Source organism: Dyadobacter flavalbus, from assembly GCF_006149045.1.
Taxonomy (GTDB): Bacteria; Bacteroidota; Bacteroidia; order Cytophagales; family Spirosomataceae; genus Dyadobacter; species Dyadobacter flavalbus.
Map to the genome: position 1 here is coordinate 173,014 of NZ_VBSN01000069.1, position 115,343 is coordinate 288,356.

A 115,343-nucleotide genomic window follows, 5' to 3' on the forward strand; every position below is an offset into this window, starting at 1 on the left:
GCAGAATCCAGAACGGCAGGATGACAATGCAGGAAAAAAGGGTTGCAAAAATGAGAATAACGGAGAATACAATCCTCGCGAGGAAAATGAAAATCTGGCTCATAAGTAAGTGTGTGTAATATTGTAGAACTATTTTCCGACTTTATTGAATTATATTTCTAATAAAGTAAAGAAACTATTGCAAAACAGACTTATAGAATACTTTGTACATTAAAATTGACTTAAATTTATAAATTTTTGCACAGTATTTTTGGCTGGCACAATAATTTATTTAACTTTGGCAATAGAAAATATCATATAAATCATTTGCGTCATGAACTTCCTGTCAAACATCATATATTATTCAGCAAAATTACTCTTTGCAACGATACTGTTTGTTGCCATGGTTATATCAACGATCATCTCGCTTCCTTTCATCGGAGCGGGGCTAATCAAGGATGCAGTGAATTCCTATTCACCTCAGCCGGATAACAATTACGTAGATAATTATAGTTAGTAAATCACTTTCATATCAGTAAAAGGGCCTGGATTTTAAAATTCAGGCCCTTTTTTGTTTTCTGAACAGGTAAGAAACGGTTTTGTACCCGTGCGGATTATACTTCTTCTCATAAAATGAATTAATTTTCGTTTTTAATCCTCAACAGAACATTTAACCGATTCCTGATGCCCGTTAGCTACGATTTCTCTTCTGCACAGCAAGTCAAGGTCAAACTATTTTTTTCGAAACCCGTTTTAATGCGACACTGCATCTTGCTGATTTTGACTTTGTTCTGCAATTTATCGTACGGACAGTTAAAACGTTACAGCTTTGAGAAGGGAATGATGGGTTCTCCGTTCAAACTGGTGCTGTATGCTCCGGACGATTCGGTTGCCAATGCGGCTGCCGACAGTGCATTCAAACGGGTTGAAAAGCTGAACGAAATCATGAGCGATTACCGCGACGGCAGCGAGATCAATTTGCTTTCTGCCCAGTCGGGAAGTGGGAAATGGGTTGCTGTAAGCAAGGAACTATTTGACATTCTGGCCATTTCGCAGGACATCAGTCAAAAAACGGAGGGCGCTTTCGATGCAACGCTCGGGCCCGTGGTGCAGATGTGGCGCCATGCTACAAGAAAAGGTATTTTTCCGGCCGAAAAGGAAATAGAAGAGGCTTTGTCAAAAACCGGTTTTAAAAAAATGAAACTGGATGCAGACGGCTACAAAGTCTTGCTTACCCAAAAGGGAATGCGCCTGGATATCGGGGGCCTTGGAAAAGGTTTTGCAGCCGAAGAAGCGATCAAGGTTGTAAAAAGGTATGGAATAAAGTCGGCAATGATGGATGCAGGCGGCAAAATAGTGCTCACTGATTCCCCTCCGGGCACAAACGGATGGAAAATAACGGTTTCAAACGGCAGCGACTCATTAAAGACCATGGAACTGTCCAATACTTCGCTGGCTACTTCCGGCCCGACTTACCGTTACATGGAATACAAAGGCGTTCGTTACTCGCATATTGTGGACCCGAAAACGGGCGTCGGACTGCTTTATCATGTAAGAACAACGGTTATTTCACCGGATGGGACCGTTGCCGACGCGCTTGCTACGGCATTCAGCGTGGCAGGAATAGCAAAAAGCAAAAAGTACATGAAGTTTTTTCCGGAAAGCAAGGTATGGCTCGTAGAAAAACAAAACGAGCAAGTTGCCGACTGGAACATGCTTGAATAATACTTACCCGGTTTTACATTTTACATCTCACATTTCACTTCTTACTTCTCACATCCTTCTCACATCCCGTACATCAAAACACGCAGCCGACATACCCGGCCCGGCGCGTGGTTTATTTTTTGCTGCAGAGATTTTCTGGAATCTTTAAAAGGAACAACTGAATACAGTTTTCAGGAAAACAGGAAATTTTACGGGCATCGATGGAAAGTATTGTAAAAATATTTGGAGAAGGTGAAAATCTCTCCACACTTCAGATGTCTCTGAGGGCGGCTGCTATTTTTATAGTCACACTGCTTTTACTGCGCATTGCCGGACGCCGTTCATTCGGCATGAAATCTCCTTTTGACAACATCATTGTAATACTGCTGGGCGCCATACTGAGCAGGACCGTCGTCGGTGCATCGGAATTTGTGCCTACCATTTCTGCGGCGCTTGTCATTGCCGTGCTTCACCGGCTGTTTGCCTGGATCGGATCTTTCAACCTGAAATTCGGAAGGGTGATCAAAGGCAGGAAAATAGCGCTGTACCAGAACGGGCATATTATGAAGGAAAATCTGAAAAGGGCGCTGGTCAGTGAAACAGACTTGTACGCAAGCCTGAGAAACCATCTGCAGGAAGACAATTTTGAAAATATAGAAAGTGCGTTTATGGAAAGCGACGGGCAAATCAGCTTTGTCAGGAAAAACACAAATATAACATCTGAAAAAGCAGGGATTTTATGACAAAGAATATATTCATTGCATCGGCGGAGCCTTATGCCGGAAAATCGGTCATCGCACTCGGGCTTGTAAATATGCTGCTGGCGAAAACCAAGAAGGTCGGTTTTTTCAAGCCGATCATTTCGCAGCAGGAAAACGGAGTCAAAGACAAGCACATTGAAGCGGTCCTGAATTATTTCTCCCTGCCGATCCCGTATGAAGATACGTACGCATTCACCCGCCAGGAAGTACTTCAGCAGACCGAATCCGAAAACTGGGGCGAAATGATCAATACAATCATCAGCAAGTTCAAAAAGCTGGAAGATGCGTATGATTTCACTGTTATTGAAGGAAGCGATTTCCTCGGAGAAGGCGTTGCTTTTGAGTTTGAATCCAATGCAGCCATTGCCAAAAACCTCGGCGCACCGGTTCTGACGATTATTAACGGAGAAAACAAATCCACTGCCCAGATCGTAAGTTCGGCCCTGAATGTGCTGCGGAATTTTGAATCGCGCGAAGTTCAGGTACTCGGGATTGTAGCCAACAGGGTAAAACAGGAACAGGTCGATGACGTGCGTGAACTGCTGCATATGCAGTTGCCGAAAGAAATTATCCTGACGATTATTCCTTTGGAAAAAGGGCTGCAAAGTCCGACAATGAAAGAAATTGCGGATGTACTTGAGGCCAAAGTGCTTTTCGGTGAAAACCTCCTTTCCAGTCAGGTTGACAATTTTGTTACAGGCGCCATGATGCTGCCGAACTTTTTGAACCATATCAAGGAAAACCTGCTCATTGTCACACCTGGCGACCGCGGCGATATTATTATCGGTGCACTTCAGGCCAATCTTTCCGCCAGTTACCCGAAAGTTGCGGGCATTGTGCTTACTGCCGGTACCGAGCCGGACGAGCCTGTTGTCCGCCTCATCGAAGGGCTTCAGACCATCATTCCGATCATAGCGGTCAAAAAAGGAACATTTGAAACGACAACAATGATCGGAGGAATCCATTCGCGGATTACAGCCGATAATACCAATAAAATTAGCCTTGCGATTGACACCTTTGAAAAATATGTGGATATGAAAGCGCTTGACGACCGGATCATTACATTCCAGCCGGAAGGAATTACGCCGCATATGTTTCAGTACCAGCTGGTAAAATGGGCCAAAAGCCAGAAAAAACACATTGTACTGCCGGAAGGAAACGACGACAGGATTCTCAAAGCCGCTGCAAGGCTTGTAAGCCAGAATATTGTGGATCTGACCATTCTCGGCGATCAGGCAGAAGTAGCGGCGTCGCTGAAAAGGCTGGGGCTGGATCTGGATCTGAACGCCGTTAAAGTGATAAACCCGGCTACTTCCGATTATTACGAACAGTATGTAGAAACGCTTTTTGAACTCAGAAAGAATAAAAATGTAAATCAGGAAATGGCGCGCGACCTCATGACCGATGTTTCGTACTTCGGTACCATGATGGTTTACAAAGGCGATGCCGACGGAATGGTTTCCGGCGCGGTGCATACCACGCAGCATACGATCAGGCCGGCTTTGCAGTTTATCAAGACAAAGCCGGGTGTTTCCATTGTGTCGTCCGTTTTCTTCATGTGCCTTCCCGAGCGTGTTTCTGTTTTTGGCGACTGTGCAGTCAATCCGAATCCGACTGCGCAGCAACTTGCGGAAATTGCGATTTCGTCCGCTGAAAGCAGCGCACGTTTCGGCATAGAACCACGCATTGCCATGTTGTCCTATTCTTCCGGAACTTCGGGTGAAGGCGAGGATGTGGAGAAAGTACGGGAAGCAACAGCCATTGTAAAACAAAAACGCCCCGACCTGAAAGTGGAAGGCCCGATCCAGTACGATGCTGCCGTAGACCCGATTGTAGGAAGCCAGAAAATGGCCAATTCGGAAGTGGCCGGAAAAGCAAGCGTGCTTATTTTCCCGGATCTTAACACGGGCAACAATACTTATAAAGCCGTGCAGCGCGAAACCGGTGCGCTAGCAATCGGACCGATGCTTCAGGGGTTGAACAAACCGATCAACGATCTGAGCCGCGGCTGTACTGTGGATGATATTTTTAATACTGTAATCATTACTGCGATCCAGTGCCAGGAAAGCGGACAATCTTCATAAAATGAATATTCTCGTTATAAATTCAGGAAGCAGTTCACTCAAATACCAGCTTTTCCATATGCCCGATGAAAAGCCGCTTTGTACAGGTTTGATAGAAAAAATCGGTAAGGAAGATTCATTTATAAGGCACAAGACGATCAATAAAGAGGATGTTCAGGTAACGGAAAAAACACTGTCGGTAAAAGATTACGGCGAGGGAATGAAACATGTTCTTGCATTGCTGACGGATTCGGGACTGATAAAAAACACGGATGATCTGGAAGTAATCGGGCATCGAGTCGTGCATGGCGGTGAGCATTTTTCTACGGCAGTCATCATTGATCCGGATGTCAAACAGAAAATCATGGGTTTGTCCACGCTTGCGCCGCTTCACAATCCGGTGAACTACAAGTGCATAGAATTCGCTGAAAAAATCTTTCCGAATGCAAAACAGATCGCCGTTTTTGATACCGCATTTCATCAGACGATGCCCGAATTCGCTTTCAGGTATGCAGTTCCGGAAAAGTACTATTCCGAAATGCACATCCGGGCGTATGGTTTTCACGGAACGAGCCACAAGTATGTGTCTGAAAAAGCAATGGAGCGGCTTGGGAAACCGGATGCGAAAATTATCAGTATCCATTTGGGAAATGGATGCAGCATTACGGCCGTCAACGGCGGAAAATCCATCGATACGAGCATGGGCTTCGGACCGCTCAGCGGGCTGGTAATGGGAACGCGCTCGGGCGATATTGATCCTTCGGTGATCCTGCATCTGCAGCGGAAGGAAGGAAAAACAGCCGATGAAATGGACAAGCTGCTTAACAATGAATCCGGATTGCTCGGACTTGCCGGTTCCAATGACATGCGCGATGTGGTGAAAATGCTGGAAGCCGGAAATTACGATGCGGAACTGGCCATTGATATGTATGCTTACCGGATCAAAAAATACATCGGTTCCTATGCAGCCGTTCTCAACGGACTGGATGCCATTGTATTTACGGCAGGAGTGGGAGAGAACGATGCGTTGATGCGGGAAAAAATCTGCCGCGATATGGAATATTTCGGCATTCAGCTGGACGCTGAAAGCAATCGTGCCAAATCGGATCAGATCCGGGAAATAAGCGGGAAAAGCGGCAGAGTGAAAATATTGGTGATCCCGACCAATGAAGAGCTTGAAATTGCCCGCCAGAGTTTCGAACTGCTGAGAGAAGATCCGCCTTGCGAGCAGGTCAATTTGTATTAATCCGCTAAAATTTGATATTAAATATTAATTTTAAATAGTTGTTTAAATTAATTACTTAAAACACTTGAGTGTATTGAAATTAATACAGACATTTGATCATCAATCAGCAGAAAAACGGTTTGATAATTTGTAGGATATTGCCTAACTCAGATTTGAAAGTGAAGTGTGTAACAGAAAAAAGTGAGGACAAGATCAAAGAAGCGGCCAGAAGAATTTTTCTGAAAAAGGGCTTTGACGGTACTACTTCGCGTGACATTGCGCGGGAAGCAGACATGAACATTGCGCTGACCAATTATTATTTCAGAAGTAAGGAAAAGCTGTTTCTTGAAATCTTCAAGGATATTCTGGAATTGTACTTTCAGAATATGGTGAGTATCCTGAACAAGCCGGTGGATATCAAAACCAAGATTTCGGACATGATCGAGAATGATTTCAAAATGATGAATGAAGAGCCCGATCTGGTGATTTTTATCATGAACGAGATTCACAAGGAACCGGAACGCCTTTTTCCTGATCTTACGTTTTTCAAGCAAATCCGGTCCACTCTGTTTTGCAAGCAGCTGAATGAAGGAATTGCAAACGGAACATTGCGGCAGGTTCATATTGAAAATATTATCCCGTTGATCAAAAGCTGCGTGGAGTTTATTTTTCTTGGAAAACACATTCATAAAAAGATCTACGGTATGAGCGAAGAGGAATTCAACCGGTATGCGCAGGAACAGAAAGAACATGTAAAAGCAATGATCTGTAATTACCTGATTCTGGAAGGTTGAATTTTTTTGCGTAAACGTTAAACAATTATTTAAAATAAACATTTGTTTAACCGGAATGCCTGTAAAATGAACACAGGGAATCTTGGCAGATCTGACGTTTACTGGCTCGGTTTTAATGACAGATCTTCGGTCCTGAAAAAATAGTAAAATGCTGGTTACAACCCTGATCCCGGGATTGCGGCCATGAAAGAAAACTCAGGATAGACCTGTCGCACGCTGATATGGGAATTATTCTGAAAAAGGCCGGGAAAAAATTTTTGCAGCAAATAAGTAAAATTCACTTTTTACAGATTGTTTAATACTTTGATGTTTTTTGAATAAAGATTTCAGAATCAGGCCGAACACACACATGAATGAGCAGCCGGCACAAAGACGCGCTTTTTTTATTACTGGTAAAATACAAAATGATTGACCAGCTTTGTGAACTACTGCGAAGGGTATCGGGTTTATCTTTTAAATTTATTTGCAGCTGAACGAATAGTCATAGTTTTTTAATACTTTGATAACTTTAAGCAGCGATAAGGCAGAAGAAAGAAAATTGTGAAACGGATCGGTGCAGACGGCCGAAAACCACGTATTAACATGCTGGAAAAGACATTTTACCATCACTCAAGGTTCAAAATTTATACTATGGAAAAGAACAACTACAATACCAACTGACCTCCCAGATCTTTCCAATCAGGTTACGGCCGGATGCCATCCGGCACCTTATAAAAAGAAGCTGTTGATTCTGACATTAATTATCTATGGGTAAAAAATTAAATAATCGAATTGCCGAATTTAAAGACGCGGCCAATGTAAGAGCAAAAGGTCTTTATCCCTTCTTCAGACCCATCGAATCGGGTCAGGATACAGAGGTTATCATCAATGGAAAGCCGGTCCTGATGTTCGGGTCAAATTCATATCTGGGGCTTACATCCCATCCTTATATCATTGAAGCATCGCAGAAAGCGGCACAGAAATACGGTACCGGCTGTGCAGGTTCCCGGTTTCTGAACGGCACACTCGACATACACGAAGAGCTGGAAGAAAGACTTGCCAAATTTACGGGCAAGGAAGATGCAATCCTGTTCAGTACCGGTTATCAGGCCAATCTGGGTGCGTTATCGTGCCTGACCGGCCGCAACGATTATCTTGTTCTGGATGAAAGTGACCATGCTTCCATCATCGACGGAAGCCGCCTGTCTTTTTCCAAAGTAATCAAGTACGCGCACAACGACATGAACGATCTCCGGAAAAAGCTGAGCCTTTTGCCGGAAGAAGCCATCAAGCTGATTGCTACGGACGGGATTTTCAGCATGGAGGGTGATATTGTGAAGCTGCCCGAACTGAACGCTATTGCAGCCGAGTTTGATGCAACTGTTCTGGTGGACGATGCGCACAGTCTGGGCGTGATTGGGCACAATGGCGCCGGAACTGCTTCCTACTTCGGACTGACAGAAACCACGGATCTGATTATGGGAACATTCAGCAAGTCACTGGCTTCACTGGGCGGGTTTATTGCAGGAGACGCAAGCACAATCGATTACCTTAAACACCGCGCGCGTTCGCTGATGTTCAGCGCAAGCATGACGCCCGCTGCCGTTGGAAGTACGCTGGCTGCACTGGACATCATCGAATCGGAGCCGCATCATATTGAACGTCTCTGGGCCAATACAAGATATGCGAAAGAGCTGCTGCTTGTCAACGGCTTTGATCTCGGACGTACCGAAAGTCCGATCCTGCCATTGTACATACGCGATAATGAAAGGACATTCGTGCTGACCAAACTTTTACAGGACGAAGGAATTTTTGTAAATCCGGTTGTTTCGCCGGGCGTTCCTCCTGAACAGTCGCTGATCCGTTTCTCACTGATGGCAACGCATACATTCAGCCAGATTGAAGAAGCAGTGGATAAAATTACCAAAATTTATCGTCAGATCTGCCCTCAGCCTGTCACTGAAAGACTATGAAACAAATCGTCCACGTAAACTCTCCCAAAGAACTAAAGCTGTTTATTGATTTTCCGCATGATCTTTATCGAAACGATAAAAATTATGTTCCGGAACTTTTCATTGCACAAAAGGACATGCTTTCCCCGGACAAGCATCCTTTTTACGAACACTCCGAAGTGAAGCTGTTTCTGGTTCGGGACGGGGAAAGTATTACGGGACGGATTGCCGCCATTTACAACCGCAATCACATTGAATTCACGGGCAAGAACGACGGTTTTTTCGGCTTTTTCGATGCCATTGATGATCAGGAAACCGTAAATCTGCTGCTGTACGAAGCGGTAAAATGGTTGAAAGCAAAAGGCGTTTCCAATCTGGTGGGGCCGGTTAACCTTTCTACCAATGATACCTGCGGGTTGCTGATCGATGGTTTTGAAAGACCGCCGATGGCCATGATGCCTTACAACGCACCGTATTACATTGAACTGCTTAAAAATGCCGGTCTGTCGAAACAAACGGACCTGCTGGCTTATGAAATCAATGTAAATACGGCCAATGACAAATCCGTGCGACTTATTGACGCGCTGGAAAACAGGCTGAAACGGAGCGGTGTGATTATCCGCAAGGTGAATATGAAAGATTTCAAGAACGAGGTTGTTAAAATCCGTCAGGTTTATAACAAAGCCTGGGACAAAAACCTGGGTTTTGTTCCGATGACCGAAAAGGAATTTGACTATCTGGCCAAAGATCTGAAAATGATTCTTGATCCGAATTTCTGTCTTGTTGCTGAAAAGGACGGTGAAATGGTCGGTTTTGTACTCGGGATTCCGGATATCAACCAGATTCTGATCAAAATTAAAAGAGGGCGTTTACTGCCGACGGGAATTTTCAAGCTGCTGATGGGCAAGAAAAACATTACCCGCATCCGCGTGCTTACACTGGGCGTCATTGAAGGTTATCGGAAAATGGGCATCGAAGCCTGTCTTTACGGCCATATCATCAAGAACACGTACGGTACAAAAGTTACAGGCGGCGAATGCTCGTGGATGCTGGAAGAAAATTACCTGATGAACCACGCCATTGAACAGATCAACGGCCAGCTGTACAAACGGTACAGGTTGTTTGAAAAAGCAATATGAAAGAGAAAGTTTTCATAACCGGAGCCAGCGGATTCATTGGTTTTCATCTGGTGGAAGCTGCACTGAAAGCAGGCATGGAAGTACATGCAGCCGTGCGGCCATCCAGTGACCTGACTTTTCTGAAGAAGCTGAAAACGGATTCTCTTGTATTTGCAAACACAGATTTCAGTTCGCAGGAATCGCTGAAACACACACTTGAAAAGTCGGGCTGTGAGTATATTATTCATGCTGCGGGCGTTACAAAAGCCAAAAGTGCAGCGGCTTACAACCTCGTCAATGCCAATTACACACTTCATCTGGCGCAGGCTGCGCTGGCGACGGGCATTCCGCTGAAAAGGTTTGTTTTTTTGAGCAGTCTGGCAGCGATCGGGCCGGCAGCTTATGCAGAAGAACAGCCCATAACGGAAAAGACTTTGCCGGTTCCGGTAACGGATTATGGCAGAAGCAAGCTGCTTGCCGAAAATTACCTTTTGGATGTTAAAAATTTACCGTTGACGATTATCCGCCCGACTGCCGTATATGGTCCGGGGGAAAAGGATTTGTTTGTCCTTTTCAAAACGCTGAACAAAGGTCTGGACGCTTACATCGGCAAAGGCCCGCAGCGGCTCAGCTTTGTGTATGTCAAAGATCTGGTGGCAGCCACAATGGCCGCATTGAAAGAAGACAGCCAGCAAGTTACCGTTTACAATATTTCCGACGGACATGCTTACGACCGGTATGCGCTGGCAGACAAGTTTCAGGAAATAAGCGGCAGAAAAAGCATTCGTACGCACCTGCCAATGGCACTGGTGAAAATCGTTGCCGGATTGCTGGATGCAGTTTATGCATTTTCAACGGCAACGCCGGTTCTGAACAAAGAGAAATTAAAAGAGCTTACAGCGCCAAACTGGATCTGTAGTATAGACGCAGCCCGCAATCATCTGCGGTACCGGCCGCAATACGATTTGCAGCAGGGACTTACCGAAACACTGATGTGGTACAAGGAAAATAAATGGCTCTGACATTCCGGTACTCTCTTGATCATCAGCCGGAATTCCGGTGAAATGATTGACCGAAGGCTAAGGACTGCAAAATAACACGTTATGATGTTTAAAAATGAAAACAATTATTAAGCCGGTATGGTCAAAAATGCTCCTGATGATCTGTTTAGTACAGATTTACAGCGGAACAGCCATAGCGCAAAGCACAACAATCAAAGGAACGGTTACAGATGCAAAATCCGGCGAAACGCTGCCGTATGTATCTATCCTGATCCCCGGCACTACAATGGGAACCGTCTCGGATGCAGACGGACGTTATGCACTTACGTTAGTTGAAAATCACGCGAAAGTTAAATTTACTTACATTGGCTACCTCAGCGTAGAAAAGGAAATCAAGCCGGGTGTCAGTCAGGTGATTGATGTGAAAATGGCTGTCGATGCATCCATGCTGAAGGAAGTAACGGTGAAAGGAAAAGCAAAATACCGCAACCGCGACAATCCTGCCGTACAGCTTATCCGCGAGGTTATTGCGCACAAGGACCAGAACAAAATGGCCAGCAATAATTACGTCGAATATGAACAGTATGAGAAAATTTCATTTGCGCTGAGCAATCTTTCTGAAAGTTTCAGGGAAAAAAGGATTTTCAAGAATTATCAGTTTTTGTTTAAGGATCAGGATTCGGCTGCAATCGGAGGCAAAAACATGTTGCCGGCCTACATTCAGGAAAAGCTTTCACAGGTTTATTTCAGGAAAAATCCCTACACGAAAAAACAGCTTGTCCTCGCCAACCGCCGTGCCGAATTTGATGCGAAGTTTGTGGATAACGACGGTCTGAGCGCCTATTTCAACAGGCTTTATGAAGATATCAATCTTTATGACAACGATATTTCCATTGCAACCAACCTGTTGCTGAGCCCGATTGCCAACACCGCACCGACTTTTTACAAGTTCTTTATCCGGGATACGGTCAAAACCAATACGCCGTGGCTCGTGGAACTGGGCTTTGTTCCGAGAAACAAAACGGATATGCTTTTTGAAGGCAAGCTGTACGTTACGCTGGACGGAAATTACGGCGTTCAGAATGCTTATCTGACGGTGAACAAAGACATTAACCTGAACTTCATGCGTGATCTGGAAGCGCATATCGAATTCGAAAAAGGCGCGGACGGACGTTATCACCTGAACAAAACCAGTCTGGCAATGGAATTTGCGCTGGGCGAGAAAAATGCAGGTTTTTACGGTCAGCGGATTGTCAACTTCAAGAATTACGTCATCAACCAAAGCCGGCCGGACAGCATTTACAAAGGCCCGGGTGAAGAAATTGCGTATAATCCGCAGGTTAGGACGGGAGAATCTTTCTGGAACAGCGCAAGGCACATTCCGCTGGACAAAATGGAGCTGGATATTTATAAAAACATTGATACGCTGCAGACCATTCCTTCTTTCCGGCGCACCATGGACATTTCTACACTTCTGCTTTCAGGTTACAAGTCGTTGGGAAAAGTGGAAATCGGGCCGGTGAATACGTTTTACAGTTTCAATCCGATTGAAGGTTTCCGGCTGCGCTTCGGCGGAAGAACAACGACGGATCTGAGCAAAAGGGTTTATTTCGAAACCTATGCGGCATACGGTTTCAAGGATGAGAAATGGAAGTATTTCCTGAGCGGTACTTATTCGTTCAATAACAAATCCGTTTATCATTTTCCGCTGAACTACATCCGTGCGAGTTACCAGCGCGATACCAAAATTCCCGGTCAGGACTTGCAGTTTGTTCAGGAAGACAATTTTCTTTTATCTTTTAAAAGAGGTGAAAACAACCGCTGGCTGTACAATGACGTGTACAAAATGGAATACGTAAGGGAACTTGAAAACCATTTTTCTTACCGGATCGGTTTTACGCAGTGGAGACAGACGCCCGCCGGCATATTGCGTTACGAAAGGCTGAACGATGAAGGCGGCCTGCAGAATGCCGGTACGCTGAGCAATACCGAAGCCAATCTGGAACTGCGCTACGCGCCGAACGAGCAGTTTTATCAGGGAAAATTGTACCGTACGCCGATTATCAACAAATACCCGATTTTCACGCTGCGCTACAATGCCGGTCTGAAAGGTGTTTTTGAAGGACAAAACCGGTATCACAACGTTTCGGCCAATATTTCAAAACGGGTTTATTTATCCCAGTTCGGTTATGCGGATGTGACGACGGAAGGCGGCTATATTTTCGGGAGCAAAATCCTGTTTCCGCTGCTGACCATTCACCGCGCCAACCAGACTTACGCTTATCAGCTTAATTCCTATAACCTGATGAACTTCCTGGAATTTGTCAGCGACCATTACGCCAGTCTGGATGTTCAGTATTACATGAACGGGTTTCTGTTTAACAAAATACCGCTGATCAAAAAGCTGAAATTGCGCGAGGTTTTCAGTTTTAAAGGATTGATGGGCGGGTTGCGTGATGAAAACAATCCGGCCATGAACCCGTCGCTTTACCGCTTTCCTATGGATGAAAACGGCAAACCGATCACGTACACGCTGTCCAGGGAACCGTACATTGAAGGAAGTATAGGCATTGCGAACATTTTCAAACTGCTCCGTGTGGACCTTGTGAAAAGATTTACGTATCTGGACAATCCAAATGTCTCGGAATGGGGCGTACGGGCGAGGTTCAGGCTCGATTTTTAAGAGACGAAAAGGGCTCAGTTTAAAACACCAATTATATGAATTATGCAATCATAGCAGCCGGAGAAGGTTCGCGCCTTGCGAAGGAAGGGTTCAAGCTTCCGAAGCCCATGGTCAGCCTTTACGGAGAAATGCTTATAGATCGTCTGATCGGGATTTTCATGCGCAACAACGCGCAGCGGATCAAAATCATCATCAATGAAGAGTCGGAAACGCTGGAAAGTCATCTGACGGAATTAAGCCGCACGTTTCCGATTGATATCATTAAAAAATCCACGCCGAGTTCACTGCATAGTGTTTACGAGCTTTTAAGAACCGATCCCGAACTGGATTCCGTATGCCTTACAACGACGGATACCGTTTTCAAGGAAGAGGAATTCAGCGAATTCATTGCATATTTTCAGGAAAACAGCAGCATAGACGGCCTGATGGCAGTCACTTCTTTCATTGATGATGAAAGTCCGTTGTATGTAACCGTAAATGAGCAAAATGAAATTACTGCATTTACCGATCAGAATGTGACGCAGACGCCGTTTGTGTCCGGCGGAATTTACTGTCTGAAAAAAAATGCCATTGCCGTTGTAGACAAAGCGGTGAAAAACGGCACAAGCAGAATGCGGAACTTTCAGAGGCAATTGCTGGAAAACGGCGTCAGGCTGGAAGCTTATCCGTTCTCTAAAATCGTGGACGTAGACCATGTAAGTGACATCCGGACGGCAGAGCTTTTTCTGAGTCCTGAAAATGCCTATTAAGAAAACAAGACTGATACCAATTAACCAAATTACCCTTTAAATGACCGGCGATTTTTACCGGTCAGCAGCGTACATGAATGAATTAGAAATACTGGGCGTGCACCGTAACCGGAAATTTTCGCCTAACCATATTGGAAACGACGATGCCATTTTTTCACTGACAGCCAAAGAACTTGTTAAAATGGGATGCGGAATCAGCATTTGTTCCGAAGACGAACTTCTGGCAATGGATGAAGTTACGCAGCAGAAAATATTCACAATGGCCCGTCAGAAAGAAGTTGTAAGGAAATTGCAGGATTTTGAAAAAAATGGGGTTCAGGTTATTAATTCGGCATTCGGGATTGAAAACTGTTACCGCACCAATCTGACCAACGCATTGAACCTGAACAACATTCCGGTTGCAGAAAGTTACATCGTTCCGACTTCTTACAGTGATAACGATGTTTTTGATAAAATAGACAGCAAAGGTTACTGGATCAAGCGCGGCGATTTTCATGCAATCCATAAAGAGGACGTTTCCTTTGCAAGTACAAGAGATGAAGCCAAGGAAATCCTGCGCGAGTATGCGCTGCGGGATATTCCCGATGCGGTTATTTCCGGCCATCTGATCGGTGATCTGGTGAAATTTTACGGTGTGCGCGGAACCGATTTTTTCTTCTGGTTTTATCCTTACGATAACAATCATCACAAGTACGCCGATTATCAAAGCATCAACGGGAATTCTGTTTATCATGCATTTGATGCGGAAAAATTAAAAAATGTAGCGACAATCGCGGCAGAAGTGGTTGGAATAGCTATTTACGGAGGAGATGCCATTGTCGGCAAAGACGGAAGTTTCCGGATTATTGACCTGAACGACTGGCCGAGTTTTGCACCCTGCCGGGATCAGGCAGCCAGCCACATCGCACGCATGCTTTACAATCAATTTACCAACCAGAATTAATGGAGACAACTACTTCAGATAAAAGCGGAAAAAAAGAGGAGGAAGTCAAATCCGGATCAGCTTTTGAAAATTCACTCAAATCCAGCGATACCGAAGAACAGATTGATATCTGGTTTTACCGCCCGATCGGTTATCAGATCGCATTGTTTTGTGCAAAAGTAGGCATCAGGCCCAATCCGGTTACCATCGTCAGTATTTTCTTCGGGGTTGCTGCCGGGATCCTTTTCTATTATCAGGAACTCTGGATCAATGTGATCGGCATGTTGCTGCTGGTTTTTGCCAATTCGCTCGACAGTGCCGACGGACAGCTTGCCCGCATGACGAACGACAAAAGCAGGCTTGGCCGGATTCTCGACGGTGCAGCGGGTGATTTCTGGTTTATTGCCATTCATATTGCAATTTGTCTGCGCAGCCAGAATGAAGGCTGGAGCGCATGGATCTGGGTTCCGGGCGTATTGGCCGGAGCTTCGCACGTTGTGCAGTCGGCCATGGCGGATTATTACCGCAACGTGCATTTGTTCTTTATCAAAGGAACTTCCGGAAGCGAGCTGGATAATTCACGCGATCTTCAGCAGGAATATGACCGGCTGAGCTGGTCATCCGATTTCGGGATGAAACTCATTGCAAGGACTTACCTGAACTATACCAAACTGCAGGAAAGTTTTTCACCGCATCTGCAGAAACTGCTTGCGCTTGTACGCAGCAAATATCAGAACGGACTTCCGCAGGAACTCGTTACCGATTTTCGGGCGCACAACAGGCCATTGATGAAATATACGAACATTGTCCAGTTCAATACACGGGTTTTGTTTCTGTTTCTCTGGCTTTTTCTGGATCAGTCATGGATTTACTTCTTTTTCGACATGTTCGTCCTGAACCCGATCCTGATTTATATGATCGTCAATCAGGAAAAAGTGAGCCGCTATTTTTATCAGAAAATCCTGAACGGAAAAACGAATGGGTACCAAACTATATAAAGCTGTTTTTCTGTTCATAGGAATCGTTACGCTGAGCTATATGCTTTACAGCACCGGATTGCTTGTGATCTGGGAAAACATTCAGCTGACAGGATTCTGGTTTATTCCGGTTATAGGAAGCTGGCTGGTGATTTATCTGCTTAATGCCTGCGCGTTCCGTGCCATTATTCACGAGCCGGCCATGCCCGAAAGCAACATTTCCTTTCGTTCAGTTCTGCGGCTTACGATTTCGGGTTATGCCATCAATTACATTACGCCGTTTGTAGCGCTGGGCGGTGAACCGTACCGGATTCTGGAACTCAAACCTACGCTTGGCATTCAGAAAGCAACGTCTTCCGTGCTGCTGTACGGCCTGATGCACATGTTTTCGCATGTTATTTTCTGGCTTGCTTCCATTATCCTCATCGTGGCCGTCGTGCCGCTGAACAATATGATGCTTGTTGGCTGCGGGCTTTTACTTGTAACGGGTTTGGTTTTGGGTTACTGGTTTATCAATGTGTATAAAAAAGGCTTTACCGTAAGTACTTTTCGCCTGCTGGAAAAAATCCCTTTTATCAGAAAGAAAGCCAATGCCTTTGCGCAGAAAAATGCGGATACCTTGTTTGAAGTGGACGAACAGATCCGCATTTTATACGCCGAACGAAGGAATGTATTTTACGCTTCACTGTTTTACGAGTTTGCAGCCCGGCTGATTTCCTGCGCGGAAATCTATTTTACTGCGCATGCCATCGGAATGGAAATGACTTTGTCGCAATCGCTGATCGTGAGTTCGGGTTCATCGCTGTTTGCCAATCTGATTTTCTTTTTCCCGATGCAGTTGGGGACGCGCGAAGGCGGACTGGCCCTTGCGCTGAGCAGCGTCGGTCTTCTGGCTTCCAAAGGAATTCTGATCGGAATTGTAATGCGCATCCGGGAAATTGTCTGGATCGCGATCGGACTTGCGCTTATCAACCGCAAGGTGAAAAACAGGAATTCAAACGATGACAAGGATAATGAAGAAAAAAATATGGAACCTGTTCCGGTCGGATCGGTAAACACATTCAGACAGCAGAATTTATAAAAAACAATATCCGCCATGACGGGCAGGATTGAAAACAAACGATTATGATTAAAGGAGTTTTACTTGATTACGGCGGAACAATTGATACAAACGGCCTGCACTGGGCAAATGTATTGTGGGAAAGTTATCAGCAGAATCAGGTAAATGTTGACAGGGACGCATTTGCAGGTGCTTATACTTTTGGTGAAAGGGCACTGGCACTGAATCCGATCATCAAACCGCATCACGTATTTTATGATGTATTGTTCCTGAAAGTAGAGCAGCAATTCGCTTTTTTGAGGGAAAAGGGTTTTTCCATGAATGATGAAGCCATTCAATCCATTGCGAGTGCCTGTAACCATTTTGCACGCACGACGGTAGAAAAAGCGGCACCGGTTCTGGCAGAGCTGGCAAAGGATTATCCGCTGGTGATGGTTTCCAATTTTTACGGAAATATCAACAGCGTTTTAAAGGATTTCGGGATCAGAGATTTTTTTCAGTCCGTCGTGGAATCGGCAGTTGTGGGCGTCCGCAAGCCTGATCCGCAGATTTATCAGCTTGGCGTGGATGCACTGGGCTTTCAGCCTGCGGCATGCGCCGTTGTGGGCGATTCGTACAGCAAAGACATTCTTCCGGCTAAACAGCTGGGCTGCAGAAGCGTCTGGATCAATGTCAAAGGCTGGGATGAAGCGACTGATCATGAACAGAAGCATGCAGATGCAGAGATTTCCGATTTTGCGCAGTTGCCGGAGATCCTGAAAAATTTAGGTTAGTTATAAACTTTGTTGTGGCACGATTAATGTCGCAATGAAATTAAAAGAAACAGTATGTACGACATTTGCACCATAGGGCATATTACCCTTGATAAGGTTGTTACGGCTAATTCCGTCAAATACATGCCGGGCGGCACTTCCTTTTACTTTTCAAAAGCACTCAGGCAGTTTGATGTGAATTACACGCTGGTGACTGCGCTGGCAGAAAAGGAAAGCCATATTGTTGCCGGCCTGCGCGACGAAAATATTGAAGTATTTTCTCTGGATAGCGAGTACACGGTTTATTTCGAGAACATTTACAGCTTTAATCAGGATCACCGCGAGCAGAATGTACTGCACAAAGCGGCGCCTTTCACGCCTGAACTGATGCCCGGCATTGATGCCCGGATATTTCACCTGGGACCGTTGCTTTCCGACGATATTTCTGCCGATCTGGTCAAACAGCTGGCTGTAAAAGGGCTGGTTTCGCTCGATATTCAGGGATTTCTGCGCTATGTAAAGGATAAAAAAGTTTTGTATAAAGACTGGGCCGAAAAGAAAGAAGTACTTCCGCATGTGTTCACGCTGAAAGCAAACGAATTTGAAATGGAAGTCGTAACCGGCACGAGTGACGTCCGCAAAGGTGCGCAGTATCTGGCCGATCTGGGTGTGAAGGAAGTCATTATTACGCTTGGCAGCAAAGGTTCGCTCATATACAAGAATGATGCATTTTTTCAGATTCCGGCTTACAAACCTTCGGCAATCGTAGATGCAACAGGCTGCGGAGATACTTACATGGCCGGTTATCTCAGTAAAAAAGTGCAGGGCGCGGATGTTCAGGAAGCAGGCGAGTTCGGTGCGGCCATGGCTACGCTTAAAATTCAGTCGTCGGGACCATTTTCCGGTGATCCCGAAATGGTGGAAGAAGTGCTCCGCTATGGTGAATGTGACAGAGAAATAATTGCGCAAGCTATGTTATTATAACAATTTAAATGATTATGAAATACGCGTTTAGCATACTGACGGCATTTTGCCTGGTGCTGTTTTCGTATTCAGAAAGCCATTCCACTGACAGGAGATCAACTGAAAAATCAATTGATTCCGATGACTTTCCGGTACCAACCAACGTTCCCGGACTGCTGTTTTACATTCAGCGTGACCCGAATTCCAATACCATTTGTTATCAGCTGAATGTGGACAAACAAGGGAAGATCAGTGAAAAAAATCCGGTTAATACATTCTGGATCCGGTATACGGACGGAGGCGTGCGCAAGGATTTGAATTACCTTCAGAGAAAATTTGCATACGGCATCAATTCCAAACAGACCGGAAATTCTTCTTTTGAACTCAGGTCTGTGGCTTACTCCAAAATGCCGTTGTACTTACGAAAAGACAGCAAGGACGAATATCATGTTTACGCGAGCATCAACAAAAAGGAATGCATCCTGAACCGGGTTTTCATTCATATAGACGGTGGCACTTTCTGGTCACCGAATGTACTTTACATTGAGCTGAAAGGAACAGATACTGCTACGGGGAAGACAATAATTCAGCGTATTAAACCAACCTGAAACGGGTAAATAATTTATATTTGATGTTTTTTACGTAGTTGTTGATTATAGCATCAAATTCTTACCTAAACTGATAACATGACAAATTCGCCGGATTTTGAGCAGGACGAAGTCTTTAAGGACGAAATTACAAAAGTTTCGGATTTCAAGTTCGGAACGACCGTAGTGAAGGTTTTTGACGATATGGTCAGCAGATCGGTTCCGTACTATAATGAAATGCAGCGCATGCTTGGCGAAATTGCTGCCGATCACGTGAAAGAAGGTTCCTGCCTGTATGATCTGGGCTGCTCCACGGGCACAACCATGATCGAAGTGGACAAGCTGATTCCTTCCGACATCCGCTTTATCGGCATCGACGAGTCGCCTGAAATGCTTGCGAAATGCGATGTCAAGTTAAAAGAAGCAGGTTTTGTCCGTCCTTACGATCTGGTTACAGGTGATTTGCATGAGCCGCTCCCGATCCAGAATGCATCCGTTGTGATTCTGTGCCTTACGCTTCAGTTTGTTCGCCCGCTTTACCGCGAAAGGCTGCTCCGGAACATTTACGCCGGCCTGAACCCGGGCGGTATTCTGATTCTGGTCGAAAAAGTACTGGCGGAAAGCACCGTTTTCAACCGTGATTTCATCAAATATTATTACAATTACAAGCGACGCAATCATTACAGCGAAATGGAAATTTCCCAGAAAAGAGAAGCACTGGAAAACGTTCTGATCCCGTACAAGCTTTCTGAAAACCTGCTTCTGCTGAAAGAAGCCGGCTTCGGGGATTGTGAAGTCTTCTTCAAATGGTATAATTTCTCCGGATTAATAGCTTATAAAAAATCATGATCGCAATCGGTAACTTCTTTTTCAGGTTCAGGAATGTATTGTTTATTTTCCTGTATCTGCTGCTTTTTATTCCTTCACCCATGTTGTTTACACCGGAAACTTTTGGTGAAAAATATTATTTGTTACCGATCATTCTTGGCCTGCTCGTTACATTTTCCGGTGAACTGATCCGCGGGATCACCATTGGCCTTGCTTACATTATCCGTGGCGGAAAGGATAAAAAGGTTTATGCGGAAAAACTGGTGACTGAAGGTATTTTCAGGCATTGCCGCAATCCGCTGTACGTTGGAAATATTCTGATGCTGCTCGGCGTAGGCATACTTTCCAACTCACTCCTGTACGTTGCAGTGGTTATGCCTTTGTTCCTGTTTATATATCAGGCGATTGTGCTTGCGGAAGAGAATTTTCTGCGCAACAAATTCGGTGCGCAGTTCGACAGTTACTGTGCGCGTGTGAACAGATGGCTCATCAATTTTAGCGGAATCGGGGCAACGTTTAATGGTATGAGGTTCAATTACAAACGCTGGCTGCTGAAAGAATACAATACGCTGTTCGTATGGATGACGGGCATTGTGGCCATTCTGTTGTTCAAATATCCTCAGCTGGTTCCTGATGAAGAAAACCGGGTGAAAACGTTCGTCATTATCGTTCTGCTTCTGGGCGCGGTTTACGGGTATATAAAATACCTGAAGAAGTCAGGAAGAATGACCGATGCTGTTGCCTGACATTTCGGCAGGTGCTTGTTGGTATTATTTTTTTACAGGTTAATACAGTCGTGTAATGGTCATATCAGCGGCATTTTGCTTTTTAATTATAATTTAACAAGTGTTATTTTGACAGGTCATAAAAGGATCCTATTTTAGATAACCTATTGAATACCAAATATTCACGAATAGCCCTTCTTAATAAATAAAATCTGTAATCTTATGAAAGTTGTAATTGTTGGCGGAGGATTTGCCGGTGTGAATCTTGCCTTGGATCTTGCTAAAAGTAATAAGTTCGAGATAATACTTGTGGACAAAAACAATTACAATTTTTTTCCGCCTTTGATTTATCAGGTTGCAACGGCCTATCTGGAACCTTCAAGCATCAGTTATCCGTTCCGGAAACTGCTGCGCGGGCGTGGAAATGTTTATTTCCGCATGGGTGAGCTCCTGAAAGTGGTTCCGAACGAGAACAAGATTATACTTAACAACGGAGAACTGCAGTATGATTTTCTGGTTTTTGCAACCGGAGCTGAAACAAACTTCTTTGGTATGGAAAACGTAAAGCGGAATTCCACACCGATGAAAACCCTTGATGATGCCCTGGAAATGCGTAACAGAATGCTTCTCCAGATGGAAAAAGCATCTGTTTCTGAAGATCCGGCGGAAGTAAAAAAACTGCTGACCGTGGTTATTGCAGGCGGCGGTCCGACCGGCGTGGAAATATCCGGCATGTTCGCTGAAATGAGAAACGGCATCCTGCGCAAGGAATATCCGGAACTTGCCGGGAGAGGAAGCGAAATTTACCTTGTGGACGGCGGCGATGCCTTGCTTTCTCCCATGAGCGTAAAATCACAGGAAGATACCTTGCAGGCGCTTAAAAAACTGGGCGTCAAGATAAAGCTGAATACGCATGTTACCGACTTCGTGGATGATAAGGTGGTTTTTACAGACGGCGAAAGTATCGAAGCCAAAACGCTGATCTGGGCTGCCGGCGTTACCGGGAAGGTATTTGAGGGAATTCCGCCGGAAGCTTACGGCCGGGGCAGAAGATTGCTCGTTGATGCCCATAACAGAATTTCAGGTTCCTATAACATTTATGCAATCGGTGATGCCTGTTTGCAGACTACGGATGAAAATTTCCCGAACGGCCATCCGCAGGTAGCACAGGTTGCCATTCAACAGGGAAAACTGCTTGCGCGGAATTTGCAGCTTATTGCAGAAAACAAGCCGCTTCATTCGTTTGCTTATCATGACAAAGGATCAATGGCCATTATCGGAAGGGCCAAGGCGGTTGTGGATCTTCCTTCGCCCAAGCTGCATTTCAAAGGTGTGATCGCATGGCTTGCCTGGCTGTTTATTCACCTTCTTTCACTGATCAACCATCGTAACCGGATCAATACGCTGTATAACTGGATGGTCGCCTATTTTACCAAAGATCAGTCATTGCGGATGATTATCAAACCCACTATGGCCATGAAAAAGGCAGAAGCTGTCCAGAATTCGTAAACGCGCCGGATGTTGTCCGGTTTATCAGCAACAAAAACTGCTCTGGTCTGAACTGCATAATCAGGCGGAGGAATATTCTTACTTCATGATTCAAACTTTGAAACGATCCGGGAATTTTTCCGGACACATACATCGTACCTAACATTTTACCAAATGGAACTCATTACTGTTGATGTGACACAAAACACACCGTACGGGCTCCAGAAAATGGACTCTTCAGTTTCCTTCCGGAATTTTATATCTTTTCTTGAAAGCAAAGCAGATCAGGAAGAAACTGTAAAAAGAACTTTTTTCTCACTTGTACTGGAACGGCTCAAAGCAGAGCCGGGATTTAACAGGCAGATTCCGCTGACAGAAGTAGCTGCGTATAAAGATCAGTTAGGTCTTGTGTACGGCATGCTTGTGCCGCCTGTGGCTGACGAAAACAATGTTTACTGGGCGTTGAGTGTACCGCTGGGCCCGGTGGTTTTTTATGGTACGGCAGGATTTTACAATCTGATTACCGATCAAACCAATGCCGGAAATCTCAGATGTGATCTTATTGATGATAAAGGCATCACGGTCAGGCATAAAATGCAGATGCTTTATGCATTCATTCTGGAAAGGCTTTATCATTTTCCACCGGTTCATCAAAGCGACATGATCGTAACGCTTAAAGATGATCATTCCGGACTTCAGAAATTCTACCGCCTGAACGTTGACAACCGTTTTTGTGATGTGTACCCGAAAGAAGCGCTTCCCGAGCTGAACCTGAACGAAATGCGTCAGGATCTGATGGAATCATTTAATCTGGATGTAATAACCAGACTTTTGCCCGTCGATTTGTTCCGGTTTGAAGGATTTTCGATTGTTACAATGACGGATGTTACCGGCGAGCATGCACTTGAAGACATCAAAAGCACCATTCTGGAAAGGCAGTCGTACGAACCCGCAGCTTATTTCAGGCGTATCAATGAGTCGCTGAAAATGCTGGTTGAAAATGCCCATATCGACTTCGGCATGCTGCCCGTCCTGAAAGTGAACAACAAGCTGGTTTTTGACCGTAATACGCTGCTTTACAGTAAACTGATGCAGACTTCAACGGAAAGCAGCTCGGCCGAAGAAATGTACCTTTCCATGGCAGCGGAATATTTCCGGAATCCGAAGATATTCTTCATGAGAAATCTGGATACGGAGAATGAACATAAGAAGGACCTCGTCAAAAAACTGAGAAGCCAGAAAATAGAATCTTTTGCATTGCTGCCGGTTTATTACGATAACAATGCCATCGGCGTACTGGAAGTTTATTCCCGCATTGAGAACAGCATTGATGAAAAAGCGCTTGCAAGGCTGGATTCTGCACTTCCGCTGATCTCGCAGATCATGAAAAATTACATTGATGAATTCAATGCGAACATTGAAAATGTGATCCGGGAAAAATTCACTTCGTTACAGCCGGCTGTTCAGTGGCGGTTCCGGGAAACGGCCTGGCATTTTTTGAGAGACAAGGCGGCCAATCCGCAAAACGCAGTCATTGAAAATATCCATTTCAAAAATGTGTATCCGCTTTACGGTGCTATTGACATCCGCAACTCAACCGTTGAAAGAAACCTTGCGCTCAAAAAAGATTTACAACTTCAGTTTAACGTATTGACAGAAACTTTTACTGCATTAAAACAAAAACTGGGATTCGGGCTTGCCGATGAAATGACCTATAAATGTAAAAAGTGGTTTGCCGAAATTTATGATCAGGCAACAGACAGTGATGAAATGAAAGTGCGCGATTTCCTGGATTTTGAAGCACATCCTTTTCTGCAGCATTTCAGGGAAAACGGCATTGCGGAGTACAGCCAGAACAGTGCCGGCCAGAACAGGGAAACTTCGGAAATCAGGGATATTATTGACCGCTACTTTGAAATAACGGATGAGCAGCACGGCGCAGCTTTTGCCAACAGAAGGGCGCTGGAAACTTCCATGCAGCAGATCAATTCGTCCGTAAACCTGTATCTTGATCTTTTTAAAACCGAAATACAGCAGTCTTATCCGTGTTATTTTGAAAAGTTCAGGACAGACGGCATTGAATACGATATTTACATCGGTCAGTCCATCAAGCCTGATCAGAAATTCAGCGAACTTTACCTTAAAAATATCCGGCTGTGGCAGCTTACTTCCATGGCAGCCATTACCAAAATCACAAGTCTGCTGATTCCGAAAATGGAAAAGCCTCTTGAAACCACGCAGCTGATTTTCATTCATTCCAGCAGCATAGACATCAGTTTCCGGGACGATGAGCGCCGTTTCGACGTCGAAGGCGCTTACAATATCAGGTATCAGGTGATCAAAAAGCGGATTGACAAAGTAAGGGTCAAAGGAACAGGAGAACGCCTCACGCAGCCCGGCAAGATTGCAATGGTGTATTTCAATGAAAAATCCTCAGAAGAATACGTCGGTTATATCCGTTATCTGCAGGAAAAAAATACATTGTGCGATGATCTTGAATATCTCGAGCTGGAAGAACTGCAGGGCGTCACAGGTTTGAAAGCGCTCCGGATCGGCGTAAACCTGGAAAATGAATGGAGTTGAAATTACTTACAAAATAATGTAACGTTCCATGAATTATAACCATCAGATTGACAAGGTCAGGCACCATGTCCGTCATTTTTTCGAGACAAGGGCTTTATCGCAGCTAAGTTATCATAACCTTGTGCATACGGAATCGGTTGTTTCCAATGCGGCCAGAATAGCCGGCCATTACAGGCTGGATGAAAAGGAAACGTTTATTGTGACCACGGCTGCCTGGTTTCATGATACCGGTTACAGCAACGGCGAGGCGTCCGGGCATGAACGCAGAGGCGCACAGCTGGCTGCGGAATATCTGGTAAAAGAAGAAATGGATGAAAGCATTGTCAGAGCAGTGGAAGGCTGCATTATTGCAACGATATGGCCGCAAAAGCCGGTAAATTTGTTGCAGCAGATTGTCTGTGACGCAGACCTTTATCATTTCGGCACACCGGAATTCTCTGACTGGAACAAGCTCGTACGCAAGGAAGAGGAACAGCGGAGCGGAAAGAAAATGGATAAGGCGGAATGGCGCCGGAGTACAATCAGGCTGCTGGAAGCGCACCGTTTTCATACGGATTTCTGTCGTGAAAATCTGAACGGGCAGAAACAGAAAAATCTGGAAAAGCTGAAACAAAAGGATCAGGCAGAAATCCCGGCAGCAACAGAAAAGCCGGATTTCCCAACTACACAGTTATCTGAACAGCTTTTGGATGCCGGTGACAGCAAAAAGCCGAAAGGCGACCGGCCCGACAAGGGCATTGAAACCATGTTCCGGATCAGCTCCAACAATCACCAGCGACTGAGCGATATGGCTGATAACAAGGCGCATATCATGGTGACGACCACTTCCATTATCATTTCCGTGCTGCTCAGCGTACTTGTCCGGAAGCTGGAAGACAATACGTACCTGATCATCCCGACCATGCTACTGCTCACGATCTGCATGATCACGATGGTGTTTTCCATACTGGCTACACGGCCTTCACTTCCGCACGGTACTTTTACGCAGGAAGAAATAGAAGCAAAAAGTGTGAACCTGCTTTTCTTCGGAAACTTTTACAGAATGCCTTTTCAGGAATATTCCAGCGGCATGCAGCGCATGATGATGGACAGGGAATTTCTGTACGGAAGCCTTACTAAAGATGTTTATTCACAGGGCGTTGTGCTGGGCAGGAAGTATCGTTTGCTCCGGATTGCATACAATGTTTTTATGTTCGGTATAATTGTGTCCGTCATTGCATTTGTCATTGCTTCCATCCTGTTTGAACACTGAACCGGATTAAACCGGGCCGCCACAATCTGAAATCAAATGTCAGTAAATTACAAAAGGATTATCTGGCTTGCTTTATGCTGCTTTTGCGTAAGCAGCTGCAATTCTGCACAAAAGAAAAAAAACAGCTTCGGGAAATTCGATATGAGTAACCCGGAAAAGTTCAACATGCCCGAAAGTCTGTTCGAGATTTCGGGCATTACGTTCAATAACGGCAGCAGCGATACAGTTTACGCCGTTCAGGACGAAGAGGGGAAGCTGTTCAGGCTCGGCTGGAAAAATAACCGGCAGCTGCATACCAAATTTGCCAGAAAAGGAGATTACGAAGATGTTGCCATTCTGAAAGATCAGGCTGTAATCCTGAAAAGCAACGGCTTTCTGTACACAATGCCTTTGTCCGAATCGGTATATGAAGAATCCGAACAGACCAAGGAATGGAAAAAGATACTGCCGAAAGGTGAATATGAAGGAATGTACGCGGACAATGCCACGGACGATTTGTACATACTTTGTAAAAACTGCCCGCAGGACGATTCCAAAAACAGCGTAACCGGATATGTTCTGAACCCGTTTAAAGATTCCACAAGCATAAAAACGTTTTCCATTCAGGTGGATGAAATCAAAGCCATAACCGGTAAAGTTTCAAGAGGCTTTCGTCCGTCCGGAATAGCCAGAAATCCGAAATCCGGCAATTGGTATATTTTGTCTGCAGTTAACAAGCTGCTTGTCGTAACGGATAAGAACTGGAAAGTAAAAGATGCCTTTCCGCTCAGCGGCAATGTTTTTGTACAGCCCGAAGGCATTGCTTTTGACAAGGCCGGAAACCTGTACATTTCCAATGAAGGCGATGATTTGTCAAACGGCAACATTCTGAAATTCAAGCCTGCTGCACACTGACGGCCACCAGTAAAACCGACCATGATACTCACGACATTCCTATGAATTTACTTCTTCGAATCGTTATTTTCCTTGTAATTGTAACCGGAACTTTCTCCTGCGCCAGCTATAAAACCGGTTTCTCGAGAGAAGGTGCACTATGGCAAAGTGAAGCGCCGGATTCTTCTCTGGAACTGAAACATACCATGTACCTGATCGGCGATGCCGGCAACGATTCGCCCGAAAGCAGAGCGCCGGTACTGGAATATCTGAAAAACAAACTGGCAACGGAACCTGCAAACAGCTCGGCCATTTTCATGGGCGATAACATTTACGAATACGGCATGCCGCCTGCCGAAGACTCTGCTGCCCGCAAAGTGGCTGAATTCCGTATTGACAGCCAGCTGGAAACATTAAATGATTTTAAAGGTCGTCCCATTTTCATTCCGGGAAATCACGACTGGCGCGGATGGGGCGTAAAAGGGTTGAAAAGACAGGAAAAGTACGTTCAGAAATACATCAATGAACGCCGTGGAAAAAAGGACAAGGACGACTGGGAAGATTACTTTCTGCCGCTCGACGGCTGCTCGGGCCCCGAAGTGGTGGAACTGAACGACAATGTGGTGGTTATCGTAGCAGATTCGCAGTGGTGGCTTACCAACTGGGACCATGATTCCCGGATCAATGACGGCTGTGAAATCAGGAACAGGGAACAATTCCGGTTCATATTTGAAAATACCGTCCGCAAATACCGCAATAAAAACGTGGTTATTGCCATGCATCATCCGCCTTATACGTACGGTCCGCACGGCGGACGCTTCACGATCAAGCAGCATATTTTTCCGCTTACCGAACTCAATCCCAAATTGTACATTCCATTGCCAGGACTCGGAAGCCTGAGCGCATTGTTCCGCGCTACGATCGGGTCAAGGCAGGATGTGGCCAACAAACATTACAGAGATTTGCGGGCCGCGATATTGGCAGGAGCAAAGAAAAACGGAAAATTCATTTTTGCAAGCGGTCACGAGCATACACTGCAATTTATCGAAAATGACGGACAGGAATTCATTGTCAGCGGTAGCGGCTCCAAAACAAGTCCGGTCGGTTTGGGAAAAGGTTCGCTGTTTTCAGCTTCGGCGCTTGGATATGCAACGCTCAGTTTTTACGAAGGCGGCGAAACCTGGGTCAGATACTGGGAAGTGCAGCCGGACGGAAAAAATGTAAAGCTTGTTTTTCAGAAGAAAATCAAAGAAAGGCAAGTAGCCGCCATTCCGGATTCAACGGCTACCTATGCAGAATACAACCGCCATGCCGGTACGGTCAGTCAGTTTGTATCCGGTATGCAAGTAAAGCCTGTAGGGAAGTTTCATAAATTTTTGTTCGGGGAACATAACCGTCCGCTTTATCTGGAAAAATATCCGTTTCCTGTTCTGGACCTGAGCCGTTACAATGGCGGATTGACCCCGGTAAAGCAGGGTGGGGGAAACCAGACCAATTCGCTGCGTCTGCGTAGCAGTGACGGAAAGGAATACGCCATGCGCGGACTCACCAAAGATGTAAGCCGTTTTCTTCCGTTTCCGTTTAACCAGATGATTGCGGCAAAATACCTTGTGGAAGACAATTTTCTTTCTACAAATCCTTTTGCGCCGCTTTCCATGCCGGTACTTGCAGGAGCAGTGAACGTGTATCATACCAATCCGAAACTGTATTATGTTCCGGCGCAGCCTGCACTTGCCACGTACAATCCGCTGTTTGGCGGAACCATGAATCTGCTGGAAGAAAGACCGGACGGGAAGCGATGGAAACAGGCGGATTTTTTCGGAAACCCGGACAAAATCGTCAGTACGCCGGAACTGGTCGAAAACCTGCTGGACGACAGCAAGCACAAAGTAGACGAAGAATGGGCGGTACGAACGCGTCTTTTTGACTTTCTGATCGGAGACTGGGACCGTCACGATGATCAGTGGACTTGGTCGGCAGTGAAACAGAAGGACGGAACTACGTTATACCGGCCTATACCGCGCGACAGAGATCAGGCATTTTCACTTTACGACGGCGTCATTACAGGTGTTGCAAGGCTGACATTGCCGTTTTTGAGACAGCTGCAAAGTTTCAGTCCCGAAATACAAAGCATGAAATGGACAACATGGAGCGCACGTTTGTTTGACCGGACTTTCCTGAACAGCCTGAGCTGGGAACAATGGGAAAATGAAGTAAAATTTATTCAGAAAAACCTGACGGATGAAGTCATTGAAAGCTCTTTTGCCGAATGGCCCGATAAAGCCAGGGAACTGGCTGCACCCGCTTTGATAAAAAATATAAAATCGCGGCGTGATGATCTGCTTCGGATTGCAAGAACGCATTATGAATTTGTAAGTGAATCCGTTAATGTCATCGGAACGGAGGAAAAGGAACGTTTTGTAATAGAAAGAATAGACAATGACCGGACAAGCGTAACCGTATTTGAAACCGGGAAAAACAAACAGATCAAGCAGCGTAATTTCCAGCGGATTTTTGAAAACGGCATTACAAAAACCATTAACATTTACGGCAATGGCGACAATGACGAGTTTATCGTCAAAGGTGATGTGAAAAAAGGAGTCAGATTACGGCTGATCGGCGGCCAGGGAAAAGACCTTTTTACGGACAGTGCACGCGTAAGTTCCGGCGGTAAAAAAACATTTATTTACGACGACAAAGGCAATAACGAAGTGCATGCGGGCAGCGCAACTGCAGACAAACGCAGCAACCTTTACAGATACAATGTATATGACCGCAGAAGTGCAGACAGCAATTATGACATTACCATTCCGTTTCCTGTTCTCGGTGTCAATCCCGACGACGGACTGCTGATCGGTGCGAATGTAAGTATGATAAAGTACGGGTTTAAAAAAGAACCTTACGCTTCGGTGCAAAATTTCGGCGGCAGCTATGCATTCGGAACAAAAGGGTTTAAACTGAATTATACCGGCGATTTTATCAATGCCTTGCAGATTTTTGATTTTTATCTGGACACTTATTACCACGGCCCGACTTACGCTTTCAATTTTGCCGGGCTGGGCAACAATTCGGTGCGGATGTTTGACAATGCCGATTATTACCGTGTCCGGCAGACAGCATTTCACGTTTATCCCGCATTGAAAAAACGGTTCGCAGGAAACAGCGGATTCGTTGCACTTGGGCCTTATTTCGAGCTTTCGGACATTCAGGCGACCGCAAACCGGTTTATTACCAGCAATGAAAACGGATTGGACAACCGTATTTTTGAAACGAAATATTACAGCGGCGCCCGTTTCTTGGCAGATTTCAGCAGTGTGGACAACATTTTTGCGCCACATACCGGAATCCGTTTTCATACCGGTATGAACTGGACGAATGATCTGAGAACCAGTAAAAACTTCGGAGCTTTACGCGCGCAGCTGGCATTTTACAACAGCCTTGATCCAAAGGAAAATGTTGTTCTGGCTACACAAATCGGAACGGGAATCAATTTCGGAGAAGGCTATGAATTCTTTCAAATGCCCGTAATCGGCGGCAGACAAGGATTGCGCGGCTATCGTACCGAACGTTTCTACGGCAGAAGCACCGTCTGGCATGATACCGATCTGCGGGTAAAAATCGGCAGCAGTTATAATCCGACGCTTCCGCTGACGTACGGCGTTTTCGGAAGTTTTGATTACGGCCGCGTATGGCTGAAAGAGGATCCTTCCAGAAACTGGCATTACAATTACGGAGGCGGCATATGGCTTGCGCCGGTCGATATTCTGACACTGGCGGTAGGCGCATTTATCCCGAAAGAAAAGAATGAAGAAAAACCGCGCATTGCTTTTCAGCTTGGATTCTGGTTCTGAAATAAAGCCTTTACTGGCATCATAATTTTAATAGCCCGGCCATTTGCCATGCTACAAGCTAAACTGAAATATAATGGATTCTTCTACTTACGCATATGATCCGCACGGCACCATATCCGCTGTATTTTTAACTAGGGAAAATGCAGATAAAGCCTATCATGCACTGATTAAAAGAGGATATTCACGCGATGAAATCTCGCTGCTGATGTCGGATGAAACGCTGAACAAGCACTTTAACCAGTCCGGTTATCACTCGGAGCCAGAAGCCAAGCTGGCCGAACAACCTAAAATTAATCTGGGTGCCATGCTTGGAGGAGCTGCCGGTGCCGTAACCGGAATATTGTATTCGCTGAGCCTGATTTCTAATTCCAGGTTAAAAACTGCCATTGCCGGCCCTTGGTGGATAGCCGGGCTGACGGGTGCAGCGGCGGGAGCAATAACCGGCAGAACAATCGGTAATATTCTCAACTCAAAAGTTGCAAAGGGAAATACAGGCTCCTATGAAGACGGAGTAAAAGAAGGCGGCATCATCATCAGCGTCGATCCCAGAAATGCAGCTGACAGAAATGCCATTATCGGTGAATTCAAGCAATTTCATGGTCAGGATATGCTTGGAAATGACGGTTACGCGCATTTAGACTGAATTGTATAAATAAAAAACCCGGACGCTGCGGTAATGCAACATCCGGGTTTCTTTTATTTGAATTCAATACAGCAAATTGGCAGGCATTTTTAAATATTGCCCGAATTACGACGATCCGTTTCAGTCAGATCCTCGGCTGTCACTTCTGTACTGCGAACGGTATCCCGGATTACTTCTTCTCTTTCCTGCGTATTGAGATTTACATTGACTTCTTCCACAACCCTTGCTTCTTTGCTTACAACCGGAACTTCTGCGCTTTCTGTTACTTCGATTGTCCCTTCCTGGAAATTGGCAAAATCAGCTTCTGTCGCTACCCGGTTTACAGGTGTGCGGTCTACTTCAACACGTTCCTGTCTCAGCCGGATTGTTTCTTCAACAGGACGCTCAATGATTCTGCTCCTGAACCGTACACCGCCGGTAGCGACACTGCGTTTGCCGACATGGATTGTTTCTTTGATCACCGGAATAGATTCAGTATCCAGGTTTGCTTCATCAGAAATTACAGCATCCGATCCTGTATTCAGATCAGCCGAGCCGGACAGGAGGGCTGCATTGCTTGTGTTAACTTCCACGTCAGCCGGCAAGGTGTTGTTATAATCGGATGTAATACTGCTGTCATAAGCTGTACTACCGGAAATTTTGGATTCAAATTCGTTTACGTCCACCGCGCCGTAATCATCCAGAATATTGGATGCATCCAGCGCCTGCTGCATGTTATTGGTATGTACTGTCATGATGGTACCCGTACGGCCTGCTTTGGTGTAACGGTCTGATTCATCATTGGTATCAAAAAGGCGTGAAAAGAAGTTTCCGATACGGTCTGTTGTATCAGTAACCTGTCCGTCTGTACTGCGGCTGTCTTCGGTATCTACATTATTATTGATATCAATATCGTCGGGACTGAACCCGCGGTTTAATAAAGTTTGTTTGGCCTGATAAGCTTCAGCACTGTTCTCGAAAATTCCTATGACTGTCTGTGACATAACTCTGATCGTTTTATTGTTGAAATAGTTTGTTGTAATAAAATCATTCGCCTGCACTTTCCGATCTGTTAATGATCAGTTCTTCTTTTCTGACGGTTTCCTTTGAAACCATCTGTGTTTCTGTTTTATGTCTGGTAATATGCAGTTCCTCTACCAGAAACAGTTTTTTTACAATAACGGCTTCTTCTCTCACCACGGAAAGAATCATGGTATCGCCTTCATACCTGACCGGCGGAGGTGCCGTTTCCACAAACTGGTTTATTTCTTTCTTTTCGATATTGATTTTTTCCTGAATCAGGGGTAGTTCCAGCGTGACATCCTTGTCGGTCACTTTTTTCTCGATCTGGACTCTGCCTGTTTCAATAACTTTTTTATCTACCTGCAATAGTTCTTCTATCACCGGAATAACCATGGATTCCTGTTCTGTGATATCGCTGAAATGTTCCGTCCGGCTTTCTGCATCCGGGGACTCGCCATTTTCTTTCTGATTGATCATGTACTGCAGTATTTATGATGATTAATTGTCATGGATCAGTTAATACTAACTAAAGTGTTAATGACGCCTCAAAAATGGTTCCAAGATGTATTCGCCCGGTTTGGCATGTGGAATTACTCAATATGTAGATTTCAATTCGCAAACCCGTATGATGGATGCAGCTGACTGTCGGATTTGAATAGTTTTACCGGAAATACAAGCCATGCTGCGGGCATAATTTTTAACCCGAATGCACATTTACTTTCAACCATTTATCCATTACTATGAAAAACAATATCTTGCCTGCCACTGTTTTTATGTTCCTTGTGCTGTCCGGCTGCGGCGGTGAAAACACGGAATCCAATGTAAAGGCGCCGGGCGCCGAAAAAACCACAAAGTCCAAAGTGCTCGGGGCCGGTGCCGATCTGATGCAGGATAAAACACCTTTGAAAAAACTGAACACATACCTGGACGGTTTTCACTTTTACAACGGTGACATGAAAGGCCAGATGGAAGCGCATCATTACGTTACGCAGCTGAACGAAGATGTACATCAGGCCATCATTTTTGACGGAAACGACGAGAATGCCAAAATTATGGGAATTGAATACATTGTTTCCGCAAAGCTGTTTGCACAACTGCCGCCTGAGGAAAAAAAACTTTGGCACAGCCATGTTTATGAAGTAAAATCCGGTGAACTGATTGCGCCCGGCATACCCGAAGAAGCAGAGCACGAATTAATGGAAAAGCTGGTTTCCACATACGGAAAAACGATTCACACCTGGCATACAGACCGCGATCTTCAGCTTCCTATGGGTTCCCCGATGCTGATGATGGGATTCACCAAAGATGGACAACTAGATACGGGAATGGTAGCCAAAAGAGATAAAAACTTCGGGGTATCAACAAGTAAAAAGCGGGAAAACAGAAAAGACATTCCGACCCCGTCCATTGATCCATTGGCAAATGCATGGCAAAAAGGGGAAATAAGACAACTGCAATGGACCGATAAAAAAGCAAAAAGCCATCACTAGGACGTGAAAGCGCCATTTTACATTGCATGTAAAGCATGAGACACAAAAAAAGGATGACTGCAAACATGTGCCGTCATCCTTTTTTATACAATTATAAAGCTACGGAGTTCTTAATTATTTGGCCAGTGAATCTTTCATAGCCTCGGCCATTTCCAGATGATGTCTTAGTGCAGGCAACTTGGATGCTGCCCATGATTTGAGTTCGCTGTCGGCTCCGCCCGTAGATTCTCTCTCAAAAAGATTAACCGTTTCCATGTGAGAAACAACCATCATATTGACGTAGATGGAATCGAATGCAGCACCCGAAACAGCTGCAAGGCTATCCAGTTTATCCTGTTTGGCATCGGAAAGTGTTGTCGGGATTTCCACGTTTTTCTTGTTCGCCAGCGACATCAGCTCCTGGCTTGCTGCGGTATGATCCGTAACCATCATCTGACCATAACTTTTAACATTTGCCGCAGTGCCTTTGCTCGATGCAACTTGTCCGGAATTTATTTCAAACAAATTGCCGTCCGCTGCCGAGAGTACAAATTGTCTGTCAACTTGTGCAATCGTGTTGTTATCATCGTCGTCATCGTCATTGCAAGCTACTGTTGTAAGCATTAATACGGACATGAAAAGATATAAAAGATGTTGCTTTTTCATTATGATTGGTTTTTAGTACTGATGAATTTTAAGTTTATGATGCAAAGCCTGATGTTGAAAATGGCAGGTCTTGGATAAATCAGTTGATGGTATTGGGGCTGTGATGAGGAGCGTTGCTGCTGGTTAGCGAGCCGGCTCCGATAGCAAAAATCCCGAGGATCACATGCGGCAGATAAACTTCATCTGCAAAGCCGAAAAGCCATGGGGATGCAACGAGTAAAACACCGGAAACAACATCCACAATCAAATGCACCGACATATGGATGCTGCGGACAATGCCGCCTTCATAATCTGTAAAAAGAGACATCACGAGCGTAGTTGCTCCGATCAGAATAGGAATCCAGGTTGCTGTGGAAACATCATTAAAGCCAAAGATCCACGGAGAAGCGATAAAAAACACGCCGCTCAGGTAATCGAGGACTGCGTGTGCTTTTGTGCTTATAATTTTCATTGTCTGCGATGATTAAGGTTGATACACAAGATGATTGATACGAAACGTTACAGCTTTTTACGGCTGAACCATGTTTGCGTAATAAAAAATATGCCAAACGATAATCAGGTGTGATTTTGTGAGGAATGGTTTTTGTTAATACTCCATTTTGAAATAAATATTGAACTTAAAAACCAATGTTAGGTATGGAAAATGATTTCAATCCCGAGCACAAAGAGGGAAAAGTAGCGACAGCAATAGAAGAACAGACTGCCAAATTACCTTCTGATATTTTCTTGTGGGCAGCACTGGGATCCATGGGAGTGTCGCTGGCACTTAAATTAACGGATCACAAACACACAGCTCTATTTGTAGGACAATGGGCAGCTCCATTCCTTCTTTTAGGTCTTTATAACAAGCTGGTCAAACTGGAAGGTCACGACTAAGCAAAATAGTAAGTTACTTTATAGAAGTAATTTAGGTAAAAAGGGCAGCCGGCTTTTGTCGGCTGCCCTTTGTTTTTGATAGTTGATTAAAATTCAGCTATGAATCAGCTAAGTTACCCCGGACAATACAACCGGATACAAATAGGCTAGGAATAACTTACTTGGCTAATCCGCAATATATGAGCTGTTTATATTTATGTACAAACCGCTTGTCTTTCCATTTGCAGCACTAGGGTTAAATAGTAATAATTGTTCTACAATAATTTAAAAAATTATTCTAGATTGCGCTGAGCTCGGTTTAATGGAATATAGTGTCAACTTCGGAATGGTCAGGAAAATAGTTGCCTGAAACTAAATGATAACCCATGATTAAAGAGAAAAAGGATATATCAGCAGACAGCAGGCCGGCTGTTTCGGCAGCCATTTATTATGATATGTTTGATCTCAATCCGCAGCCCATGTGGGTTTATGACCTGCAGACTTTCCGGATTCTTGAGGTAAATCAGGCGGCAATCCGGAATTACGGGTACAGCCGAAGCGAGTTTCTGGCACTTACCATTATGGATATCAGGCCTGAAAAAGACATTCCCGATCTGGTAAAAGCGGTAAATGAAATAAGGAAAAGTGAGAAAATTTTTTCCAGAGGCATATGGAAGCACCGCAAGAAAAATGGTGAAATTATTGATGTAGAGATACAAAGCGGTACAATTTATGTCAATGGCAGAAAGGCGGAACTGGTGTTGTCACTGGACGTAACCGCCATTGTAGCCGCAGAAAGAGAAAAGCAGCACTGGAGTGAAAAGCTGATTGATGCCCAGAAAATTGCAAAGCTCGGGTATTGGACCCGGCGTCTGGATGAAGATATTTCCGACTGGTCTGTGGAAATGTTTGAAATTTATGGAAGAAATCCGCAGACTTTTGTGCCCACTTTCGAGAATCTGATCAACTGTTTTCATCCTGATGACCGCTATTTGCTCTATGAAGAAGCTTTCACATCCCTGAAAGAAGGCGAACACAATGATTTTGAACACCGGATTATTACAGAAAGCGGAGAAGTAAAATGGGTTTTTCAGCGGATCGAACTTCAGACAGATGCGGAAAAACAGGTAATTGGCATTAAAGGGATCATTCAGGATATTACTGAAAAACGCAAGGCAGACAAAAAGTTCAAGGCCGTCTTTGATCATACCAGCGATGCAATCCTGCTGGGAGACGATCAGGGCAACTGCCTGGATATAAATGAAGCAGCAACAAAAATGTTTGGTTACTCCGGTCAGGAACTGAACAGCCTGAATTTATTTTACCTTTTCAGAAATGAGCAGGAATCGGAGGAAAGCGGAAAAAGACTTCTGAAAGAAAATATTTCCAACAAGATCGTAAAATTGCTGCGCAAGGATGGAACTCATATTATGGGAAACCTGAATGCAACGCTCAACATTATTTCCGGCGTACATCTTTATTGTGTAAAAGATATTACCGATCAGATGGAAAAAAAGAAACTGCTGATCCAGAGTGAAAGGCGTTTCAAGGCGCTTGTTCAGGAAGGCGCCGACCTGATTTCAATTCTCGATAGCAACGGACATTACAAATTTGTCGGTGAAAGTTATTATCATGTATTGGGATTGCATCCCGATGAATTAATCGGCAAAGATGCCTTCCAGTATATTCATCCCGAAGACAGAAGCAGGATTGCAGAATTATTCCTGAAAGCCAGACATCAGAAACGGACAAAAACGGATCCATACCGGTATCTGGATGCTGCCGGAAATTACCGCTGGATTGTTACAACGGCAACGAATCTGTCGTACGACCCGGCCATTAACGGGTTTGTCACCAATTCACGGGATATTACGGATACAATTCTCAAATCCAATGATCTGATATTAAGTAATGAAAGGTATAAACTGATCCAGAAGGCTGCCAATGAGGCCATTTACGACTGGGATATGGAAACAGGCAAAGTGGAATGGGGGCCCGGTTTTCAGGATATTTTTGGTTTTGACCTGACTATATACAGTAATAAATTATGGTATGACTATATTTATACGGATGACAGCAAACGGGTTCTGACGGAACTGAAGACCGCAGCGGAGAATCCCGACACTGAAATGCTGGTTTCAGAATTCCGTTTTCAGAAAGCCAGCGGGGAACTGGCACTTGTGGAACACCGTATTATTTTCCTGCGCAATCGGCAGGGGCTTGCCATACGGGCAGTCGGGTCGCTGAGGGATATTACAGATTACAGGCAGAACCTGCTTCAGATCCGGCTCCAGAATGAAAAGTTGAAAGAAATTGCATGGACCCAGTCTCATATTGTAAGGGCTCCGCTTGCCCGGTTGATGGGACTGGTGGAGTTGCTGAAAATAGGCGCATGCGGAGACATTAGCCAGAACGAAATTCTGAATCATATACTGGAATCGGCGCAGGAACTGGATGTAGTGATCAAGGACATAACGCAAAAGGCAGATAAACTACAAAGCAGCAATGGAGGAAAAGGAGTTAAAGATAATTTTGATTGATGATGACAAGATCATGCTGTTTCTGAACGAGATGTTTCTCCGGAAAGCAGGCGTGCTGCACGATACAATACTTTTTCATAACGGAAAGGAAGCACTGAGCTATCTGGACTCGTACGAAGCGGAAAATACCGTTTTTCTCATTTTGCTGGATATCAATATGCCCGTTATGAACGGCTGGGACTTTCTGCATGCTGTTCAGGAACGTCCGTATCTGCAACGGCTGTGGATTGTATTGGTCAGTTCGGCTACCGAGAATTCGGAACAGGAAAAAGCACTAAGCTTTGATCATGTAATCGGTTATCAGCAGAAGCCGCTTACGCTGCAGGGGTGCCTGGAAATTACCAGCGCTGAACCGGTAAAAGCATTTTTTGACAGTAAGAAACCGGAATAATCCGGCCATTGTCCGAGTCGGACTACCTTACCAAACTGTTTATTCCCGGGCAATTTTTACAACTACATCATTCCTTTTCCGGAAGCCCTGCCGGGCAAATGAAAAAAGGTACTCATTTGCCCGATCCGGAAAGTGGCCGGCTATTATTCTCCGATGCATGGATCTGATTTTTTCAGGAAAAACCGGCAAAGAACCCTAATTTTGGTCACATCTTTATTTTTATGTCCGATATAACAAGGTAGAATACGGGCAGGAAAATAACCTACAAACAGAATAAAGAATCAAAATGCGTGAGGCAGACCTTGTTTTAAAACGTAATTTTTCATGGCTGCTTGCACTTGGCATCCTGCTGAACATTCCGGGATTGTTTCTGGACATCATGGAACCCGACGGTGCGCTGTACGCGACGATTGCCAAACATATTGTACTGCATCGCGACTGGATTAACCTTTTCGGGGACGGTCACGACTGGCTGGACAAACCTCATTTTCCTTTCTGGATGGCTGCGGCCAGTTATAAAGTTCTGGGAATTAACGGATTTGCATACAAGTTGCCGGCATTTCTTTTCTGGCTCGGAGGTTTATGGTATACGTATGTTACTGCAAGAGATCTTTTTAACGACTCGGTAGCCCGGATTTCCGTGCTGCTGTATACCGTTGCCTTGCACAGCACACTTGCCAATTTCGATGTGCGGGCGGAGCCGTATCTTACCACTTGCATCATTGCTTCAGTATGGCATATGCTGGCCGCTTACCGAAACGGAAATTTTTGGCATGTGGTGGCTGCGGCGTTTTTTGCAGCTTGCGCCATGATGACCAAAGGTATCTTTGTGCTCGCGACCATTGGCGGAGGCTGGGTGATTTTCTGGATAATTACAAGGCAATGGAAACAGTTTGTCAATTACAAATGGTGGATCATGGCCGTACTTTGTCTGGTTTTCATCATTCCTGAACTGTACAGCTTGTATGTACAGTTTGATATGCATCCTGAAAAGGTTGTTTTCGGCAGGACAAATGTATCGGGAGTCCGGTTTTTCTTCTGGGATAGTCAGTTTGGAAGGTTTTTTAATACCGGGCCGATTAAAGGAAGCGGCAACAAACTGTTTTTCCTGCATACTACTTTATGGGCGTTTCTTCCGTGGTCTGCAGGGCTTGTGGCCGGAATTGTTTATCTGATTGGTTATGACAAAAACCGTGATCCTGCCCGATGGATCATTTACGGCAGCGCACTTGTAACTTTCGTGTTGTTTTCACTTTCCAAATTCCAGCTTCCGCATTATATCGTTATTATTTTTCCTTATTTGTCTGTAATTACAGCCTTTTTCATTGATCAGCAGGCCGAAAATCCCGGATTAAAGCATTTGGTGAAAGTTCAGACTGCACTTGTTTTATTATTGGGTGCAACCATATTATGGCTTCTTTATATAACCGGGATCAAACATGCAATTACGGCGGCAACGATAACATTGCTGCTGGTGCTGGCAGGGAGCGTTGTCAAATTTAAAAGCCGGCTTTTGTCTCTTTTGTTCAAAGGCTATGTTGCGGCTGCTATGATGTATGTATTTCTTTTTGTCTTTTTTTACCCGTTTTTGCTGGAATATCAATCCGGCCGCAAGGCAGCCGGACTGATTCCGGTTCGTGACAGGGATGTTCCTGTTGCTGCTTATGGTGCTTTTTCCTATACTTTTGAATTTTATGCGCCGGGCGACGTAGCATTGCTCGGGAGTAAAGCCGGTTTACAACATTTTCTGGATAAAAAACCCGGGTATCTGTTCACATCAGCCGCATTTGGCGACAGTCTGATCCGGTCAGGTGTGAAGGCAGATATTTTGGGAAAACCGGCCTATTACCGTATCACCAAGCTTAAACTTCATTTTCTCGATTCCAGAAAAAGGGATGAAATGCTGGAAACACGGTATCTCCTTTACATCCGGTAAATGTATCCGGATTGCCTAGTCAACTTTACCGATTTCGGATTTAAGTTCATACCATTTCTGGATATTACTTTCATCCGAATCTGTATATTCACTGGCCAGATATTGTAAAAACTCATGTTTTGCTTCATCTGATTCCAGAAACAGCACATCTTCATTGCCGTCTGCCTTTACGCGGTACTCGTATCCGTCGTTCTTCACTCTTTTGTCCGTGTAAAAGATGCCGGAACCTTCAAAGTTGGAAATTGAACTGTAAAGCTGGTATACATCTTCATGATTTTCCAGATCTACATTGGAAAGCCATGCTTTATAATCTTTGATCTCGCTCATATGCGTTCATGTTGTGTTTTCTGATGTATAAAGGAACATTAAAACTGTACCAAACAGCTGGAAAAAGCATTTGGAAAGCAGAACGCACCGTGCGCAGAAGTGCAGTACTGCTGAACCCGGCCTGAAACGCTTCTGGAACGATAATTGATTCATTCATTTTACAATATCAAACTAGCTAAAAGTCAATATCATGAAAAAATTCATCACAAGCGTTGTAATGTTCACGCTGATCGCCGGCGGAACTGCCATGGCGCAAACTACCAGCAACAGTGCCGGAAATACAAAACGTACTGGCAAGGATTCCACACAAACGCAAGGAAATAGCGCACAGGGTACTTCGGCCTGGCCGCAGGCAACCGGAACTGCAGCAAGCACCATGTCCGGAGATGACAACAGTGCAATAGGAAATACACATCAGATGCATGGAACGGCCAAAAGCGATTCCGTACAAACACAGGGAAACAGTGCGCAGGGAACTTCTGCCTGGCCGCAGGCTACGGGAACAGCAGCAAGTACAACACAGGCACCGGAAAGCTCGTCTCTGAATGAAGCAACAAACGGTTCCATGAACAAAGATTCAAAAAAAGGTAAAAACAAGAAAAACAAAGGAACGGCAGAGTCAACGGTTCCTAATAACAAATAACATCGTCCTCTTTCAGGACTGTTGTTTAATCCGAAACCATGTATGAAAAACGAATCCCGGGGAGAACCAGAAATCAAGACAAAAAAAGCTGTAAAAGCAGAGCCTGCATTGCATGAATTGTTTCTGGATTCGCTCCGGGATATATACTGGGCGGAAAATCATCTGGTAAAAACACTTCCGGGTATAATTGCTTTTGCTACTTCGCAGGATCTGAACAGTGCCTTGCAAGAGCATCTTATACTTACAGAGAAACAGATTAAAAGGCTTGAACAGATTTTTGATACATTGGGTGAAAAAGCTGTTGCTCGGAAATGCGATGCCATGGAGGGGCTTACTAAAGAAGGCGAGCACATTGTAGAAAGAACAGAAGCCGGTTCCGCAACCCGGGACGCAGGAATCATCCTTGCTGTACAAAAAATAGAACACTATGAAATTGCAACATACGGCGGTCTGACCCAGCTTGCCAAAACCCTTGGTTTGGACGACATAGCCGAAGTGCTTGCCCAGACATTGAGCGAAGAAAAAGATGCCGATTTCCTGCTGACCGAAATTGCAGAAAACTGCGTGAACTATAAAGCTTCTGAAGAGGACTGAACCCTTTTGTAATAATAAAAAAGCAGCACAAATTACTTTAAACAAAATCTTAGTCAGGCTGAGTGAAACTGGAGTCCGTTCCAATGCTATATATACGCTTTGCCAATCCGGCATACGGTTTACTCAGCATGACTTTTTTTAAAATCCCGAAATAACTATTGCTGTTCTTCCAGGATTACCAATGCTTCTTCATTTCCCTGTTGTATGGCAAGGTCGTAAACGGAAAGGCCTCTTACATCAACAATATGCCTGTCGGCGCCGTGCTTCAGTAAAATCCTTACCAGTTCATTCCGGCCGAACATGGCGGCAAACATCAGTGCTGTTCCGCCGTTTCCGTGCTGCATATTCAGGTCAGCACCGTAACTGATCAGCAATTCTGCAATATCGGGATACCCTTTAAACGAGACGCCCATCAGGGCAGTGTTACCGCCGAAATCACTTGCATTTACATCTGCGTTTGCTTTCAGCAACAATTTGGCGGCATTATACTGATTATTGTAACATGCGATGATGAGCGGCGTGTATCCTTTATCATCCTGTACATTTACATTGATCTGGCGGTTTATCAGTTCTTCCAGAACTTCCGTATTTCCAAGACGTGCCGCATGCAAAATAACCTGATCTAAATTGTCCATTGACTATTTTTATGAAAATTGAGTTTAATTCAGGTTTGTTGCATTAATCGTGCCAGATTATACTTGTAAGCCTTTGCTTTATGCGCATTTATTACAGATTTCAATGCCGGAACCATGCTTGTTAATTTTCTGTACCTTGCGTAAACAACTTTATTGTGGTATGTAAAGCTTATGCTGGATTGCAAATACGATCATATCCGTCGTGCGTTTTACTTTCAGCTTGTCCATTACGCAGCGGTGATAATACTGAACGGTATGCACGCTCAATCTCAGGTCGTTAGCAATTTCCTTGATCGTTTGTCCGCCGCATACTTTCTGAAGCACTTCCTTCTCACGGGGTGAAAGATGCACAACAATCTGGTCCTCAGTAAAAATATTGTTGATCAGGTAATCCCTGATTTCCTTCCCGATGTACTGTCTTCCGTCGCATACATCCGCGATGCATTCCTGTAATTCCTCAAAAGACGTACACTTGGACATATAACCGTTCACACCTTTTTTCAGCGCATGTTTGATGGTCTGGAAGTCTGTCATGGTAGAAAGGACAATTATTTTCATTCCTTTCGGAAATGTATTCCGGCATATTTCCACTAGTTGTATCCCGGTCATTCCGTTTATCAGCAGGTCAAGAATCAGGATGTCCGGCGGATTGCTTTTCTTTTTAGCCAGAAATTCCTTGCCATCCTCAAATATGTCAACGTATTGTACATCAGGAAGCTGAAGAAACAGGCTTTGTAAAGCACTTGTCAGTATCGGCAGTTCGTCAACCAATGTAATTTTCATAGAACCGGTTTTAATAACAGCAAATGATTTTGAAGTATTTGCGAATAAGAAGTGTTTATTGATGTTTTATATACATTGAGTAGGAAGTTTTCCGCCAAATAAATCTGTGCATTGTTCATTTGGCCCAAATATGATTAAAGTTTGACAATTAAAAGGATCGTTTTATCCTGCGGTAAACTGCGGAACATAACTGCCTGATATTGCCTCCACTTTTATGCTTGCTGTTGTCCGAAGTTATTTGAACGGAGCATTTCTGAATTCAAAATCGGGTACAAACTGATACTTTAGGAAGATCTGCTTGCCGCGGAAAGCCGGAATTTCATGAGATTTGTTACGGAAGCTGCATGCACCGGAGCAGGAGTGGGAAACGCGTATTTACAACGCGGTATTTATAATTTTGTCTGAACCGCCTGCGCTGGTTTGCCATACGCCTCTCAATTTAACGGACCCTGCTTACACAGTTACTGCGGCGCCGGCACACACAGCATGGATGCCGAGAGAAAGTTGCCACTTTGTTGCTGTGGAAAGACAAAGCAGCGGAGCAATTGGACGGAATGGCTAAAACTTATAAGATTATAAAGCAGTCATTGCAAAGTAACCGGCAATTCGCCGGCAAAGCCATTGAAGGATCGCTCCGGCGGCTTTTGCTGTAAATTACTTCCTGCATTATTTTACAGGATTAAGAATAAGTTAACGCACTTTATTAACTTATTTCGAAATGAAATATGAAACCGTGTTCTGTATATTTGCAGAAAACATTTCAACCCTGATCAGCCGCAAGGAAAATTCAGGCACTATTGGTTTGTAATTCAACGTATCCATCGTTAACGTATCATTATTTATGTCAAGGAAAAGAGGCAGTAAAGCCAGGTTCAGAAAGACTTTGATTACAACTGTTAAATGGCTTAGCGCGATTGTCCCCGTTTGCGCCTTTATTTACATCCTTTATTACTACAAACAATTTGACTTTCTCAAAAAGAAACCGGTCGTAAAATCCAGAACAGAGGTGGTTACCCAGGCTGATTCCATTTCCGCACTGGTGGGCAGCAATAAAGAAAAGCTGCTGAACAATATCAAGATCATGGAAAATGAATGGCATACCGTCGGCGGGATTGCAATCCACAGCCTGACAATCAATAATGCGACTGCGGCAACGGTCAAAAATCTTGAAATCGAGTTCAAATACCTTTCGGGAACCCAGTCGGTACTTACTTCAAAAATTGTAACCATCAAAACACCGCTTCCGCCAAAGAAATCAACTAAGGTGGGAGGCATCAGTGTGGGTTATGTTAACAATTCTGTTGTCGGCTGCGATCTGAAAGTTATAAATGGTACTTTTTAGCGTCTAAAAGTGTCATTTATTGTCGGTATAAGTCAACAGACAGGGTGCGGGATTCATCAGAAATCTACAAATCAATGCTTATATTCCACAAAATTCAACAGATGCGGGTAGTTCGATAAACCTTTATATTTCAATTCTTTAATCAGGATTGTATTTAGAAGCTGCAAGTAAAAAGCTGATAAAATCTGGCACGATTGTTTGATAATGCAACATTACAAACCTGTTATGCCTGACTAATCAACAAACTTATGACACAGCTACTTCAAAATATCTACCTGATTACACCATATTTGTTTATAGCAGTTTTACTTGCTGCTGCCTTTTGTGCGATCTGGCTCATTTCTGAACTGAAAAAATCACAGGCCGGATCTCAGAATGAATTTTCTGTCAGTGACCGTTTGTTTATAAAACGCAATGCTGCAAGATTGAGAAAGATGGAATTCCATTAAGGAACGATATATATTAACAGACAGGAAGTCTTATCCGTGATCACTGCATACGGGTAAGACTTTTTTCATTTTCCGCCCGATAAAAGAGCCGCATTCATTCCACCCGGAACAGGTTTGAATTTTATAACTTGCGTAAATGAAAAACATCCCAGAAACAAAGTATCCGGGATGTCTGATTTTACTCAACGTTATTGAAAGCCATTTGACTGGTTTTCAACATCAAATTTAACCATTTCTTTATTTAAAACATTGCTTTTTGTGTAAGAAATGACATTTTTTAGAGTAGAAATATGCCCTTTCTGCGCAATTTTGGCTTATTGCGTTATTAAATAGTATCATTTCAGTTGAAAGTTCGTTTTCTTCGTCCATTTTCTGCATCGTAAAATTTAATAAAGCATTGCTTATCAGCATCAAAGCAATTGTCATTTTTACACATCCGCCTGTTTTCTGCCGTTTTACAAAACATTTAATGACCGGATTTGCATTCGGCGGCAACCGATTGTATGTACGAATTTTACAACTGACAGCATTGCAAACGGACATGCTGAATATTTTTTTGAAATAAGTAATCCTTTGCGTGCATCTTTGTGTATATACTCCGTGTTCTTACTTTTACTTTCTCTCTTACCGTACGATGGAAAATGAAAACCCCGCTTTGGAAGATTACAAGGATTTCGGGCTTACGCCGGAATCAGGCAAAAATGCAGAGCAGCTTGCCGGTATGCTCAGGAAAAAGGAAACTGAAGAAAATCTGGAAAAACTGGCCAGGAACCTGACTGCACAATGGAGCAAGTCAAAGACTGCTTCAAAAAAGCCCGACCTGTCATTTGCTGCATTTGAAAAAAAGCTCAAAGAAGCAGGAAATCAGTAATTGTACCAGTCTCCCCACCAGTTCTGCAGCTTTTTTCGGATCTCTTCTTCACGTGCATTTTTGCCCGGTTCAAAAAACCTGCTTCCCTTGATTTCATCCGGCAGAAAGTTTTGCTTAGCAAAATTGCCTTCAAAATCATGTGAATATTTGTACTCTTTCCCATAACCGATCTGCTTCATCAGCTTTGTAGGTGCATTCCTCAAATGCAGCGGAACAGGCAAGTGCGCGGTATTTTTCGCCATTTCCATGGCATCGTTGATGGCCAGATAACTCGCGTTGCTCTTCGGCGAAGTGGCCAGATATACAGCGACCTGTGACAAAATAATCCTTGATTCCGGATAGCCGATTACATTCACTGCCTGCATGCACGCATTTGCCATGATCATAGCGGTCGGGTTGGCATTTCCGATATCTTCCGATGCCATAATCAGCATTCTACGGGCTATAAAAGCCGGATCTTCGCCGGCAACAATCATGCGCGCCAGCCAGTAAACGGCCCCGTTCGGGTCACTTCCCCGGAGCGATTTGATGAATGCGGAAATAATATCATAATGCTGTTCGCCGGATTTGTCGTAGCGTGCAATATGCTGCTGGGCAACTTCCGTAACCCATTCATCCGTTATTTCGATTTCCTGCTCTTCGCCTTTGCCAAGTACGACAAGTTCGAGCAAATTCAGCAGTTTGCGCCCGTCGCCGCCGGAAAGTCTCAGCAAAGCATCGTACGAAGCAAAGCGGATGTTTTTTCCTCGCAGCCAGGCATCTTTTTCCGTTGCCCTTGCAATCAGATCTTTAAGTTCCTTTTCGCCGAATGCTTCCAGAATATAAACCTGACAGCGGGAAAGCAATGCGGAATTGATTTCAAATGACGGATTTTCGGTTGTGGCACCGATCAGCGTAACCTGGCCTTTTTCGACTGCGCCCAGCAATGCATCCTGCTGACTTTTATTGTAACGGTGAATTTCATCAATAAACAGTATCGCCGGAAACAGTCCCGACGGCCTTGCCAGAACTTCGCGCAGATCTTTTACGCCGGAACTGATTGCGCTGAGGTTGTAAAACTGCCTTTTCGTTGTTTCTGCGATCAGCAGCGCCAATGTCGTTTTGCCTACGCCCGGCGGTCCCCAGAAAATCATGGACGGAATCGTATTCTGCAATATCGCTCTGCGCAAAGGTCCGTTCGGGCCAAGCAGTTTTTCCTGTCCGACAAAATCGTCCAGCGTTTTCGGGCGCAGGCGTTCGGCAAGCGGTATGTTCATCGGTGTCATTCAGATTGTATTTTGTCAGGTAAAGAAACAAAAAAAGCGTGGCTTGGTTCGCCACGCTTCTGCTGTAATATATTTTAAAAAAACGGTTCAGAAAGTAAGTCTTTCCAGCGTCATTTGTTTTTTCAGGTTTCCAAGCGCACCAAATACAAGATTATAAACGGATTGTATATTTATTTTCATCAGATCGGCAATTTCATGATTGTTAAGGTTCATGTAGAATTTAAGGAAAATAGCTTCCCGCTGGCGGCGCGGCAGCCCGTTGACGGCTACGTTCAGATGCTGGTTTGTAGATTCGAATTCCTCTTCCGAAATCAGGTGATTTTCATGCGAAGGCGTGTTGATATGCCAGTATTCAACCGGAATATCCTCATTACTTGTGTGCTTTTGCTGCGCGTTCAGGTGTCTTACCAGTTTTCTTTTGATAGAAGCCATCAGGTAAAAACGTACGGATGTGGTGTCGCCCAATGTCATCCGGTTTCTCCACAATTCCACAAACAAGTCGTGAATGCAATCTTTGATCAATGGTTTGTCAATCGTGAACTGGGAACAATACTGATAAAGAATGTGAACATAAGAACGGTAAAGACATGCATAAGCATTTTCGTCGCCCTTTCTGAACTGATCCCAGAAGTACAGTTCTTCTTCTTGCTTGTAGCGTAGGTGAGCCATTTTTTGGATAGGAATTGATTAAGGTTAGGAATGATTATGAATAAGGGTCATAATAACACTTGTAAATATATTTATAAAAAAACATATTAAAAAAATATTTTCATCATAAAATTATATTTCAAAGTTTAATGATGCAATTTTGATAAAATGTAACTTATTATATATTTAAAGGTACAAAATCAAAGCTTTTTCCGTCAAATAATCCTTTGTCACTTAATTTCAGATCCGGAATTACGAGCAATGCCATAAAAGATAAAGTCATGAAAGGCGACTGCAGTGTGGAGCCGAGTTTATCCTTTACAAAAAGGTCAACAGCCGTATAGGATTTTGCAACTTCATAGCCGTCGAGGTCGCTCATCAGTCCGGCTACAGGCAGCGGCAGCAGATGTTTTTCTCCTTTCCCGACGGCTGAAACGCCGCCTTTTGCTTCAATAATCAGATTCACGGCATGGCATATACTTTCATCATCGCAGCCCACAGCAATGATGTTATGCGAATCGTGGCCGACGGACGAAGCCATGGCTCCGGATTTCAGTCCGAAGTTTTTGATGAAAGCAACGGCCGGAACCGCATTTTCATAACGGTTGATTACCGTGATTTTCAGAATGTCGGAATCCGGGTCGGCAAGCAGGAATTTTCCGTCATGTTTTGCACTTCTTGCAAGCTGATTGGTGATCAGTTGTCCTTCCAGCGCTTCAATAACCCTGATATCTGCGTTTAAATTTTCTACTGTACACTGGAAATCCTGCGGGAATTTGGGAGCGCAGTTGAATTTGTTCGGATGCTCGCTTCGCAGGTCGGGAAGAAGTGAAGTGCCGTTTTCAGCAACAACCTGTCCGTTGATCCACGTTTGTAATATCGTAAAATCACGAAGGTTGTTGACTACAATGAAATCTGCCGGATCATTCACACGCAGCAACCCGACCGGAAGCGTATAATGCAGAACCGGGTTCACGCAGGCAGCCTGCAGGATATTCCATATATCGTAACCAAGTCCGAGCGCACGTCTGACGAGCAAATTAATATGTCCTTCAACGAGATTATCCGGATGTTTGTCATCCGAGCAGAACATGATCATTTCCGGGAATTCGTCGATCAAAGGAATCAGCGCGTCAAAGTTTCTGGCGGCACTTCCTTCGCGGATCAGGATTTTTACGTCGTAGCCAATCTTTTCTTTTGCTTCTTCATATGTAAAGCATTCGTGATCCGTTGAAATCCCGTTCATCGCATATTTTCTGGCGGCTTCTCCGCGCAGGCCCGGCGCATGTCCGTCAATGACCTTATTATAATGCTTTGCCCATTTTATCTTGGCCATCATATCCGGGTCTTCGTTTAATACGCCGGGAAAGTTCATGACTTCGGCAAGGTACCCGATTTCATTCCGCGCAAGCAGCGCCCCGACTTCCTCGGCAGAAATCTCCGCGCCTGCAGTTTCAAAAGCCGTGGCCGGCACGCAGGAAGGTGCGCCGAAACAAAATTTGAACGGAACCCTTTTACCGTCCTCTACCATAAATTCCACGCCGGAAACGCCCAGTACATTGCCAATTTCATGCGGATCGGAAACGGTAGCAACGGTGCCATGTACAACAGCCAGCCGTGCAAACTGCGCAGGCGTCAGCATGGAACTTTCTATATGCACGTGCGCGTCCGTAAAACCGGGTAAAATATAGGGTAAAGCTGCATTCTCCGGCCCAAGAATTTCTATTTTACCGATCCGGCCGTTTTCCAAATGGATTTCTGCTTCATATATGCTTTTTTCAAAAATGTTAACAAGATTGGCTTTCATGGAACTGGGTTTAGGCTGGAAGGCCGGTTGGTACTGACCGGCATTTTACGGAATTCCTTCTGATATAGCAAAGGACTTTTCCCGGTGTAGATTTTGAAGTACTTGTTGAAATTGGCAAAATTGTTGAATCCGCTTTCGTAGCAGACCTGCGCAACGGACAGGTTGGTTTCCGCAAGCAGCTTGCAGGCATGCCCGATCCGGAGTTCGAGCAGAAACTGCGAATAGGTTTTCCGGCTCCGGCTTTTGAAATATCTGCAGAAAGAATTCGGGCTGATGCTGGCTACTTCGGAAATCTCTTCAATGGAAATTTTCTTCTGGAAATTACGGACGGAATACTGATAAATATGATTGATGCGATCGGTATCATACGGGTCAAATTCTTCCTGAAACGGCAGCTCGGAAAGCATTTCAACACCGGCACATTGCGCAAGGCTTTCCAGAATCCGTAATAACGATATAACCGTGTTGCCGCTTTTCTGATTGAGCAGATCTTTCAGAAGCGCTTTTACTTCTTCCGTTCCGCTGCCGCTTATTTTCAGTCCGCGCCGGGAATTCAGCAGGAGTTCATGGATTGCCTTGTTTTCAGGAAGAGCCAGAAAGGATTTGCCGAAGATTTCTTCCGAAAAGTGTACAACTGTAGCCTGTGCATAAAGCTGGCTTTCTCTCTGGAAATACTTTTCGTCGCAGCGCCAGTAATGCGGCAGATTTGGGCCGATCAGCAGCAGGTCGCCGCTGCGGAAGTTCCGGATATTGTCGCCTACAAACTGCGTCCCGGAGCCTTGTTCAATATGAATCAGCTCTAATTCAGGATGATAATGCCAGCGGTCATAGAAATAAAGGACAACATCCTGCCGTATACTGAACGATTTCTGCAATCCTTTCGGAACCTTAAGTAGCAGCGGTTTCACAAATAATTACATGATTGATTCTTAAACAGGAAATATATGCCAATATAGTTGAAAAATTTGCCAGTTTTGCAAACCAATGTATTGAAATATTTCTGTTCATTTGCCTTTAAATTATACCGGCGAAATTCTTTTTTGATCTAAATATATTACTGCAGACTATGGCGTCTCAACTCTTGAAAATACATCCTTCAGATAATGTCATTGTGGCGCTGCGCGACTTGCCGGCGGGTACCAATGCCGAATGGGGGAATGAACATTACAATTTGCAATACGGCGTTTCGGCAAAGCACAAGTTTGTAACCGAGGACATTGAAACCGGCGGCGCCGTCATTATGTACGGCGTTCTCGTCGGAAGGGCTACGCAACCAATCAAAAAAGGCGAACCCATTACCACTTTCAATCTAAAGCACGACGCACACGATTACAGCACAGCCAACAGACAGCCTTATTTTTATACTGCGCCCGACGTCAGCAAATGGCAGAACCGGACTTTCAGAGGATATCACCGCGAAGACGGCCGCGTAGGAACGTATAATTACTGGCTGGTGCTTCCGCTTGTTTTCTGTGAAAACCGTAACGTGCTGATTATGAAAGATGCGTTTGAACGCGAACTCGGTTATGCGCAGACGGACATTTACAGGGAACACGTACGGGAATTCCTGCATTTTTACCAGTCCGGCGATATCCGGAAAATCAAAAGCATGGAAGCATTTACGGAACGTCCGCCCGTTGGTTATGAGAAGCCGAAGCGTCCTTTCGAAAATGTAGACGGTATCAAATTCCTCACGCACGAGGGCGGTTGCGGCGGTACAAGAACGGATGCCAATACCTTATGCGCGCTTTTTGCGGCTTATGCCGTTCATCCGAACGTGGCCGGCATCACCGTTTTGAGTCTGGGCTGCCAGAATTCCGAACTGCAGACGCTGGAAGACGAGATCCGAAAAAGAGATCCGCATTTCAATAAACCGTTCTATGCGTTTGAACACCAGAAAGGGACCGAATATTCGCTGATGTCGGGTGCGATCAAGGAAACGTTTATGGGCGTTACCAAAATCAACGAATTTGAAAGATCGGATGCGCCTTTATCCAAATTGTCAGTAGGACTCAAGTGCGGCGGTTCGGACGGATTTTCGGGCATTTCGGCCAATCCGGTTCTCGGACATCTTTCAGATATTGTTACAACGCTCGGCGGACAAACGCTGCTTGCCGAATTTCCCGAACTGAACGGCGTGGAGCAGGAATTGCTGAACCGTTGCGTTACGGAAGAAAAAGCGGCCAAATTTGAAAAACTGATGCGTGATTATGCCGGCAAGGCGGAAGCAGTCGGCTCTGCATTTGCATTCAATCCTTCTCCGGGAAATATCAAGGACGGCCTGATTACGGATGCGATCAAATCGGCGGGAGCAGCTAAAAAAGGCGGAAACGCTTACATCACGGACGTTCTGAACTATACGGAAAGAGCAACCGAATCCGGTCTTCAGCTGGTGTGTACACCCGGAAACGACGTGGAAGCAACAACCGGCCAGACGGCCGCAGGCGCCAATATCATTCTTTTCACGACCGGCCTCGGGACCCCGACCGGAAATCCGATTTGCCCTGTTGCCAAAGTTGCTACGAATACGAAACTGGCCGAAAGAATGCCTGACGTAATCGATTTTGACTGCGGCCCGGTCGTGGACGGAACCCAAACCATTGAACAGAATGCAGAAGCATTGCTGGAATACGTCATCAAAGTGGCAAGCGGCGAACTTACCAAAGCACAGCAGCTCGGACAGGACGATTTCATTCCGTGGAAGCGCGGCGTTTCGTTGTAAACAGCATAAATTCGGAAAAGAAGCCGGAGAAATCGGAATGGCACAGTAAAGTCGATCCGGATCAACCTTTTCCTTTTGCCATATACATATAGCTTTTTAAATAAATCCATTGTTTGCTGACATTCAGCGGGCATTTACATTACAAGATACATGTTTGATTTAAGCGGTAAAACAGCACTTATAACCGGAGGCGCAAGCGGCATCGGGCTTGCCATCTCACAGACTTTTGTAAAACAGGGCGCTTACGTCCATATTCTGGAACTGAACATGGAACTTGCGAATCAGGTTGTAAGCCAGCTCGTGGCCGATGGCGGCCAGGCGGAAGCTCATGCGGTGGATATTTCGAAGCAGGCCGATGTTGTCAATGTTATTAATGCCATTGCTGCCAACCATAAAATCGATATTCTGGTGAATAATGCCGGCATTGCGCATATCGGAAAAGCGGATACGACAACTGAAATCGATTTTGACCGAGTCATGAACGTGAATGTAAAAGGCGTTTATAACTGTCTGCTCGCTACGATTCCGCACCTGAAAAGCAACGGCGGCGGCGTGATTCTGAACATGGCGTCCATTGCGGCGACCGTCGGTATTCCGGACCGTTTTGCCTATTCTACTGCCAAAGGAGCCGTTTATTCCATGACTTTATCCGTTGCAAAAGATTATCTCGCCGATAATATCCGCTGCAACAGCATTTCTCCCGCACGCGTGCATACGCCTTTTGTGGACGGGTTTATTTCCAAAACCTATCCGGGAAAAGAAGCGGAGATGTTTGAAAAACTGTCCAAAACACAGCCGATCGGCCGTATGGCAAAGCCGGAAGAAATCGGTGCGCTTGCGTTGTACCTCTGCTCGGACGAAGCCGGGTTTGTAACCGGCTGCGATTATCTGATCGACGGCGGTTTTGAAAAGCTGAATAATTAACAAACAATCCGTTTTCACACACTTTGAATTTAATCAATTAACAATACAATGGCCAGGGAATAAAAACCGGAAGCCAAAAACATTTTTCCCATGAAACTTTTTCGATTTGGTGCTTTTGAACAGGAAAAACCGGGAGTGGAACTTGCAGACGGTACAAAGCTGGATGTATCCGCATTTGGTGAAGATTTTAATGAAAAATTCTTTTCAACAGAGGGGATCAAACGCCTTGGCGACTGGCTGGCCGAGAATTCCGGAACTTGTCCGCAGGTTGAAGCGGGTTTCCGGTACGGATCCTGCGTGGCGCGTCCGTCCAAGATCATTTGCATTGGCATGAACTATGCCAAACATGCATACGAATCGGGTGCGACCGAACTGCCGAAAGAACCGATTGTTTTCTTCAAATCCACTTCTGCATTATGCGGGCCGAACGATCAGGTGATTATTCCTAGAAATTCAGAAAAAACGGATTGGGAAGTGGAACTTGCCGTAATCATTGGTAAAAGAACAAGTTATGTTGAAGAATCGGAAGCGCTTCAATATGTGGCCGGATATGCCGTGCATAACGATTATTCCGAGCGTGCATTCCAGATGGAGCGCGGCGGACAATGGGTAAAAGGCAAAAGCAACGACACTTTCGCACCGTTGGGACCATACCTTGTTACTTCGGACGAAATAGAAAATGCAAACAGTCTGGATCTGTGGCTTTCATTGAACGGCAAGAAAATCCAGGACAGCAACACATCGGACATGATTTTTCAGGTTCCGTTCCTGATCAGTTACCTGAGCCAGTTTATGACCTTGCTGCCGGGCGATGTGATTACAACAGGAACACCGGCCGGCGTAGGACTGGGTATGAAGCCGCAGGTTTATCTGAAACCGGGCGACATTGTGGAACTTGGAATAGAAAAGCTCGGGGAACAGAAACAGGAAGCCATTGCCTGGAAACCGGTGCAGGGTTAAGTACTATAAACAAACAGATTTATCGAAATTTCAAGCAACGTTTATGATCATTGATTCGCATCAGCATTTCTGGATTTTTGATAAAGAAAGAGATTCCTGGATCACACCGGAAATGCAGGCAATTCGTCAGAATTTTCTGCCTGCAGATCTTGGCCCCGTTCTGGATGCAAATGGCGTTGACGGCTGCGTGGCGGTACAGGCTTCGCAATCCGATTCCGAAACCGAATTTCTGCTCCAGCTTGCCGAAGCCAATGATTTTATCAAAGGCGTTGTCGGCTGGATTGACCTTCGCGGCGATCATTTGTACAGCCGGCTGGAAAGGTATTCACAGTTTGAAAAGCTGAAAGGTTTCCGGCATGTCGTGCAGGCCGAGCCCGAAGGGTTTATGCTTCAGCCGGCATTTATCAAAGGGGTCGGGCAGCTTGTTGCTTTTGATTTTACGTATGATATTCTGATTCATCAGCATCAGCTTGAAGAAGCGTTCAACTTTGCCGTAAAGCTGCCCAACGTGCATTTTGTGCTGGATCATATGGCCAAGCCGCTGATCAAAACCGGTGAACTGGAACCCTGGGCAACAGGGATCAGGAAGCTGGCCGAGTTGCCGAACGTAAGCTGCAAAATTTCCGGAATGGTAACGGAAGCAAACTGGAAAGAATGGGAAAAAGCGGATTTTCGGCCCTATCTGGACGTTGTTTACGAAGCATTCGGAACAGACAGGCTCCTGTTCGGTTCCGATTGGCCGGTATGTCTTGTTGCCGCAGAATATGAAGGGGTAAAAGGAATTGTGACGGATTATCTCGGCATGTTTTCTGATTCTGAGTTTCAGAAAATAATGGGCAAAAATGCAGTCGGCTTTTACAATCTTGATATATAACCACGTATGAAAAAATATTGTCTGGCTGTGGATCTGGTGGATGATCCGGTCATGATCGCCGAATACGAAGCATTTCACAAGGAGATCAGACCGGAGATCGAGAAAAGCATCAAAGACGCAGGCATCACGCGAATGGACATTTTCCGGCTGGAAAACCGGCTTTTCATGATCATGGAAGCAGAAGATGATTTCAGTTTTGAAAAAAAGGCAGAAATGGACGCTTCCAACCCGAAAGTCCAGGAATGGGAACAGCTGATGTGGAAATACCAGCAGGCTTTACCCTCTGCAAAGCCCGGTGAAAAATGGGTGCTTATGAAACAGATATTTGCCCTGAACAATAGTTAGATAATTGAGAATCAACGTTATTAATGTTAAATAGAACACGCTATTTGATATTCGTTATAATTATTTGCTTAACGTTATCTGCATCACAGCCCCGGCGGGCCGTCGAATTGAAAGTAATGAGTTTTAACATTCGTCACGGCCTCAACACCGCAGACGAACCGAATCTCATGGACATCCTGAAAATCATCAAGGATCACCGTCCAGACCTGATTGCGCTTCAGGCAGTGGACAGCTTGGTGAATAAAGGCAAAGTGCAGTTTCAGCTCCGGCAGATTGCGGTCCAGACCGGCATGCATTACGCATACGGCGTTGCAGATCAGTCAGATAATGGTTCGCAGGGAGTTGGCATCTTGTCAGCCTGGGAATTTGAAAGAACACAGACTATCAACTTGCCGCACACACCTGGCGCTGATACAAAAGTACTGTTATGCGGACTGATCAAGCCCTCGCGGCATGTAACGCTGCGTTTTTGTAACTCGCGGCTGGAATATGCTTCTGTTTTCGACAGGGCTCTGCAGGCGGCCTACATCAACCAGATGCTGGTGAACAGCATCCAGCCGGTGGTTCTGGGAATGGATATGGGTGCGCGGCCCAATGAGCAGCCTTACTTTTCTTTCAGGCAGAAATGGCAGGATGCAGCCCAGGGTTCGCAGCTTGAAACCTGGAACGAAGGTTTACCGGGCGACCGGTTCGATTATATTTTTGCATTGCTGAACAGCAAAGTACGGATCAAGAGCTACAAGGTTATAAGAAATTACCCGAACGTTTCTGATCATTATCCCATTCTCGCCACAGTTGAATTCTGGTGAGCAGCCAATTGGCGGTTAGCTTTTAGCGGTTAGCAAAATGAAATGTGATTAAAAAAGCACATCGTAAGAACTGACAATCTCAATTATATTTTTGCAATAACTTAAGATGAATTACTCAAGTTTGAAAATCGGATTGTTTATTCCCTGTTATGTAGACCAGTTTTATCCGCAGGTCGGGATTGCCACGCTGGAATTGCTGGAAAAGCTGGGCTGTACGGTTACGTTTCCCCTGAATCAGACCTGTTGCGGCCAGCCGATGGCCAACTCCGGGTTTGAGCATCTGACAAAATCATGCGACAAGTTGTTTTACGACCTTTTTGCTGATTGCGACTACATTGTTTCGCCTTCGGGCAGTTGCGTGCTGCATATCAAGGACCATCTGAAGGTGGAGGAAAAGCCGGAGGAATCCAAAAAACTGCGCAGAAGGGTTTATGAACTTGTTGAGTTTATCACAGATATATTGAAAGTAGATTCCATTGAAGCTGAGTTTCCGTATCGTGTAGGCTTGCATCAGGGTTGTCACGGGCAGCGCGGACTGCATCTTTCGCAGATGTCGGAGCTTAATGCGGCGCCGTTCTCGAAACCGGTTTCCTTGTTGAAAAAAGTAAAAGGGCTGGAACTGATCGAACTGGACCGGGCGGATGAATGCTGCGGATTTGGCGGGACGTTCTGCGTGAGCGAAGAAGCGGTTTCCGTTAAAATGGGAAAAGACCGCGTTGCAGATCATATCCGTCATCACGCACAATTTATTACAGGATCGGATATGAGTTGTCTGCTGCATCTGGAAGGAATCCTGAAAAGAAGAAATTCGGACGTAAAGGTGAAGCACATTGCCGAAATCCTGAACAGCGCTGTAAAACAAATACCGGCGCCCATATCCTGAACGCCGGTACATTGCAAATTTTCAGATTTGAGTAATCCGAGTGAAGTTCGATTTAGTTAATGGAAGAAATCGTACGGCTGGTTGTTGTCAGGATGTCAAAAGCTTGTGAAGCTTTCTCTTTGCCGTCTGTAACTTCAAAAGTATAAGTGCCGTCTGCCAGTGTAGAAAGGTCGAAGTACTTAAGATAGTTTTTCTCAGTGGCTTTTGTTTCAGAGAAAAGGACATTGTTGTTTGTGTCCAGAATACGTACTAGAACCGATTTCGTTTGCGGATTATAATAGGAAACGCGGAATTGCATCGGCTTGATCTGCAGAACGCTCAGCTTTTCGGAAGTGGCTGCGCTTTTTTCTGAGGTAACATTGTTTTGCTGTGCATTGCAGGTAAAAGCAGAACCGGTTAAAAGTAAGCCGGCGAGGGCTGCTGCAAAAAGCGTGTTCTTGGTTTTCATAGGAGTGTAAATTCTTAAAGTATCTGGAAAAAGTTTAATTATACTTCAATCGGGCTTTTATTGCCGGATCGGAAAACTTTATGATTCAAAGGTATAAGATATTGCATTCCAATAAAATAGCTTTTTGTCTGCTTTGAAAAAGTTGTTTATTTAATAAAGTGCGAACTTTAAATAGTGCAATGAATGTGAAAAGTACAATTCATATTCTTTAAAAAATACAATTAAATAATTGTCATTATAACCATGTCCAAAGCAATTATCGAACATGCCGCCGCTTCAGAAACCTTTAACAAGGATGAATCGTACGTAGACTGGCATGATGAAACATTATGGTTTGTACGTCAGAAAAGGGATAAATCTTCCAAATTGCTGCCGGAATGGGAGCAATTGCGTGAGGCTGCTTCCACGATAAAAAACTACGTGCTGTCGCATATGGACACGCTGCTGGTTTCATTTGAGCAGAAAGCAAAGGAAAACGGCATCCATATTCACTGGGCTGCGGATGCTGCCGAGCATAACGAAATCGTGCTCGGCCTTTTGAAACAGCACAACATCGGCAAGATGGTGAAGAGCAAATCCATGCTTACCGAAGAGTGCCATATGAATGAATTTCTGAGCAAAAACGGCATTGAAGTCATTGACACGGATCTTGGAGAAAGAATTGTACAGCTCCGCAACGAGCCGCCAAGCCATATTGTGCTTCCGGCAATCCATTTAAAGAAAAAAGACATCGGCGATCTTTTCCATGAACACCTCGGAACCGAAGCCGGCGCAACCGATCCGCAGTATCTGACGGAAGCGGCCAGGCAGCATTTAAGGGACAAATTCCTGACGCGGAGAGCGGCTTTGACGGGCGTGAACTTTGCCATTGCCGAAACAGGCGGCTTCGTAGTGGCCACCAATGAAGGAAATGCCGATATGGGCGCGCATCTTGCCGATATTCATATTGCCAGCATGGGCTTTGAAAAAATAATCCCGAAGCAGGAACATCTCGGCGTTTTCCTCCGATTGCTTGCACGCAGCGCGACCGGGCAGCCGGTGACTACTTACAGCAGCCATTTCAAAAAGCCGCGTGAAGGTCAGGAAATGCATATCATCATTGTGGATAACGGCAGGACTACCCAGTTGGGAAGGCCGGATTTCCGGAATTCATTGAAATGCATCCGTTGCGGCGCCTGCATGAACACTTGTCCGGTTTACCGCAGAAGCGGCGGGCACAGCTATCACAATGCCGTCGCCGGTCCGATCGGTTCCATACTGGCACCCAATCTGGACATGACCAAAAATGCGGATCTGCCGTTTGCAAGTACGCTGTGCGGAAGCTGTTCCAATGTTTGCCCGGTAAAAATCGATATTCACGATCAGCTTTATAAATGGCGTCAGGTTCTGGTGAAAGGCGGGCATGTGCCGCAATCCAAGGAGCTGGGAATAAAGGCAATGTCCGTAATATTGTCGCAGCCGCGCTTTTACCAGTGGTCGGGAAGGCTCGGGCGCTCCGTTATGCGCACGATTCCTTTTATGGTCAATAACGGGCTTAATCCCTGGTTTAAACAAAGAGATATGCCGGAACCGCCGAAAGAAAGTTTCAGAGACTGGTATGTACGTAACCGTAAAGCTTAAACAATGAACTCACGCGATAAAATACTGCAGCAGATCAAGCTGAATATGCCTTCTGAAACCGTTTTGCCAGAAAAAATCCGTTTTGACAGTCATTTTGAAAGTACGGAAAACAAGTTTGTGGAGACACTTTCTGCGATATACACCGAAGTAATTGTTGTTAAAGACCTGAATGCACTGAAAGAAAAAGCCGAAGAACTGTACGCTTCGGTTACAAACCGTGCAACGACGATTCCTTTTCTGAACAGCTGGGCCGATTTCAGCCTGAACATTGCTGATCCGCATGATCTGGAAATGATCGAAATTGCGATTTTGGAGGCAGAGTTCGGTGTGGCGGAAAACGGTGCGGTATGGATTTCGGAAAGGCATTTGCCGCATCGCGCGTTGCCTTTTATCACGCAGAACCTTGCCTTCGTAATTCCGAGAAATGCGATTGTAAACAACATGCACGATGCCTACGAACGCCTGAGTGATACAACCGGCTGGGGCTGTTTTATAGCAGGCCCGTCCAAAACAGCCGATATAGAGCAATCGCTGGTTATTGGCGCGCACGGCGCCCGAAGCATGGTGATTTTTCTGATCGAGGATTATCCCGGGATTTTGTAGTTGCAGCAACAGCTGATTCTGAAATCAAACCTGCATGTACCATAACCGTGCATGCAGGTTTGTTAAAATAAGGTCTTTACCTCTAGCCGGCATCCGGACACTCCGAAAATAATCCGGAAGCTGGTTAAAAACTTCGATTAAATTCCTTTCCCGCCGGTACTTTCTTCTATTTTTGCAAAGTTCGCTTTTAATGAAAATCCTTTTAGCCGTCTGCTAAAAACTACGCTTTATACGTATGCCCAAAATAATCGTTGCTATTGATGGCTATTCAAGTTGTGGCAAAAGCACAACTGCAAAGCTGGTGGCCAAGCAATTAAACTACCCTTACATTGACACCGGCGCCATGTACAGGGCAGTTACACTTTACTTTCTGCAGAATCATATCAGCCTCACCAATCCGAAGGAAACACAGCAGGCGCTGAACAATATCCATATTTCGTTTAAAAGACATCCCGAGCTCGGCCGGAACGATACGTATCTCAACGGTCTGAATGTGGAGGATGAAATCCGCAAAATGTATGTTTCTGAAAAAGTCAGTGATGTAAGTGCGATTGCCGAAGTAAGGCATGCACTCGTTGCGCAGCAGCAGCGGATGGGAAAAGCTAAAGGAATCGTTATGGACGGCCGGGATATCGGAACGGTTGTGTTTCCGCAGGCCGAACTTAAAATTTTCATGACCGCCGATCCGTTGATAAGAGCGCAGCGGCGCCAGATGGAACTGCTTGAAAAAGGAGAAACGGTCGGGCTTGCAGAAATTGCCGAAAACCTGAAAATGCGGGATTACATCGATACACACCGCGCTGAAAGCCCTTTGAAACAAGCGGAAGATGCCATTTACGTAGATAATTCGCTGATGACGCTGGATGAACAGGTGGAACTGGTCGTAAGGCTGGCGGATGAACAAATCGGGCTGTCGCTGCGGCGCGGTACGGAATAAAGATTCAATATGTCGAAAAATAACCCGGATTATGATTATCTGATCATCGGGCAGGGAGTTGCCGGAACTTCATTGGCCTGGCATTTGCTGGATGCAGGGAAAAAAATACAGATTGCCGGGGATTCAAACCTGCCGTCGTCTTCCAAAGTTGCAGCCGGGATTTTCAATCCGCTGACGGGTAAGAAACTCGTTAAAACCTGGCTTGCAGACGAGCTTTTCCCATATGCAAGTGCATTTTACAGGCATCTCGAAAGCAGGCTTGACACCCCGTTTTTTTATCTCGCTTCCATATTCCGGCCTTTCCGGTCCATTGAAGAACAGAATACCTATCTGGCCAGAACAGCAGACCCTGCCATTCTTCCCTATGTCGAACAGCAGCAAACCAAAGATTTCAGAGATTATGTTGATGCTGCTTATGGCGGGCTGGAAGTAATCCAGTCCGGCTGGATTGATCTTCCGGTTTTACTGGATAGCAGCCGGAATTATTTTATAGAAAACGGCCTGTATGCCGAGGAAAGATTTCATGCAGCTGATCTGAATATTCAGGAAGAAAATGTAATCTGGAAAAACCGGACGTTCGGGAAAGTGATTTTTTGTCAGGGATTTATGGCGCATGAAAATGCGTTTTTCAACTGGCTGCCGTTCACGCCGGTTAAAGGCCAGATTCTTGAAATAGCCACAGAAAAGGCGCTTAAGGCGGATATCATCAATCAGGGAATTTTCATTTTGCCATTGACGGAATTCAGGGCCAGGGTAGGAGCGACGTATTCATGGGACCCGCTGGACTGGGAACCAACCGCAGAAGCAACTGCCGAACTGGAAGAAAAACTGAAATTGATTTTTAAAATTCCGTACCGCATTGAGTCCGCAACTGCGGGCATCCGCCCTTCCGTCAAAGACCGCCGGCCGCTTGTCGGGATTCATCCGGAGTATAATAACGTCGCTATTTTCAACGGATTAGGCACAAAAGGAGTTACGCTGGCACCTTATTTTGCAAATGAGTTCGTTCAGCACCTTGAAAACGGCAAAGAATTGAACCCGTTAGTTAATATTAACAGGTATTTTTCGTTATATTTCCGTTGAAGTCAGCCTTAGCACTATGAGCATAAAACACATATACAAATTAGCCTTAACAGTCGGTTTTTTAGCAGTTTCAGGATTCGTAACCCGATCAGTCGCACAACGCTACCCGTCTCAGGAAACCTTTGGAAAAAACAGGGTTCAATATAAAACCTTTAACTGGAAAATTTTCAGAACGACCAATTTTGAAATTTACCATTATCAGGGCGGAACCGCGCTTGCAAAACTGACCGCGCAATATGCCGAAAGTGAATTTGACAGGATCACCGATGTGCTTGGCTGGACACCTTACAGCCGGGTGAAAATATTTCTCTACAATTCTCCTGCCGAGCTGGAACAAAGCAACATGGGGTTGTCCACACTGGACAATCTGAACGAGCAAAAGCTGGATCTTTCCCAATCACGCGTGGAAGTTGCCTATACCGGCGATCAGGTCGGCTTTCGCAAGAAACTGATCAAGGACATCAGTCTTCTTTTCGTTTATGACATGCTTTACGGCGGCAATATGAAAGAAGCGTTGCAAAGTTCACTGCTGCTTACGCTGCCCGAATGGTTTATGGCAGGCACCGCCGCCTACATCGCCGAAGGCTGGTCACCCGAACTGAACGATTACATGCGTGATTTCTTCAAGAACCGTAACGTCAGAAAACCGACATTGATGACCGGAAACGATGCAACGCTGATCGGACATTCCATCTGGAACTACATCGCGGAACGGTACGGGAAAGACAAAATTTCCGACATCCTGAACCTTACCCGGATTATCAGAACGGAGCAAACCAGTATTACAAGCACGTTGGGAATCCAGTCGTACAATCGTTTTCTGCGTGACTGGCGTGCCTATTATTTGAACCAGAGTAAAAATGCAGAACAGTTTTATACTGATCCGAACCCATCCTGGAAATACAAACTGAACGAATTCAGCACGTCGGACGCCAATGCCGTCATCAAAGTATCCCCGGATAAGAAGTTTACAGCCGTGAGTGAAATCAAGAACGGCCGGTACAAAGTGTATCTTTTCAATAGTGAAAGCGGATCCAAGAAAATAATCCGTCAGGGAAAACTCGACATTATCGGCGGAAGAATGAAAACGCAGCCGCCGCTTCTTGGCTGGTCGAGGAACAACACGCTTTCGATTCTTGCCAATGAAAACGACCGCAAGAATTTTTACATGTATGAAAATATCGGCACCAAAAAAGTGAAGGTCAAACTGAGGCGCAACATCCGCGGGCTGGATCAGATTGTGGATATGGACATATCCAACGATGGTACGATGCTGGCTGTCAGTGCGGATAAAGGCGGTCAGAACGATCTGTTTCTGATCAGCGTGGCACGTGCTTCCTTGCTGCCGCTGACCAGCGACCTTTACGATGATCTTTCGCCGCGTTTTGTTCAGGGTTCTTCCCGAAGAGTTGTTTTTTCCTCCAATCGTCCGCTCGATTCGCTGGGAACGGGAGATAAAGGCAACTTCAAATCCATTTCCGGTTCGTTCTCGATATTTGAACATGACGGAACGCCGAAATCGAATGATCTGGTCAAATTGCTGCAAACGGATGGCAAGACCAAAGTTCTGCCCGTTTATGCGAATGAAAATGACGTTGTTTACCTTTCCAATGCAAAAGGCGTAAACAATCTTTTCAGATACAGCCGCGCTTCGAACAGCAGTGTTCAGCTGACAAATTACATCCAGAGCATCAGAAATGCGGACCTTACGCTGCAATCCGGCGGCGGGCTGGCTTATACTTATCTGAATGACGGCTATTATACGGCTGCTTTCAAAAACGGATTTGACCTGAATGCGACGGTTAATACGCCGGTTCTGAGCAATGGAGCAGCCAATGCGGGTACCGACAAAAATGCACCGGCAGCCGTAAAAACAGATTCTGCAGCCAAAGTGGCTGCGCAGACCGAAACTCCGAAAATGGTTCTGAAAGAAGGCGAAGTAGATACAGAGAATTACGAGTTTGATGAAGATGTCCTGAAAGCATTTGAATCGCGTCAGCGCAGAGGCACGTTCCAGAACACGCCGGGCACACTTACCCGTACAAAAGCAACGCGTGAAAACATTGCCATCAAAGGGCCGTATCCTTACAAAGGCTTGTTTGTAACCAATGACGCAAGTTCCGACTGGCGCATCGACCCGATCCGCGGGTTCGGTTATGCGCAGTCCATTTCCATGAATGACCTGCTGGAAAACCATATCATCAAAGCCGGCCTTTTTATCTCTTCCAACTTCCGGAACAGCGATCTGTTTGCCGAATATTCCAACAATACTTACCGCATCGACTTCGGTGTCCGGGTTGACAGGAAAAGCCTTTACATTGACAGTGAAGGTACGCCGCAGAAATATCGTTTCAACCAGCTGATGTTTACAGCTTCCTATCCGTTCTCGACAACAAGCCGCTTTTCCGTATCGCCGATGTTTACTTCCACACGCATGATCGATATGGATATCAGTATGCTTTCCACTCCGGACATGGCTTCCAGCTACGGAGGCGTGCGCAGTGAATATGTGTTTGACAATTCACGTGTAAACGGCATGAACATGATCGAAGGAACCCGTTTTAAAATCCGTTATGACTCGTATCTGGGTTTATCAAACGGTAATGAAAGCTTTAACCGCGTGAGCATTGATTTTCGTCATTATCAGAAAATCCACAGAGACCTGATTTTTGCAATCCGTGCGGCTGCCAGCCATTCGGGCGGCAAGGCACCGAAGCAAAGTATACTGGGCGGAATGGAAAACTGGCTCGGCAACAAAAAAGAAACCCGTACCGGCGAAAATCCGCTTAATTTTCAGGGAGATAACCGGGATATTTTCTTTGCTGATTTTGCGACCAACCTGCGCGGCTTCAATCTTAACCGTCTTTCGGGAACAAGTTATATGCTGCTGAACGCGGAGCTGAGAATTCCTTTGGTCAAATACCTGTACCGCGGCGCCATTACTTCCAGCTTTCTGCGTAATTTCCAGATTGTCGGTTTCGGAGACATCGGAACGGCATGGACCGGCAAAGGGCCATTCAGTGAAAACAACAGTTTGAACACGCAGATCATCGGCAGTGAAGAAGATCCGTTCCGTGCAACGGTCACCAACTTTAAAAATCCGTATCTGATGGGTTATGGTGTCGGTGCAAGAACAACATTGTTCGGGTTCTATGCCAAGTTTGATTATGCATGGGGCGTTGACAACGGTTATACCAACAAGCCAATTCCTTACGTAACACTGGGTTACGATTTTTGATAAAAACAAACAGTATAAATCCGGTATTTACGGCTATTATAATGGCACGGGATAAGCTCCCCTGCCATTTTTAGTTTAATAAAAGGTAACACTTAAATTACAGTCAATGAACACACCTGTTTCGTTAACCCGCATCTGCATAGGTCTGACGGTATTGTCCATGTTCAGTTTTAAACAAGCCTTTGCGCAGAGAGAAGTACTTTACGAACAGTATCTTCAGAATCCGATGGCCATCAATCCGGGTTTTACCGGCGTAAGGGAAAACTTCAATATGACGGCCATGTTCAGAAGAAAATGGTTTACGATCCAGAATTCACCTTCCAGCCAGACATTCGCCGCAGACGGAACAGTAGCCGACGGAAAAGTCGGGATCGGGTTTCAGGCTTTGAACGACCAGACGAGTTACTTTACTACCACCGGCATTTCGGCATCTGTTGCTTATCATATCCCTGTCAGTGATCTCTGGAAACTGGGCATCGGAGCGCAAGGCGGGATCAACGTACTTCCCGTTTCGGATCTGAATTACAACGGTACAAACAGGGCACTCGGTACATTCGGACTTGGTGCGTGGCTTCGTTCGGAAAACCTGTATATCGGTGTTTCAAAACCTGAAATATTGTCCCAGAAATTTGGCGCGCAGGCTATCAGCAGCTTTTACAGACGTCCTTTGTACATCATGGCCGGCGGAAGTCACGAGCTCAGCGATGATGTGCTGATGCTTCCATATGCGCTGGTTGTACAGGAAAAAGACCATAAGTTACGATTTGACATCGGTTCCCGTTTCTGGTTTAATGAAAAAGTAGGGCTCGGGGCATCTTACCGGGCAGGCGGCGGGTACAATTCTTTTTCGGCTAAAGTAAGTTATCTGCAGGTGTCTGCGGAAGTTCAGGCGGGAAAAAATGTCAGGCTCGGATACTTTTACAGCACCCGCCAGGTGGAGCAGATCTATGCTACTTATTCCGGCCCGAAGGGTATTCACGAGCTGATGCTGAAGTTTGTGCCAAATCCCAGCGGATTCCAGAAATACTGATCTAAATGCGTGCGTTATAATGATTACAGCGTACAAGTTAAAAGGATAATTTATTCGTAATGTTTACATAACTCTCGTACCTTTGTCCGGTAAATGAAATACTCACTTTTGTGATGGATAAATACACATATATAGCAAATTCCGACGCCGCTTATATAGAGGAATTGTACAATTCCTATAAGCATGATGCCGCTTCAGTAGATGAAGGCTGGCAAAAGTTTTTTGAAGGTTTCGACTTTTCACAAAAATATCCCGTTAACGGTAATGGTCATGCAAATGGTGCTGCAAACGGCAAGGAAACAGCCGCTCCTGCAAGCAAAGCAGACCCATCTCGCATCCGCAAGGAAATGGAAGTGGTGCACCTCATCCGGGGTTACCGCTCAAGAGGCCATCTGCTTGCAACAACCAACCCGATCCAGAAACGCAAAGATCGCCAGCCACAGCTGGACATTGCCGATTTTAACCTTGGAAACGAGGATCTTGATTCTGTTTTTGAAGCCGGCGTTGAAGTCTTTGGCCGACCTGCAACCCTGCGCGAGATTGTAGATTCGCTGAAAACGATTTATACAAGAAATATAGGCTTTGAATATCTGTATATCCGCGACCGGGAACAAAAAAGCTGGCTGCGTAAAAAAATAGAGAAAGAAGCACTGAATATGACATTCTCGATTGATGAGAAAAAACATATTCTTTCCAAGCTGAACGAGGCCGTCGTTTTTGAAAACTTTCTTCATACAAAATATCTGGGCCAGAAACGCTTTTCGCTTGAAGGCGGAGAAACCACAATTCCTGCACTGGATGCCATGATCAACAAGGCAGCAGAAATGGGCGTTGTGGAAGTGATGATCGGTATGGCGCACCGCGGACGTCTGAATGTGCTTGCCAATATCATGCAGAAGACCTACGGACAGATTTTTAACGAGTTCGAGGGCAATTTGCCGGATCAGGTCTGGGGCGATGGCGATGTAAAATACCACATGGGTTTTGCAAGTCAGATTACAACCAAGAATGGTGAAAAGGTACATCTGAAACTGGCACCAAACCCGTCGCACCTTGAAGCCGTAAATCCGGTCGTGGAAGGTTACATACGTGCACGTGCAGACGGCATGTACGACAGCGATTATGACCGTGTATTACCTATTCTGATTCATGGCGATGCAGCCGTTGCAGGGCAGGGAATTGTTTATGAAGTAACGCAGATGTCGGCACTGAACGGTTATTATACCGGCGGAACGATCCATTTTGTGATTAATAACCAGGTTGGTTTTACTACTGATTTCATTGATGCAAGATCAAGTATTTACTGTACGGATATTGCCAAAATCGTGGACGCACCGGTTCTGCATGTCAACGGAGACGATCCTGAAGCGGTCGTTTTCTGTATGCGCCTTGCCGTAGAATACCGCCAGACGTTTAACAAAGACATTTTCATCGATATGGTCTGCTATCGTCGTCACGGGCACAACGAAGCAGACGAACCGAAGTTTACACAGCCGGTTTTATATAAATCCATTGAAAATCATCAGAACCCGAGAGAAATTTACCAGAAAACACTGGCAGACCGCGGGGACGTAGATGCGCAGCTTGCTGCCAATATGGATAAGGAATTCAAGCAGCTGCTTCAGGAAAGACTGGATATGGTAAAGCAAAAAGCATTGCCTTATACCATGCCGAAACTGGAACAGGAATGGCATACACTCCGTAAATCCAGACCGGAAGATTTTGAAAAATCTCCTGAAACGGGTGTTCCGCTGGAAGTCCTTGAAAAAGTCGGTAAAGCATTGATCTCAACGCCTGAGAATTTCAACAGGCTGAAACAAATAGACAAACTGCTCAAAGACCGTGAGCAGATGATTTTTGACAAGAAAGAAGTAAACTGGGCAACTGCCGAGTTGCTTGCTTATGGTTCTATTCTGGCAGAAGGGAATATTGTAAGGCTGAGCGGCCAGGATGTGCAGCGCGGAACGTTTTCGCACCGTCATGCCGTACTGAGAGATGTAGAAACCAACGCTGCATACAGCAATCTGGATCATATTCAGGAAAATCAGGGGCAGTTCATGATTTATAACTCGCTGCTTTCTGAATATGGCGTGCTGGGTTTTGAATTCGGCTACTCCATGGCCAACCCGAATGCACTTGTTATCTGGGAAGCACAGTTCGGTGATTTTGCAAATGGCGCACAGGTTATCATTGATCAGTTTGTAACTTCAAGCGAAACCAAATGGGATCGTTGGACGGGTCTGGTTATGCTGCTTCCGCACGGATACGAAGGTCAGGGACCGGAGCACTCGAATGCACGCCCGGAACGTTACCTGCAGCTTTCAGCCAATTACAACATCATTGTTGCCAACGTTACAACGCCGGCTAACTTTTTCCATTTGCTCCGCAGGCAGTTGAAATTCCCATTCCGCAAGCCGCTGATTGTAATGTCGCCGAAATCCATGCTGAGACACCCGCTTTGTGTTTCTCCGGTAGAAAATCTGGTGAACGGATCTTTTCAGGAAACAATCGGCGATACTTACGCTGATCCTGCGAAAGTTACAAAAGTGCTTCTTTGCACCGGAAAGCTTTATTATGAACTGTTTGAAAAACAGCAGACTGACAAACGTGATGATATTGCAATTATCCGTCTGGAACAAATGCATCCTTTCCCGCAGAACCAGATCGATGCACTTTTGGGACAATATGAAAATGCAAAAGTATATTGGGTACAGGAAGAACCTTTCAATATGGGCGGCTGGACATTTATGCTGAGAATGTATAAAGGTTCCAAACCTCTGGAAGTGATTGCCCGTCAGTCCAGTGCTTCGCCTTCCACCGGGTTTTCAAAAATCCATGCGAAAGAGCAGGCCGAGATCATCAACAGAGCTTTTGAATGATTATTCCTATAATGTTTAGACACTTAATTCGATAACAAGATTGCACATAAAATGGCTGAAATTGAAATAAAAGTACCGCCCGTTGGCGAGTCGATTACTGAGGTTACAATAGGAAACTGGTTCAAAAATGATGGCGATTTTGTGAAAATGGATGAGGTCATTTGCGGACTTGATTCGGATAAGGCGACGTTTGAACTTACAGCAGAAGCCGAAGGTGTTTTGAGTATCAAAGCACAGGAAGGCGATACATTGAATATCGGAGACCTGATTGCAACCATAAATTCATCGTCCAACGGTGAGACCAAAACGCAGGCTCCACAGCAGGAAGCTTCCACTCCAAGTGAAGCGGGCGCTGAGAATATAGCAGACAAAGCCGGTGAGCCTGCTTCAGTTGCAGCAGAACAGCAACAAGCACCTGCACCCGTTGCAGCAGCGCCTGCAGGTTCAGGAAAAGCTTATGAAATGAAAGTTCCTACGGTAGGAGAATCCATTACGGAAGTCACTATTGCTTCATGGAGTAAAAAAGACGGTGATCACGTGGAAGTGGACGAAATAATCTGTGAGCTGGAATCTGACAAGGCAACATTTGAACTTCCGGCAGAAGCTGCGGGAACTTTAAGAATTGTCGGCAAAGAAGGCGATACGCTTCCGATCGGGGCGGTTATCTGCACGATCCAGCAAGGTGCCGGAGCACCGGCGGCAGCTCCTGCTCCGCAAACAGCGGCTCCTGCTTCTGCGCCGGCCGCTGCTGACAAGAATTCCAGTGACAAACATGCATCTCCGGTTGCTGCAAAAATCCTTGCTGAAAAAGGAATTGATCCGAAAGATGTAAATGGTTCGGGTTCAGGCGGAAGAATTATGAAAGACGATGCTTTGAAAGCAGGCAGCAAACCTGCTGAACAGGCACCAGCCGCACAGCCTGCATCCGCTCCGTCCAAACCTGCTCCTGCTGCTCCTGTGCAGACACAGGCGGGTGCCCGCGGACAGCGCAGAGAAAAAATGTCGTCACTGCGCAAAACCATTGCACGCAGGCTCGTTGCCGTTAAAAATGAAACGGCCATGCTGACTACTTTTAACGAAGTGGATATGAAGCCGGTTATGGACGTAAGAGCGAAGTTTAAAGATAAGTTCAAGGAAAAGCATGAAGTCGGTTTGGGCTTTATGTCATTCTTTGTCAAAGCAGTAACCATCGCGTTGAAGGACTTCCCGGTTATCAATGCCTATATTGATGGCGAAGAGCTGGTATATAATGATTACAGCGATATTTCCGTAGCCGTTTCAACGCCGCGCGGACTGGTTGTACCGGTGATCCGCAATGCTGAAACGCTTTCTTTTGCAGCCATTGAAAAGGAAATTGTTAGGCTGGCAGTTCGTGCACGTGACGGAAAACTTGGAATTGACGAAATGTCTGGCGGAACGTTCACCATTACCAATGGCGGAACATTCGGTTCCATGCTTTCGACGCCGATCATCAATGCACCGCAGTCGGCCATTCTCGGCATGCATAACATTGTGGAGCGCGCCGTAGTTGTAGACGGACAAATTGTGATACGTCCGATTATGTACGTGGCGTTATCTTACGATCACCGCACGATTGACGGTAAAGATTCCGTAAGCTTTCTGGTAAGAGTAAAACAGCTTCTGGAAGATCCGATGAGATTGTTGCTGGATATGTAAAAGCATATCGAGAGATAGAAAAGGGAGAATTGGCTTGTCTGATTCTCCCTTTTTTTGTTTGCAGTTGGCGTCAACTCAGTTTATCGTTTTCCTTGTGCCTTGTACTGTCGCGTTGTGTTTTTTTGGCCATATTCTTTTCAAAAGCTTCCGTCAGATTAATCCCGGTCTGGTTGGCGAGACAAATCAAAACCCAGAGAACATCCGCCATTTCGTCGCCGAGATCCTTTCCGAGATCCGATTTCTTGAAAGACTGATCGCCGTAAGTACGGGCCATAATGCGCGCCAGTTCACCAACTTCCTCCGTCAGGATCGCCATATTCGTAAGTTCAGAGAAATAACGGACACCGTATGTTTTTATCCAGCTATCCACTTGTAACTGAGCGTCTTCGAGCGTCATAAATTTTTTTTTTTTTTGATAAAAAAAATGAAAATTAAGAATCAGATGCGGTTTTTGGAATCAATTACAATGGTTACAGGGCCGTCGTTTAGCAGTGCTACTTTCATATCAGCACCGAATTTTCCGCACTGGATCGGTTTTCCGAGTTCATTTCCCAGAAACGTAATCATATTTTCATAAAGCGGAATGGCTACGTCATGCCGGGCTGCTTCGATGAACGACGGACGGTTGCCCTTTTTGGTACTTGCATGTAAAGTAAACTGACTGATCAGTAAAATATCGCCGTCAACCGATTTAAGGTCAAGGTTCATTTTGCCTTCTTCATCGCTGAAAACGCGCAAACCGACAATTTTTTTTCCAAGCCATTCCATGTCTTCCTGGTTATCCAGATGCGTGATGCCGAGCAGCACCAGAAAACCGGTCCCGATCTCGCCATGGATTTTTCCCTCAATTGTTACCGATGCATTGCTGACGCGCTGAATAACTGCAATCATGTAAAAGAAACGTAATTTAAGTCAGGTTATGAATTTAGTATGATGCCAAAAGTAAGCGTTAGAAAAGTTTTTAAGGCAGGAAGTTGCGTTTCTGTCGTGAAATTTAATCTTGACCTCTTTACACCGGAAAGATCAGCCGGTTCATTTATCAGAAGGTAATATGCGGAACAATATTAAAGATGCGGGAAAAGTTACAATTTAGGGAAACAATTAATCCGGTCCGGAAACTTGCCATGAAAGAAGAGCGCATATCGGTTTTTGACATTTTTAAAATAGGAATTGGTCCTTCCAGCTCACATACGCTTGGGCCCTGGCGTGCAGCGCAGCTTTTTCTGAAATCACTGAAAAATAAAACGGATGAAATCCAGTCCGTGCAAGTACACCTTTATGGCTCGCTGGCAAAAACCGGAAAGGGGCATGGAACGGACATTGCCGTAATGCTGGGTTTGAGCGGGTACGATCCGGTAACAATAGAAACCGCATCCATCGACCGGATTCTGGACGAAATTGCTGCATCGGAATGCATTCAGCTTCACGGCGATTTGAAAATTCCCTTTTTACCAAAAACCGATATTGTCTTTCACCATTCAGAATCGTTGCCGTTTCATCCGAATGGCCTGATTTTCAAGGTAAGCAACAAGTCTCAAACCAGCCTAGAAGAAACGTACTATTCAACAGGCGGAGGTTTTGTCGTCTCCGGAGAAAGTGGCGATGATGCTTTATTGCTAAATGTAAAACTTCCTTTTCCGATTGATAATGCGGCTGATCTGCTGAACTGGCATCAATTAACCGGAAAACCGATCTGGGAAATTGTTCTGGAAAATGAAAAAGTCTGGAAAGACGAAGAACGGGTACGAAAAGATCTGCTGAATATCTGGCATGTCATGCAGGAAAGTATTTTTCACGGCTGCCAGACCAAAGGCGTTTTGCCGGGCGGGCTTCATGTGCAGCGACGTGCGGCCGAGTTAAACCAGAAACTTCTGAATGGAAAACCATGTGCAGGCTGTGACGAATGGATTGATCTGATCCGTGCAGGCGGCCAAGGTTTTAACTACACACTGGATTGGGTAAGCTGTTTTGCACTGGCGGTTAATGAAGAAAATGCGTCGTTCAGCCGGGTTGTTACCGCGCCTACGAATGGCGCCGCAGGCGTTATTCCGGCCGTTCTTCAGTTTCACAATACTTTTTGCGGCGGTACGGAAGAAGATGTGTTCCGGTTTTTACTGACAGCCGGAGAAATAGGAAGTATATTCAAGAAAGGAGCGACGATTTCGGCTGCTATGGGCGGCTGTCAGGCAGAAATTGGTGTTTCTTCTGCCATGGCCGCAGCCGGTCTGACACAGGTTTCAGGCGGAACAGCGGAACAATGTCTGATGGCAGCGGAAATTGCCATGGAACATCATCTGGGTATGACGTGCGATCCCGTCGGCGGCCTAGTCCAGATTCCATGCATAGAACGAAATACGATGGGAGCAATCAAGGCCATAACCGCGTCCCAGCTGGCCATGCAGAGCAATCCTGAACATGCGAAGGTTTCCCTTGACAATGTAGTTAAAACCATGTGGCAAACGGCACTGGACATGAACAACCGCTACAAGGAAACCTCCGAGGCCGGACTGGCCGTAAATATTCCGATCAGCCTGAGCGAATGCTGATCCGCTTGATTTATAAATTTAAAAGTAAATGCGCAAGCCCGAAGTAAACGCCGTAACCGATCAGATCGTTGGCAGTTGTGATGAACGGCCCGGAAGCAACCGCCGGATTGATCCCGATTTTTTCCAGCAGAATAGGCGTAATCGTGCCCATAAAGGAAGCCAGAAAAACAACGGACATCAGAGCTGTGGAAACAACCAGCGCAAGCTGCATTTCATTTCCGATCAGAAGATTGAATCCAAATACGATGCAGCTTATAATCAGCCCATTAATAAATGCTACGGCAAGCATTCGGATCAGCCGCTGACCAACCGTCGTGTCCAGACCGGTTTTATCCGCCAGACTTTGCAGGATTATCGATGAAGTCTGGATTCCTACATTGCCGCCCGTGGAGCCGATAATCGGAATAAAGGCAGCCATTGCGGGAATGATTTTAAGATCGCCTTCAAAAAAGCTGATGAATTTCGCTGCCAAAATACCGCCCGTCATGCCGACGAGCAGCCACGGAAGCCGGGCTTTGGTTTGCTGCCAGATGGTATCGTCTTCTTCCACATCGCCCGTTATACCCGCCATGGCCAGCGTATCGGAACTCGCCTGATCGGTAATGACGTCGATCACGTCGTCAATGGTAATGCGTCCGAGCAGCTTTCCCTGAACGTTCACAACCGGCAATGCATCCAGGTCATAACGCTGCATAAGCTCTGCAACTTCTTCGGCCGGTCTGTAAGTCTCGACAAAAATCACATCCTTATCGTACAAACTTTCGATCAGTGTATTTTTATGCGCCAGCACGATCTTTTTCAGAGACAGCAAACCGAGCAGTTTGCCGGCATCGTCAATGACATACACGGCATAAACTTTCCCGACATCTTCGGCCTGCTTTCTCAGTTCCTCAATGCATTCATTTACAGTCCAGTTGACATTTGCCTTTACAAGTTCCTTCTGCATCAGACCGCCTGCAACGTCTTCGTCATAATGCAGAAGATCCAGAATGAAACGCGCCTGTTCGCGGTCTTCCAGCAAGGCAATCACTTCTTCTCTTACGCGGATTGGCTGCTCGTTCAGCAAATCCACGGCATCATCGGAATCAAACAGATTGACAAAACGGGATATTTCCTCGGATGAAAAAGCCTTCAGGAACTCCTTCCGCCGGTGCGGGTCCATATCCGCCAGGATTTCAGCTCCTGTTTCAATGTCCAGCTGACTGATGAGGTATTTGGCATCTTCGGTTTCAAGCTCGTACAAAAGACCTGTAATATCCGCTGTAAAAAGACTTTCTATTTCGGAACGGATGGAAACAGCATCTTTTTTGGCAATCAGTTCCTCGACATGGCCTACGTATTCTTTGGTTAATTCAAACGTCATTATTACTGGCTTTTGGCATTTTTCAAAACGGCTTTTGCTTGATGAAGCATCTATTTATTTAGGCTTTCCGCGAGTCTGGTCAGTTCTACAAAGTCGTTGACACTTAATTGTTCGGCCCGTTGGGTCAGCAGCGGATGTTCCGGAAATTCACCGACTGGTTTTAACGCGTTCCTCAACGTTTTCCTCCGCTGGTTGAAAGCCGTTTTTACAACCCGGAAAAACAGCTTTTCATCACAGTCCAGCGAAACCGTGGCGTTCCTTCGTAACCGGATCACGCCGGACTGTACTTTGGGCGGCGGGTCGAAAGCGCCCGGCGGAACCGAGACAAGATAATCTATATCGTAAAATGCCTGTAAAAGAACGCTTAAAATGCCGTAATCCTTATTACCCGGCGGCGAAGCAATCCGTTGCGCCACTTCCTTCTGCAGCATGCAGACAATTTCGGGAATCCGGTCGCGGATCTGCAGTGCCCGGAAAAAAATCTGGGAAGAAATGTTGTACGGGAAATTCCCGATAATGGCAAACGGTTCGGGAAAAAAATCGTCCGGATTGAATTTCAGGAAATCGCCGGAAATAATCCGCGGAGAAAGTTCGGCAAAATGCTGATTGAGATAATCGACAGATTCCGTATCTATCTCAATCACGAAAGTACTGAAACTGTTCTCTTCCAGTAAAAACTGCGTAAGCACACCCATACCCGGCCCGATTTCCAGAACCTTGTCGTAACGGCCGTGTCCTGAAAGCCCGTCAACAATTTTCCGGGCAATAGCAAGATCTTTTAAAAAGTGCTGGCCAAGATGCTTTTTGGCTCTGACTTTCGAATCATTCCGATTTTTATAATTTGTTTTCACAAGTCAAAATTACGGCTTAATTCGTAGATTTATCGAATAAAGAATAGGAAGGAATTTTAAAAATACGAATACCCCGATACCATGGAAATGATCGCGTCCCATACCGACTGGAAGGCCATACATGCCACATTGCAGCACCTGAATCTGATCGGAGTAACATTTTCGCCGGATTTTGTCATTCAGAATATCAGTGCGCATGCGCTGAGGAAAACCGGCTGGCTCGAATCTGATCTGGTCGGGCAAAGTATATTTGACAAGCTGATACCGAAAGACGACGAATATGAAATCAGGCAAATGCTGGAAGAAGGCATCCAGGGAATCAGAAAGCTGGAACAGCGGGAAATTCCATTTCTGGCACAAAGCGGAACATTGCGCACATTTTCAATAAACTCTGTTCTGATTCACCGCGAAGATGACGAAGTGCAGTGCATTACACTTGTGGGCGATGATATTACGCGCCGCAGGCGCATGGAATCGTCCATTGCCAAATCCAATTCCCAGCTTCAGGACCTTGTCGATAATACGAGTGACCTCATTCAGCTTGTCGCTATTGACGGAAAATTTATTTTTGTAAACAAAGCATGGCGTGAAGTGCTGGGGTACGGGCTGGACGAAATTGCTTCCATGCGCATGGAAGATATCATCAACCCGCAGCACAAGGAACAGGCGCTTGCGCAACTGAAACTGATAGAACAGGGAAAAGCAAACCCGAATTTTGAAACCGTATTTCTAAGCAAGGAAGGTAAAAAAGTATTTGTTTCAGGAAGCGTGAACTGTCGTTTTGACAACGGAAAAGCAACGGCGTTCCGATGCATACTGAATGATTTTACAGAAAAAATCAGGGCGGAAAAAGCGCAGAGCCTTTATTACAGCATTGCCAACTGGACCGTAAACACGCAGAATCTGGATGATTTTTATCAGAGCATTCATGAAGAACTCGGCAAGATCATTGATGTAAAAAACTTCTTTATTGCCCTTTACGACTCGACCAAAAGCTTTATTTACTTTCCTTATTACGTTGACGAGTATTTTACCGGGCACGTACGGTTCCGGAAACGCCGGCTTGGAAACGGACTTACGGAATACGCCATTGCTTCCAACAAACCGCTTTTTCTGTATGAAGAAGACATCGAAAACCTGGCCAGAACAAACAGTCTTTACCTGTACGGCGCTACGCCGAAGCTGCTTCTTTGCGTTCCGCTCCGGATCGGTGACCGCGTAACGGGAATCATCGGCGTGAAATCGTACGACGATCCGAATATGTTCGATACGCGCGATCTGGAACTGCTGGAATTTATTTCCGGGCAAGTTGCCATGGCCATTGCCAGAAAACAGAGCGAAGAAGAACTCAGCAAGTATGTAGCCCGTCTGAATGCCATATTCGACAGCAGTTCGCACTTGATATGGTCTGTCAACAAATCTTTGCAGCTGACTTCATTCAACCGGAATTATGCTGATCTGATCCAGAATCAGCTGGGCGTAAAACCTTCCTTGCAGGCCAGCGCGGAGAAATTTGGCTGGCGTATGGTCGGCAACAGCAACCGGAGAACGCTGGAGACCAAGTACCGCCAGGCACTGAAAGGAGAACCGCAGTATTTTGAGTTCAAGATTGACCGCAAGGACAGCGGCGAAATGTGGCTGGAATTTTACCTGAACCCGATTCATTATGCCGACGGACTGATTGAAGAGGTTTCCGGGATTGCACGCGACATCACCCGCCGGAAAGAAGCTGAACTGTCGTTAAGGCACAGTGAAGAACTTTTCCGGGGCATTTTTGAAAACCTTCAGGATATATACTGCCGGATTAACCGCAAAGGTGAAATCACCATGATCAGTCAGTCGGTACTGAAAAGGCTTGGCTATTTGCCGGATGAAGTCATCGGTCACAGGATTACGGAATTTTTCTCTGATAAAAAACGCATTCATTCCGCGCTGATCCGCCTGCGGCGCACAAGAAGCCTTCGTAATTTTGAAATTACGCTGTTCCGGAAAGACGGAACGGAACGTCAGTTTATGATCAATATGCTGATGTTTACGAACGACAAGGGCAAGCCGACCGAAGTTGCCGTGCTCGCAAGAGATATTACCGAACTGAAACGCAATGAACAGGAACTGCTGAAAGCCAAAGAACATGCCGAACGTTCACTTAAAGTAAAAGAAGGTTTTCTGGCCAATATGAGCCATGAAATCCGCACGCCAATGAACGGTGTGATCGGGATGATCGATCTGCTGGGTGAAACGCCGCTGAACACAGAGCAGAAGGATTACGTGCTGACAATCAAACGTTCTTCGGAAACGCTGCTGAACATTCTCAACGATATTCTGGATTTATCAAAAATAGAAGCGGGAAAAATGGAGCTCCACGAAGCGCCAATTGCCGTGGAAGAACTGCTTTTGAAACTGGTTTCATTATTTGGGCAAACAGCCAAGAGCAAAGGAAATACGCTTACGTACCACATTGCGCCGGAAATTCCGAAATACATTATTGCGGATCAGACAAGGCTGCTTCAGATCCTTTCCAACCTCACTTCCAATGCGCTGAAATTTACCGAAAACGGCGCCGTTAAAGTTTTCCTGACCCTTGAGAAAAAGGACGGGCTCTTTCACAAGATCAAAGTGGAAGTTCAGGATTCGGGGATAGGCATCAGCGCCATGGACAAGCAGATTCTGTTTACTTCATTTACGCAGCTTGACAATTCTTCGCGCAAATCATTTGGCGGAACCGGCCTCGGGCTGGTGATTTCCAAACAGTTATGCGAGCTCATGCACGGCGATATCGGCGTGGAATCCGAGCTTGGAAAAGGAAGTACGTTCTGGTTTACCTTCGAAACACAGGAAACATCCATCGCGCAAGTCGGTACGATTGGTCAGACGAACGACGATTTGCCGATAGAAAATGTATTTACCGATTATCACCCGAAAATCCTGCTTGTGGATGACAATGCTGTGAACCGAAAAGTGGCAAACGAGATCCTGAAAAAATCCGGCTGTCAGGTGGATCTGGCCGAAAGCGGGTTTAAAGCCATTGAAATGGTCAAAGCCAGCGGTATTGAAACGGGTTACGATATTATTTTTATGGATATCCAGATGCCGGATATGGACGGCGTGCAGACTTCACAGGAACTGAAAAAGCTTTATCCCGCCGGATTGCCGCCCATTGTTGCCATGACCGCCTATTCCATGAAAGAAGACCGTGACCGGTTTATAAGCCAGGGAATGGACGATTACATTGCCAAACCGATCCGCGCCCAGACGCTCATCCGGAAAGTAAAAGACCTGATGAGCAATGTGGAAAACAAAAAACTTGAACTGAAACAGAAAGAAACTGCGGATGAAAAAATTCTGCCGGTTCTGGACCGTGAAATCATTGATCAGCTGAACGGAATCGGCGGGGCTGATCTGGTCTGGTCGGTTTTTGAAGACTTTGTTACAGAATCCAATCAGCTTGTGGAAGAAGCGGTTGAGGCTTATGAAAAAGGAGATATAGCTACGGTTAAAAGCAATTTGCATACGCTCAAAGGAAGTGCCGGAACCGTCGGCGTTTCCCAGGTTGCAGAAATTGCCAGAGATGCAGAATGGCGCCTGAAATCCAATGATACCAGTACCTTATCGGAAGCACTTCCGCAGTTGCAGAATGCGTATGAAAAGTTTCTGGGAAATTACGGCGGACTGCTGAAAGAATGGCTGGGCTGATTTTCTGGTTTGATGGAATTCGGGTTAAAATAATTCATCGGTTCATTGCGGGCTTTGGTCTATAAAGAGGCTGCTTCTGTCTATTGCAAGGCAGATCCGGATTACGGGATTAAACTTTGTCACGGAAGCCTGCTCTAAACTGCAATAAACCATGTAGAAATCATGACCAGAATTCCATACTTCCTCCTGTTTCTGACTTGCTTTTCGCTGACGGCTTTTGCGCAGGACCAGAATGCACAGTTAACCGGTATCATCGTTGACAGCGTAAACCGCTCGCCGGTTGTCGGTGCGTATGTAGCCGTGAGCCGCAACACGCCGGATGCACGCCCGGAATACGTAACGACCGACGTAAACGGCAAATTTTCATTCAACGGTCTGAGCAAGTCGGTTTCTTATCTTGTTAAAATTACTTACCTCAGTTACAAAGACGTTACAAGAATTGTAACCATCAAAGAAGATGTGCAGGACTTGGGAACAATCCCGTTGGCGGAAGCAGTTGCAAACCTGAAAGAAGTCAAGGTGACAGGGCAAGTGACTGCTGTGCAGCAAAAAGGCGATACAACGCAGTTCAATGCTGCTGCCTTTAAAACAAATCCTGACGCAACTTCCGAAGATCTGATCCAGAAAATGCCCGGCATTACCGTTGCAAACGGAACAGTGACAGCGCACGGCGAAACGGTGAACAGGGTTTTGGTAGACGGGAAACCATTTTTCGGCGACGACGCTTCACTAACGCTGAAATCGTTGCCGGCAGAAATTGTAGATAAAATCGAAGTATTTGACAAGCTGAGCGATCAGGCGCAGTTTACAGGCTTCGACGACGGCAGCGGTCAGAAAACGATCAATATCGTTACCAAAGCCGACAGGAAAATGGGCCAGTTCGGTAAAGTATTTGCAGGATACGGATTGGATGACCGTTATCAGGCCGGCGGCAATGTGAGCTTTTTCAAAGGAAATCAGCGTATTTCCGTGATCGGGCTCAGCAATAACATCAATATGCAGAATTTTTCCAGTCAGGATTTGCTTGGCCTTACGGGCAGCAGCGGAGGCGGAAGAGGCGGCTCCGGAGGAGCCTCCGGCAACTTTCTGGTCGGAAACCAAAGCGGAATTACGGGAACAAATTCTTTCGGGCTTAATTACGCCAACAAGTTCGGCAAGAAAGTGGATGTTTCAGGAAGCTACTTTTTTAACAGAACAGGAAATACCAATCTGCAGCGTACGGAACAGGAATATTTTCTTTCAGGAAATACGGCAAACCAGTTTTACAATGAAGACAGCCGCACTTCCAGCGTCAACTCCAATCACCGGCTTAATTTCAGAATTGAATACAACATGGATCCCAAAAATTCCCTGATCATTACGCCAAGGCTGAGTTTTCAGGAAAACAGTGCTGCAAGTGCAAAAGCCGGACTTACAACTTTGTCCGACGGAAACAGACTGAACAGTTCCGATAACACACAGACAAACAAAAACAGCGCTTACAATTTTGCCAATGACATTCTGTTCCGTCATGCTTTTGACAAAAAGGGCCGTACCGTTTCTGTTAACCTGAACACGCAGCTGAATGACCGGAACGGAACACGTGACCTTTATTCCAGAAATTTATATTACAGCAATCTGTCATTTCCGGACACAGCCATGCGCGGCGATACCATTGATCAACGAAGCTTTACGTCATCGGACGGGATAACGCTCGGCGGCAACTTCATTTACACCGAACCGGTCAGCACAACCGGACAATTGCAGTTCAATTACGGCCTTACCGTCAGCAACAGCAATTCAAAGAAAGAAACATTCAATATGAGTTTCGACGATAACGTATATTCTGATCTGGATTCACTTTTATCCAATACGTTTGATAACCGATATGTGACCAATCGCGCCGGACTGGGTTACCGTTACCGCAAAAACAGCTGGACGGCCAATGTCGGAATCGATTTTCAGAATACAGGATTGTACAGTCAGCAAACGGCTCCGCGGAACTCGGAAGTTGATCAGTCTTTTACAAATTTTTTACCCAGTTTTATGCTGAGTTACCGTTCCAAATCGGGTACGCAGTTCCGTACTTCTTTCCGGAGTTCTACCAATCAGCCTTCGATTTCACAGCTTCAGAACGTGATTGACAACAGCAATCCGCTTTCGCTTACGACGGGAAACCCCGATCTGAAGCAGGAATACCGGAACATGTTTAATGTGCGGTATTCACTGGCGGGAGCGGATCGCCCGTACAATTTTAACGCGATGGTTTTTGTAACACAGACCAACAATGCCATTGTCAATTCCACCTATATTGCGCAGGAGCCGACAACGCTGCCAAACGGGATCGTTCTGGAACAAGGAGCCAAGCTGACTGCTCCGGTCAATGTGGACGGAAGCTGGAATGCAAGAACTTTCCTGACATACGGCAAGCCGGTTGCACCGCTGAAACTGAACATCAATGTAACGTCGGGCTTTAATTATGTAAGATCGCCGGGACGAATCAATGATATAGCCAATTATTCTAATACGTATGCTGTTTCGCAAGGACTTGTCGTCAGCAGCAACATCAGTGAAAAGCTTGATTTTACCGTTTCATATTCGGGGAATTACAACATCGTCAGAAACAGCATTCAGCCAAATCTAAATAATAATTACTATACACAAGGCATAACCGGAAGGGTAAACTGGATTTTCGGGAAAGGTTTTGTGTTCCAGAGTGATGTTAATAATCAGTCGTACCGCGGCTTAGGCGAAGGATACAATCGGAATTTTACATTATGGAATGCGAGCATCGGAAAGAAATTCCTGAAAAATAATGCCGGCGAACTGAAACTGACTGTTTTTGATATTCTGAAACAGAACAACAGCATAAACCGCACGGTAACTGAAACGTACGTTCAGGATGTTACAAACCGCGTTCTGACGCAATACGCCATGCTGACTTTCACTTACACGCTCCGCAATTTTGGCAAAATGCCGGTCCGCAATGAAAATGAAAACCGCCGCCGTGATTTTAACGGCTCACGCGGAAATTTCCCAAGCGGTGAGGGAAGGGGAGTGGGTGGTTTTTAGTTATTGGCTTATAAATTTTGGATTTTAGAAAGATCCATAATCAATACAGGCTGCTGGTTGTGCGATAAAATGTGAGCAGTGTAAAAGTTATTCTTCTTATCATTTCTTAATAGCAGGTGTTATTCCGGAGTATTTAAACTCCAGTAATTACATCTGCTATTCTTATTTACTGATACTGCTGTACACCGGGTTTACCCATTGCTCATTGGAATCTTCCTGTTGGTCATTCTTGAGGCTTGCAAAGTAGCTGTTTTTACATATTTGTCATGGCAGAATTTTCTGCTGAACAATCATAAAAAAACAAGCACATGAAAAAACATTACAGGACAGGCATCTATGCTGTCTTTTCGCCTTTGCTGGTAGGGGTAGGCTATTTACTCTGTAATCAGGAAGTTCCCCAGAGCAAAAGTATTACCACGGTCATTGCCGCAAAAAAATCGGAAAATGCTCCTGCCGGTTTGACTGCCTTACCCGACATTCAGCAGCAACTGGCCAAACGGGAATACAACATTTCCTTTGATGAGCAAAAGTCAGCGATGCAGAGCCCCAACCGCAGGCAAGGACTGCGCGCCTACTACAAGCCGGGCGAATTGACTGTACAAAACCGCATCGATTCGGCAGGGCATAACTTTTCACTGCAACTGGTAAATGAAGGCATTTATGCAGATGGTAAAAAAATCCTGTCGGCTCAATCCAATGCAACCCTGAAAAATCAGGATACTACCCTCGCGATCAAACATGCAGGCTTTACCGAAGAATTTATTAACAACGCAGACGGCGTTCGCCAGAATTTTATTATTGATGCTGCCCCGAAAGCTACCAGTGAACTGCAGGTAAGGCTGTCCGCAAAAGGCTTAAAAGTTGATGACCTTGAAAACAATGAGCTGCTTTTCTATAAAGATAACCGCAAAGGAGAACGTATTGCCAGTCTGGTTTACAAAGACATCAAATGCTGGGATGCAAACGGAGAAACCTTGCCTGCAACCCTGTCCTATGAAGAAGGACTGGTGCGGTTGAGTGTGGACGTAAAAAATGCTGCCTACCCCGTTACCATTGACCCTATCATAGCCAACGGCAATCCAGCTAATGCTAATATGTTTTTAAAAGGTTCTCAAGCAGAAGAGTGGCTGGGTAGTGTGGTAACCAGTGCTGGTGATATTAATGGGGACGGATACAGCGATGTGCTGGCTTGCGCTTCCAAATATGATGGTGGTCAGGTTGATGAAGGCACTGTCCTTATCTATTATGGAAGTTCTCAGGGTTTCATAACAGGGCCAAATAATTTGGAAATGAATCAAAAAGAGGCCCGATTTGGATCTTATGCCTCATCCGCAGGTGACATTAATAAGGACGGGTACAGTGACATTGTTATCGGAGCAAGCATGTATGATAACGGAGAAACCAATGAAGGAGCTGTATTTGTGTACCTGGGTTCGGCACAAGGCATTAATACCTGGAGCTGGCCTGCAAATATTCTGGAATGTAATCAGTTCGATGCTAATATGGGCAGCAGTGTCGGGTTGGCAGGCGATGTAAACGGTGATGGGTACAGTGACATTCTTGTTGGAATTCCTATGTTTGACAAAGGACAGGCTAACGAAGGCGCCGTTTTTATATACCATGGATCCGCTACCGGCTTGAATCCTACTCCCAAGTTACTTGAAGAAAATCAGGCAGGGGCCATTTACGGTTATCGCGTTAATGGCGCAGGCGATGTGAACGGAGACGGATATAGTGATATCCTTGTCAGCGCACGCGAGTATGACAATGGCCAAACTGACGAAGGTGCCGTATTTGTATACCATGGCTCGGCAGTAGGCATCGCTTCTGGAGCTGCTAAGGTGTTGGAAGGCAACCAGTCTTATGCATATATGGGTCACAGTGTTGCAAGTGCCGGAGATATTAACGGAGACGGGTATAGCGACATTATCATCGGAGCCAATATGTATGATAAGGGGCAAGCTAATGAAGGTGCTGTTTTCATACACTACGGTGCGGATCGGGGCATTGATGCTGTACCGGCTTTTATATTGGAAAAGAATCAGGCTGAAGCACAGTTTGGAAATTCGGTAAACAGTGCCGGTGATGTCAATGACGACGGCTACAGTGATGTGATTGTAGGAGCACTCTTATATGACAACGGCCAGAACAATGAAGGAGCTGCTTTTGTTTACCATGGCTCTTCGGCAGGCCTGTTAGCTACCCCTGTTTCTACTCTGGAAAGCAATCAGGCCTCTGCCCAGTTTGGTAACTTTGTTGCCAGTGCCGGGGATGTCAACGGTGATGGGTATAGCGATGTAATCGTCGGAGCACCTTTGTATGACAATTCAGAATCTAACTCGGGTGCAGCATTCGTTTGGTTGGGAAAACCAGACAGCATCATCAGTGAAAACAATTACGCGACTAAACTGGAGTTTGCTTACCCAAATATGAGTACGGCAAACGCCGGTGATGTAAACGGCGACGGGTTTAGCGATTTTATTGTTGGAGTTCCGGGGTATAATGCCAAGGGAGCTGTATTCATCTATCATGGATCGGCTCTGGGACTAAGCACGAATCCAAGTACAACAATAGAAAATGTACCGATGAGTGCTGCATTTGGGTCTTCTGTGTCCCGTGCTGGCGATGTGAACGGAGATGGATACGGCGATATCATTGTTGCAGATGTTTCCTACGCTGATATTAATCAAGGGGCAGCACTGGTATATTATGGTTCAGGACAGGGAATCAATAAAAATGTAAGCACCATTATCAAAAATAAACAAAGCGGATCATTGATGTTTGGTAAGTCTGTGTCCAGTGCGGGTGATGTCAACGGGGATGGCTATGGTGATGTTTTGATAGGAGACATCAGTTTTACCAACGGGCAATTTGACGAAGGTGCTGTTTTTGTTCATCATGGATCCGCAGCCGGTATTAACCCGATCGCTGCTGTTACGCTGGAAAGCGACAAAGATTTTGCACAATTTGGTTATTCAGTATCCTGCGCCGGTGATATCAATGGTGACGGCTATGCTGATATTATTGCAGGAGCCCCTGAGTACTCGAACGGACAAAACAAGGAAGGTGCTGCCTATGTCTATTATGGTGCAGCGTCAGGAGTTTCAAAAAGTTCAGTTCAGAAATTGGAGAAAGATATCGCAGCTGCCAACATGGGTATCAGTGTTTCCGGCGCTGGTGATGTGAATGGCGATGGGAAGAGTGACGTGATTGTTGGTGCAAATTTGTATAGTAATGGACAGGCACAAGAGGGTGCAGCAATGATTTACTACGGAGATGTGCTCAATCACAACTTAATTTCTGTTCCATCCATTTTGGAAAGCAATCAGCCGGGTGCAAAAATGGGTACTTCAGTCTCTGGTGCCGGTGATATGAATGGAGACGGATACAGCGATGTCATCGTAAACTTTCCAAATACCGTTGCACCTTTGAATGCTGAGGGGAAATCGATTATATATTATGGTTCTCCTATCACTGGCAATGGCATAGACAGCAATAGCCCGTCACAGAGTATCAATAACATCAATCCTGCACCGGTGGCCGGAAGTCTTTCTATGAATACATCTGTAGCGTTTGCTGGAGATATTAATGGAGACGGGCACAACGATCTGGCCATTAACTCAAAGTATGTTAACTTCAATAATCAGTCAGAAAAAAGCATCTGCCTGATTTATCTTGGAAATAAATCCAATAAGAATTTACGAAACAATTTGCGCCTGTACAACTCTGATCTGACAACCATCATTAACCAGTCACAAAAGGCTAAAAACGACTTTGGGGCTGGATTGTATGCCAAATCTTTTCTGGGTGGTGGCAAAGGCAAACTGGTTTGGGAAACTTCGTTCAGAGGTTCTCAGTTTAACAGCAACTTTGAAATGGTAATTACAACCTGCACAAAATACACGGGCATGCAGAACTCGTATTCCAGTCTGGGGCTTAAAGGAACTGAGCTAAAAAATGTAATTGTCAAGGAAGGCAATTATACCAGAATCCGGGCGCGTGTAAAATATGATCCATCCTTAGCACTGACAGGGCAGATGTACGGACCATGGCGGTATGTCACCGAATGCGTAACAGGAAACAGTTCTTCACCTGTACGGGAAAATGCTGTCAGCAATATGTCAAAAACGATTAAAACAAAGGCACAGTCTGAATCAGAAGAATTTGCAAAGGTTGTGAGCATCTATCCCAATCCGGCAACTGACAGGCTCTATATTGAATCTGACAGTGCTCACGAGATTGAAAGTGTACAGTTGCTGTCAATGGAAGGTAAATCCGTTTACCAGTCCTCCGCATCTGTAAAGCAGGTGGATGTGAGTGAATTTGCAGCAGGAAGTTACATCCTTGTTATTACGCACAAAGACGGTGTAAAGAATAGCAGGAAAGTGTTGATTACTAAATAGCACAAATTGCCGGTAAAGCAGAAAGTAAGTGCATTGTAAGAGTCGTTTTTGTGTAAAAATTTAAAACTTTAACTTTTACAATGCCTTACTTTCATGCAACTGGCAACTTTTTTATCCAGAGAAAAGTAAATTGTAAAGAAGAATTGTTTCAGCAAGTTTCAAGCAATTACTTGAATCAGTTCAGGTTTTTATAATAACAAAAAATCCCGAAGCGCGATGCTCCGGGATTTTTTGTTATTATAAAGTATTTATTATTTTTTTTCAGGAAACGGAATAATCAGTTTTTCGCCGCGTTCTGAAATGTCCCTTGTTTTGCCGTTGGCTTTCATGATTGCTTCCTTGCTGACATTGTATTCATTGGCAACAACCCTTAATATATCACCGGGTCCAACCGTATGCACTGCTTTTACCTGAACTTTCAGTTTGGTTACGCCGGCTTTAATATCCGGAACGGAAGAATTCAGTCCTTTTAACGTTTCGGTTTTCAGGTTGTAACGCGCCGCAATGCTGGAATAGGTTTCACCACTTTTTACGGTATGCGTAATCTGTTCTCCGCCCAGCGAGGATGCCGAAATAGCAGGAGTTTTTTTCTCTTCCGGTTTTTCAGGCTCGTCTTCATCTGCATTCCTGCTGGTTTCAGCAACAGCTTCATCCTCTTCTGCAGGCTCGTCCAGAATGGGCTCTTCGGCATTCTGATCCACACTGGAATCCACAACAATGGAAGTCAGTTCTTCCGAATTGGTGGAACTGTCGGAAATGTATTCATAACCCACGTAAAGCATTGCCAATACCAGAAGAACTAATACAAGCAGCGTTACAACGGGCAGATTTGATTTCTCGGTCGGGCGAATGTTTCTTTTCTTGGGGAATTCATCTTCCATAGCTGAGTTAGATTCTTTGATGTGGTGTTATTTAATATCTACGAAATTAGTAAAGACATGTTGTTTTACAAGCTCATTTTCAATTGCTCGTTCATGTCGGCAACTTTCTGTTTCAGGTTATTTTTAAAGATATCGAGTCGTTCTGCAACGGCTGCATCGCCTGCACCGATAATCTGGGCAGCCAGAATTCCCGCATTTCTTGCTCCGTTGAGCGCAACGGTTGCAACCGGAACGCCGGAAGGCATCTGAAGTATGGAAAGTACCGAATCCCAGCCGTCAATGGAATTGCTGGACAAAACGGGAACGCCGATCACCGGAAGTGATGTAAGTGACGCAACCATGCCGGGCAAATGCGCCGCGCCGCCGGCTCCGGCAACAATAACTTTTAATCCGCGGCTGCGGGCAGAAGCTGCATATTCCAGCATACGTTCGGGTGTGCGGTGCGCAGAAACGATTTCCATTTCGTAGGCAATTCCCAGTTCGTTCAGTGCGTCAGCGGCTTCCTGCATTACTTTCCTGTCGGAAAGGCTTCCCATAATTATTCCAACCATTTCAAATGTTCGTTTCTTTAATGCAATTCTTTACTGATGACTTTTATATTCCTTTTAACAAATTCCACTTTTTCTTTTAAAGCATTGATATCCGCATCCATAATGGTAATATGTCCCATTTTCCGGAACGGCTTGGTTACGGATTTCCAGTATAAAAAAGGAAATACCTGTTCGGTTGCCAGCAGCGTTTCTATGCCTTCGTAAACCGCCGGTCCCTGAAAACCTTCTTCGCCCAGCAAATTGACCATTGCCGACGGGCCGTATGCATGCGTGCTTCCAAGCGGCAAATCAAGTATGGCGCGCCAGTGTTGTTCATATTGCGAGGTCGCATTGGCGCGGATCGTATGATGACCGCTGTTATGCGGGCGCGGCGCTACTTCATTAATCAGGATTTCACCTTCGGCGGTCAGGAAAAGCTCCACCGCAAGTAACCCGACGATCTGAAATGCTTCCGCCGTTTGCCGGGCTGTTTCCTGTGCTTTCCGGTCAATTTCAGGATCAATTTCAGCAGGGGCAAAAAGGTATTCGACCAGATTGTGTTCCGGGTGAAAAACCATTTCCACAGTCGGGAAAGTAACCACTTCGCCGGAAGGATTTCTGGCAACGATCACAGCCAGTTCTTTTTGAAACGGAACCGCCTTTTCGAGCAGTCCGGGCTGATCAAATGCTTTGTCAAAATCATTTTCTGAAGCAATGCGCTGAACACCGCGACCGTCGTAACCGTCTTTTCCCAGTTTGTGAAAAGCAGGCAGAAAGGATGCATGGCGGGCCGTATCGTTCCGGTTTTCGGTCAGTATGAATTCAGCGGTAGGAAGATTGTTTTCAATGTAAAACTGCTTTTGAATGCGTTTGTCCTGTATTTTCCGGATGACGGCAGGCTGCGGATAAATCTTTTTTCCTTCCTTTTCCAGTGCTTCCAGCGCATCCACATTGACTTTTTCAATTTCAATGGTGATCACATCCAGCTGTTTTCCGAAGTTATAAACCGTATCGTAATCCTGTAATGATCCGTGATGAAAATGAGGTGCAATTTTTTTGCAGGGAGCTTCGGCATCCGGGTCCAGAACATGTATTTCCAGATTCCAGTCTATGGCTGCCTGCAGCAGCATCAATCCAAGTTGTCCGCCGCCAAGTATTCCTATTCGGGATGAAAGCATTTAAAATAGTCGGTAATGTCTTGCAAAATTGGTGTAAAAACCGCTAACATAAAACCCTGCCGGCATCTTTTAACAAATTGACGCAGCAGTTTCTGAAATGCTTATTTCATCCAGCGGATCAATGCCACTTCGATCATCAGAAAGAACAAGGCGCCGTACAGAAAATATTTCCAGAGATTGGTGCCCATGTTCTGCTGCTGAAAAGCCGTGGAAAAAGCGTCGTCATCAATTTTGTCAAAAACAGCAACATTTTTTTGCCCCGCAAAAATGGAACGCAGTTCATCTGGCGAGTAATACTGAAGTCTGGATTCTGCATGGTTATGGTTCAATGCAATAATCTGTTCTGTTTTGTCATTTTGGACCAGTTCAAAATAGCCTGCATCCAGACCTTCGCTGAGCTGATCGCCCTGCGGGATTTCGAGCAGCAGCTGATTTCCGGCAATGCGCTGAACAGGAATAATTTCAGCTTTGTTCCGGCGCAATTTATATACTGAATTGGCTTCCGCATTGTTGAGGTTCAGCGCAATCGGGTTTTCATCAAAGGTGAAAGAAGTTCTTTGTGCGCGTACGCTGGAAGCGGCAATTTTATACATGACAGGTACAAATATCGCATGCTGTGCAACATTACCGTTTTCAGGGTTGAAAGGTGCTGAAAAAAGATAAACTTTCCCGCTTCCGGAAGTCGCCTGATTCAGATACGGCTGCCCGTTGCGTAATGAAAGCAGCAATTGTCCGGCCCCCGACCAGTTCCAGACGGAAGCAACCGTTGGAAGGTTAAGATTGATTTCCTGCCGGACCGATTCTTCAAATACGTCACTGAAAAACGGATTGTTCCTGTCCGGCGGTGCCAGTGCAACCGGCGCAGGACTTGTCGTTTTTGTTGTGCTCAGTCCGCTTATGCCTAAGCCGCTCAGAAATCTGCTGTAATTTTCGGCGACGGGAGTAGCGGAAGGAACAACGGCAATGCTGCCGCCTTTGTTACGTACAAAATCGGTCAGATCCTGCGGCAATGTGCCGGAAAGCTGATCCACACCTTCCAGAATCACCAAATCGGAATTTTTAATCAGTCCCGGATCAATATTCTGTGCGCTGTAACTCTGCACGGAAAACAGGCTGTCGTTGGCATAAACATTCTCGATGTAATTGCCGCTGGATTTTTGTCCGTAAATATGCAGGATCCGGATCAGCGGAGAAGCATTGAGGACAAAATAGTAATTGTTGTCGAAAGTAACCGGGAAATCGTCAAAGGTAATCTGGCCTTTCTTGTAGCCTTTCCCTTTCAGATTAAAGTTGAATTTGGCCGTTGCGCTGCCGTTTGCGGGCACATTTACCGAAGCGGTCGAAGCCTGCGTATTGTCAAGCGTAAGTTTCAGGATCACGTTTTTTGCTTCCTGCTTTCCGGAATTGCTCACTTTTACAAACAGGATGTTATTCTGAAGCTCGCGTATGAAAGGCGTGTTCAGCCAGGCAGAATCTACAAAAACGTTTTTTTCGGGCACAGCCTGGACCGGCACCAGAAAGAGTTTGCTGGCCGTATCGATTTTCAGACCGGACAAATTGCCGGAAGTACTTTTCTGGAAATCTGAAAACCAGAAAAGCTGGTTGGTGCCCGCATTCTGATGTTTGGTCATCAGGTTTTCCTGTCGTCTGTAAACCTGTTCCAGCGTTCTTGGCGTATTGGATAAATCGATGGTTGTAAGCCGGTCGCGTAATTTTTCGGCGGAATAAAGCCCTTGTTCCTGTGAAGAAAAATCATTGGTGACCATCTGCAACGTTGTCACATTTCGTAAAATTCCCAGCAAATCGCTCAGCCGGCTGGTTGCAAGATCCAGATACCGTTTGGTATTCAGCTCGTTCTGCATGCTGTAAGAATTATCGAGATACAAACTCGTGATTCCTCTTCTGTCCACAGCCAGACTGTTTGCCGCCGGAAGAAATGGCTGTGCAAAGGCAAGCGCAAGACAGACAATGGCCAGAATCCGCGCCGCCATGACAAGCCAGTGCTTGATTTGCCGGACCGAGCGCGTTTTTGTATCCACTGCTTTCAGAAAGGCGACATTCGTAAAATAAATGCGCTTTGTTCGCCGGAAATTAAATATATGAATGGCAATCGGAACAGACACAGCCAGTAAGCCCCATAAAAACGACGGAAAAAGAAAACTCATTTCGTTCTGTATTATCGTGTTTGTCAATTGTTCCTGTAATCCGGACTGCAGATTAAAGAATTATGCTATTTCAACGCAGTTAAGAAAGACAAATTACATGAAATTCTCCTAACTACTTTTTATTTCGGCACCTTTCTGATATGTGTGTTGCTTTTTTCTAACTTTGCACTTCTTTTTCGCTGACTATGTTTTATCTATAAAGTTGCGGAACAGAACAGGAAATTGCTAATTTAAATCAAGTTATGGCCAAAGTTTCGGTAAATAAACACCAGCCCGTCTATCAAATGCCTACGAACCCGGCCGCGGTTCGCACTAAGAAATACGCTTTACCAACCAAGAAATACGTTACGCTGGCCATGCGTTATTTTTTCAAAACGCAGCTGAAATGGGGCCTCGTTCCGCTTGCATTGATCCTGATCAATGCTGTTCTGAACCTTACCGGCGTTTACCCGAACTTGTGGATTTATATCACTGCGATTATCGGCTCCATTCTTTATGTATTGTTCTGGCTGATCCAGTTTACGGGCATCACACAGCTGGCGCAGTACAAGCCTATGTTTGAAAAATTTCAGTACGAAATTGACAATCGTCAGATTCTCATGAAGTTGAACATGAAAGAAGGAAGCGTTATCAAATGGGAACAGATTCTGGAAAGTTATAAAGACAAGGATGCTTACGTTCTGGTTATTTCAAAAGGCCAGTTTATTCATCTGCCATTTACCATCTTTAATTCAGAACACGATATCAAGGTTTTTGAACGTATTATGAAGCAAAAGGAACAGCTGAAAGCATAATTGCTCATTTAAGTCAAAAAGAAAAAGCCTGATTTTCACGTCAGGCTTTTTCTTTGTTGTTTCAGAACGGTTAATTCAAACGGCTCTTGGAATTTGAATCCGGCATTTCCTGTAACTTGGCTTGTTCATGTTCTTTGCCAAATTTCTTTTCTCCTGCCAGTATTTCAATGGACAAATGATTCTCGCTTGGCGGAATCGGACAGTTAAATCCGTCACTGTAAGCACAGTAAGGATTGTAGGCCTTGTTGAAGTCAAGCACATAAACATTATCTTTCAGATCCGTTGTTTTCAAATCCAGATAACGGCCGCCGCCGTAAGTTTCCACGCCGTTTGTCTTGTCTTTAAATGGAATAAAAAGGTAATCCTTGTATTTTGCCAGCGACTGCAGGCTCAGGCTTCTGTAAACGCTCAAAGTCTGTCTTTTGCCGTTCAGCCTAAACTTAAGCTCGCCGTATTTTACATAAGTCTTGTTTACACCGCTGTAAGTCGGCATTTCAAAAGCAGTGCTTTTGACTTTCTCAAAGCGGGCCGTAACGCGGTAAGTGGAATCGGGTTCAAAAAAATCAAGAAAGGCCAAGTCTGCTTTCTTTAAAGGCGAGTTGGCAGAATGCAGAAATTCCTGTTTGTACTTCTGGCGGTGTTTGTCAATTTCTTTACTGAAATTCTGGGCACAAACAATTTGTCCGGCGGTCAGGAACAATAGGAGCAAGGCTGTAATCGTCTTCATTTTTTTTACATGATCCGGCAAGTTAGCTTGCCGGATGGTTAATTGTTAACAGAATGAACAACCGATCTTTATAAGTTTTTAAACGGTTGGTTATTTGGCTTTAATTTTAACTACGTCAGATTCTTTGATATTAAAATATTTGGCAACTGAATTGTAATCATTGTAATTAACTGCACCGTTTGTACGGGCCGCAAAATCCGCCGGTACAATCACAACCCGGAAACTTTGATTTGCGGTATAATCCGCCGAAACAGTAGCCAGATTAACCGTTCCGTCAAGGAATATGGAAAAATCCTTGCTTGTGCGGTCAAAGTTGTATGTAAGAATTCCATTGTTCAAAAACGCCGTTTGCGGTAAAGGCCGGTATGCTACCAGATTTTCACCATTTACATCCGTTTCTCCCCAGTTTATGTAAACAAGCACCGCATCCGATTCAAGAACATTGACTTTCGCATCTGCAAACGTCAGTCCGTACTGATGCTGGTTTGCAACAGTGAAATTCACATTCACAAGATCAAAAGTCGTGCCTACGACATCTATACTTTCTCCCTGAGGGCCCTGAGGTCCTTCGGGGCCGCGGCATCCTTGAAAAAGTACCAGGAAAATCAATAAAAGGGGAATGAGCTTTCTGTTCATAAGATGTACTAATTTAATAAATAATTGTTTAAATTTTGGATTTAGATCGAAATACAATGATAAAGTTTAATTCCGGACAGTGTATTAACTTTCATTAACTAAAATAATTGCGATAAGGCTGGATGTAAAATACCTTGCCTGCAAAAACAGTTAAATAAATAATACTTTTCGCTGGATAATTTAATTTGCGTTGTTAAAGTATAGATGCTACTTTTCCCATTTACAACAGTAACAATTTTAAATCAAACATCATGATTAATCGTAAAGCAACCGCCGTTTGGAAAGGAACAGGAAAAGAAGGTACCGGAACAATCAGCACGCAGAGTACTGTTCTGGAAAATACGCAATATTCCTTCAATACGCGTTTTGCAGAAGGCAAAGGAACAAATCCGGAAGAACTGGTTGCAGCTGCACACGCAGGCTGTTTTGCCATGAAACTCAGCTTTGAACTGAATGCCGCAGGATTTACTGCGGATGAACTGAACGCAACGGCGACCGTAAGCCTTGATCCTGCAAAAGGACAGGTTACCAAAAGCCATATCGACCTGAAAGCACAGATTCCGGGGATTTCTCAGGAACAGTTTGCGGAAATTGCTGCCAAGGCGGAAAAAGAATGCCCGATTTCCCAACTGCTTAATGCTGAAATTTCGCTGAACGCAGAACTGGTTTCCTGATTATTCCGGATATCCTTTAAAAGCAGAAAGGCATCACTGAATGATGCCTTTCTGCTTTTAAGATTCTGACAAAAATTAATCTATAAACAGATCGCTGGCGATGCGGTCGGCAAATAATTTCCCCGGTTCCGTTAAAAGTATGGAACCGCCGTCTTTTTTTATCCAGCCTTTTGTCAGCATGTTTTCCAGCCTTTTGCCATTCTGAACGGTAAAAAAGCCTTGTGAAAGCAATTCAAGTTTTTCCACTTTTACGCCCCATTTGGTACGCAGCCCGGTCAGGATGTATTCGTTCGTCTGGTCAGCGGATGTCAGAATTTCTGTTGTAGCCGGAATTGTTTCATTCTGAATGGCCTGCAGATATTTTGCATTGTTTGAAATATTGTATTGCCGGCTGCTTCCATTGTATGAATGCGCGCTCGGGCCAACGCCCAGATACGGATGCTGTTTCCAGTAGGAACTGTTATGCCGGCTGTATTGCTGGTTGCGTGCAAAGTTGGAAATCTCGTATTGTTCGTAGCCGTTTTCTGCCAGTGAACTTACAAGTATCTCAAACTGCCTTGCCGCAAATTCTTCATCAACCGGTTTTATCTTGTTTTTCTTCAGCCAGTTTCCAAAAGTCGTCTGCGGTTCAATCGTAAGGCAGTACGCTGAAATGTGCGCGACGTCCAGGCCGGAAGCTTTCCGGATATCATCCAGTAAAATAGTGTGGTCCGGAGCCGGAATGGCATAAATCAGGTCAATGGAAATATTCGTGATTCCTGAATCCTGCGCTGTTTTTACACAATCCCCGGCTTCGGAAGCGGAATGAACACGATTTAAAAATTGGAGATGCGGCTCATGAAAAGACTGGATGCCGATGCTCAGCCGGTTTATACCGGCTCTTTTAAACTGTTCTGTTTTCTCTTGATCCAGATCATCCGGGTTTGCTTCCAGCGTGATTTCCGCATCCGGCGCAACGCTGAAATTTTTATAAACGGCATTCAGGATCATATTCAGCTGGGATTCCGTCAGCAAAGACGGCGTGCCTCCGCCGAAATAAATCGTTTCCACATACTGGTCAGCCAGATAATTCCTTTGAAGTTCTATTTCAGAAACAATCGCTTCGGTCATTGCCTGCTTGCCCGAAGTATTTGTACTAAAATGAAAATCACAGTAATGGCATGCTTGTCTGCAAAAAGGTATATGAATGTATAAATGCATTTATCTTGAATTTTTCTGCCATTCCCAGCCGATTTTCACGCCTGCCCAGATGTTATCTTTCGGAGCTGCATTGTAATAACGGTTTCCGAACGCATTCAGGTCGTAGCCAAGGCTGTAAATGCCGGCATTTACTTTTTCAGCCGATGCAGACAGTTCGCTGTAAAGGTGCTGTCCCCAGCTTTTTTTCCAGCTTACGCGCGCAATCCATTGGTTATAAGGCGTATTTTTAACCGTATTGGCATCGTTCAGGTAAAACGAACTTCCGCTTTGATAAGTCACAAAAGCCGAAATACCGAACCGGAACAAGGCATCCAGACCGGTGCTCTGCGAAAAACGCGGAATGCCCGGAATGAGTTTTCCGCTGAGGTCCACTTCCGCCTGCTGAAAGTTTTCAAAAGTATAACGCGTGTAAGTCCCTGTATTCCAAAGCCGCAGGGACAAAGGATTCTGATAGCCTGAAAGAATATCATAAGCCAGCGTCCATTCCATTCCTTTTTGTTTCGTTTTGCCTGCATTGATAAAGTACTCGGCTCCGCCTTCGTTGGTTCTTCTGACGATTGTTTCTTTAAGCCCGAAATGGTACAGACTGAGTTCTCCGGTGATGAATTTTCCTGTTTTCCGGATGCCGACCTCTGTATTGATGCCTCTTTCTGCTTCCAGGTCTTTGCGGAACCCTCCGGCTGAAGGACGAACTTCCTGCAGGGTAGGAGGTGAAAACCCGCCGCTGTACGAAGCGGTAACCGCCCAGTTTTTTGCAATGATTTTGTTGGCTGCAAAGCGCGGTGTGAAAATGCCGTCAAACGTACGTTCTTCCTTGCTGTACGGAAGTGCAAAAAAACGTTCGTATTTGTATCTGGATGTGTTATAGCTCAAACCTGCGCTAATCGTAAGGTCTGAAAAAAGAACGGCTTCAAGCTGACTGAAAACAGAAAGGTTTGCCGTGCGGATATCTTCAACAGTCTGTTGTTTGTCCGGAACGCCTCCGATGTTGTCATAATTTCGCTGTGCCGATTTGCTGAACTGCCATTCAAATCCGGTTGTCCAGTTGGTTTTCACATTCCCGATCTGCGAACGGTTCTGCCAGAAATTTCTGCCGCCCAGGCCTTGCTCATCTCTTTTTTCATAATTGGAAATAAACGGATTGGCAAAGTCGGTATAAGTCAGATAAAGTGCGGTGGATTGCGTCCAGTTGTCGGAAAGCTGCAAGGTGTAATTTCCGCCGAGCAAGGCAAGTTTGGTATAGATTGCGGCTTGCTGGGCTTCGCTACCCGGAAGCGTGGCAGTAGGCTGTCTGGCCAGCTTTGGATTGGCCTGATATTGTGCCAGCGTAATACCGCCGGGCGTTTGGTAATACAAGTCGGAATACATGCCGAGCAAGGACAAAGTTCCTTTTTCTCCGATTCTGGAAGAAGATGTAAGCCGTATTGCATCACGGGCCATGGCGCTGTGATTACGGTATCCGTCCTGTTCGCTATGGCCGTACTGAATGGAAATATCACCGATCTGCATGGTGGTATTACGGTTCTGAAAACCATACTTGCCGAAACTGACGCTTTGTTCGAAACGGTTCATCGCTTCATTGTCAGGATGGCTTTGCATCAGTACGACTCCGCCGGTCCCGGCTCCGTAAAGGCTGCTTCCCGGACCTTTGATGATTTCCATCCGCTGAACCGAATTATAATCCAGTGAATTCAAAGGCGTATTGCCGCTTGCATCCGTAAAAGGAATGCCGTTCCAGTAAAACTTGACGTTTCTTACTCCGAAGGGTGAACGGATCAGGCTTCCGCGTACGGAAAAGCGGTAACTTCCCGGCGAGCGTTCTTCCATTCTGACGCCTGGAATGGCATTTACCGCATTGGCCCACGTAACAGGTGAAAATCTTTCCAGTGATCTGGACGAGATCAGTCCGACCGTTGCAGTTGTGGACAAAAGGTTTGTTCTGGTTTCAAATGCATTGACCGTAACCTCGTTCAGGTTCTGTGTCTGCAGCGTATCACTGCTTTGCGCAGTTACCGATTCAGGACTAAAAACATTTAAACAGGCCGTAAAAAGGGCAGGAACGTAAAATTTAAGCATCATAATAAAAAACTGAAATCAATAAATTCAAATCCGAAATCAAGAAAAAAAATAACAGGAAAAATCCATAACGAGTTGGTTTGTCACTTTGGTTTCATAAATGCGTGTCAAAAACATTTTTAATTCTCTGAGCATAATTTTCTACAAATAAAAGGCGCTACGACGTATAAGGGTCTGGTAAGATTTTTGTACCAAGAATAACAAATCATTTATACCAAATAACAATAAATTTAACCTGCTATGAAAAGGATAAACTTAATGGTGGCTGCAATACTGGCATCCGGGATGCTGACACTGAACAGCTGTTCGGACAAGACCAAAGATTCCGCGCACGAAACTGTGGAAGAAGCCAAAAACGATATGGACGAAAACGTTGCCGAAGCAAAGGAGGATATTAAGGAAGCAGGCAACGAATTTGAAGCGAAAGTAAAAGAAGACAAGGAATCTTTAAAAGCAGACATTGACGAAGCAATTAGTAAGCTTGACAAAAAAATAGAAGATGCCGACGCCAAGATGGAAAAAGCAACAGACAAGGAAAAGCTGAAATGGCAGGAACGCAAGAAAGAACTGAACGAAGAAAAGGCGGAACTGCAGGCTTCCTGGAAAAACGTACAGTCGGAAACTGCTGACAAATGGGACGCTTTCAAAACGGAAACCAAAGAGAAAATTGCAAAGGCAAAGGCTGATGTAAGGGATTAATTAGATTATCAAGGTTATGCAAACAAAAAGTGCTCCGTCCGGAGCACTTTTTGTTTGCATGCGAAAGTTGATTTTACTTTACAGGAAGATGAATTTCCGTCAGCATGCACCGCGCGGAACCGCCGCCGTTTTCTTCAATAAATGAAAGGTCAGTATGTAGCAGCCGGGCGTATTCGCTCAGCATTTCTTTCTGTTTTTTGGTCAGTGAATTATAGGCCTGCGTGGACATAACGAGAAATTTATCCGAGCGGTTGTTCTTGGCAAGGAGCATGTTGCCGGCAAAGTTCCGGACTTGTTCCAGTGAAATCTCGATAATGAATTTTTTGGTTTCTTCCAGCGCAGCTCGTACCAGTTGGCGCTCGTCCGGATCTTTGATGGCTTCAAGACAAATGACTGCAAAAATATCACCGATGCACATCAGCACATTGGTATGGTAAACGGGCAAGTCATTTTCATCGGATGCGGAAAAGGAAACAATTTCGTAACCCATTGCTTCTGCAAACGCGTTGAGAACTTCGGGGTGCGTTCGTGGGGAAAGACAGGCATATGCAATTTTGTAACGCCGGTCCAGCACCATACTTCCGGTTCCTTCCAGATACTTTCCTTCCGCTTCGAAGTGGGTCAGATCAATGATTTCCTCGATTTTAAAATCATTGCCCAGTTTATCAATAATGTCCATTCTGCGCTCCGCCCGCCGGTTTTCCGCCATCATCGGATAAAGGACTACTTTTCCGCTCTGATGAAAGGAAACCCAGTTGTTGGAAAAAACGGCATCCGGGCGATAAGCATCGTTGTTGTCATCAAAAACATGCAGTTCTATGCCTGCAATGCCGAGCTGTTTAGCCATCAGGTCAAATTCGTCATTGGCTGTATTTGCAATGCTTTTTTCCAAAGTATTGTGCTGAAATCCGTTGCTGTCGGCAGTCTCGGGATTAAAGCCAAACTGTGCCGGCCTGATCATCATCAGACGGGAAGTTGACTGAGGCTGGTTCTGGACCGATGAAGTGATTACGCGCATGGGAAATGATTGAAATTTTACTGCAATTTACAACTGAATTATGGCGATTACAATATTATAATTCCCTCAAAACCGGCATGCTCATGCAATGCGAGCCGCCTCTTGCCCGGGAAAGTTCGGCCGAAGGAAGCGTAATAAAAGTATCGGTAAGCGAATCGGGCGACAAGCGGTCATTTTCAAATTCGTTCAGGAGATTTTCCGAACTGATTATGCGGAATCCTTCGTTACGGAATGCTTCCAGCGTTTTGTCGTTTCGGTCGTATCCGATCACAACGCCGTCTTTCAAGGCAAGGAGGTTGCAGGAATCCGTCCATTGTTCGCGTTCGCCGTAAGGAAATTCGTTGTTTCCGGAATAAATGAAGCGTACTTTTTCCGTTGAGCCCAGGTCTTCCACGCTAATCCTGGAAAGCAGATCTTCAAGATTATCAATTTCAACCGGCGTTTGTTCCTGACCTTTTACAAACTGAAGAATCCGCAGTTCCTTGTTCGTGTTTTCCGGACCGAAAAAATGAAGCACGTCTTTCTTTCTTGCTTCATCACCCAGCCTTGCGAGCGAACCCAGCAGCACCCATACATTCTTTTTCACCTGTGTAAAAATGGTGTCTATATGCATGTAGTCCCTTTTTTTAGGAATTTTTACAATCGTGATTTTTTCCACAACGTCTTTTTGAAACAGCAGTTTCATGACTTGCTGCGCAGCATAAACCGAAGTCCGTTCGCTGCATCCGATCAGCAGGTGATTCGGCGCAACCATCATGACATCTCCGCCTTCCAGCGTACAGCGGTGATAATCGCTCGTTTTTTCCTCGTCAGGCAATAAAAAGTGATGCTCGTTTTCAGGGATTTCAATGATATTATCCTTGATATGCGCAAACATCGGATGATAAAAAAAGACAAACTGAGCCAGAATGGATTCGCGCGTGCGCGCATTCTTGGCCGGTTTGTTGAGCAGAATATGATTGTTGATCACAATGCCGATATCCCGCATGAATATCAGGTTTGGCAATGGCGCAAAAAGCATTTTTTCACCGGAATAGGAACCGGAAATAAAGATTTTTGCAAGTTCGTTCGCATCATAGCCGTTCAGCTCTTCCTGTACACGGTACGAACATCTTTCAATACCGCAGATGGCCGCAGTCAGTTTGATCCTTACACTTTCATTTTCCAGGATTTCCGCGAGCAGTTTCTGAATATCAATTACTTTATCAGAATCAAAATAATTTTCAGAACCCGGAATGTAAAACGAACGCGATGCATCCTGATCAATTTCTGCGAGTTTGCCTTTGATTTTTTCCGGATCAAGAAAGGAAAGCAGGATTTTTACATAATAATCATATTCTTTCCTCCGCATGGTATCCAGATGCACAATGTCTTCAAAAAGCCAGTCCTGGGCTTTGCTGGGCACGACTTTCCCGAGACCGCCGTCAGGGCTGTGAATTAGCAACCTTTTCAGGGTTCCGGTTTCGGAGGAAACATGTATTGCAGAGTCTGTTGATTTATTAATAAGCATAATGAGTTCGGATAAGTCGCCTGGTGCAAAGTAAACGCTTTATCTTTTAATAAGCAGAAAGCTGCCGGCTGCATGTACAACCCGGTATAAATCACTTACATAAATATGCTTTTAACGGGAACAACAAGCACTGCAAATCGGTTGTAAGATATAGATGGCAAGAGGCTTCGGGCGTAACGGCTCATTTTCTTTTACGCTCAAAGCGTGTTACTTTTGCGGTAAATTACCACGAACTATATCTTAAGTATAAATCAATTATGCTCTCTATTAATGAATTACGTGCCTCAATTGAAGGTAAGGAAATATTAAAAGGCATTAATCTGGAAATCAAGCCGGGTGAAGTGCACGCAATTATGGGTCCCAACGGTTCAGGAAAAAGCACACTGGCTTCGGTTCTGGCGGGAAGAGAGGAGTATGAGGTAACAGGTGGAACGGTGGTTTTTGACGGAAAAGAAATTCTGGATATGGCTCCTGAAGACCGGGCTGCAGAAGGAATTTTCCTTGCATTTCAGTATCCTGTTGAAATTCCGGGCGTTACAACCATTAATTTCCTGAAAACGGCAGTGAACGAAATCCGTAAATATAAAGGTGAAAGCCCGCTGGATGCTGCGCAGTTCCTGAAAATGGTCCGTGAAAAGGCCAAGCTTGTCAGCATGAACGATTCGCTTCTGAAACGTGCGCTGAACGAAGGTTTTTCAGGCGGGGAGAAAAAAAGAAATGAAATTTTTCAGATGGCGGTTCTGGAACCAAAGCTGGCCATTCTGGATGAAACGGATTCCGGACTGGACATTGATGCGCTCCGTATTGTGGCCGAAGGTGTGAATTCACTGCGTTCTCCGGATCGTTCTGCCATTGTTGTAACGCATTATCAGCGTCTGCTGGATTATATTGTGCCGGATTACGTCCATGTACTTTACAAAGGAAGGATCGTGAAATCCGGAACGAAGGAACTGGCCTTTGAGCTGGAAGAAAAAGGGTACGACTGGATCAAGGCGGAAGTTGAAGCCATTGGTTAAGAAATCATGTTGCAGGCTTTCCTGAACAGGTTTCCTGATACTAAATATTATTACCTCAATGAGTAACGAAACAATCGATTTAAAGACAAGGCTGGTTACTGATTTTTATGCCCGTGAGTCGGTAATGAACGGAGAAGCTTCTTCTGCTTTTCATCAGAAAAAGCGCGCTGCTCTGGCCGAGTTTGACAAGCTGGGCTTCCCGACAACCAGAAATGAAGAATGGAAATACAGTAATGTAAAAGACCTGACCAGCGTTTTATACAACTTCAACGCGGACAGTTCAATTACGTCGGCTGATCTGGAAGATCTTAAAATCCCTTCGCAGGAAGCCAATATATTATACTTTATAAATGGCCATTACAATGCAGCGTTGTCTGTATTTGTATCTGCCTCCAGCCAGATTATCATAGATTCGCTGCAGGAAGCTTACAAAAAGGATCCTGTTCTTATCAATACTTATTTTAATGAGCTGGTAAAAGATGAAAATGACGCGTTTACTGCTTTAAATACAGCTTTTGCGCAAGACGGCGTTTTCATCCACATTCCTGATAACCAGACTGTAGAACATCCGGTTATTCTTCGTTTTATCAGTGACGCAAGGGTTCAGAATGTAGGAAGCCAGCCGCGGAACATTATTGCAGTAGGCCGTAATGCTCATGTAAAACTGGCAGAAGCATACAGAACGCTTGGAAATGAACGCTCATTTACCAATACGGTTACCGAAATTTTTGTCAGTGAAGATGCCGGCGTTGAATATTACAAAGTTCAGAATGAAAGTGAAAACGCTTATCATATCGGGACTACAAAAGTGAAAATGCTGGACCGATCGCAGTTTTATTCCGGAACGGTTACACTGAACGGCCGCTTTACCCGCAATAACCTGAACATTATTCTGGACGGGGAACGCTGCGAGGCACATATGTACGGTTTGTATTTCCCGGACGGAGTCCAGCATGTGGATAACCACACGGTTGCAGATCACAGAAAGCCCAATTCCGAAAGTAATGAGCTGTACAAAGGAATTCTGAGAGACCGGTCGAAAGGCGTTTTTAACGGAAAGATTTTTGTTCGTCCGGATGCGCAGAAAACCAATGCTTTCCAGTCCTGCAAAAATATCGTGCTGTCCACAGACGCGACCATGAACACGAAGCCGCAGCTGGAAATATTTGCAGACGATGTAAAATGTTCGCACGGAACAACAACCGGCCAGATTGACGAAGAAGCATTGTTTTACATGCGTTCACGCGGAATTTCCCAGTCGGAAGCGATGGCGCTTTTGATGTTTGCCTTCTGCGCGGATGTAATTTCACAGATCCGGATTGACTCCGTCCGTGAATACCTTGAAGGTGTTATTGCAGAAAAACTGGCGTCAAAATAATATATGCCGGCGAATGCGTGCCGGAAGATTTTTATTGTAACCCAACCTTTGATTTTTCCGGGTTGGGTTTTTTTCTAAAACAGAATTCAAATGAGCAATAATCTTGATATAACCGCGATCCGGAATGATTTTCCGATTCTGGACGAAATCGTTAACGGAAAACAGCTCGTGTATTTTGACAATGCAGCCACTACACAAAAGCCAAAAATTGTACTGGACGCAATCTCAGGATATTACGAACACTATAATGCCAATATTCACCGCGGGATTCATCAGCTTGCTGAAAAAGCAACTGCCGCATTCGAAGATTCCAGAAAGCGGCTGCAGCAATTTCTGAATGCGCCTTCTTTTGAAGAAATTATCTTTACTTACGGAACAACGGACGGCATCAACCTTGTGGCGCAGACTTACGGACGCAAGTTCCTGAAAGAAGGCGATGAAGTCATTATTTCCGCTATGGAGCATCATTCCAATATTGTTCCGTGGCAAATGCTCTGCGAGGAAAAAGGATGCATCCTGAAAGTAATCCCGATCAATGATGACGGTGAATTGCTGATGGACGAATATGAGGCGCTCCTGACGGAACGGACCAAGTTCGTTTCTGTTGTGCATGTTTCCAACTCTTTGGGAACGATAAATCCCGTAAAGGAAATAATCCGCAAGGCACATGAAGTGGGTGCCAAAGTGCTGCTGGACGGCGCGCAGGCCAGCTCGCATCTTTCCATTGATGTTCAGGATCTAGATTGTGATTTTTATTCGCTTTCGCTGCACAAGATTTACGGCCCGACCGGAATGGGTATTTTGTTTGGTAAAAAAGAATTGCTGAACGCCATGCCTCCGTACCGCGGAGGCGGTGAAATGATCAAGGAAGTTACCTTTGAAAAAACCACTTATAACGAGCTTCCTTACAAGTTTGAAGCCGGAACGCCCAATATTGCAGACGTCATTGCAGCCAAGTACGCGCTGGATTATGTGGACACTTTGGGTAAACCGAACATTGCTGCTTACGAAAACAGTCTGCTGGAATATGCGACACAGGCGGTAAAGGAAATAGAAGGATTAAAGATCATCGGCAAGGCAAAAGAGAAGGTAAGCGTGCTTTCGTTTGTGATCGACGGCATTCATCATCAGGATATTGGCGTGTTGCTGGACCAGCAGGGAATTGCCGTCCGGACGGGACATCACTGCACGCAGCCTTTGATGCGGCGTTTCAATATTACAGGAACCTCTCGGGCCTCGTTTGCTGTTTATAACACGACAGCGGAAATTGACCGTTTGATTCAGGGCTTGCATAAAGTGAAAAAAATGCTCGGGTAAAAACTGAATTTCAATCAAACAACTATATACACATTGATGAGCAACACAGTAGAAGAAGCCCGGCGCTATGTAAACAATGCCAAGGAAATTTTAAGTGAAAAAGCAAGGAAAGAAGACGGGTATTATCAGGATACCAAATATGTAAAACTGGCCGGACATGCGGCCTATACCGGCGTTCTTGTTGCGCTGGACGGTTTGTTCGGTAAAAAAGGAAAAGGCAGAAAGGATGTGGACTGGTACAAGGAACGGTTAAGCACAATGGATAAAAAGCTGCTTTACACTTTTGTTGCCGCTTATGATACTTTGCATCTTTCGATGAGTTACGACGGAAATCCCGCTGCGGAAATAGCAGTTGCAGGATTAAAAATGGCCGAATCCATTATTGCGTGGGTAGAAACGCGTTCGGCAACGGCATAAATATTTTTCAGACAATGACTATAAACGAGACACAGGACGAACTAATTTCAGATTTTGAATTGTTTGATGATTGGGAAAGCAAATACGAGTACATTATTGATCTCGGAAAGCAGTTCCCACCGCTTCAGGAACAGTTCAAGACTGAAGAAAATATAATAAAAGGCTGTCAGTCAAAAGTTTGGCTGAATGCTTATATGGACGGCGATCTTTTAAAGTTTGAAGCGGACAGCGATGCCATTATCGTGCGCGGTCTGGTCAGTATGCTGGTGAAGGTTTTATCAGGACATACGCCGGAAGAAATTGCCAGTGCAGATCTGTACTTTATGGAAAAAATAGGTTTGCACCAGCATCTTGCGCAGACGAGGTCCAACGGCTTGCTGTCCATGCTGAAACAAATGAAAGCTTATGGTTTTGCTTATCAGGGAAGAACGGTAAATTCGGAAAATTAAGATCAAGGTTTTTTCTTCATCCCATTTAAATTTAGTAAAAAGATGTCTGAATCAGAATTAAAGGAAGAAGTAGTTAAAGCGATCAAAACCATTTATGACCCGGAAATTCCGGTGGACGTTTATGAGCTTGGACTGATATACGACCTGAAAATATTTCCAGTAAACAATGTGTATGTTTCCATGACGCTGACTTCGCCTTCGTGCCCTTCGGCCGGAACATTGCCCGGGGAAGTGGAACAGAAAATCAGGGAAGTAGAAGGTGTGAACGACGTGAGTCTGGAACTGACTTTCGATCCGCCATACAGCACGGAAATGATGTCTGAGGAAGCCAAGCTTGAACTTGGATTTATGTAGGCAAAATTGCCTGCAATTTTATAAAAGATTTAATTTAAACTTAAACATTAAAGAATATGTACCCACCGCAATTAGTGGCTCCGATGAAAGCCGAACTGGTGAACGCCGGTTTTCAGGATCTGACAAGTGCCGAAGAAGTTGATAACTTCATGCAGAATACAAAAGGAACTGCTTTGGTTGTAATTAACTCAGTATGTGGCTGTGCAGCTGGCGCGGCCCGTCCGGGCGTAAGAGCGGCATTGTCACGCAGTGAAATCAAGCCGGATCATCTGGCAACGGTTTTTGCCGGTGCAGATGTGGAAGCGACTGCAAAAATGCGCGAATATACTTTGCCTTATCCTCCGTCGTCACCAGCCGTTGCGCTGTTCAAAGACGGTGAACTGATCCATTTTGTAGAGCGCCATCATATTGAAGGCCGTTCGGCAGAAATGATCGCTCAACATCTGCAAATGGCTTTTGAGGAATTCTGCACAGAAGAGGCATAATTCTGTCAAACATACTAAAATGCGGCTACTTTCGATTAAATTTGAGAGTAGCCGTATTTTTTAATAACCTTTTTGAATTTCATTTTTATGCGCGGACACCGTTTTTTAAAATATACGCCACCCGAGCAAGGCGCAAACAGCAAGTTTAATCAGCTGTTCGATATTTTTCAGCAATTGCTGTTAATGACTTCTGGCGACGTCAGCGAGGCCATGTCGTGGCTGAGCGAACTGGACAGACAATATACTTTGACCAATGATTCCTACGGCATCGGTGATTTTTTTGATGACCTGAAGAAAAAAGGATATATAACCGAAGAAAAGCAGGATGGCGAAAGCCGGATTGTGATGACGCCAAAATCGGAAAAAAGCATCCGGAAAAGTGCTCTGGATGAAATTTTCGGTAAACTGAAACGCTCCAAATCAGGCGGAAACCATCACACGCCGCATATGGGTACAGGCGACGAACTGAGCAGCGACATTCGACAGTTTCAGTTCGGAGATACGCTCGACCAGATTTCCATGACGGAATCCATCAAAAATGCGCAGGTTAATCATGGAATCGGTGATTTTATGCTGATGGAAAATGATCTGGAAGTGGTGGAACGCGAGCAGAAAACCACAACGGCAACGGTCGTCATGATCGATATCAGTCATTCCATGATTTTGTATGGTGAAGACCGCATTACGCCCGCTAAGAAAGTCGCGCTTGCTTTGGCGGAACTGATCCGGACAAAGTATCCGAAAGATTCGCTTGACATTATTGTATTTGGCAATGACGCATGGCAAATCCAGCTCAAAGATCTTCCGTACCTTGAAGTTGGGCCGTACCATACAAATACAGTTGCCGGTCTGGAACTGGCCATGGATATTCTGCGCCGTAAAAAGACGCGTAACAAGCAGATTTTCATGATCACAGACGGAAAACCGACTTGCCTGAAAGAAGGAATAAAGTATTATAAAAACAGTTTCGGTCTGGATCGCAAAATCATCAGCAAAACCCTTACACTTGCAGCACAATGCCGCAGGCTGGATATTCCGGTTACTACGTTCATGATTGCGACCGATCCGTACCTGAAACAGTTTGTACAGAATTTCACACAAGTCAATAACGGGCGTGCTTATTACAGCAATCTGCAGGGACTTGGCGGTTTTGTACTGGAAGATTTCCAGCGCAACCGTAGAAAGAATGTGAAGTAAAACGAGCCATTACTACTTTTTGCCAATAGAAATCATATTGGCAAAAAGCCGGTAAGCGCCCGTAACACCGGCTGGAAGTTCACGGAAAAAGGACAAACCTGTGTAAATGAAATGTCCTTTTCCATAGGGTGCGTAAAGTACACTTCCTTCTTTCGGCGTTTCATCCTGATCATTGCTGGAAAACAATGCCTGATAATGGGTTTTGTCCCAATCCTGCGCAAAATACAACCCGCGTTCCTGAATCCAGCCCTGAAAATCCTGCTGCGTAATTTTGTTCGGGTAATTCATCAAGGGATGTTCCGGCATTAAAAACCGGACTTCAGCATCTTCTTCGGCCACTCTGTCGCGGCCCATCGTGATCGGAAACGGCCCGATCTGCTTTACTTTCTGGTCATTTGGAATGGTGTACTGAACGAGCATTGTTCCGCCGTTTTTGACATATTCCATCAGTTTTTCCTGATAATTGGAGAGCCGGTTTTCCGTATTGTAAGCTCTTACGCCCACAACAATTGCCTCGTATCCGCTCAGGTCACCGGCCAGCGCGGCATCATTCAGCATGGTAACCTGACAATTCATCTGACGCAAGGCAGTAGGGACTTCGTCACCGGCACCGGCGATATAGCCGATATTTTTAACCGTTGTTTTTACATCAATGCGTGCCAGTTTTGCTTCTGATGAAGGAAAAATAGTCTGTGTCGGAATGTGCCTGTAAGCTATTGTCTTCAGAGATTTGTCATATACTTTTCCGTTTACAGTTGCCGTTGCTTTGAAAACAACTTCCTGATTAACAGCAGGCGGCGTAATGCGGAATGAAAAATACTGATCATGATATTTATCGGCAATGCTGAACTTTTGTGATACCGGTTCGGATTTCCAGCCTTCGGGAAGTTCCGGCTTTACAATTCCTTCAACACCTTTTCTTTGTGCCTGAACCAGAACCGTAACGGTTTTGGATTCGGCAGATGGAAAAATAAAAACCGGTTCTGTAATGGTAGTCGTAACCGGCGGCCTGATTTCAAACGGCTGATAAATTTCTCCTTCCGCAGGATCAGTAAATTTGTAAATCCACGGCCTTGCAACCGTAAAGGTCTGACCTCCGATCTCGAAATTGTAACGCGTAAAAGTTTCCGCCCGGTTTTCAGGAAAACCGATATCCTGTTGTTTGTCAATCTGGAACAAGCCTCTGTTAATGGGTTTTTCGAGCCAGTACGGCTGCGTAATTTTCAGGTTTTCAGGCAACAGGATTTTTTTTGAAATGGCGTTGAAATCATTGTTCCCCAAAGTAATATTTACAAGACTGTCTTTGTTTGCACCCGTCCATTCCAATGACACCAACTTGACTGGAAAGTCTGTACGTTTGGTAACCGAAATCCGGATATTCATTGAATCGCCGGCCACGCCCGAAAAATCATTCGGGTTGGTCTCGAACCAAAGTCCGGCACATTGCAGAATCAAATCTTTGACTTCTTCCTTTTTTGCTTTGACATAAATATCCGCAGAGTCCAGCCGGTTCAGTTCTGCATTGATTTTCAAAAGGTTGTTAATAGAAGCAGAAGGATTGTTGACCGAAAAACTTTTGATGGATTCATTGATCAGTGCCTGGACTTTGGCGCTGTTTTTGATTCTTTTCCAGGAAATATCAACGCCGTCAAACAAACTGGTTTTTGCCGGGTCGCCTGCTTTATGCAGAAAATAATCAATTCTTTCTCCGCGTGCCGGCGAACTTCCGAATCCCTGACTTTTATGCTGGCTCCGGCTTAATGCTGCAATTTCTGTGTAGGATTTGCCAAGTACCGGATTGAAGCCGCCGATTTCAATGGATATAAAAGGCTTTTTTTCCTCTTCCGGTTTTTTGTTCGTAAATCCGGGTGTATAGGTGTTCCATACCAAACGCTTTGGCTGCCAGGTTTTTACAAATCCAAGTTGATCAGGATATGCATTCGGGTCTGCGGCAAGGCTGAAACCTTTTTCTGCAAGATAGGCGGAAGTCTGATGATGGCCGTGGCCTGCGCGCGGGTCCGGCGGAAAGCGTGTAATGATAACATCGGGCTGAAATTTTCGGATCATCCAGACTACGTCGCCCAGTACTTTGTCCTGATCCCAGAAATTCAGCGTTTCATCGCGCGTTTTAGAAAAACCAAAATCATAGGCTCTTGAAAAAAACTGTTGCGCGCCGTCAATCCGGCGTGCGCCGAGCAATTCCTGTGTACGGATAACGCCGATGTTATAACCCTGTTCCGACCCGATCAGATTCTGTCCGCCGTCACCGCGCGTAAGCGATAAATAGCCCGTTCTGACCAGCTGATCTTTTGATAAATAGGAAAGCATCAGCGTATTTTCATCGTCCGGATGCGCGGCGATGTAAAGAACCGAACCCAGCACATTCAGTTTTTTAAGGTTCAGGAATATTTCGCCAGAAGATAAAGCGGGAACTTGTGCAGAAACTTTTAATGAAAACAGTAACAGGAATGCAGCTAGAAATTTATTCATTGGTCAGGAAATTAAAGCATTGGTTTTGGCCGGCAAAAAAATCAGATTGTCCAGGAAAGAACGTAATCGTCGAACGTGTCGTAAGCGATATGGACTGTATTTAATTCCGGTTTTAAAACAGAAACCTCAATTTTGCCTTTTTGGTTGCCGTCAAACCGGTTTGTAATAATATGTTTTTTCAGATCAAGGTCCGGATCTCCGGCAAATTTGAATGCAGATTCCTTTGCAGACCAAATGATATGCAGCAATAAGTTGTTTTCAACATCAACCCAATCCATTTCCGCTTCATTCAGAAAGTAATCTGCGCCTTTGGAAATGGAAGGTTTGAGTTTTTGGATATCAATTCCTGTTTCTTTGGTTTCACTCAGATAAACGCAGGCATATTCGCCTGAATGCGACATGGAAATATGCTGCTTGCTGCCGGCCATATGCGGTTTTCGATTGTGATCGTAGGTTATTTCCGGATCAACGGACGTTATATTTTTGATTAATATACGGCATGCAAGCCATTCCTGCCTGCGAACGTCCGTTTTTTTTTCAGACAGCAGTTTTTCATCAGCGGGAGTAAGCTGTAACTGTTCTTTCAATTCCTGCCACGGTTCAGTCATTTTCCATAATCCCAGAACGGTATTTTCAGAAAGCGTTTTTATGTAACAGATTCCCATTTATTATTAATTTTGGTTAAATATCAGCAATCAGTGTTTCAGAACCGGCACAGGATACGCGTGCTTTTCATGTATGTGGCCCAAAAATAAATTAGCAAAAAACATCCTCAAAACGGTTTCCATTCTGTTGCTGATCACCGGAATTCTTTTTGGTCTGTTCATCTGGCGAATCATTGTTCCTTCGCCAAAGATTGAAAGCAGCAAAACTACGGAAAGTTATAAACGCATTAAAGCAGGACCTGATCATTATGTGGTTGAAAACTGCTGGCTGAAAAAGAACAAATACGGAATCTGGGAAATGTACCTGGAAGGGTCGCCGTATGAAAGAGGACTTATTTACGGGATTCTTTCCAAAGAGCTGATGGAAAAACAGGAAGTGCATTTCATTGGCCAGATCAAGGAAATGATTCCGAATGCAATGTTTCTGCAGGTTCTGAAAGGTTTTGTCGGCTGGTTTAACCGCGATATTTACAAGTACATTCCAGAAGAAAATCAACAGGAAATCTACGGCATTTCCCAGTCTTTTTCCGACAAGTTCAATTACATTGCCCCTAAATATTACCGCATTCTGAATTATCATGCGGCGCACGACATCGGCCACGCGCTTACGGACCTGAATATGGTCGGATGTACGTCGTTTGCCGTTAATCACGGGTTTTCAGAAGATTCCACACTGCTCATTGCGCGAAATTTTGATTTTTATATGGGCGATGAATTTGCAGAGGACAAGCTGATTGTTTTTATGAAGCCGGATAAAGGCTACAAATTTGCGTCTTACGCGTGGGCCGGTTTGACGGGCGTTGTTTCCGGCATGAATGAAAAGGGAATTACCGTTACGCTGAATGCTTCCAAATCCGACATTCCGTATGCGGCAAAAGAACCGATTTCATTGCTGGCGAGGGAAATTCTGCAATATGCGGGTACGATTCAGGAAGCGGAAGAAATTGCAAGAAAGAGGGAAACATTCGTTTCCGAATCGCTGCTGATCGGCTCGGCTGCGGACGACAAAGCGGTCATTATTGAAAAGTCACCGCAGAAAATGGACGTTTATCAGTCAGGAAAAGATTATCTGGTCTGCGCCAATCATTATCAGGGCAATTCATTTATCCGCGATTCGGTCAATATCCATAACATTCGCGATACCGATTCAAAATCAAGGTTTGACAGGATGAACCAACTGCTTGAACGGACTTATCCGGTTGATATAAAAGATGCTGCGGAAATATTAAGAGATAAAAAAGGCGTAAATGACAAATTCCTGGGTTACGGAAATTCCAGTTCTTTAAATCAGCTGATCGCACATCACGGAATTCTGTTCAAACCAGAGAAAAAGGAAATGTGGATTTCTACGCCGCCGTTTCAGCTTGGCGAATTCATTTGTTACAATCTGGACAATGTTTTTTCGGGAAAAAGAAAGTTTGCTGCGGTCGATTCATTAACCATTCCAAAAGATTCATTTCTAGAAACAGCCGATTACAGAAAATTTGAGGATTTCAGGAAGACAAAACAGAAAATCAGCCGCTATGTCATGCTCGGCATACCGTTTGAACTTTCGCCTGCGGAAGAAAAAAAGTTTATCAACAACAATCCGGAAAGTTTTCTGACTTATTTGTTTTTGGGAGATTATTTCAGGAAAAACAAGGATAACAAAAAGGCAATTGCCTATTACGAGCAGTCTTTAAAACATAAAGTCGCTTCGCTGAATGAAGTAAAGGCTATAAAAGACCGGATTGAAGATTGCAGGAAAGAATAGCCGACATTTAAATTTTAATAAAACGCATACATTTCCTCCGCCATGAAGTTTGAGTTTTCAGCTGAAACGCAGCATCTGAAATTACAGCAATTGCTTGAATATGTTTCGACTCACTCTCCTTATTATCAAAAAATTATGGCGGAATGCGGAGTCAGTTACAAATCAATTAAATCGCCTGCTGACCTTGTTCAGTTGCCATTTACGACCAAAGACGATCTTGCGCGTTATAACGATGACTTCCTTTGTGTTCCCAAAAACAGGGTTGCCGATTTTGTAACAACTTCCGGCACTTTAAGCGATCCGGTCGCATTTTACCTGACCGATTCTGATATTGAGCGGCTTGCGGTTAACGAAGCGGAATCATTTCGCTGTGCGGGCGGAAGCAGTGAAGATATTTATCAGCTGATGACAACCATCGACCGGCGTTTCATGGCCGGACTCGCGTACTGGATGGGAGCCAGGAAAATAGGCGCGGGAATGATCCGTGTGGGGCCGGGCGCACCGTTTTTGCAATGGGAATCTATCCAGCGGTTTTCGCCGACCGTACTGATTGCCATTCCTTCCTTTATCCCGCGGCTGCTGGATTATGCGGAAGCCAATCAAATCGATTATCCATCTTCAAGCATCCGATCCATCATTTGCATCGGTGAGCCGATCCGCAATGCCGATTTCAGCTTTAACGAACTCGGAAAACGGATTACTTCACAATGGAACGTCAAGCTTTATTCCACGTATGCTTCCACCGAAATGGGCGCTGCATTTACGGAATGTGCCGAAGGTAAAGGCGGACATCTCAATCCGGATCTGCTTGTACTGGAAGTTGTGGACGATAACGGCCATGCTGTAAAAGAAGGAGAAACCGGCGAAGTGGTCGTAACAACGCTGGGCGTGGAAGGAATGCCGCTGCTGCGGTACAAAACCGGCGATCTTTGTCCGGTTTATTATGCGCCATGTGCATGCGGACGGCTAAGTCCGCGGCTCGGGCCTGTGGTCGGGCGCAAGCAGCAGATGATCAAGTTCAAAGGAACTACCATTTATCCGCCGGCCATTTTCGATGTGCTGGATATGGTCAAGGAAATAGAACTTTATCAGGTTGTTGTTTCCAGAAACGAGTACGGGAATGATGAGGTTACGATCCTTTTGCCTGCGCAGCTGCAAACGCCGGTTTTTCAGGAAATGCTGCATTCCTTGTTCCGTTCAAAGCTTCGCGTAACACCTTTGCTGCAGTTTGTTACCGCTCAAGAATTAAGCCTTCGGATTTACAAACAGGAGAAACGCAAACCTGAAAAATTGATCTATATTTGAAGCCTTAGTCATCATAAAAATAAAATATAAGCCATGAAAAAGTTTTTTTATGCATCCATGATCACCGTGGTTGTAACGGGCATGAATTGCTCTTTTGCCCAGCGAGTAGAACTGAAATCCGGAGACGTAAGCGTACTTGCGGGTCAGAAAACGGTCAACATTGAATACGATTATTCTGATTTCAGCGTAGGCAAATTCGCCACTGAAAAAGAGTACGTTGACAAGAAGTCGGCCGAGTATAACGAAAAAGAAGCGGGAAGAGGGGATAACTGGAAAAAGGCGTGGGTTGATGACCGCAAAAACAGGTTTGAGCCAAAATTTGAAGAACTGTTCAACAAAGGCATGGAAGATGCCGGCTTAAAAGCTGTGCAGGCAAGGCCGGACGCCACTTATACGTTGATCGTCCGTACCAAATCGGTAGAACCGGGATTTAACGTAGGCGTCATGCGTAAAAACGCGCATGTTGATTTTGAGATTGACCTTGTGGAATCGGCTAATAAATCGGTGAAAGTTGCAGAATTTTATTTGAAGAATGTGCCCGGCGGGCAATTTGGCGGTTTTGACTACGATACCGGCGTCCGCATTGCCGAATCTTATGCAAAAGCGGGCAAATCGCTTGCTGCATTTCTTGACAGAAAACTTTGATCTGAATAATAATATTAATTTCGCTGCTGTTACATTTGTTTAAGCTGTGGTTTGTTTGCTTTGAAGCTTACATTTCACAGCTTATTTTTTTAACTGATATCCAGAAAAATCGTGCGAATTGTCTTCCTGATCTTATCGGCTATGATTATCCTGTTTTCCGGCGGTTGCGGCGGTATGCTGAACAATGCTTCGGAAAGAGCCTTTAAAAAAGGTTTGAAAAGCCAGCCTTATGATGCGGTAATCATTCCGGGATTTCCTTACAGCGGCGACAAATGGGATATGATTCTTCAGATGCGGATTCACTGGGCTCATTATCTTTATACAAAAGGGTATACCAAAAACATTATTTTTTCCGGTGCAGCAGTGGCAACGCCGTATATTGAAAGCAAAGTAATGGCCGAATATGCGCATGCGCTCGGTGTTCCGAGAGAAAGGATTTTTACAGAACAGAAAGCCCAGCACAGTACCGAGAACGTTTATTATTCCTATCGTATGGCAAAAGGGCTCGGCTTTTCAAAAATTGCGCTGGCTACGGACCCGGTACAAACCACTTACATGCAAAAATTTATCAAACGGTACGAACTGCCTGTTGAAATGCTGCCGGTTATTGTAGATACGCTAAGAGTTTTGAATCTTTATGAACCGAAAACAAATACGGAAAACTGCAAACAGGAAAACTTTGTCAAACTGTCCGACAAGGAAAATTTCATCAAGCGGTTCAGAGGCACGATGGGTAAAAATATTGTCTGGTACGAAGAAGACCTCAAACAAAGCAAATTCAGAAGAAAATACAAGGACCGCATGATTCCTTCTGGCGCAGCTGGGCATTAAATGCCGGCGATTGCATTCAAGCAACAGGAGGCTTCTCCGAAGCCGGCGTAATAAAACCACTTCGCACACATTTTTCTACAAACAGGAGGCTCCTCCGGAGCGAAACCAAGTGCTATGAAATGGAACCTGTTTGTAGGCTCCTCCGGAGCCGGCGTAATCAAATTACCGCACACATTTTTCTACAAACAGGATGCTCCTTCGGAGCAAATCGAAGTGCTATGGAATAGCACCCTGTTTATAGAAGCAGCAGAATAAGGCAAAACAAAAAAGCCATGGAAT

Annotated in this window: 96 protein-coding genes; 68 read left to right on the top strand and 28 right to left on the bottom strand. The window is 45.1% G+C overall.

From position 1 onward, the window contains the following. Positions 1-735 precede the first annotated feature (735 nt). The 24 genes from FEM33_RS22595 (at position 736) to FEM33_RS22710 (ending at position 31,512) form a co-directional block, all read left to right on the top strand. Positions 736-1,704 (top strand): FAD:protein FMN transferase, encoded by a 969-nt coding sequence (locus FEM33_RS22595; protein WP_139014240.1) that lies wholly within the window; start codon positions 736-738, stop codon positions 1,702-1,704. 200 nt (positions 1,705-1,904) lie between these two features. Continuing rightward, the gene (locus FEM33_RS22600) at positions 1,905-2,426 is read left to right on the top strand and encodes a DUF421 domain-containing protein (protein ID WP_139014241.1); all 522 of its coding nucleotides are present in this window, start codon (positions 1,905-1,907) and stop codon (positions 2,424-2,426) included. After that, the gene (gene pta, locus FEM33_RS22605; protein WP_139014242.1) at positions 2,423-4,528 is read left to right on the top strand and encodes a phosphate acetyltransferase; all 2,106 of its coding nucleotides are present in this window, start codon (positions 2,423-2,425) and stop codon (positions 4,526-4,528) included. The genes FEM33_RS22600 and pta overlap by 4 nt, the downstream gene beginning before the upstream one ends. A gap of 1 nt (position 4,529) precedes the next feature. Continuing rightward, positions 4,530-5,753 (top strand): acetate/propionate family kinase, encoded by a 1,224-nt coding sequence (locus FEM33_RS22610; protein WP_139014243.1) that lies wholly within the window; start codon positions 4,530-4,532, stop codon positions 5,751-5,753. Between the two features lie 158 nt (positions 5,754-5,911). Beyond that, positions 5,912-6,526 (top strand): TetR/AcrR family transcriptional regulator, encoded by a 615-nt coding sequence (locus FEM33_RS22615; RefSeq protein WP_139014244.1) that lies wholly within the window; start codon positions 5,912-5,914, stop codon positions 6,524-6,526. A gap of 746 nt (positions 6,527-7,272) precedes the next feature. Further along, positions 7,273-8,478 carry a serine palmitoyltransferase gene (spt, locus tag FEM33_RS22620; protein ID WP_139014245.1) on the top strand — a complete coding sequence of 402 codons (1,206 nt, stop codon included), beginning with the start codon at positions 7,273-7,275 and terminating at the stop codon, positions 8,476-8,478. Beyond that, positions 8,475-9,596 carry a GNAT family N-acetyltransferase gene (locus tag FEM33_RS22625; RefSeq protein ID WP_139014246.1) on the top strand — a complete coding sequence of 374 codons (1,122 nt, stop codon included), beginning with the start codon at positions 8,475-8,477 and terminating at the stop codon, positions 9,594-9,596. The genes spt and FEM33_RS22625 overlap by 4 nt, the downstream gene beginning before the upstream one ends. Continuing rightward, a complete protein-coding gene (locus FEM33_RS22630) occupies positions 9,593-10,597 on the top strand; it encodes an NAD-dependent epimerase/dehydratase family protein (protein WP_139014247.1) in 1,005 nt (334 codons plus the stop codon). The genes FEM33_RS22625 and FEM33_RS22630 overlap by 4 nt, the downstream gene beginning before the upstream one ends. A 136-nt stretch (positions 10,598-10,733) precedes the next feature. Continuing rightward, on the top strand, positions 10,734-13,259 hold the full coding sequence (locus FEM33_RS22635) for a DUF5686 and carboxypeptidase-like regulatory domain-containing protein (RefSeq protein ID WP_229214371.1): 2,526 nt from the start codon (positions 10,734-10,736) through the stop codon (positions 13,257-13,259). 35 nt (positions 13,260-13,294) lie between these two features. Beyond that, on the top strand, positions 13,295-14,008 hold the full coding sequence (locus FEM33_RS22640) for a nucleotidyltransferase family protein (protein ID WP_139014249.1): 714 nt from the start codon (positions 13,295-13,297) through the stop codon (positions 14,006-14,008). Between the two features lie 73 nt (positions 14,009-14,081). Further along, positions 14,082-14,951: a hypothetical protein gene (locus FEM33_RS22645; RefSeq protein WP_139014250.1), complete on the top strand. Its 870-nt coding sequence runs from the start codon at positions 14,082-14,084 to the stop codon at positions 14,949-14,951. Further along, positions 14,951-15,928 (top strand): CDP-alcohol phosphatidyltransferase family protein, encoded by a 978-nt coding sequence (locus FEM33_RS22650; protein WP_139014251.1) that lies wholly within the window; start codon positions 14,951-14,953, stop codon positions 15,926-15,928. The genes FEM33_RS22645 and FEM33_RS22650 overlap by 1 nt, the downstream gene beginning before the upstream one ends. Continuing rightward, complete coding sequence (locus FEM33_RS22655; protein ID WP_139014252.1) at positions 15,909-16,988, top strand: lysylphosphatidylglycerol synthase transmembrane domain-containing protein; 1,080 nt, start codon at positions 15,909-15,911, stop codon at positions 16,986-16,988. The genes FEM33_RS22650 and FEM33_RS22655 overlap by 20 nt, the downstream gene beginning before the upstream one ends. Before the next feature lie 44 nt (positions 16,989-17,032). After that, positions 17,033-17,740 (top strand): HAD family hydrolase, encoded by a 708-nt coding sequence (locus FEM33_RS22660; protein ID WP_139014253.1) that lies wholly within the window; start codon positions 17,033-17,035, stop codon positions 17,738-17,740. Between the two features lie 54 nt (positions 17,741-17,794). Next, positions 17,795-18,703, top strand: a complete 909-nt coding sequence (locus FEM33_RS22665) for a PfkB family carbohydrate kinase (protein ID WP_139014254.1) — start codon at positions 17,795-17,797, stop codon at positions 18,701-18,703. Between the two features lie 14 nt (positions 18,704-18,717). After that, complete coding sequence (locus tag FEM33_RS22670) at positions 18,718-19,290, top strand: DUF4833 domain-containing protein (RefSeq protein WP_139014255.1); 573 nt, start codon at positions 18,718-18,720, stop codon at positions 19,288-19,290. Between the two features lie 78 nt (positions 19,291-19,368). Further along, on the top strand, positions 19,369-20,118 hold the full coding sequence (cmoA, locus tag FEM33_RS22675; protein WP_139014256.1) for a carboxy-S-adenosyl-L-methionine synthase CmoA: 750 nt from the start codon (positions 19,369-19,371) through the stop codon (positions 20,116-20,118). After that, the gene (locus FEM33_RS22680) at positions 20,115-20,843 is read left to right on the top strand and encodes a methyltransferase family protein (protein WP_139014257.1); all 729 of its coding nucleotides are present in this window, start codon (positions 20,115-20,117) and stop codon (positions 20,841-20,843) included. Before cmoA ends, FEM33_RS22680 begins: the two co-directional genes overlap by 4 nt. A gap of 201 nt (positions 20,844-21,044) precedes the next feature. Beyond that, on the top strand, positions 21,045-22,331 hold the full coding sequence (locus FEM33_RS22685) for an NAD(P)/FAD-dependent oxidoreductase (protein WP_139014258.1): 1,287 nt from the start codon (positions 21,045-21,047) through the stop codon (positions 22,329-22,331). A 153-nt stretch (positions 22,332-22,484) separates the two neighbouring features. Beyond that, on the top strand, positions 22,485-24,893 hold the full coding sequence (locus FEM33_RS22690) for a GAF domain-containing protein (RefSeq protein ID WP_139014259.1): 2,409 nt from the start codon (positions 22,485-22,487) through the stop codon (positions 24,891-24,893). Positions 24,894-24,921: 28 nt separating this feature from the next. Continuing rightward, positions 24,922-26,145 carry a Pycsar system effector family protein gene (locus FEM33_RS22695; protein WP_139014260.1) on the top strand — a complete coding sequence of 408 codons (1,224 nt, stop codon included), beginning with the start codon at positions 24,922-24,924 and terminating at the stop codon, positions 26,143-26,145. A gap of 36 nt (positions 26,146-26,181) precedes the next feature. Further along, on the top strand, positions 26,182-27,039 hold the full coding sequence (locus tag FEM33_RS22700) for an SdiA-regulated domain-containing protein (RefSeq protein ID WP_201747829.1): 858 nt from the start codon (positions 26,182-26,184) through the stop codon (positions 27,037-27,039). 41 nt (positions 27,040-27,080) lie between these two features. Beyond that, complete coding sequence (locus tag FEM33_RS22705; protein ID WP_139014261.1) at positions 27,081-30,869, top strand: metallophosphoesterase; 3,789 nt, start codon at positions 27,081-27,083, stop codon at positions 30,867-30,869. 73 nt (positions 30,870-30,942) lie between these two features. Then, the gene (locus tag FEM33_RS22710) at positions 30,943-31,512 is read left to right on the top strand and encodes a hypothetical protein (protein ID WP_139014262.1); all 570 of its coding nucleotides are present in this window, start codon (positions 30,943-30,945) and stop codon (positions 31,510-31,512) included. Between the two features lie 89 nt (positions 31,513-31,601). Here the strand turns inward: FEM33_RS22710 and FEM33_RS22715 are convergent, their stop codons facing one another. Further along, complete coding sequence (locus FEM33_RS22715) at positions 31,602-32,495, bottom strand: YsnF/AvaK domain-containing protein (protein ID WP_229214372.1); 894 nt, start codon at positions 32,493-32,495, stop codon at positions 31,602-31,604. A 43-nt stretch (positions 32,496-32,538) separates the two neighbouring features. Then, the gene (locus FEM33_RS22720; RefSeq protein WP_139014263.1) at positions 32,539-32,991 is read right to left on the bottom strand and encodes a YsnF/AvaK domain-containing protein; all 453 of its coding nucleotides are present in this window, start codon (positions 32,989-32,991) and stop codon (positions 32,539-32,541) included. A gap of 263 nt (positions 32,992-33,254) precedes the next feature. On the opposite strand from FEM33_RS22720, the gene FEM33_RS22725 reads away from it, so the two are divergent. After that, complete coding sequence (locus tag FEM33_RS22725; protein WP_139014264.1) at positions 33,255-34,004, top strand: OBAP family protein; 750 nt, start codon at positions 33,255-33,257, stop codon at positions 34,002-34,004. 114 nt (positions 34,005-34,118) lie between these two features. On the opposite strand, the gene FEM33_RS22730 is transcribed toward FEM33_RS22725, so the two are convergent. Together FEM33_RS22730 and FEM33_RS22735 are read right to left on the bottom strand one after the other, a co-directional pair. After that, complete coding sequence (locus tag FEM33_RS22730) at positions 34,119-34,649, bottom strand: DUF4142 domain-containing protein (RefSeq protein ID WP_139014265.1); 531 nt, start codon at positions 34,647-34,649, stop codon at positions 34,119-34,121. 79 nt (positions 34,650-34,728) lie between these two features. After that, positions 34,729-35,100 (bottom strand): SPW repeat protein, encoded by a 372-nt coding sequence (locus tag FEM33_RS22735; RefSeq protein WP_139014266.1) that lies wholly within the window; start codon positions 35,098-35,100, stop codon positions 34,729-34,731. Between the two features lie 185 nt (positions 35,101-35,285). On the opposite strand from FEM33_RS22735, the gene FEM33_RS22740 reads away from it, so the two are divergent. The 4 genes from FEM33_RS22740 (at position 35,286) to FEM33_RS22755 (ending at position 40,371) form a co-directional block, all read left to right on the top strand. Beyond that, positions 35,286-35,525, top strand: a complete 240-nt coding sequence (locus FEM33_RS22740) for a hypothetical protein (protein ID WP_138281303.1) — start codon at positions 35,286-35,288, stop codon at positions 35,523-35,525. Between the two features lie 365 nt (positions 35,526-35,890). Then, positions 35,891-38,044 carry a PAS domain S-box protein gene (locus tag FEM33_RS22745; RefSeq protein WP_139014267.1) on the top strand — a complete coding sequence of 718 codons (2,154 nt, stop codon included), beginning with the start codon at positions 35,891-35,893 and terminating at the stop codon, positions 38,042-38,044. Then, positions 38,037-38,435, top strand: a complete 399-nt coding sequence (locus tag FEM33_RS22750; RefSeq protein WP_229214373.1) for a response regulator — start codon at positions 38,037-38,039, stop codon at positions 38,433-38,435. Before FEM33_RS22745 ends, FEM33_RS22750 begins: the two co-directional genes overlap by 8 nt. A 286-nt stretch (positions 38,436-38,721) precedes the next feature. Further along, entirely contained in the window at positions 38,722-40,371 is a 1,650-nt protein-coding gene (locus tag FEM33_RS22755; protein WP_139014269.1) for an ArnT family glycosyltransferase, read from the top strand. Between the two features lie 15 nt (positions 40,372-40,386). On the opposite strand, the gene FEM33_RS22760 is transcribed toward FEM33_RS22755, so the two are convergent. After that, positions 40,387-40,698 carry a hypothetical protein gene (locus FEM33_RS22760; protein ID WP_139014270.1) on the bottom strand — a complete coding sequence of 104 codons (312 nt, stop codon included), beginning with the start codon at positions 40,696-40,698 and terminating at the stop codon, positions 40,387-40,389. A gap of 190 nt (positions 40,699-40,888) precedes the next feature. On the opposite strand from FEM33_RS22760, the gene FEM33_RS22765 reads away from it, so the two are divergent. Further along, complete coding sequence (locus tag FEM33_RS22765; RefSeq protein ID WP_139014271.1) at positions 40,889-41,341, top strand: hypothetical protein; 453 nt, start codon at positions 40,889-40,891, stop codon at positions 41,339-41,341. Positions 41,342-41,383: 42 nt separating this feature from the next. Continuing rightward, entirely contained in the window at positions 41,384-41,935 is a 552-nt protein-coding gene (locus FEM33_RS22770; protein ID WP_139014272.1) for a YciE/YciF ferroxidase family protein, read from the top strand. 155 nt (positions 41,936-42,090) lie between these two features. Here the strand turns inward: FEM33_RS22770 and FEM33_RS22775 are convergent, their stop codons facing one another. Further along, positions 42,091-42,570: an ankyrin repeat domain-containing protein gene (locus FEM33_RS22775; RefSeq protein WP_139014273.1), complete on the bottom strand. Its 480-nt coding sequence runs from the start codon at positions 42,568-42,570 to the stop codon at positions 42,091-42,093. Between the two features lie 150 nt (positions 42,571-42,720). Then, positions 42,721-43,353, bottom strand: coding sequence for a response regulator (locus FEM33_RS22780; protein WP_139014274.1), 633 nt, complete (start codon positions 43,351-43,353; stop codon positions 42,721-42,723). Between the two features lie 841 nt (positions 43,354-44,194). Between FEM33_RS22780 and FEM33_RS22790 the strand changes: the two genes are divergently transcribed. Both FEM33_RS22790 and FEM33_RS22800 read left to right on the top strand, forming a co-directional pair. Then, the gene (locus FEM33_RS22790) at positions 44,195-44,695 is read left to right on the top strand and encodes a hypothetical protein (RefSeq protein WP_139014276.1); all 501 of its coding nucleotides are present in this window, start codon (positions 44,195-44,197) and stop codon (positions 44,693-44,695) included. A 1,083-nt stretch (positions 44,696-45,778) separates the two neighbouring features. Then, positions 45,779-46,015: a hypothetical protein gene (locus FEM33_RS22800; RefSeq protein ID WP_139014278.1), complete on the top strand. Its 237-nt coding sequence runs from the start codon at positions 45,779-45,781 to the stop codon at positions 46,013-46,015. Here the strand turns inward: FEM33_RS22800 and FEM33_RS22805 are convergent. From FEM33_RS22805 to FEM33_RS22820, 4 genes are all read right to left on the bottom strand, one after another. Beyond that, positions 46,009-47,280, bottom strand: coding sequence for a replication-associated recombination protein A (locus FEM33_RS22805; RefSeq protein ID WP_139014279.1), 1,272 nt, complete (start codon positions 47,278-47,280; stop codon positions 46,009-46,011). The two genes, FEM33_RS22800 and FEM33_RS22805, sit on opposite strands and share 7 nt — an antisense overlap. Positions 47,281-47,367: 87 nt before the next feature. After that, complete coding sequence (locus FEM33_RS22810) at positions 47,368-47,949, bottom strand: RNA polymerase sigma factor (RefSeq protein ID WP_139014280.1); 582 nt, start codon at positions 47,947-47,949, stop codon at positions 47,368-47,370. A gap of 157 nt (positions 47,950-48,106) precedes the next feature. Continuing rightward, the gene (ade, locus tag FEM33_RS22815; RefSeq protein WP_139014281.1) at positions 48,107-49,735 is read right to left on the bottom strand and encodes an adenine deaminase; all 1,629 of its coding nucleotides are present in this window, start codon (positions 49,733-49,735) and stop codon (positions 48,107-48,109) included. Continuing rightward, positions 49,732-50,643 carry an AraC family transcriptional regulator gene (locus FEM33_RS22820; protein WP_139014282.1) on the bottom strand — a complete coding sequence of 304 codons (912 nt, stop codon included), beginning with the start codon at positions 50,641-50,643 and terminating at the stop codon, positions 49,732-49,734. The genes ade and FEM33_RS22820 overlap by 4 nt, the downstream gene beginning before the upstream one ends. A gap of 158 nt (positions 50,644-50,801) precedes the next feature. On the opposite strand from FEM33_RS22820, the gene FEM33_RS22825 reads away from it, so the two are divergent. From FEM33_RS22825 to FEM33_RS22855, 7 genes are all read left to right on the top strand, one after another. After that, positions 50,802-52,457 carry a UxaA family hydrolase gene (locus tag FEM33_RS22825; protein ID WP_139014283.1) on the top strand — a complete coding sequence of 552 codons (1,656 nt, stop codon included), beginning with the start codon at positions 50,802-50,804 and terminating at the stop codon, positions 52,455-52,457. Between the two features lie 150 nt (positions 52,458-52,607). Further along, the gene (locus FEM33_RS22830; protein WP_139014284.1) at positions 52,608-53,381 is read left to right on the top strand and encodes an SDR family NAD(P)-dependent oxidoreductase; all 774 of its coding nucleotides are present in this window, start codon (positions 52,608-52,610) and stop codon (positions 53,379-53,381) included. Between the two features lie 90 nt (positions 53,382-53,471). Next, positions 53,472-54,341, top strand: coding sequence for a fumarylacetoacetate hydrolase family protein (locus FEM33_RS22835; protein WP_139014285.1), 870 nt, complete (start codon positions 53,472-53,474; stop codon positions 54,339-54,341). Between the two features lie 43 nt (positions 54,342-54,384). Beyond that, positions 54,385-55,215, top strand: coding sequence for an amidohydrolase family protein (locus FEM33_RS22840; protein WP_139014286.1), 831 nt, complete (start codon positions 54,385-54,387; stop codon positions 55,213-55,215). Positions 55,216-55,221: 6 nt separating this feature from the next. Further along, positions 55,222-55,560, top strand: coding sequence for an L-rhamnose mutarotase (locus tag FEM33_RS22845; protein ID WP_139014287.1), 339 nt, complete (start codon positions 55,222-55,224; stop codon positions 55,558-55,560). Positions 55,561-55,676: 116 nt separating this feature from the next. Beyond that, positions 55,677-56,369, top strand: coding sequence for an endonuclease/exonuclease/phosphatase family protein (locus tag FEM33_RS22850; RefSeq protein ID WP_139014288.1), 693 nt, complete (start codon positions 55,677-55,679; stop codon positions 56,367-56,369). 106 nt (positions 56,370-56,475) lie between these two features. Next, a complete protein-coding gene (locus FEM33_RS22855) occupies positions 56,476-57,252 on the top strand; it encodes a (Fe-S)-binding protein (RefSeq protein ID WP_139014289.1) in 777 nt (258 codons plus the stop codon). A gap of 52 nt (positions 57,253-57,304) precedes the next feature. Here FEM33_RS22855 and FEM33_RS22860 read toward each other — a convergent pair whose 3' ends face one another. Next, positions 57,305-57,700, bottom strand: a complete 396-nt coding sequence (locus FEM33_RS22860; protein ID WP_139014290.1) for a T9SS type A sorting domain-containing protein — start codon at positions 57,698-57,700, stop codon at positions 57,305-57,307. Positions 57,701-57,943: 243 nt separating this feature from the next. Here FEM33_RS22860 and FEM33_RS22865 point away from each other — a divergent pair, with 243 nt between their 5' ends. The 8 genes from FEM33_RS22865 (at position 57,944) to odhB (ending at position 70,767) form a co-directional block, all read left to right on the top strand. Further along, a complete protein-coding gene (locus FEM33_RS22865) occupies positions 57,944-59,320 on the top strand; it encodes a lactate utilization protein B (RefSeq protein ID WP_139014291.1) in 1,377 nt (458 codons plus the stop codon). A 3-nt stretch (positions 59,321-59,323) separates the two neighbouring features. Beyond that, a complete protein-coding gene (locus tag FEM33_RS22870) occupies positions 59,324-59,923 on the top strand; it encodes a LutC/YkgG family protein (RefSeq protein WP_139014292.1) in 600 nt (199 codons plus the stop codon). A gap of 235 nt (positions 59,924-60,158) precedes the next feature. Continuing rightward, positions 60,159-60,860, top strand: coding sequence for a (d)CMP kinase (cmk, locus tag FEM33_RS22875; protein WP_139014293.1), 702 nt, complete (start codon positions 60,159-60,161; stop codon positions 60,858-60,860). Between the two features lie 9 nt (positions 60,861-60,869). Then, a complete protein-coding gene (locus FEM33_RS22880) occupies positions 60,870-61,943 on the top strand; it encodes an NAD(P)/FAD-dependent oxidoreductase (RefSeq protein WP_139014294.1) in 1,074 nt (357 codons plus the stop codon). A 16-nt stretch (positions 61,944-61,959) separates the two neighbouring features. Further along, the gene (locus FEM33_RS22885; protein WP_139014295.1) at positions 61,960-65,181 is read left to right on the top strand and encodes a hypothetical protein; all 3,222 of its coding nucleotides are present in this window, start codon (positions 61,960-61,962) and stop codon (positions 65,179-65,181) included. A gap of 106 nt (positions 65,182-65,287) precedes the next feature. Continuing rightward, positions 65,288-66,211, top strand: a complete 924-nt coding sequence (locus FEM33_RS22890) for a PorP/SprF family type IX secretion system membrane protein (RefSeq protein ID WP_139014296.1) — start codon at positions 65,288-65,290, stop codon at positions 66,209-66,211. A 113-nt stretch (positions 66,212-66,324) separates the two neighbouring features. Then, positions 66,325-69,090, top strand: coding sequence for a 2-oxoglutarate dehydrogenase E1 component (locus tag FEM33_RS22895; RefSeq protein ID WP_139014297.1), 2,766 nt, complete (start codon positions 66,325-66,327; stop codon positions 69,088-69,090). Between the two features lie 51 nt (positions 69,091-69,141). Further along, positions 69,142-70,767, top strand: coding sequence for a 2-oxoglutarate dehydrogenase complex dihydrolipoyllysine-residue succinyltransferase (gene odhB / locus FEM33_RS22900; protein WP_139014298.1), 1,626 nt, complete (start codon positions 69,142-69,144; stop codon positions 70,765-70,767). A 70-nt stretch (positions 70,768-70,837) separates the two neighbouring features. Here the strand turns inward: odhB and FEM33_RS22905 are convergent, their stop codons facing one another. Beyond that, a complete protein-coding gene (locus FEM33_RS22905; protein WP_139014299.1) occupies positions 70,838-71,164 on the bottom strand; it encodes a nucleotide pyrophosphohydrolase in 327 nt (108 codons plus the stop codon). Between the two features lie 41 nt (positions 71,165-71,205). Beyond that, a complete protein-coding gene (dtd, locus tag FEM33_RS22910; protein ID WP_139014300.1) occupies positions 71,206-71,658 on the bottom strand; it encodes a D-aminoacyl-tRNA deacylase in 453 nt (150 codons plus the stop codon). A 233-nt stretch (positions 71,659-71,891) separates the two neighbouring features. Here dtd and FEM33_RS22915 point away from each other — a divergent pair, with 233 nt between their 5' ends. Beyond that, positions 71,892-73,313 carry an L-serine ammonia-lyase gene (locus FEM33_RS22915; protein ID WP_139014301.1) on the top strand — a complete coding sequence of 474 codons (1,422 nt, stop codon included), beginning with the start codon at positions 71,892-71,894 and terminating at the stop codon, positions 73,311-73,313. Positions 73,314-73,323: 10 nt separating this feature from the next. Here FEM33_RS22915 and mgtE read toward each other — a convergent pair whose 3' ends face one another. Both mgtE and rsmA read right to left on the bottom strand, forming a co-directional pair. Further along, positions 73,324-74,676 (bottom strand): magnesium transporter, encoded by a 1,353-nt coding sequence (mgtE, locus tag FEM33_RS22920; protein ID WP_139014302.1) that lies wholly within the window; start codon positions 74,674-74,676, stop codon positions 73,324-73,326. A gap of 50 nt (positions 74,677-74,726) precedes the next feature. Continuing rightward, positions 74,727-75,527 (bottom strand): 16S rRNA (adenine(1518)-N(6)/adenine(1519)-N(6))-dimethyltransferase RsmA, encoded by an 801-nt coding sequence (gene rsmA / locus FEM33_RS22925; RefSeq protein ID WP_139014303.1) that lies wholly within the window; start codon positions 75,525-75,527, stop codon positions 74,727-74,729. Positions 75,528-75,608: 81 nt separating this feature from the next. Here rsmA and FEM33_RS22930 point away from each other — a divergent pair, with 81 nt between their 5' ends. The 3 genes from FEM33_RS22930 (at position 75,609) to FEM33_RS22940 (ending at position 86,674) form a co-directional block, all read left to right on the top strand. After that, positions 75,609-79,220 (top strand): PAS domain S-box protein, encoded by a 3,612-nt coding sequence (locus tag FEM33_RS22930; protein WP_139014304.1) that lies wholly within the window; start codon positions 75,609-75,611, stop codon positions 79,218-79,220. 162 nt (positions 79,221-79,382) lie between these two features. Beyond that, complete coding sequence (locus FEM33_RS22935) at positions 79,383-82,271, top strand: TonB-dependent receptor domain-containing protein (RefSeq protein ID WP_139014305.1); 2,889 nt, start codon at positions 79,383-79,385, stop codon at positions 82,269-82,271. Positions 82,272-82,579: 308 nt separating this feature from the next. After that, the gene (locus FEM33_RS22940; protein ID WP_139014306.1) at positions 82,580-86,674 is read left to right on the top strand and encodes an FG-GAP-like repeat-containing protein; all 4,095 of its coding nucleotides are present in this window, start codon (positions 82,580-82,582) and stop codon (positions 86,672-86,674) included. Positions 86,675-86,925: 251 nt separating this feature from the next. Here FEM33_RS22940 and FEM33_RS22945 read toward each other — a convergent pair whose 3' ends face one another. The 4 genes from FEM33_RS22945 to FEM33_RS22960 form a co-directional block, all read right to left on the bottom strand. After that, complete coding sequence (locus tag FEM33_RS22945) at positions 86,926-87,555, bottom strand: LysM peptidoglycan-binding domain-containing protein (protein ID WP_139014307.1); 630 nt, start codon at positions 87,553-87,555, stop codon at positions 86,926-86,928. A gap of 65 nt (positions 87,556-87,620) precedes the next feature. After that, positions 87,621-88,106, bottom strand: a complete 486-nt coding sequence (purE, locus tag FEM33_RS22950; protein WP_139014308.1) for a 5-(carboxyamino)imidazole ribonucleotide mutase — start codon at positions 88,104-88,106, stop codon at positions 87,621-87,623. 17 nt (positions 88,107-88,123) lie between these two features. Continuing rightward, positions 88,124-89,263, bottom strand: coding sequence for a 5-(carboxyamino)imidazole ribonucleotide synthase (locus tag FEM33_RS22955; RefSeq protein ID WP_139014309.1), 1,140 nt, complete (start codon positions 89,261-89,263; stop codon positions 88,124-88,126). 101 nt (positions 89,264-89,364) lie between these two features. Continuing rightward, the gene (locus tag FEM33_RS22960) at positions 89,365-91,428 is read right to left on the bottom strand and encodes a BatA domain-containing protein (protein WP_139014310.1); all 2,064 of its coding nucleotides are present in this window, start codon (positions 91,426-91,428) and stop codon (positions 89,365-89,367) included. 284 nt (positions 91,429-91,712) lie between these two features. Between FEM33_RS22960 and FEM33_RS22965 the strand changes: the two genes are divergently transcribed. After that, the gene (locus FEM33_RS22965; RefSeq protein ID WP_229214374.1) at positions 91,713-92,222 is read left to right on the top strand and encodes a YcxB family protein; all 510 of its coding nucleotides are present in this window, start codon (positions 91,713-91,715) and stop codon (positions 92,220-92,222) included. Between the two features lie 70 nt (positions 92,223-92,292). Here the strand turns inward: FEM33_RS22965 and FEM33_RS22970 are convergent, their stop codons facing one another. Beyond that, a complete protein-coding gene (locus tag FEM33_RS22970) occupies positions 92,293-92,949 on the bottom strand; it encodes a DUF1684 domain-containing protein (RefSeq protein ID WP_139014312.1) in 657 nt (218 codons plus the stop codon). A gap of 90 nt (positions 92,950-93,039) precedes the next feature. After that, the gene (locus FEM33_RS22975) at positions 93,040-93,585 is read right to left on the bottom strand and encodes a hypothetical protein (RefSeq protein WP_139014313.1); all 546 of its coding nucleotides are present in this window, start codon (positions 93,583-93,585) and stop codon (positions 93,040-93,042) included. A 251-nt stretch (positions 93,586-93,836) separates the two neighbouring features. Between FEM33_RS22975 and FEM33_RS22980 the strand changes: the two genes are divergently transcribed. Beyond that, positions 93,837-94,259, top strand: coding sequence for an OsmC family protein (locus tag FEM33_RS22980; protein WP_138281349.1), 423 nt, complete (start codon positions 93,837-93,839; stop codon positions 94,257-94,259). 75 nt (positions 94,260-94,334) lie between these two features. On the opposite strand, the gene hemW is transcribed toward FEM33_RS22980, so the two are convergent. Next, positions 94,335-95,459, bottom strand: coding sequence for a radical SAM family heme chaperone HemW (gene hemW / locus FEM33_RS22985; protein WP_139014314.1), 1,125 nt, complete (start codon positions 95,457-95,459; stop codon positions 94,335-94,337). Next, a complete protein-coding gene (locus FEM33_RS22990) occupies positions 95,460-97,538 on the bottom strand; it encodes a TonB-dependent receptor (RefSeq protein ID WP_229214375.1) in 2,079 nt (692 codons plus the stop codon). A gap of 237 nt (positions 97,539-97,775) precedes the next feature. On the opposite strand from FEM33_RS22990, the gene FEM33_RS22995 reads away from it, so the two are divergent. Next, positions 97,776-98,234 carry a hypothetical protein gene (locus FEM33_RS22995; RefSeq protein ID WP_139014315.1) on the top strand — a complete coding sequence of 153 codons (459 nt, stop codon included), beginning with the start codon at positions 97,776-97,778 and terminating at the stop codon, positions 98,232-98,234. A 73-nt stretch (positions 98,235-98,307) separates the two neighbouring features. On the opposite strand, the gene ctlX is transcribed toward FEM33_RS22995, so the two are convergent. Both ctlX and FEM33_RS23005 read right to left on the bottom strand, forming a co-directional pair. Then, on the bottom strand, positions 98,308-99,252 hold the full coding sequence (gene ctlX / locus FEM33_RS23000) for a citrulline utilization hydrolase CtlX (RefSeq protein WP_139014316.1): 945 nt from the start codon (positions 99,250-99,252) through the stop codon (positions 98,308-98,310). A gap of 55 nt (positions 99,253-99,307) precedes the next feature. Further along, positions 99,308-100,762, bottom strand: a complete 1,455-nt coding sequence (locus FEM33_RS23005) for an arginine deiminase family protein (RefSeq protein WP_139014317.1) — start codon at positions 100,760-100,762, stop codon at positions 99,308-99,310. 257 nt (positions 100,763-101,019) lie between these two features. Between FEM33_RS23005 and sufC the strand changes: the two genes are divergently transcribed. The 8 genes from sufC (at position 101,020) to FEM33_RS23045 (ending at position 107,375) form a co-directional block, all read left to right on the top strand. Further along, positions 101,020-101,778 carry a Fe-S cluster assembly ATPase SufC gene (gene sufC / locus FEM33_RS23010; protein ID WP_139014318.1) on the top strand — a complete coding sequence of 253 codons (759 nt, stop codon included), beginning with the start codon at positions 101,020-101,022 and terminating at the stop codon, positions 101,776-101,778. A 58-nt stretch (positions 101,779-101,836) separates the two neighbouring features. Further along, positions 101,837-103,156, top strand: coding sequence for a Fe-S cluster assembly protein SufD (gene sufD / locus FEM33_RS23015; protein ID WP_139014319.1), 1,320 nt, complete (start codon positions 101,837-101,839; stop codon positions 103,154-103,156). A 90-nt stretch (positions 103,157-103,246) separates the two neighbouring features. After that, entirely contained in the window at positions 103,247-104,473 is a 1,227-nt protein-coding gene (locus FEM33_RS23020) for a cysteine desulfurase (RefSeq protein WP_139014320.1), read from the top strand. A 36-nt stretch (positions 104,474-104,509) separates the two neighbouring features. Further along, complete coding sequence (locus FEM33_RS23025; RefSeq protein ID WP_139014321.1) at positions 104,510-104,890, top strand: DUF5618 family protein; 381 nt, start codon at positions 104,510-104,512, stop codon at positions 104,888-104,890. 14 nt (positions 104,891-104,904) lie between these two features. Then, a complete protein-coding gene (locus FEM33_RS23030) occupies positions 104,905-105,339 on the top strand; it encodes a SufE family protein (protein WP_139014347.1) in 435 nt (144 codons plus the stop codon). 42 nt (positions 105,340-105,381) lie between these two features. After that, positions 105,382-105,693 (top strand): SUF system Fe-S cluster assembly protein, encoded by a 312-nt coding sequence (locus FEM33_RS23035; RefSeq protein WP_139014322.1) that lies wholly within the window; start codon positions 105,382-105,384, stop codon positions 105,691-105,693. A 56-nt stretch (positions 105,694-105,749) separates the two neighbouring features. Then, entirely contained in the window at positions 105,750-106,178 is a 429-nt protein-coding gene (locus FEM33_RS23040) for a BrxA/BrxB family bacilliredoxin (protein WP_138281360.1), read from the top strand. Between the two features lie 87 nt (positions 106,179-106,265). Beyond that, a complete protein-coding gene (locus tag FEM33_RS23045) occupies positions 106,266-107,375 on the top strand; it encodes a vWA domain-containing protein (protein WP_138281677.1) in 1,110 nt (369 codons plus the stop codon). Between the two features lie 12 nt (positions 107,376-107,387). On the opposite strand, the gene FEM33_RS23050 is transcribed toward FEM33_RS23045, so the two are convergent. Together FEM33_RS23050 and FEM33_RS23055 are read right to left on the bottom strand one after the other, a co-directional pair. Next, on the bottom strand, positions 107,388-109,865 hold the full coding sequence (locus tag FEM33_RS23050) for a PIG-L family deacetylase (RefSeq protein ID WP_139014323.1): 2,478 nt from the start codon (positions 109,863-109,865) through the stop codon (positions 107,388-107,390). 41 nt (positions 109,866-109,906) lie between these two features. After that, positions 109,907-110,530 (bottom strand): 4'-phosphopantetheinyl transferase family protein, encoded by a 624-nt coding sequence (locus FEM33_RS23055; protein ID WP_139014324.1) that lies wholly within the window; start codon positions 110,528-110,530, stop codon positions 109,907-109,909. 73 nt (positions 110,531-110,603) lie between these two features. Here FEM33_RS23055 and FEM33_RS23060 point away from each other — a divergent pair, with 73 nt between their 5' ends. The 5 genes from FEM33_RS23060 (at position 110,604) to FEM33_RS26480 (ending at position 115,319) form a co-directional block, all read left to right on the top strand. Then, positions 110,604-112,283 (top strand): C45 family autoproteolytic acyltransferase/hydrolase, encoded by a 1,680-nt coding sequence (locus FEM33_RS23060; protein WP_139014325.1) that lies wholly within the window; start codon positions 110,604-110,606, stop codon positions 112,281-112,283. 42 nt (positions 112,284-112,325) lie between these two features. Further along, positions 112,326-113,588: a flexirubin biosynthesis putative acyl-CoA ligase FlxY gene (flxY, locus tag FEM33_RS23065; protein ID WP_139014326.1), complete on the top strand. Its 1,263-nt coding sequence runs from the start codon at positions 112,326-112,328 to the stop codon at positions 113,586-113,588. 33 nt (positions 113,589-113,621) lie between these two features. Beyond that, positions 113,622-114,233, top strand: a complete 612-nt coding sequence (locus FEM33_RS23070; RefSeq protein WP_139014327.1) for a hypothetical protein — start codon at positions 113,622-113,624, stop codon at positions 114,231-114,233. A 111-nt stretch (positions 114,234-114,344) separates the two neighbouring features. After that, positions 114,345-115,064, top strand: a complete 720-nt coding sequence (locus tag FEM33_RS23075) for a YdcF family protein (RefSeq protein WP_229214376.1) — start codon at positions 114,345-114,347, stop codon at positions 115,062-115,064. 114 nt (positions 115,065-115,178) lie between these two features. Then, positions 115,179-115,319: a hypothetical protein gene (locus FEM33_RS26480; RefSeq protein ID WP_161597215.1), complete on the top strand. Its 141-nt coding sequence runs from the start codon at positions 115,179-115,181 to the stop codon at positions 115,317-115,319. Positions 115,320-115,343 lie beyond the last annotated feature (24 nt).

What these genes read in the sequence shown, in the direction of transcription:
- FEM33_RS22595 (WP_139014240.1), top strand. Translation starts at nt 736, where the DNA reads ATGCGACACTGCATCTTGCTGATTTTGACTTTGTTCTGCAATTTATCG.
- FEM33_RS22600 (WP_139014241.1), top strand. Translation starts at nt 1,905, where the DNA reads ATGGAAAGTATTGTAAAAATATTTGGAGAAGGTGAAAATCTCTCCACA.
- pta (WP_139014242.1), top strand. Translation starts at nt 2,423, where the DNA reads ATGACAAAGAATATATTCATTGCATCGGCGGAGCCTTATGCCGGAAAA.
- FEM33_RS22610 (WP_139014243.1), top strand. Translation starts at nt 4,530, where the DNA reads ATGAATATTCTCGTTATAAATTCAGGAAGCAGTTCACTCAAATACCAG.
- spt (WP_139014245.1), top strand. Translation starts at nt 7,273, where the DNA reads ATGGGTAAAAAATTAAATAATCGAATTGCCGAATTTAAAGACGCGGCC.
- FEM33_RS22625 (WP_139014246.1), top strand. Translation starts at nt 8,475, where the DNA reads ATGAAACAAATCGTCCACGTAAACTCTCCCAAAGAACTAAAGCTGTTT.
- FEM33_RS22630 (WP_139014247.1), top strand. Translation starts at nt 9,593, where the DNA reads ATGAAAGAGAAAGTTTTCATAACCGGAGCCAGCGGATTCATTGGTTTT.
- FEM33_RS22635 (WP_229214371.1), top strand. Translation starts at nt 10,734, where the DNA reads ATGATCTGTTTAGTACAGATTTACAGCGGAACAGCCATAGCGCAAAGC.
- FEM33_RS22640 (WP_139014249.1), top strand. Translation starts at nt 13,295, where the DNA reads ATGAATTATGCAATCATAGCAGCCGGAGAAGGTTCGCGCCTTGCGAAG.
- FEM33_RS22645 (WP_139014250.1), top strand. Translation starts at nt 14,082, where the DNA reads ATGAATGAATTAGAAATACTGGGCGTGCACCGTAACCGGAAATTTTCG.
- FEM33_RS22650 (WP_139014251.1), top strand. Translation starts at nt 14,951, where the DNA reads ATGGAGACAACTACTTCAGATAAAAGCGGAAAAAAAGAGGAGGAAGTC.
- FEM33_RS22655 (WP_139014252.1), top strand. Translation starts at nt 15,909, where the DNA reads ATGGGTACCAAACTATATAAAGCTGTTTTTCTGTTCATAGGAATCGTT.
- FEM33_RS22660 (WP_139014253.1), top strand. Translation starts at nt 17,033, where the DNA reads ATGATTAAAGGAGTTTTACTTGATTACGGCGGAACAATTGATACAAAC.
- FEM33_RS22665 (WP_139014254.1), top strand. Translation starts at nt 17,795, where the DNA reads ATGTACGACATTTGCACCATAGGGCATATTACCCTTGATAAGGTTGTT.
- FEM33_RS22670 (WP_139014255.1), top strand. Translation starts at nt 18,718, where the DNA reads ATGAAATACGCGTTTAGCATACTGACGGCATTTTGCCTGGTGCTGTTT.
- cmoA (WP_139014256.1), top strand. Translation starts at nt 19,369, where the DNA reads ATGACAAATTCGCCGGATTTTGAGCAGGACGAAGTCTTTAAGGACGAA.
- FEM33_RS22680 (WP_139014257.1), top strand. Translation starts at nt 20,115, where the DNA reads ATGATCGCAATCGGTAACTTCTTTTTCAGGTTCAGGAATGTATTGTTT.
- FEM33_RS22685 (WP_139014258.1), top strand. Translation starts at nt 21,045, where the DNA reads ATGAAAGTTGTAATTGTTGGCGGAGGATTTGCCGGTGTGAATCTTGCC.
- FEM33_RS22690 (WP_139014259.1), top strand. Translation starts at nt 22,485, where the DNA reads ATGGAACTCATTACTGTTGATGTGACACAAAACACACCGTACGGGCTC.
- FEM33_RS22695 (WP_139014260.1), top strand. Translation starts at nt 24,922, where the DNA reads ATGAATTATAACCATCAGATTGACAAGGTCAGGCACCATGTCCGTCAT.
- FEM33_RS22700 (WP_201747829.1), top strand. Translation starts at nt 26,182, where the DNA reads ATGTCAGTAAATTACAAAAGGATTATCTGGCTTGCTTTATGCTGCTTT.
- FEM33_RS22705 (WP_139014261.1), top strand. Translation starts at nt 27,081, where the DNA reads ATGAATTTACTTCTTCGAATCGTTATTTTCCTTGTAATTGTAACCGGA.
- FEM33_RS22710 (WP_139014262.1), top strand. Translation starts at nt 30,943, where the DNA reads ATGGATTCTTCTACTTACGCATATGATCCGCACGGCACCATATCCGCT.
- FEM33_RS22715 (WP_229214372.1), bottom strand. Translation starts at nt 32,495, where the DNA reads ATGTCACAGACAGTCATAGGAATTTTCGAGAACAGTGCTGAAGCTTAT.
- FEM33_RS22720 (WP_139014263.1), bottom strand. Translation starts at nt 32,991, where the DNA reads ATGATCAATCAGAAAGAAAATGGCGAGTCCCCGGATGCAGAAAGCCGG.
- FEM33_RS22725 (WP_139014264.1), top strand. Translation starts at nt 33,255, where the DNA reads ATGAAAAACAATATCTTGCCTGCCACTGTTTTTATGTTCCTTGTGCTG.
- FEM33_RS22730 (WP_139014265.1), bottom strand. Translation starts at nt 34,649, where the DNA reads ATGAAAAAGCAACATCTTTTATATCTTTTCATGTCCGTATTAATGCTT.
- FEM33_RS22735 (WP_139014266.1), bottom strand. Translation starts at nt 35,100, where the DNA reads ATGAAAATTATAAGCACAAAAGCACACGCAGTCCTCGATTACCTGAGC.
- FEM33_RS22740 (WP_138281303.1), top strand. Translation starts at nt 35,286, where the DNA reads ATGGAAAATGATTTCAATCCCGAGCACAAAGAGGGAAAAGTAGCGACA.
- FEM33_RS22745 (WP_139014267.1), top strand. Translation starts at nt 35,891, where the DNA reads ATGATTAAAGAGAAAAAGGATATATCAGCAGACAGCAGGCCGGCTGTT.
- FEM33_RS22755 (WP_139014269.1), top strand. Translation starts at nt 38,722, where the DNA reads ATGCGTGAGGCAGACCTTGTTTTAAAACGTAATTTTTCATGGCTGCTT.
- FEM33_RS22760 (WP_139014270.1), bottom strand. Translation starts at nt 40,698, where the DNA reads ATGAGCGAGATCAAAGATTATAAAGCATGGCTTTCCAATGTAGATCTG.
- FEM33_RS22765 (WP_139014271.1), top strand. Translation starts at nt 40,889, where the DNA reads ATGAAAAAATTCATCACAAGCGTTGTAATGTTCACGCTGATCGCCGGC.
- FEM33_RS22770 (WP_139014272.1), top strand. Translation starts at nt 41,384, where the DNA reads ATGAAAAACGAATCCCGGGGAGAACCAGAAATCAAGACAAAAAAAGCT.
- FEM33_RS22775 (WP_139014273.1), bottom strand. Translation starts at nt 42,570, where the DNA reads ATGGACAATTTAGATCAGGTTATTTTGCATGCGGCACGTCTTGGAAAT.
- FEM33_RS22780 (WP_139014274.1), bottom strand. Translation starts at nt 43,353, where the DNA reads ATGAAAATTACATTGGTTGACGAACTGCCGATACTGACAAGTGCTTTA.
- FEM33_RS22790 (WP_139014276.1), top strand. Translation starts at nt 44,195, where the DNA reads ATGTCAAGGAAAAGAGGCAGTAAAGCCAGGTTCAGAAAGACTTTGATT.
- FEM33_RS22800 (WP_139014278.1), top strand. Translation starts at nt 45,779, where the DNA reads ATGGAAAATGAAAACCCCGCTTTGGAAGATTACAAGGATTTCGGGCTT.
- FEM33_RS22805 (WP_139014279.1), bottom strand. Translation starts at nt 47,280, where the DNA reads ATGACACCGATGAACATACCGCTTGCCGAACGCCTGCGCCCGAAAACG.
- FEM33_RS22810 (WP_139014280.1), bottom strand. Translation starts at nt 47,949, where the DNA reads ATGGCTCACCTACGCTACAAGCAAGAAGAAGAACTGTACTTCTGGGAT.
- ade (WP_139014281.1), bottom strand. Translation starts at nt 49,735, where the DNA reads ATGAAAGCCAATCTTGTTAACATTTTTGAAAAAAGCATATATGAAGCA.
- FEM33_RS22825 (WP_139014283.1), top strand. Translation starts at nt 50,802, where the DNA reads ATGGCGTCTCAACTCTTGAAAATACATCCTTCAGATAATGTCATTGTG.
- FEM33_RS22830 (WP_139014284.1), top strand. Translation starts at nt 52,608, where the DNA reads ATGTTTGATTTAAGCGGTAAAACAGCACTTATAACCGGAGGCGCAAGC.
- FEM33_RS22835 (WP_139014285.1), top strand. Translation starts at nt 53,472, where the DNA reads ATGAAACTTTTTCGATTTGGTGCTTTTGAACAGGAAAAACCGGGAGTG.
- FEM33_RS22840 (WP_139014286.1), top strand. Translation starts at nt 54,385, where the DNA reads ATGATCATTGATTCGCATCAGCATTTCTGGATTTTTGATAAAGAAAGA.
- FEM33_RS22845 (WP_139014287.1), top strand. Translation starts at nt 55,222, where the DNA reads ATGAAAAAATATTGTCTGGCTGTGGATCTGGTGGATGATCCGGTCATG.
- FEM33_RS22850 (WP_139014288.1), top strand. Translation starts at nt 55,677, where the DNA reads ATGAGTTTTAACATTCGTCACGGCCTCAACACCGCAGACGAACCGAAT.
- FEM33_RS22855 (WP_139014289.1), top strand. Translation starts at nt 56,476, where the DNA reads ATGAATTACTCAAGTTTGAAAATCGGATTGTTTATTCCCTGTTATGTA.
- FEM33_RS22860 (WP_139014290.1), bottom strand. Translation starts at nt 57,700, where the DNA reads ATGAAAACCAAGAACACGCTTTTTGCAGCAGCCCTCGCCGGCTTACTT.
- FEM33_RS22865 (WP_139014291.1), top strand. Translation starts at nt 57,944, where the DNA reads ATGTCCAAAGCAATTATCGAACATGCCGCCGCTTCAGAAACCTTTAAC.
- FEM33_RS22870 (WP_139014292.1), top strand. Translation starts at nt 59,324, where the DNA reads ATGAACTCACGCGATAAAATACTGCAGCAGATCAAGCTGAATATGCCT.
- cmk (WP_139014293.1), top strand. Translation starts at nt 60,159, where the DNA reads ATGCCCAAAATAATCGTTGCTATTGATGGCTATTCAAGTTGTGGCAAA.
- FEM33_RS22880 (WP_139014294.1), top strand. Translation starts at nt 60,870, where the DNA reads ATGTCGAAAAATAACCCGGATTATGATTATCTGATCATCGGGCAGGGA.
- FEM33_RS22885 (WP_139014295.1), top strand. Translation starts at nt 61,960, where the DNA reads ATGAGCATAAAACACATATACAAATTAGCCTTAACAGTCGGTTTTTTA.
- FEM33_RS22890 (WP_139014296.1), top strand. Translation starts at nt 65,288, where the DNA reads ATGAACACACCTGTTTCGTTAACCCGCATCTGCATAGGTCTGACGGTA.
- FEM33_RS22895 (WP_139014297.1), top strand. Translation starts at nt 66,325, where the DNA reads ATGGATAAATACACATATATAGCAAATTCCGACGCCGCTTATATAGAG.
- odhB (WP_139014298.1), top strand. Translation starts at nt 69,142, where the DNA reads ATGGCTGAAATTGAAATAAAAGTACCGCCCGTTGGCGAGTCGATTACT.
- FEM33_RS22905 (WP_139014299.1), bottom strand. Translation starts at nt 71,164, where the DNA reads ATGACGCTCGAAGACGCTCAGTTACAAGTGGATAGCTGGATAAAAACA.
- dtd (WP_139014300.1), bottom strand. Translation starts at nt 71,658, where the DNA reads ATGATTGCAGTTATTCAGCGCGTCAGCAATGCATCGGTAACAATTGAG.
- FEM33_RS22915 (WP_139014301.1), top strand. Translation starts at nt 71,892, where the DNA reads ATGAAAGAAGAGCGCATATCGGTTTTTGACATTTTTAAAATAGGAATT.
- mgtE (WP_139014302.1), bottom strand. Translation starts at nt 74,676, where the DNA reads ATGACGTTTGAATTAACCAAAGAATACGTAGGCCATGTCGAGGAACTG.
- FEM33_RS22930 (WP_139014304.1), top strand. Translation starts at nt 75,609, where the DNA reads ATGGAAATGATCGCGTCCCATACCGACTGGAAGGCCATACATGCCACA.
- FEM33_RS22935 (WP_139014305.1), top strand. Translation starts at nt 79,383, where the DNA reads ATGACCAGAATTCCATACTTCCTCCTGTTTCTGACTTGCTTTTCGCTG.
- FEM33_RS22940 (WP_139014306.1), top strand. Translation starts at nt 82,580, where the DNA reads ATGAAAAAACATTACAGGACAGGCATCTATGCTGTCTTTTCGCCTTTG.
- FEM33_RS22945 (WP_139014307.1), bottom strand. Translation starts at nt 87,555, where the DNA reads ATGGAAGATGAATTCCCCAAGAAAAGAAACATTCGCCCGACCGAGAAA.
- purE (WP_139014308.1), bottom strand. Translation starts at nt 88,106, where the DNA reads ATGGTTGGAATAATTATGGGAAGCCTTTCCGACAGGAAAGTAATGCAG.
- FEM33_RS22955 (WP_139014309.1), bottom strand. Translation starts at nt 89,263, where the DNA reads ATGCTTTCATCCCGAATAGGAATACTTGGCGGCGGACAACTTGGATTG.
- FEM33_RS22960 (WP_139014310.1), bottom strand. Translation starts at nt 91,428, where the DNA reads ATGAGTTTTCTTTTTCCGTCGTTTTTATGGGGCTTACTGGCTGTGTCT.
- FEM33_RS22965 (WP_229214374.1), top strand. Translation starts at nt 91,713, where the DNA reads ATGCCTACGAACCCGGCCGCGGTTCGCACTAAGAAATACGCTTTACCA.
- FEM33_RS22970 (WP_139014312.1), bottom strand. Translation starts at nt 92,949, where the DNA reads ATGAAGACGATTACAGCCTTGCTCCTATTGTTCCTGACCGCCGGACAA.
- FEM33_RS22975 (WP_139014313.1), bottom strand. Translation starts at nt 93,585, where the DNA reads ATGAACAGAAAGCTCATTCCCCTTTTATTGATTTTCCTGGTACTTTTT.
- FEM33_RS22980 (WP_138281349.1), top strand. Translation starts at nt 93,837, where the DNA reads ATGATTAATCGTAAAGCAACCGCCGTTTGGAAAGGAACAGGAAAAGAA.
- hemW (WP_139014314.1), bottom strand. Translation starts at nt 95,459, where the DNA reads ATGCATTTATACATTCATATACCTTTTTGCAGACAAGCATGCCATTAC.
- FEM33_RS22990 (WP_229214375.1), bottom strand. Translation starts at nt 97,538, where the DNA reads ATGATGCTTAAATTTTACGTTCCTGCCCTTTTTACGGCCTGTTTAAAT.
- FEM33_RS22995 (WP_139014315.1), top strand. Translation starts at nt 97,776, where the DNA reads ATGAAAAGGATAAACTTAATGGTGGCTGCAATACTGGCATCCGGGATG.
- ctlX (WP_139014316.1), bottom strand. Translation starts at nt 99,252, where the DNA reads ATGCGCGTAATCACTTCATCGGTCCAGAACCAGCCTCAGTCAACTTCC.
- FEM33_RS23005 (WP_139014317.1), bottom strand. Translation starts at nt 100,762, where the DNA reads ATGCTTATTAATAAATCAACAGACTCTGCAATACATGTTTCCTCCGAA.
- sufC (WP_139014318.1), top strand. Translation starts at nt 101,020, where the DNA reads ATGCTCTCTATTAATGAATTACGTGCCTCAATTGAAGGTAAGGAAATA.
- sufD (WP_139014319.1), top strand. Translation starts at nt 101,837, where the DNA reads ATGAGTAACGAAACAATCGATTTAAAGACAAGGCTGGTTACTGATTTT.
- FEM33_RS23020 (WP_139014320.1), top strand. Translation starts at nt 103,247, where the DNA reads ATGAGCAATAATCTTGATATAACCGCGATCCGGAATGATTTTCCGATT.
- FEM33_RS23025 (WP_139014321.1), top strand. Translation starts at nt 104,510, where the DNA reads ATGAGCAACACAGTAGAAGAAGCCCGGCGCTATGTAAACAATGCCAAG.
- FEM33_RS23030 (WP_139014347.1), top strand. Translation starts at nt 104,905, where the DNA reads ATGACTATAAACGAGACACAGGACGAACTAATTTCAGATTTTGAATTG.
- FEM33_RS23035 (WP_139014322.1), top strand. Translation starts at nt 105,382, where the DNA reads ATGTCTGAATCAGAATTAAAGGAAGAAGTAGTTAAAGCGATCAAAACC.
- FEM33_RS23040 (WP_138281360.1), top strand. Translation starts at nt 105,750, where the DNA reads ATGTACCCACCGCAATTAGTGGCTCCGATGAAAGCCGAACTGGTGAAC.
- FEM33_RS23045 (WP_138281677.1), top strand. Translation starts at nt 106,266, where the DNA reads ATGCGCGGACACCGTTTTTTAAAATATACGCCACCCGAGCAAGGCGCA.
- FEM33_RS23050 (WP_139014323.1), bottom strand. Translation starts at nt 109,865, where the DNA reads ATGAATAAATTTCTAGCTGCATTCCTGTTACTGTTTTCATTAAAAGTT.
- FEM33_RS23055 (WP_139014324.1), bottom strand. Translation starts at nt 110,530, where the DNA reads ATGGGAATCTGTTACATAAAAACGCTTTCTGAAAATACCGTTCTGGGA.
- FEM33_RS23060 (WP_139014325.1), top strand. Translation starts at nt 110,604, where the DNA reads ATGTGGCCCAAAAATAAATTAGCAAAAAACATCCTCAAAACGGTTTCC.
- flxY (WP_139014326.1), top strand. Translation starts at nt 112,326, where the DNA reads ATGAAGTTTGAGTTTTCAGCTGAAACGCAGCATCTGAAATTACAGCAA.
- FEM33_RS23070 (WP_139014327.1), top strand. Translation starts at nt 113,622, where the DNA reads ATGAAAAAGTTTTTTTATGCATCCATGATCACCGTGGTTGTAACGGGC.
- FEM33_RS26480 (WP_161597215.1), top strand. Translation starts at nt 115,179, where the DNA reads ATGAAATGGAACCTGTTTGTAGGCTCCTCCGGAGCCGGCGTAATCAAA.